The sequence below is a fragment of the Salinibacterium sp. SWN1162 genome (assembly GCF_015864675.1).
GTDB lineage: Bacteria > Actinomycetota > Actinomycetes > Actinomycetales > Microbacteriaceae > Rhodoglobus.
The window spans coordinates 113869-229211 of sequence record NZ_JADYWT010000001.1; the positions used below are offsets into that span (position 1 = coordinate 113869).

At 62.9% G+C, this 115343-nt stretch carries 104 protein-coding genes and 1 riboswitch (2 of these 105 only partly in view); of the genes, 58 read left to right on the forward strand and 46 right to left on the reverse strand.

Translation table 11 applies throughout. From position 1 onward, the window contains the following. The 10 genes from I6E58_RS00565 to I6E58_RS00610 form a co-directional block, all read left to right on the forward strand. On the forward strand, positions 1-754 hold the 3' portion of the coding sequence (locus I6E58_RS00565; RefSeq protein ID WP_371683533.1) for an ABC transporter permease. 197 nt of this gene lie to the left of the window's left edge; 754 of the gene's 951 nt are visible here — the last part of the coding sequence; its start codon lies beyond the left edge, outside the window; the stop codon is at positions 752-754. Beyond that, a complete protein-coding gene (locus I6E58_RS00570) occupies positions 751-1593 on the forward strand; it encodes an ABC transporter permease (RefSeq protein WP_197129248.1) in 843 nt (280 codons plus the stop codon). The genes I6E58_RS00565 and I6E58_RS00570 overlap by 4 nt, the downstream gene beginning before the upstream one ends. Before the next feature lie 66 nt (positions 1594-1659). Beyond that, complete coding sequence (locus I6E58_RS00575; RefSeq protein WP_197129250.1) at positions 1660-3330, forward strand: amidohydrolase; 1671 nt, start codon at positions 1660-1662, stop codon at positions 3328-3330. Positions 3331-3363: 33 nt separating this feature from the next. Continuing rightward, positions 3364-4791: an FAD-binding oxidoreductase gene (locus tag I6E58_RS00580; protein WP_197129253.1), complete on the forward strand. Its 1428-nt coding sequence runs from the start codon at positions 3364-3366 to the stop codon at positions 4789-4791. Positions 4792-4881: 90 nt separating this feature from the next. After that, on the forward strand, positions 4882-5556 hold the full coding sequence (locus I6E58_RS00585; RefSeq protein ID WP_197129256.1) for a TetR/AcrR family transcriptional regulator: 675 nt from the start codon (positions 4882-4884) through the stop codon (positions 5554-5556). Further along, entirely contained in the window at positions 5556-6263 is a 708-nt protein-coding gene (locus tag I6E58_RS00590) for a hypothetical protein (protein ID WP_197129259.1), read from the forward strand. Before I6E58_RS00585 ends, I6E58_RS00590 begins: the two co-directional genes overlap by 1 nt. Next, positions 6260-8119, forward strand: coding sequence for a YhgE/Pip domain-containing protein (locus tag I6E58_RS00595; protein ID WP_197129262.1), 1860 nt, complete (start codon positions 6260-6262; stop codon positions 8117-8119). The genes I6E58_RS00590 and I6E58_RS00595 overlap by 4 nt, the downstream gene beginning before the upstream one ends. 4 nt (positions 8120-8123) lie before the next feature. Continuing rightward, a complete protein-coding gene (locus I6E58_RS00600; protein ID WP_197129264.1) occupies positions 8124-8480 on the forward strand; it encodes a cupin domain-containing protein in 357 nt (118 codons plus the stop codon). 54 nt (positions 8481-8534) lie between these two features. Then, entirely contained in the window at positions 8535-8903 is a 369-nt protein-coding gene (locus I6E58_RS00605; protein WP_197129266.1) for a hypothetical protein, read from the forward strand. 1 nt (position 8904) lies between these two features. Next, positions 8905-9447, forward strand: coding sequence for a hypothetical protein (locus I6E58_RS00610; protein WP_197129268.1), 543 nt, complete (start codon positions 8905-8907; stop codon positions 9445-9447). Positions 9448-9510: 63 nt separating this feature from the next. Here the strand turns inward: I6E58_RS00610 and I6E58_RS00615 are convergent, their stop codons facing one another. From I6E58_RS00615 to I6E58_RS00635, 5 genes are all read right to left on the reverse strand, one after another. Continuing rightward, entirely contained in the window at positions 9511-10830 is a 1320-nt protein-coding gene (locus I6E58_RS00615) for a signal peptidase I (protein WP_197129270.1), read from the reverse strand. 9 nt (positions 10831-10839) lie between these two features. Continuing rightward, positions 10840-11463 carry a SipW-dependent-type signal peptide-containing protein gene (locus I6E58_RS00620; protein ID WP_255531442.1) on the reverse strand — a complete coding sequence of 208 codons (624 nt, stop codon included), beginning with the start codon at positions 11461-11463 and terminating at the stop codon, positions 10840-10842. Between the two features lie 4 nt (positions 11464-11467). Beyond that, entirely contained in the window at positions 11468-12094 is a 627-nt protein-coding gene (locus I6E58_RS00625; RefSeq protein WP_307841913.1) for a SipW-dependent-type signal peptide-containing protein, read from the reverse strand. 237 nt (positions 12095-12331) lie between these two features. Next, entirely contained in the window at positions 12332-13525 is a 1194-nt protein-coding gene (locus I6E58_RS00630; protein WP_197129274.1) for an MFS transporter, read from the reverse strand. 80 nt (positions 13526-13605) lie between these two features. Then, positions 13606-14067 (reverse strand): hypothetical protein, encoded by a 462-nt coding sequence (locus I6E58_RS00635; protein ID WP_129072764.1) that lies wholly within the window; start codon positions 14065-14067, stop codon positions 13606-13608. A 677-nt stretch (positions 14068-14744) separates the two neighbouring features. Here I6E58_RS00635 and I6E58_RS00640 point away from each other — a divergent pair. After that, positions 14745-17759 (forward strand): cell wall-binding repeat-containing protein, encoded by a 3015-nt coding sequence (locus I6E58_RS00640; RefSeq protein ID WP_197129276.1) that lies wholly within the window; start codon positions 14745-14747, stop codon positions 17757-17759. Between the two features lie 91 nt (positions 17760-17850). On the opposite strand, the gene I6E58_RS00645 is transcribed toward I6E58_RS00640, so the two are convergent. The 3 genes from I6E58_RS00645 to I6E58_RS00655 are packed head-to-tail and all read right to left on the reverse strand — an operon-like array spanning position 17851 to position 20470. Then, positions 17851-18852 carry a 3-hydroxyacyl-CoA dehydrogenase gene (locus tag I6E58_RS00645; RefSeq protein ID WP_197129278.1) on the reverse strand — a complete coding sequence of 334 codons (1002 nt, stop codon included), beginning with the start codon at positions 18850-18852 and terminating at the stop codon, positions 17851-17853. Positions 18853-18907: 55 nt separating this feature from the next. Beyond that, positions 18908-19687, reverse strand: coding sequence for an SDR family NAD(P)-dependent oxidoreductase (locus I6E58_RS00650; protein ID WP_197129280.1), 780 nt, complete (start codon positions 19685-19687; stop codon positions 18908-18910). Continuing rightward, positions 19688-20470: an SDR family NAD(P)-dependent oxidoreductase gene (locus I6E58_RS00655; RefSeq protein ID WP_197129283.1), complete on the reverse strand. Its 783-nt coding sequence runs from the start codon at positions 20468-20470 to the stop codon at positions 19688-19690. A gap of 311 nt (positions 20471-20781) precedes the next feature. On the opposite strand from I6E58_RS00655, the gene I6E58_RS00660 reads away from it, so the two are divergent. The 8 genes from I6E58_RS00660 (at position 20782) to I6E58_RS00695 (ending at position 29356) form a co-directional block, all read left to right on the forward strand. After that, positions 20782-21747 carry a VOC family protein gene (locus I6E58_RS00660; protein WP_197129286.1) on the forward strand — a complete coding sequence of 322 codons (966 nt, stop codon included), beginning with the start codon at positions 20782-20784 and terminating at the stop codon, positions 21745-21747. 8 nt (positions 21748-21755) lie between these two features. Further along, positions 21756-22544: an amino acid ABC transporter ATP-binding protein gene (locus I6E58_RS00665; protein ID WP_231595102.1), complete on the forward strand. Its 789-nt coding sequence runs from the start codon at positions 21756-21758 to the stop codon at positions 22542-22544. Beyond that, on the forward strand, positions 22544-23317 hold the full coding sequence (locus tag I6E58_RS00670; protein WP_197129289.1) for an amino acid ABC transporter permease: 774 nt from the start codon (positions 22544-22546) through the stop codon (positions 23315-23317). Before I6E58_RS00665 ends, I6E58_RS00670 begins: the two co-directional genes overlap by 1 nt. A gap of 60 nt (positions 23318-23377) precedes the next feature. Continuing rightward, complete coding sequence (locus I6E58_RS00675; RefSeq protein WP_197129292.1) at positions 23378-24208, forward strand: ABC transporter substrate-binding protein; 831 nt, start codon at positions 23378-23380, stop codon at positions 24206-24208. A gap of 3 nt (positions 24209-24211) precedes the next feature. Continuing rightward, positions 24212-26896, forward strand: a complete 2685-nt coding sequence (locus I6E58_RS00680; protein WP_197129295.1) for an FAD-dependent oxidoreductase — start codon at positions 24212-24214, stop codon at positions 26894-26896. Positions 26897-26983: 87 nt separating this feature from the next. Next, positions 26984-27928, forward strand: coding sequence for a dihydrodipicolinate synthase family protein (locus I6E58_RS00685; RefSeq protein WP_197129299.1), 945 nt, complete (start codon positions 26984-26986; stop codon positions 27926-27928). Next, positions 27925-28236 (forward strand): (2Fe-2S)-binding protein, encoded by a 312-nt coding sequence (locus tag I6E58_RS00690; protein WP_197129304.1) that lies wholly within the window; start codon positions 27925-27927, stop codon positions 28234-28236. The genes I6E58_RS00685 and I6E58_RS00690 overlap by 4 nt, the downstream gene beginning before the upstream one ends. Positions 28237-28273: 37 nt before the next feature. Further along, positions 28274-29356: an NADH:flavin oxidoreductase/NADH oxidase gene (locus I6E58_RS00695; protein ID WP_129072752.1), complete on the forward strand. Its 1083-nt coding sequence runs from the start codon at positions 28274-28276 to the stop codon at positions 29354-29356. A gap of 43 nt (positions 29357-29399) precedes the next feature. On the opposite strand, the gene I6E58_RS00700 is transcribed toward I6E58_RS00695, so the two are convergent. From I6E58_RS00700 to I6E58_RS00725, 6 genes are read right to left on the reverse strand one after another with little or no spacing between them, the layout of a single operon-like run. Continuing rightward, positions 29400-30380, reverse strand: coding sequence for an NAD-dependent epimerase/dehydratase family protein (locus tag I6E58_RS00700; protein ID WP_197129306.1), 981 nt, complete (start codon positions 30378-30380; stop codon positions 29400-29402). A 12-nt stretch (positions 30381-30392) separates the two neighbouring features. Further along, positions 30393-32126 carry an FAD-dependent oxidoreductase gene (locus I6E58_RS00705; protein WP_197129309.1) on the reverse strand — a complete coding sequence of 578 codons (1734 nt, stop codon included), beginning with the start codon at positions 32124-32126 and terminating at the stop codon, positions 30393-30395. After that, positions 32126-33658, reverse strand: coding sequence for an aminomethyl-transferring glycine dehydrogenase subunit GcvPB (gene gcvPB / locus I6E58_RS00710; RefSeq protein ID WP_197129312.1), 1533 nt, complete (start codon positions 33656-33658; stop codon positions 32126-32128). The genes I6E58_RS00705 and gcvPB overlap by 1 nt, the downstream gene beginning before the upstream one ends. Then, the gene (gene gcvPA, locus I6E58_RS00715) at positions 33655-35061 is read right to left on the reverse strand and encodes an aminomethyl-transferring glycine dehydrogenase subunit GcvPA (protein ID WP_197129314.1); all 1407 of its coding nucleotides are present in this window, start codon (positions 35059-35061) and stop codon (positions 33655-33657) included. The genes gcvPB and gcvPA overlap by 4 nt, the downstream gene beginning before the upstream one ends. Before the next feature lie 22 nt (positions 35062-35083). After that, positions 35084-36211: an ATP-NAD kinase family protein gene (locus I6E58_RS00720; RefSeq protein ID WP_197129316.1), complete on the reverse strand. Its 1128-nt coding sequence runs from the start codon at positions 36209-36211 to the stop codon at positions 35084-35086. Continuing rightward, positions 36204-37595 carry an aminotransferase gene (locus I6E58_RS00725; protein ID WP_129072746.1) on the reverse strand — a complete coding sequence of 464 codons (1392 nt, stop codon included), beginning with the start codon at positions 37593-37595 and terminating at the stop codon, positions 36204-36206. Before I6E58_RS00725 ends, I6E58_RS00720 begins: the two co-directional genes overlap by 8 nt. 134 nt (positions 37596-37729) lie before the next feature. Between I6E58_RS00725 and I6E58_RS00730 the strand changes: the two genes are divergently transcribed. Together I6E58_RS00730 and I6E58_RS00735 are read left to right on the forward strand one after the other, a co-directional pair. Continuing rightward, a complete protein-coding gene (locus I6E58_RS00730; RefSeq protein ID WP_129072745.1) occupies positions 37730-38488 on the forward strand; it encodes an SDR family NAD(P)-dependent oxidoreductase in 759 nt (252 codons plus the stop codon). Beyond that, a complete protein-coding gene (locus tag I6E58_RS00735) occupies positions 38485-39552 on the forward strand; it encodes an NADH:flavin oxidoreductase/NADH oxidase (protein ID WP_197129318.1) in 1068 nt (355 codons plus the stop codon). The genes I6E58_RS00730 and I6E58_RS00735 overlap by 4 nt, the downstream gene beginning before the upstream one ends. 100 nt (positions 39553-39652) lie before the next feature. Here I6E58_RS00735 and I6E58_RS00740 read toward each other — a convergent pair whose 3' ends face one another. After that, entirely contained in the window at positions 39653-40594 is a 942-nt protein-coding gene (locus I6E58_RS00740) for a transporter substrate-binding domain-containing protein (protein ID WP_197129320.1), read from the reverse strand. A 214-nt stretch (positions 40595-40808) separates the two neighbouring features. On the opposite strand from I6E58_RS00740, the gene I6E58_RS00745 reads away from it, so the two are divergent. Both I6E58_RS00745 and I6E58_RS00750 read left to right on the forward strand, forming a co-directional pair. After that, positions 40809-41819, forward strand: a complete 1011-nt coding sequence (locus tag I6E58_RS00745) for an amino acid ABC transporter permease (protein ID WP_129072742.1) — start codon at positions 40809-40811, stop codon at positions 41817-41819. Next, on the forward strand, positions 41819-42610 hold the full coding sequence (locus I6E58_RS00750; protein WP_129072741.1) for an amino acid ABC transporter ATP-binding protein: 792 nt from the start codon (positions 41819-41821) through the stop codon (positions 42608-42610). Before I6E58_RS00745 ends, I6E58_RS00750 begins: the two co-directional genes overlap by 1 nt. A gap of 48 nt (positions 42611-42658) precedes the next feature. Here I6E58_RS00750 and I6E58_RS00755 read toward each other — a convergent pair whose 3' ends face one another. Then, a complete protein-coding gene (locus tag I6E58_RS00755) occupies positions 42659-43642 on the reverse strand; it encodes a 3-hydroxyacyl-CoA dehydrogenase (RefSeq protein WP_168187228.1) in 984 nt (327 codons plus the stop codon). A gap of 7 nt (positions 43643-43649) precedes the next feature. After that, positions 43650-44582: a dihydrodipicolinate synthase family protein gene (locus I6E58_RS00760; protein ID WP_168187227.1), complete on the reverse strand. Its 933-nt coding sequence runs from the start codon at positions 44580-44582 to the stop codon at positions 43650-43652. A 189-nt stretch (positions 44583-44771) separates the two neighbouring features. Between I6E58_RS00760 and I6E58_RS00765 the strand changes: the two genes are divergently transcribed. Next, positions 44772-45554, forward strand: coding sequence for an IclR family transcriptional regulator C-terminal domain-containing protein (locus tag I6E58_RS00765; RefSeq protein WP_129072738.1), 783 nt, complete (start codon positions 44772-44774; stop codon positions 45552-45554). A 69-nt stretch (positions 45555-45623) separates the two neighbouring features. On the opposite strand, the gene I6E58_RS00770 is transcribed toward I6E58_RS00765, so the two are convergent. Further along, entirely contained in the window at positions 45624-47117 is a 1494-nt protein-coding gene (locus I6E58_RS00770) for an NAD-dependent succinate-semialdehyde dehydrogenase (RefSeq protein WP_197129322.1), read from the reverse strand. Positions 47118-47246: 129 nt separating this feature from the next. Here I6E58_RS00770 and I6E58_RS00775 point away from each other — a divergent pair, with 129 nt between their 5' ends. From I6E58_RS00775 to I6E58_RS00830, 12 genes are all read left to right on the forward strand, one after another. Beyond that, a complete protein-coding gene (locus I6E58_RS00775; RefSeq protein WP_129072736.1) occupies positions 47247-47642 on the forward strand; it encodes a nuclear transport factor 2 family protein in 396 nt (131 codons plus the stop codon). A 97-nt stretch (positions 47643-47739) separates the two neighbouring features. Continuing rightward, a complete protein-coding gene (locus tag I6E58_RS00780) occupies positions 47740-48885 on the forward strand; it encodes an FAD-binding oxidoreductase (protein ID WP_197129324.1) in 1146 nt (381 codons plus the stop codon). 334 nt (positions 48886-49219) lie between these two features. Continuing rightward, positions 49220-49627, forward strand: coding sequence for a nuclear transport factor 2 family protein (locus I6E58_RS00785; protein WP_197129326.1), 408 nt, complete (start codon positions 49220-49222; stop codon positions 49625-49627). Between the two features lie 58 nt (positions 49628-49685). After that, complete coding sequence (locus I6E58_RS00790; protein ID WP_197129329.1) at positions 49686-51272, forward strand: ABC transporter substrate-binding protein; 1587 nt, start codon at positions 49686-49688, stop codon at positions 51270-51272. A 93-nt stretch (positions 51273-51365) separates the two neighbouring features. After that, on the forward strand, positions 51366-52382 hold the full coding sequence (locus I6E58_RS00795) for an ABC transporter permease (RefSeq protein WP_197129332.1): 1017 nt from the start codon (positions 51366-51368) through the stop codon (positions 52380-52382). Then, positions 52379-53296 (forward strand): ABC transporter permease, encoded by a 918-nt coding sequence (locus I6E58_RS00800; protein WP_129072731.1) that lies wholly within the window; start codon positions 52379-52381, stop codon positions 53294-53296. The genes I6E58_RS00795 and I6E58_RS00800 overlap by 4 nt, the downstream gene beginning before the upstream one ends. Before the next feature lie 10 nt (positions 53297-53306). Continuing rightward, entirely contained in the window at positions 53307-54329 is a 1023-nt protein-coding gene (locus I6E58_RS00805; protein ID WP_197129335.1) for an ABC transporter ATP-binding protein, read from the forward strand. Further along, positions 54316-55308, forward strand: coding sequence for an ABC transporter ATP-binding protein (locus tag I6E58_RS00810; protein WP_129072729.1), 993 nt, complete (start codon positions 54316-54318; stop codon positions 55306-55308). The genes I6E58_RS00805 and I6E58_RS00810 overlap by 14 nt, the downstream gene beginning before the upstream one ends. A 102-nt stretch (positions 55309-55410) precedes the next feature. Beyond that, entirely contained in the window at positions 55411-55782 is a 372-nt protein-coding gene (locus I6E58_RS00815; protein WP_197129338.1) for a PPOX class F420-dependent oxidoreductase, read from the forward strand. A gap of 80 nt (positions 55783-55862) precedes the next feature. Continuing rightward, complete coding sequence (locus tag I6E58_RS00820) at positions 55863-57494, forward strand: DUF885 family protein (protein WP_197129341.1); 1632 nt, start codon at positions 55863-55865, stop codon at positions 57492-57494. A 248-nt stretch (positions 57495-57742) separates the two neighbouring features. Then, a complete protein-coding gene (locus I6E58_RS00825; RefSeq protein ID WP_197129344.1) occupies positions 57743-58957 on the forward strand; it encodes a Xaa-Pro peptidase family protein in 1215 nt (404 codons plus the stop codon). Between the two features lie 72 nt (positions 58958-59029). Beyond that, entirely contained in the window at positions 59030-60265 is a 1236-nt protein-coding gene (locus I6E58_RS00830; protein ID WP_197129346.1) for a CynX/NimT family MFS transporter, read from the forward strand. 42 nt (positions 60266-60307) lie between these two features. Here I6E58_RS00830 and I6E58_RS00835 read toward each other — a convergent pair whose 3' ends face one another. From I6E58_RS00835 to I6E58_RS00855, 5 genes are all read right to left on the reverse strand, one after another. Next, positions 60308-61114 carry an IclR family transcriptional regulator C-terminal domain-containing protein gene (locus I6E58_RS00835; RefSeq protein WP_197129349.1) on the reverse strand — a complete coding sequence of 269 codons (807 nt, stop codon included), beginning with the start codon at positions 61112-61114 and terminating at the stop codon, positions 60308-60310. A gap of 68 nt (positions 61115-61182) precedes the next feature. Continuing rightward, positions 61183-62349 (reverse strand): thiolase family protein, encoded by a 1167-nt coding sequence (locus I6E58_RS00840; RefSeq protein WP_197129351.1) that lies wholly within the window; start codon positions 62347-62349, stop codon positions 61183-61185. Between the two features lie 2 nt (positions 62350-62351). Then, positions 62352-63041: a 3-oxoacid CoA-transferase subunit B gene (locus I6E58_RS00845; protein WP_197129354.1), complete on the reverse strand. Its 690-nt coding sequence runs from the start codon at positions 63039-63041 to the stop codon at positions 62352-62354. Then, positions 63038-63796, reverse strand: a complete 759-nt coding sequence (locus I6E58_RS00850; protein WP_197129357.1) for a 3-oxoacid CoA-transferase subunit A — start codon at positions 63794-63796, stop codon at positions 63038-63040. Before I6E58_RS00850 ends, I6E58_RS00845 begins: the two co-directional genes overlap by 4 nt. 118 nt (positions 63797-63914) lie before the next feature. Then, a complete protein-coding gene (locus tag I6E58_RS00855) occupies positions 63915-65018 on the reverse strand; it encodes a hypothetical protein (RefSeq protein WP_197129360.1) in 1104 nt (367 codons plus the stop codon). A 123-nt stretch (positions 65019-65141) separates the two neighbouring features. Here I6E58_RS00855 and I6E58_RS00860 point away from each other — a divergent pair, with 123 nt between their 5' ends. From I6E58_RS00860 to I6E58_RS00870, 3 genes are read left to right on the forward strand one after another with little or no spacing between them, the layout of a single operon-like run. Further along, positions 65142-65453 (forward strand): hypothetical protein, encoded by a 312-nt coding sequence (locus I6E58_RS00860; RefSeq protein ID WP_197129363.1) that lies wholly within the window; start codon positions 65142-65144, stop codon positions 65451-65453. Positions 65454-65494: 41 nt separating this feature from the next. Beyond that, positions 65495-66469, forward strand: a complete 975-nt coding sequence (locus tag I6E58_RS00865) for a 1-phosphofructokinase family hexose kinase (protein ID WP_197129366.1) — start codon at positions 65495-65497, stop codon at positions 66467-66469. A gap of 23 nt (positions 66470-66492) precedes the next feature. Further along, positions 66493-67380: a fructose bisphosphate aldolase gene (locus I6E58_RS00870; RefSeq protein ID WP_197129369.1), complete on the forward strand. Its 888-nt coding sequence runs from the start codon at positions 66493-66495 to the stop codon at positions 67378-67380. On the opposite strand, the gene ppsA is transcribed toward I6E58_RS00870, so the two are convergent. From ppsA to I6E58_RS00885, 3 genes are all read right to left on the reverse strand, one after another. Next, positions 67377-69761, reverse strand: coding sequence for a phosphoenolpyruvate synthase (gene ppsA / locus I6E58_RS00875; RefSeq protein ID WP_197129371.1), 2385 nt, complete (start codon positions 69759-69761; stop codon positions 67377-67379). The genes I6E58_RS00870 and ppsA overlap by 4 nt on opposite strands. 103 nt (positions 69762-69864) lie before the next feature. After that, positions 69865-71829: an ABC transporter ATP-binding protein gene (locus I6E58_RS00880; RefSeq protein WP_197129374.1), complete on the reverse strand. Its 1965-nt coding sequence runs from the start codon at positions 71827-71829 to the stop codon at positions 69865-69867. Next, positions 71826-73559 carry an ABC transporter ATP-binding protein gene (locus tag I6E58_RS00885; protein WP_197129377.1) on the reverse strand — a complete coding sequence of 578 codons (1734 nt, stop codon included), beginning with the start codon at positions 73557-73559 and terminating at the stop codon, positions 71826-71828. The genes I6E58_RS00880 and I6E58_RS00885 overlap by 4 nt, the downstream gene beginning before the upstream one ends. Positions 73560-73796: 237 nt before the next feature. On the opposite strand from I6E58_RS00885, the gene I6E58_RS00890 reads away from it, so the two are divergent. Then, entirely contained in the window at positions 73797-74192 is a 396-nt protein-coding gene (locus I6E58_RS00890; RefSeq protein WP_129072718.1) for a GntR family transcriptional regulator, read from the forward strand. Between the two features lie 70 nt (positions 74193-74262). Here the strand turns inward: I6E58_RS00890 and I6E58_RS00895 are convergent, their stop codons facing one another. Further along, positions 74263-74883 (reverse strand): response regulator transcription factor, encoded by a 621-nt coding sequence (locus I6E58_RS00895; protein WP_197129379.1) that lies wholly within the window; start codon positions 74881-74883, stop codon positions 74263-74265. Then, positions 74880-76202 (reverse strand): sensor histidine kinase, encoded by a 1323-nt coding sequence (locus I6E58_RS00900; protein ID WP_197129382.1) that lies wholly within the window; start codon positions 76200-76202, stop codon positions 74880-74882. Before I6E58_RS00900 ends, I6E58_RS00895 begins: the two co-directional genes overlap by 4 nt. 163 nt (positions 76203-76365) lie before the next feature. On the opposite strand from I6E58_RS00900, the gene I6E58_RS00905 reads away from it, so the two are divergent. The 3 genes from I6E58_RS00905 to I6E58_RS00915 are packed head-to-tail and all read left to right on the forward strand — an operon-like array spanning position 76366 to position 79217. Further along, positions 76366-77439, forward strand: coding sequence for an FtsX-like permease family protein (locus tag I6E58_RS00905; RefSeq protein ID WP_197129386.1), 1074 nt, complete (start codon positions 76366-76368; stop codon positions 77437-77439). Next, a complete protein-coding gene (locus I6E58_RS00910; protein ID WP_197129389.1) occupies positions 77436-78143 on the forward strand; it encodes an ABC transporter ATP-binding protein in 708 nt (235 codons plus the stop codon). Before I6E58_RS00905 ends, I6E58_RS00910 begins: the two co-directional genes overlap by 4 nt. A 48-nt stretch (positions 78144-78191) precedes the next feature. Next, the gene (locus I6E58_RS00915; RefSeq protein ID WP_231595104.1) at positions 78192-79217 is read left to right on the forward strand and encodes a zinc-binding alcohol dehydrogenase family protein; all 1026 of its coding nucleotides are present in this window, start codon (positions 78192-78194) and stop codon (positions 79215-79217) included. 103 nt (positions 79218-79320) lie between these two features. On the opposite strand, the gene I6E58_RS00920 is transcribed toward I6E58_RS00915, so the two are convergent. Both I6E58_RS00920 and I6E58_RS00925 read right to left on the reverse strand, forming a co-directional pair. Beyond that, positions 79321-80133 carry an aldo/keto reductase gene (locus tag I6E58_RS00920; RefSeq protein ID WP_197129395.1) on the reverse strand — a complete coding sequence of 271 codons (813 nt, stop codon included), beginning with the start codon at positions 80131-80133 and terminating at the stop codon, positions 79321-79323. Between the two features lie 90 nt (positions 80134-80223). Then, entirely contained in the window at positions 80224-83691 is a 3468-nt protein-coding gene (locus I6E58_RS00925; RefSeq protein ID WP_197129398.1) for a bifunctional proline dehydrogenase/L-glutamate gamma-semialdehyde dehydrogenase, read from the reverse strand. A gap of 127 nt (positions 83692-83818) precedes the next feature. Between I6E58_RS00925 and I6E58_RS00930 the strand changes: the two genes are divergently transcribed. Further along, positions 83819-84712, forward strand: coding sequence for a LysR family transcriptional regulator (locus tag I6E58_RS00930; RefSeq protein WP_197129401.1), 894 nt, complete (start codon positions 83819-83821; stop codon positions 84710-84712). A gap of 92 nt (positions 84713-84804) precedes the next feature. Here I6E58_RS00930 and I6E58_RS00935 read toward each other — a convergent pair whose 3' ends face one another. From I6E58_RS00935 to I6E58_RS00970, 8 genes are all read right to left on the reverse strand, one after another. Then, positions 84805-85797, reverse strand: a complete 993-nt coding sequence (locus I6E58_RS00935) for a LacI family DNA-binding transcriptional regulator (protein ID WP_129073584.1) — start codon at positions 85795-85797, stop codon at positions 84805-84807. 67 nt (positions 85798-85864) lie between these two features. Next, positions 85865-87286 (reverse strand): GH1 family beta-glucosidase, encoded by a 1422-nt coding sequence (locus tag I6E58_RS00940; protein ID WP_197129404.1) that lies wholly within the window; start codon positions 87284-87286, stop codon positions 85865-85867. After that, positions 87286-88212 carry a carbohydrate ABC transporter permease gene (locus I6E58_RS00945; protein WP_197129406.1) on the reverse strand — a complete coding sequence of 309 codons (927 nt, stop codon included), beginning with the start codon at positions 88210-88212 and terminating at the stop codon, positions 87286-87288. Before I6E58_RS00945 ends, I6E58_RS00940 begins: the two co-directional genes overlap by 1 nt. Beyond that, positions 88209-89390 carry a carbohydrate ABC transporter permease gene (locus I6E58_RS00950; protein ID WP_197129409.1) on the reverse strand — a complete coding sequence of 394 codons (1182 nt, stop codon included), beginning with the start codon at positions 89388-89390 and terminating at the stop codon, positions 88209-88211. The genes I6E58_RS00945 and I6E58_RS00950 overlap by 4 nt, the downstream gene beginning before the upstream one ends. A 72-nt stretch (positions 89391-89462) precedes the next feature. Next, complete coding sequence (locus I6E58_RS00955) at positions 89463-90779, reverse strand: extracellular solute-binding protein (protein WP_307841914.1); 1317 nt, start codon at positions 90777-90779, stop codon at positions 89463-89465. Positions 90780-91035: 256 nt separating this feature from the next. After that, the gene (locus I6E58_RS00960; protein WP_129072705.1) at positions 91036-91584 is read right to left on the reverse strand and encodes a thioesterase family protein; all 549 of its coding nucleotides are present in this window, start codon (positions 91582-91584) and stop codon (positions 91036-91038) included. 67 nt (positions 91585-91651) lie between these two features. Next, complete coding sequence (locus I6E58_RS00965; protein WP_197129412.1) at positions 91652-92560, reverse strand: endonuclease/exonuclease/phosphatase family protein; 909 nt, start codon at positions 92558-92560, stop codon at positions 91652-91654. A 55-nt stretch (positions 92561-92615) separates the two neighbouring features. Beyond that, positions 92616-93368 (reverse strand): hypothetical protein, encoded by a 753-nt coding sequence (locus tag I6E58_RS00970; protein ID WP_197129414.1) that lies wholly within the window; start codon positions 93366-93368, stop codon positions 92616-92618. Between the two features lie 13 nt (positions 93369-93381). Continuing rightward, a riboswitch (SAM riboswitch) is annotated at positions 93382-93496 on the reverse strand. A 208-nt stretch (positions 93497-93704) separates the two neighbouring features. Here I6E58_RS00970 and I6E58_RS00975 point away from each other — a divergent pair. Both I6E58_RS00975 and I6E58_RS00980 read left to right on the forward strand, forming a co-directional pair. Next, a complete protein-coding gene (locus tag I6E58_RS00975) occupies positions 93705-97208 on the forward strand; it encodes a bifunctional RecB family nuclease/DEAD/DEAH box helicase (RefSeq protein WP_197129417.1) in 3504 nt (1167 codons plus the stop codon). A gap of 446 nt (positions 97209-97654) precedes the next feature. After that, positions 97655-98443, forward strand: coding sequence for a hypothetical protein (locus I6E58_RS00980; RefSeq protein ID WP_197129419.1), 789 nt, complete (start codon positions 97655-97657; stop codon positions 98441-98443). Here the strand turns inward: I6E58_RS00980 and I6E58_RS00985 are convergent. Beyond that, entirely contained in the window at positions 98393-98740 is a 348-nt protein-coding gene (locus I6E58_RS00985; RefSeq protein WP_197129421.1) for a hypothetical protein, read from the reverse strand. The genes I6E58_RS00980 and I6E58_RS00985 overlap by 51 nt on opposite strands. A gap of 33 nt (positions 98741-98773) precedes the next feature. Next, entirely contained in the window at positions 98774-99457 is a 684-nt protein-coding gene (locus I6E58_RS00990; RefSeq protein WP_197129423.1) for an NUDIX hydrolase, read from the reverse strand. Between the two features lie 88 nt (positions 99458-99545). Here I6E58_RS00990 and I6E58_RS00995 point away from each other — a divergent pair, with 88 nt between their 5' ends. From I6E58_RS00995 to I6E58_RS01015, 5 genes are all read left to right on the forward strand, one after another. Continuing rightward, positions 99546-100508 (forward strand): ARPP-1 family domain-containing protein, encoded by a 963-nt coding sequence (locus I6E58_RS00995; protein ID WP_197129425.1) that lies wholly within the window; start codon positions 99546-99548, stop codon positions 100506-100508. Next, positions 100505-101428, forward strand: coding sequence for a hypothetical protein (locus I6E58_RS01000; RefSeq protein ID WP_197129427.1), 924 nt, complete (start codon positions 100505-100507; stop codon positions 101426-101428). Before I6E58_RS00995 ends, I6E58_RS01000 begins: the two co-directional genes overlap by 4 nt. Before the next feature lie 71 nt (positions 101429-101499). Beyond that, complete coding sequence (locus tag I6E58_RS01005; protein ID WP_197129428.1) at positions 101500-102915, forward strand: ADP-ribosylglycohydrolase family protein; 1416 nt, start codon at positions 101500-101502, stop codon at positions 102913-102915. Further along, positions 102912-103757, forward strand: a complete 846-nt coding sequence (locus I6E58_RS01010; protein ID WP_197129430.1) for a PHP domain-containing protein — start codon at positions 102912-102914, stop codon at positions 103755-103757. The genes I6E58_RS01005 and I6E58_RS01010 overlap by 4 nt, the downstream gene beginning before the upstream one ends. A gap of 105 nt (positions 103758-103862) precedes the next feature. Then, positions 103863-105800 (forward strand): hypothetical protein, encoded by a 1938-nt coding sequence (locus I6E58_RS01015; RefSeq protein WP_197129433.1) that lies wholly within the window; start codon positions 103863-103865, stop codon positions 105798-105800. Positions 105801-105825: 25 nt separating this feature from the next. Here the strand turns inward: I6E58_RS01015 and I6E58_RS01020 are convergent, their stop codons facing one another. The 3 genes from I6E58_RS01020 to I6E58_RS01030 all read right to left on the reverse strand — a co-directional run bounded on the left by I6E58_RS01020 (position 105826) and on the right by I6E58_RS01030 (position 109172). Continuing rightward, positions 105826-106803 (reverse strand): hypothetical protein, encoded by a 978-nt coding sequence (locus I6E58_RS01020; RefSeq protein WP_197129436.1) that lies wholly within the window; start codon positions 106801-106803, stop codon positions 105826-105828. Between the two features lie 14 nt (positions 106804-106817). Continuing rightward, on the reverse strand, positions 106818-108059 hold the full coding sequence (locus I6E58_RS01025) for a heparan-alpha-glucosaminide N-acetyltransferase domain-containing protein (protein ID WP_197129439.1): 1242 nt from the start codon (positions 108057-108059) through the stop codon (positions 106818-106820). 177 nt (positions 108060-108236) lie between these two features. Next, positions 108237-109172, reverse strand: coding sequence for a DNA-3-methyladenine glycosylase (locus tag I6E58_RS01030; protein WP_197129443.1), 936 nt, complete (start codon positions 109170-109172; stop codon positions 108237-108239). A gap of 45 nt (positions 109173-109217) precedes the next feature. Between I6E58_RS01030 and I6E58_RS01035 the strand changes: the two genes are divergently transcribed. The 7 genes from I6E58_RS01035 (at position 109218) to I6E58_RS01065 (ending at position 114016) form a co-directional block, all read left to right on the forward strand. Further along, positions 109218-109586, forward strand: a complete 369-nt coding sequence (locus I6E58_RS01035) for a hypothetical protein (RefSeq protein ID WP_197129446.1) — start codon at positions 109218-109220, stop codon at positions 109584-109586. A gap of 9 nt (positions 109587-109595) precedes the next feature. Beyond that, complete coding sequence (locus tag I6E58_RS01040; RefSeq protein ID WP_197129449.1) at positions 109596-109979, forward strand: hypothetical protein; 384 nt, start codon at positions 109596-109598, stop codon at positions 109977-109979. A gap of 6 nt (positions 109980-109985) precedes the next feature. Then, on the forward strand, positions 109986-110447 hold the full coding sequence (locus I6E58_RS01045) for a hypothetical protein (protein ID WP_197129451.1): 462 nt from the start codon (positions 109986-109988) through the stop codon (positions 110445-110447). An 18-nt stretch (positions 110448-110465) separates the two neighbouring features. Beyond that, a complete protein-coding gene (locus tag I6E58_RS01050; RefSeq protein WP_197129454.1) occupies positions 110466-111353 on the forward strand; it encodes a rhodanese-related sulfurtransferase in 888 nt (295 codons plus the stop codon). Positions 111354-111420: 67 nt separating this feature from the next. Then, the gene (locus I6E58_RS01055; RefSeq protein WP_129072685.1) at positions 111421-112446 is read left to right on the forward strand and encodes a 6-phosphofructokinase; all 1026 of its coding nucleotides are present in this window, start codon (positions 111421-111423) and stop codon (positions 112444-112446) included. Positions 112447-112565: 119 nt separating this feature from the next. Further along, complete coding sequence (locus tag I6E58_RS01060; RefSeq protein ID WP_197129457.1) at positions 112566-113555, forward strand: MDR family oxidoreductase; 990 nt, start codon at positions 112566-112568, stop codon at positions 113553-113555. A gap of 53 nt (positions 113556-113608) precedes the next feature. Continuing rightward, positions 113609-114016, forward strand: coding sequence for a DUF1304 domain-containing protein (locus I6E58_RS01065; RefSeq protein WP_129072683.1), 408 nt, complete (start codon positions 113609-113611; stop codon positions 114014-114016). Between the two features lie 9 nt (positions 114017-114025). On the opposite strand, the gene I6E58_RS01070 is transcribed toward I6E58_RS01065, so the two are convergent. The 3 genes in view from I6E58_RS01070 to I6E58_RS01080 are tightly spaced (at most 42 nt apart) and all read right to left on the reverse strand, a layout consistent with a single transcriptional unit that may run on beyond the window. After that, positions 114026-114778, reverse strand: a complete 753-nt coding sequence (locus tag I6E58_RS01070) for a uroporphyrinogen-III synthase (RefSeq protein WP_129072682.1) — start codon at positions 114776-114778, stop codon at positions 114026-114028. A gap of 42 nt (positions 114779-114820) precedes the next feature. Then, complete coding sequence (locus I6E58_RS01075) at positions 114821-115066, reverse strand: DUF3618 domain-containing protein (protein ID WP_231595105.1); 246 nt, start codon at positions 115064-115066, stop codon at positions 114821-114823. Continuing rightward, on the reverse strand, positions 115066-115343 hold the 3' portion of the coding sequence (locus I6E58_RS01080) for a phage holin family protein (protein WP_197129461.1). Its footprint extends 151 nt past the window's final position; the window shows 278 of its 429 coding nt (coding positions 152-429); its start codon lies off the right edge, out of view; the stop codon is at positions 115066-115068. Before I6E58_RS01080 ends, I6E58_RS01075 begins: the two co-directional genes overlap by 1 nt.

Below are 115343 nucleotides of genomic sequence, written 5' to 3' on the forward strand. Positions count from 1 at the left end.
CGATGTGCTGTCTTTTGACCGGTACGCCGAGGCGCTGTCTCCGACGTTCTTTACGACATTCCAAAACACGTTGTGGGTGGGGGTAGTCGGCACGCTTATCTGCCTGGCCATCTCCATCCCCTTCGCGTATTGGCTCGCGTTCAAAGCGCCCGTCGCTCGTCGTGGCATCTTGCTCGCGATGGTCATGATCCCGTTCTGGACCAACTTCTTGGTTCGCACGATCGGCTGGCAGATCATCCTCGCCCCCAGTGGAATTCTTTCGGATGCTCTGCAATCGATCGGCCTCCTCAACGAGCCCCTCGAAATCCTGTACACCCGCACCGCGGTGCTCATCGGTGTGGTTTACAACTACCTGCCGCTCATGATTTTGCCGATGTTTGTGGCCTTCGACCGCGTATCGCTTCCCATGCGCGAAGCAAGCAAGGACCTCGGTGCTGGCCGCTTCTCGACCTTCTTCAACGTCACGCTACCGCTGGCCAAGCCCGGCATCGTGGTCGGAATCCTGCTCGTGTACATCCCGCTCATGGGTGACTACATCACCGCAACGGTTCTGGGTGGAGCCAAGGGAAACATGGCCGGCCAAATGGTTGCCAACCAGTTCCAGACCGCCCAAAACTGGGCTCTCGGTTCAGCAATGGCCGTCGTGCTCGTACTCACCATCCTCACCACGGTCGGCATCGCCGCGCTCGTAACGTGGCTGGCCGGCTGGCCGCTGCGCGCTAGCCAGAAACTCGTGTTGGGAGACAAGAAATGAAGCGCGTAGCTCTCACCGATATTTCACTCAAGATCTGGGCAGTCATTGTCTTCGTCTTCCTGTTCATGCCGATCGCCGTCATCATCGCCTACTCGTTCAACGAGGGTCGCCTGCTCGTCTCGTGGAATGAGTTCGGTTTCGGCTCGTTCGCCGCGATCGTGACCAAGCCGGCAATTACGGATGCCGTACTGGTGTCGATCCAGACCGGTTTCGTTGCCGCGTTGCTGGCGACCGCTCTCGGCACGATGGCGGGCGTTGCCCTTGCTCGTCGTGCCGGCAAGTGGGCTGCACCGTTCCTGATTTTGTTGGTGCTCGTCACGGTCACGCCCGAAATCGTGGATGCCGTTTCGCTGCTGCCCTGGATGGTGTTCCTCGGGCAAGACCTTGGCCTCAGCATCTTCGACAATGGACTCGTTCGACTCGTCGTCGGCCACTCGCTGTTCGCTACCGCCGTGGTGGCGTACATCGTGCGCTCGCGCCTTGTCGGAATCGACGAGAGCTTAGAGGAGGCCGCGGCTGACCTTTACGCTCCCCCGTTCAAGCGCTTCACGCAGATCACTCTTCCGCTGGTAATGCCCGCCGTTCTCGCGGGTGGACTGCTCTCGTTCACGCTCAGCCTCGACAACACGATCGTTTCGGCGTTCGTGCAGGTCTCCGGTTCAACGCCGTGGCCCGTCTACGTACTGAGTGCCGTGCGCACCGGACTCCGCCCCGAAATCGCTGCTGTCTCGACGATCATGCTGCTGCTCACGCTCGTGGCATTGGGGCTCGTGGCCTATGTCTTGCGTCGCGCCGGTGACTCGGCGACCGACATCGCCAAGACCGTCGGTGGCGGCTAAGCCCTTCGCACCTCACCTGCCTCGTTTCGCACGAACCACCGAACGAACCAGAAAGTGCACGAAATTATGACGTTTGCTGACCTCGTTTTCACCGGTGGCGCTGTCTTCACCGCGACCGGCAGCGAGCCGATGCTGGGCAGCGTTGCTGTCACCGACGGCCGCATTGTTGCCGTTGGCTGCGACGCCGACGACTATGCGGCGGTGCGCGATCTCATCGGTCCCGACACCGAGGTCATCGACCTCGATGGCAAGCTGTTGATCCCCGGATTTCAGGATGCCCACGTGCACGCCGTGTGGGGCGGGCTCGACCTCATCCGCTGCGATCTCTCACAGGACTCGACGCGCGATGAGTATGTAGCGCGGCTGAAGAACTATGCTGCGGCGAACCCCGAGCTCGAGTGGATTTTGGGCGGTGGCTGGAACATGTCGGCCTTCCCCGGGGGCACGCCCACGGCATCTGATCTCGACCTGGCGGTTGCCGACCGCCCGGCGTTCATCCCGAACCGCGACGGTCACGGCGCCTGGGTGAACTCGCGCGCGCTCGAGCTTGCCGGCATCACCGCCGAGACGCCCGACCCCGCCGATGGCCGCATCGAACGCGACACTGACGGCAACCCGACGGGCACGCTGCACGAGGGCGCGATGTCGCTCGTGAATGCGCTGCTGCCCGAAACCTCGCCCGAGGACTACACGCGCGCGCTCATGATCGGCCAGAAGTATCTGCACTCGCTCGGTGTGACCTCGTGGCAAGACGCCATCCTCGGCGGTTACGGGGATGCCGGCGATGCCACTCCCGCCTACATGGCCGCGGCTGAGTCGGGCGACCTCACCGCTCGCGTGGTCGGAGCCCTCTGGTGGGATCGCACGCGCGGCCCCGAGCAGATTCCCGAACTCGTGATGCGCCGCGAGAAGAACGCCGCTGGCCGCTTCGCGGCGACGAGCGTGAAGATCATGCAAGACGGCGTCGCTGAAAACTTCACGGCCGCCATGCTGGAGCCCTACCTCGACGGCTGTGGTCACCACACCGACAACTCGGGCATCTCCTTCGTGGATGCCGCCCAACTGATCTCGAACGTGACCGAGCTCGATGCGTTGGGCTTCCAAGTGCACTTCCATGCCATCGGCGACCGCGCCGTGCGCGAGTGCCTCGACGCGGTGGAGGCCGCGCGAGCGATCAACGGGCCCAACGACAACCGTCACCATATTGCGCACCTGCAGGTCGTGCATCCGGATGACATCCACCGCTTCGCTGAGGTGGGCGTCACCGCCAACCTGCAGTCGTACTGGGCGGCGCTCGAGCCGCAAATGGTCGACCTCACGTTGCCGTTCTTGGGCGACCCGCGCAGCTCGTGGCAGTACCCGTGGGCCGATCTGCACCGCGCGGGAACGCACCTGGCCTCCGGCAGCGACTGGTCGGTGTCGAGCCCGGACCCGATGGCGGCCATCCACGTTGCTGTCAATCGCCTCGCGGCCCCCGGCCACGAAGAGGGCGAGTACGACGCGTTCTTGCCCGAACAGAGCATCGATCTGTTGACCGCCATGACCGCCTATACCGCCGGCAGCGCGTTTACCAACCACCTCGATGAGACGGGCACAATTGAGGTAGGCAAACTTGCCGACCTGGTTGTTCTCGATCGCAATCCCTTCGCGGGAGCCAAAGCCGACATCGGCCGCACCCGCACTGAACAAACGTTCGTCGAAGGCGAGCGCGTGTACCGCGCGCCCGCGCAACCATAAAGCTCGCCGCCAGGCGAGAGAGGAAAGTGCCCCATGGGCAAAGTAGTGTTCGAAAGAAATGCACCAGCCGCATCCGTCATCAGCCACTCCCTTGAGGGTTCGATGCAGAAGCCGTTCTGGATCGATGACGTCGCCGGCGCCCGCACCTTTAGCGCGCTGAAGTCAGACGTCACCGCTGACCTCGCCATTGTGGGAGGAGGGTATCTCGGCCTCTGGACGGCGGTGCTCGCGAAGCAGCGCAACCCCGACGCTCGCGTAGTACTACTCGAAGCCCGCGAACTCGGCTGGGCCGCCTCTGGCCGCAACGGTGGTTTCTGTGAAGCCAGCCTCACCCACGGTGAAGAGAACGGTCTGAGCCGCTGGCCGACCGAATACGACCAACTTGAACGTCTCGGCCTGCAGAACCTCGATGAGATCGAAGAGACGGTCAAGTCCTTGAAGCTCGACGTCGATTTCGAGCGCACCGGTTCGCTCGACCTCGCGATCGAAGAGCACGAGATCGCGTGGCTCAAAGAGACCACGACCGACGCCGACACCATCTTTCTCGACGAGGCCGCTATCCGCGCCGAAGTGAACTCGCCCACGTACCTTGCCGCCATCTGGAACAAGCGCATTAACGCGATCATCCACCCCGCCAAGCTCGTTCATGAGCTGGCGCGCATCGCGACCGAACTCGGGGTCGAGATCTTTGAGCACTCGCCTGTGCGGGAGGTCGCAACATCCGGCGGCCCCACGGATGCCGCCATCGTGCACAGCAAGCATGGTCGCGTTCACGCCGCCAAGGTTGCACTCGCGACTAACGCCTTTCCGTCGTTGCTCAAGCGCACGCGCCTGCACACGGTTCCCGTTTATGACTATGTGCTCATGACGGAGCCCTTGAGCCCGGAGCAGCTCGCCTCGATCGGGTGGTCGAACCGTCAGGGTCTTGCCGACATGGCGAACCAGTTCCACTACTACCGCTTGAGCGCCGATAACCGCATTCTGTTCGGCGGATATGACGCCATTTACCACTATGGCCGCAAGGTTCGCGATGAGTATGAGAACCGTCCCGAGAGCTTTGAGAAGCTCGCGAGTCACTTCTTTACGACGTTCCCGCAGCTTGAAGGTCTCAAGTTCAGCCACCGCTGGGCCGGCGCCATTGACGCGTCGACGCAGTTCAGTGCGTTCTTCGGGCTGGCTCGCAAGGGTCGCGTCGCGTACTCGGCCGGCTTCACCGGCTTGGGTGTTGGCGCAACTCGCTTCGCCGCTCAGGTGATGCTCGACAAACTCGACGGTCTCACGACTGAGCGCACCGAGCTCGAGATGGTGAAGAAAATGCCGTTGCCGTTCCCGCCCGAGCCGATCGCATCGATGGGCGTTCAGGCCACTCGCTGGTCGCTCAATCAGGCCGACCACAATCAGGGTCGCCGCAACGTGATTCTGAAGACGCTGGATGCTCTGGGGCTCGGTTTCGATTCGTAGTCTCTGACGGTGAAGCGGGGGTGTCGCTCGGCACCTGAACGTCACCTGTAATAACTTGCACAGCAGTGTGCAAGTTATTACAGTGAGAACATGACCACCCCCGCTCCCCGTCGCCCGCGGCAGGATGCCGTCGACAACCGTGCCGGCATCCTGAGCGCCGCCACCGCCGCTATTGCGCACGACCCGCACGCGTCGATCGACACGATCGCCCGCAGTGCCGGCCTCTCGCGCCGCGCCCTCTACGGCCATTTCGCCGACCGCAATACTCTCGTCGGCGAGATCATCGACACCGGCGCCGAACGCTTCAACCGCATCGCCCTGAGCGTTTCTGACACCGCTGCGCCCCTCGCTCTCGCGCGGCTCACCTCGTTGCTCTGGCAAGAGGCCGCCCACGTGCAGGTCGCGGCATCCATTGCCCTCGACGACGCACACCTGGCCTCCACCGGCAAGGCTCTCGCGCCGCTGCGTGCGGCCGTCGCCGCCATTCTGCAGCGCGGCCAAAACGACAACACTCTGCGCACCGATGTGGATGTCGCGACCCTCGCTCGCCTCGTCGAAGAGGCCGCCCGCGCCGCCATCACTCGCGTTGACGCGTCCCTGCCCGAAGCGCGCTCGCTCGCCGTACGCACGACGCTCAGCATGGCCGGGCTGTCGTGGCGCGAAACCGTCGCCCTACTTGAAGAGCATCCCGAGATTCTGGGCGCTGCCGCGGCTGGCGGCGCTGCTGGTGCAGGCGGCACAGCTGCGGCAGGCGGCGACCGCTGATGCGCGTCGAACTGAGCGGAGTAACGAAAGGTCGCGACGCCGAAGACTTGCCCGCGACATCCACCACCTTTGAAACCGGCACGGTCACGCTGGCGGTGGCCGAGACCGAGCAGCGCCCCACCGTGCTGGGGCTCATCGCCTCCGGCCGCATGCGCCCCGATTCGGGCAGCGTGACGATCGAGGGAAAGCCCGATGCTCGCGCCCTCCGTCGTCGCGTCGCCCTCGTCGACGCTCCGGGAGTTTCTGATCCGGATGCCGGAGTGCCGCTCGTGGGCGTCGTGGCGGAAGAGTTGATGTTTGCTGGCCGTCGCGCCGATCCGCTCGCCGCGCGCCGCTGGCTGGATGAGCTGGGCCTCCGCCCGCTCGCCTCTACCGCGATCGCTGACATTGAGCCCACGACGCGATTGCGCGTGCTGTGCGAACTCGCGGTGCTGCGACCTCACGTCGAAGCGCTCGTCATCGTGGCACCTGACCGCCATGGTGGCCAGCCCCTCGACTGGTGGCAACTCTTCGGCGAATTTGCGGAGCGCGGCCTCGCGGTCTTGGCGGTCGCCGGTCGCGCCTCTGAATGGGCCATCACCCACGCCGACGTCATCGAGCGTGCTGAAGCCGCCGAAGCCACGTTGCGTGGCAGCCTCGGAGCATTTGACGAACGTACCGCTGCCTGGGCCCAAAGTGGCGGCGGCGTAGGAGTAGACAACGCATGAAGGTTCCCTCGATGATCGCTGCTGAACTGCGGCGGCTGACGTCCTCCCGCATGGGCGTGCTGGCACTGCTTGCCCTCATGCTCGTGCCGGTGTTGTACGGCGGCGTGTACCTCTGGGCTAATCAAGATCCCTACGGCAGTTTCACCGAAGTGCCGGTCGGCTTGGTCGTCGCTGATGACGGTGTTGCCGCCGACGGAGATGACGCCGCCGTCAATTACGGTGAAGAGGTAGCCAAAGACCTTCTCGCGGGTAACGACTTCGACTGGCACGTGCTCTCCCCCGCCGACGCGCAAACAGCTCTCGCTGAGGGCAACGTCGACTTCACCGTCACTATCCCCAGCGATTTTTCGGATGCTCTGCGCTCGATCGCGGGCACCGATCCGCACCAGGCAGAAATCGATCTCGAAACCAATGACGCCAACAACTACTTGGCGTCCACGATCGGCAAGCAAGCCGTCGAGCAGATTCGGCGCTCGGTAGCGGAACTCGTGGGAGAAGAAGCGGCCGGCACTCTGCTGACGGCTATCTCCGACATCCGCGGTGAACTATCGGATGCCGCTGACGGCGCTAGCCAGCTTCTCGACGGCTCTCGCGATGCCACCTCGGGGGCTGGCGAGCTAGCGGATGGCGCGAGCACGTTGACCTCGGGATTGACCGAGCTGAGCTCCGCCACCGAGAGCCTCGCCAGCGGCGCCGACAAGCTTTCAGCGGGAGCCGCGCAGGTTGCCGACGGCAACACCGTTCTCGCCGGCTACGCCGATCGTGCGGGCACCGCCGCCCAGACCATCGCGGATGCTCTGCCCACCGCTCGCGCCGATCTCATCACCGCACTCACTGAGCAGGGCCTCGACACGACAGAGATCGAGGACGTGCTTACGGCCCTCGATCCGCTGAGCGATCGCATCGCCGAGGGCAACGGCACCGTTCAGTCCGCCGTCTCGCAGGTTGATGAACTTGCCGCGGGTGCGAACACGCTCGCGAGCAGCGCCGCCACTCTTGCCTCCGGGGCAGAGAAGATTGCGACGGCGACAGACGCTGCAACATCCGGAGCATCCCAGCTCAGCGACGGTGTCAGTACTCTCGAAGGCGGCCTTTCCACCCTCGCCGATGGCACCGCCGAGCTGCGGGATGGCTTGGCGAGCGGCGTCACGGCGCTGCCCGATTCGAGCTCCGAGTTGCGCGCTCTTCAGGCTGAAGCCATTGCCGACCCGGTTGCTGTCGAATCGAGCGCCGTTACGAAGGCGAGCAACTACGGTGCCGGCCTGGCGCCGTTCTTCGCTGCTCTCGCGGGCTGGATCGGCATTTACGCTCTCTTCCTCATCGTGAAGCCTGTCTCCAAGCGTGCCGTCACCGCGCTGCGCTCGCCCATTCGAATTACCCTCGCTGGCTGGCTTACTCCCGCCGTGCTGGGAGCAATTCAGATGGTTGCCCTCTTCGGCATTCTCGCCATTGCTCTGGGCTTCACGTTCACTCATCCGCTCGGTACGCTCGGCGTGATGGTGGCCGCGAGCTTCACCTATGCCGCGATCATCCTCGCGCTCAACATTTGGTTCGGCTCCGTCGGGCAGTTCCTCGGGCTCGTGCTGATGGTGCTGCAACTCGTCACCGCTGGCGGCACCTTCCCCTGGCAAACCTTGCCCGCGCCTCTGGCCGCCCTGCACCACGTGCTGCCGATGGGGTACGTCGTGGATGCCATGCGTCAGCTCATGTACGGCGGTGACCTTGCCCGGGTCGGCACCGACGCTCTCGTGCTCGGCGCCTGGCTCGCTGGTGCACTGATTCTCGCCGCGATCGGAGTGACACGCATGACCCACCGCCGCACCCTGCGCGATCTGCAGCCCAGTCTCATAGGCTGAGCCCATGACCGAACTCGCAGCACTTCTCGCCCCCGCCACGCCCCTCGCGGCGAGCGCCGTTCCCGTCACCCACGAAGCTCTTGGGGCCAACGAAGTGGTGGAGGGCACTCCCACCGCGGGTTACGCCGTGCTCGACACCCTCGGCGACAGCGAGATCGGCGTCTGGGAGATGAGCGTGGGCACCGCAACAGACACCGAGGTCGATGAGGTCTTTGTCGTGATCAGCGGGCGCGCCAGCATCCACTTCGCTGCGGATGATCGCACGATCGCTGTGGGACCCGGCGATGTTGTGCGACTCACCGACGGCATGCAGACCACCTGGACCATCACCGAAACGCTGCGCAAGATCTACGTCAGCTAGCGTTCCGACCTAACGGGGGCTGTTGCCGCCGCCCGGGTCGCGTACCGTAGAAGCATGATTACGAAACGGGAAGCTGCGCTTCGCCTCGACATCCCTCTGGAGATGGCCACGAGGCACGGCATTCCGTCGCGGATGTCGGATGCCGAGTTCGAAGAACTTGAGACCAACCCGCCGGCGTGGCTGGTTCAGTCGCGCGCCAACCGCACCGGCAAGCGCCCCGTGTGGATGCAGCTGACCTGCACCGTCTGCGGCTTCACGGAGGCATCGCGCCCCAAGAAGTGGTGGCCGGCGTTCACGTACCTGACGTGCGATTGGCATGACGCCGATGAGCTTCCCGCTCCCGCTGAGGGCGTGTACCGCTCAGAGGTCGACGGCATTGGCAGCCGATTCGTGGGCATCGTCGACGAGGCAGTGAAGTCCTGAGATGAATCTCGTGCGGCGGTCGGGCTCGAGGGCACCGTTGCGTCGCGCTGTTCTCATTGCTCTGGCCGTTGCCGGTATCGCCTCCCTTGTTCTTGTCACTCAGACGCGCGCTGGCGTAACGCAAGCCGCGTGGGTCGATAGCGAGTATGCGACCGCGACCGTAAGCGCGGCCGTGATTGCGCCGCCTGAGATCACCTCGTGCAGCCTGGCCCCCGGCTTCTTGGGGCTGTCCCCCACCGTCACGCTGAAATGGAAGTTCCCCGCGGGCGGCGGCTATTCGACGCCGAGCAATGTGGCCTACGCGGTAGCCGAGGGCGGGCTCCTCGGAACGGTCACTTCGGTGCTCTTGGGCTCGGCGCTGACAACCACCGGCCCGTCCGCCGGGGTCTACACAACCAAGTTCGAGTCGGGCATTCTCGGTGGCCTCCTGGGCGGATCGTACGGAATCTTTGTGCAGACCGTCGACGGCTCGTGGACGTCGCAGCGCGCGGGCGCTACAGCGTCAATGGGCTTGGGTGGCAGCGGCGCCCAGTGCACGATCTAGTACGCCCGCAGTGCACGTTCCAGCTTGGGTGCACGCCCGCATTGGCTCACGGGCACTCTCTAGCTAGTCGTCTAGCGAACGCGACACTCGCCGGGGTCGCGGCCGGCTGATTCGTGCCAGAGCGGCCAACACGACTCCGCCGAGTACAGCGAACACCGCAGTAAAAAGCGCGGGGCGGAGGTCGCTTCCGGTGCGGGCGATCGCACTCACGTCACTGCCCACCGAGACCACGTCGCCACTGCCATCTGCCGTCAGAGTTAGTGTCGCCGTGGCATCCGGGATCCGAATGGGATTAGCGGGAAGACTCACATCGATGAGCAGCCACAGTTCTTCGTCGGCCGCAATCGTCAGCAGCTCGCGCTCACCATTGACGAACGCGGACACTGGCCCGAGAGCAAGCGTTGTTGTCTCCCCCGCCGCGCACGTGTCATTCACCCAGCGCACGTCACACGCCCGCACCGCCACGTGCAGCCCCTGCGGGTCCAGAGACAGCTCCCCCGCTGCTGAGAGCGAAAGACGAACGATGCCCGGCTCACCGGCATACGCGTCAACGCCGACTTGCCACGGCACTGCGACGGTCGGCACAAGATGCGACATGCGGGAGCCATCACCCACCGAAGTGAGGGTCATCACCGTTCCCTCAATGATCTGTTCGGTCGTCGCCGCGTGAGCTGCCGGCGGCGCCCCGGCGATGCTGCTGCCGGCAGCGAGCAGCACTACGGCGAGAACCGACCCGGCCTTCGCGCCGTGGCGCGTAGCAGGGCCCGCGGCAGGCCCGTCAGCATTCCCAGTCGCATTTCCAGCGGCATGGCGAGCGGTCTGGTCGACAGAGTGCCGCGCTCGGTATCGCGGTGATCGCGGTGACCGAGGCGCGCGCGGCTCTTCGCGTGGCCAGAACGCCCACGTGACCAGTAGCGTCGCTCCGAGCGTTATCCCACCCAACATCTGCGGGGTGGACGCAGCGCTCACCAGATAGGCGAGTTCGGGAAAGGAGAACAGCACAATTCGAACCGTGTCGACGAGGTAGGGGGCAGCGTCATCCGCTTCATTGGCGTCTCCGCGCATCGTGATGCTGCGGCTCTCTCCGTCAGCAGCGGCGACGGATGTCACTCGATGAGTGATGGGCAGGGCGCCAAGCCTGTCGACCGTGACGACATCGCCCACCGCAACCTCGGCAGCGGGGATCTCTTTCACGACAGCGAGGGAACCGGCGGGAATCGTCGGGCTCATCGATCCGGTCTTGAACATGATGAGAGTGATGTTGAACACCACCGCAAGCAGAACGAGCACAATGCACAGCGCGCCTCCGGCAGCAGCGACCGTGAGCAGGGCGTTGCCGAGGCGGCTGCCGAAACTCGGTCGGTGCTGTGCGGTTGCAGTCATCGTTGATTCCTAGTTCGACGTTCCCGCAAATAGCCACGTGGCTGTCCCCACTGCACCCTGAAGGCTGTTGTCGGCAGAACTTTTTAGGCGGATGTGGAAGCAGTAGCGAAGCTCCCCGCCGGGGTGCGCGAGCGTGGAAGCTGCCGGCGCGACCGGAACATCGGTAATGGGGAGATAGGTAGTCGAGTTCCCGGCGATGTAGCTCGGGGTTCCCGCGAAGGCAGCGGCACTACACGCACTAGACGCAGTCGGCGTGCGCACAGCACGAAACTCCAGTGCGGGAATGAGCGCGCCCGACGTTGTCGAGCTTGCCAACGCCACGGTTCCGCCGATTGTCGACGCGCTCGAAAGCCGGATGTTGACCCACGCATACTTCGACTCTGACGGTTTCAGCGATCCAGCAGCCACCGTGAGCGCGGCGCCGGGCGCGGCATCGTTGTCTGCCCACACTCCGGCGACGGTGCTCGACTCGGTGCCGAAACTGCTCGCCTCAAACGAGCTCGATGCGAACTCAGAATCATTCCAACTTGCCAGCGTCATCGTGGCACCCACTCCGAGCACCAAGCCGCCCGCAAGCCCCGCCCGCAGCCGAGGAGAGAATCTCTTCGACCGCGGCCTGGCCGTCGGCTGCATGACGCTATTGCGAGACGGCGGCGAACTCTATGGTTGCTGTTCCCGTTTGCCCCTGAGTGAGCGCACCAGCGGTCACCTTGAAGCACAGAAAGGCCGGCGCTCCGGCAGTCGTTGGCGGCGTTCCCTTCGAGAGGGTGAAGGTGGTGGAAGCGGGTACGCTGCCGAGGGCGGTTCCCGCGGCGACCAATTCGGTTCCCGTCGTTCCGCTGGCGCAGCCGAACGCAGTGGGCTGAATGAGCTCGTAGCTGAGGTTGCTAATTACGCCGGATGTCGCAGCGTTAGAAACCGTGACAACCGCATCGTTGGTGGTGGAGGAATCCAACTCCACGGCGAAGGGTGCGTAGACAATGTCGCCGGGCGACAGTTGCGTGGGACTCACAGTGAACGCGAGCGTTGCCGGCGTTCCGACAGCGGCGTGCTCAGCGAACGTCGTGCCGTCGGTGCTGCCCACGAGGTTGAAGGTACCCGCCGAGAAGGTACCTTGCGCGAACTCGGAATCGTTCCAGGCTGCAAGCGTGATTGCTGCCCCGACTCCCAGCACAAGGCCACCGGCCAAGATGGCCTTGATCTGACGACTCCGACGGCCCCGAATGGCTTTGGAGTCGCTGATGTTCTCGATTTCTTGCTCCACAATATTCCCCGATCCGATTAGCTCCGCCGCGGTGTGCACTGTCGCGAGGTGGTTAATCCCCGACGTCGTTCTCGCTCTGAACGGCCCCCAAAAATTGCCGTTCCACAAGTGAGATGCGTGAACTTTGCACTCAGTCAAGCACAACGAACCAGCGCGGGGGAAGAGTTGCCCTCACTTTTTACATCCGCGATACAAGCGGGCACGCCCCGCCTTTTAGCAGGCTTCGGAGCAGGCGAGCTACTTCTTGGGCAGCGGCTTTGCCGCACCTGCCAGCACGAGCGCCACCAGAATCGGCACCCCGATAGCGAGCAGCGCGACCCTGATTCCGACAGCGTCGCCGAGGAACCCCAGCAATGGCGGGCCCGCCAGAAATGCCACATAACCGATAGTGGCAACGACAGAGACTCTGGCCGCAGCGTGCTTGGGGTCGTCAGCGGCAGCCGACATCCCCATGGGGAAAGCGAGTGCAGCGCCGACTCCCCAGAGGGCTACCCCGATCAGAGCGAGCCACAGGGTCGGAGCGAAGACGAAGACGGTGAGTCCGACGGCAGCCGCGACCATGCTGCCCCGCAATACAGGAACGCGACCGAAGGCATCGATCGCCCGGCCACCGAATAAGCGCATGGCGGTCATTGCCAGCACGAAGGTGGCGAACATGAAGGCCCCGTTGGCTTCGGTCACCTCGAGTCCGTCGACAGCGGCCTTGGCAATCCAGTCGTTTCCGGCGCCCTCCGTGAGGGTCGCGCCGAGCACTACAACACCGATCAGTAGGGTGCGGCGGTCGCTCCAGGCGCTGCGCACCTTCGTCGACGTAACGTCGCTCTCTGGCTGCGCTGGCTCCGGGATGCGCGGCACAAAGTAGCGCGGAAGCCATTGCGTCGCTACCGCTACGACGAGGGCGATGACAAAGAGGTGAGCCGGCAGCCCGACGCCGAGGTTGGCGAGGCCCGCACCGATGATGGCGCCGAGGAATGCTCCCCCACTGAAGGCCGCGTGCAGCTGCGGCATGATGGTGCGCCCCAGTCGATGTTCGACGTCGGCGCCTTCAATGTTGATGGCGACATCCCAGAGCCCAATGCCGATACCAAAGACGAAGAGGGAGATCGCGGTGCCGACGGTGGTCGCAGCAGATAGCGATAGCGCGATGCCCACTCCGGCGAGGGCAGCGAGCAGCCCCCCGGCACGCACTGTGTTGGCGGCACCGATTCGCTCGGTGATGTAGCCGGCGGTCGGGAGCGCGACGAGAGAACCCACCGCAAGGCACAGCAACAGGCCGCCCATCTGACCGGGAGTGAGGCCCAGCGTTTCGGTGACCGCCGGGATGCGGGCCGCCCAACTGGCAAACACCAACCCATTAATTCCAAAGACGACGAAGGTCGCAATCGTGGCAGCGCGAAGGCGAGCCGGAGTAGCGGCGGCGGTGGCGGTCATGCGCTAATTCTCGCAGCAACCTACCCCCGCTGATTACGGCGACGGCAGCAGCGGGATGTCGGGATTTACAGCGCCGAAGTTCACGGGTAGAGGAACGTGCCGCCGCCGTCCGCACCCGTGCTTGGAAGCAGCGAGAACCAGGCATAACTGAGGATGAGGGCTGCGACCGTCAGGATGACGATGCCGACGGCGGCACGGTCGAGATAGCGCATCGCCTCCGCAACCGTGCTTGCCCGGCGCCGCGCTGTACCGATCGCAAAAATCGTGGTGACAGCGATCGCGACGTAGATGACGCCGCTGGGCGCCTGAGCCAGAGACACGCACTGCGGCACGCTGACGATGACGTTGCGGTCCGCGTCGATAAAGCCGCCTTCGCTGGTTAACAGGCCAGCACAAATGCCCTTGCCCGTCAGAAGAAAAGCGCCGTAGCCGACCGTTGCGAGCGCCGCCGTCACAATCAGTCGCTGGGTACGTGCCACGATCACTTTCGCCTGCGACAGGTCGGCCGACTCCACCAGCTTGGTCATCGAGTCCTGTGACATGAGAAAATCCTCGCGATCGAACGTAAGCCCCTTCCCCACTCATAGGCTAGGCCCAGAGTCGAGAAAATGTCGAGCGATTCATGAGTCGAGCGGCAATTAATTTCTGCAATGTCGAACGTGCACCATTCCCCTCTTCGCCTGTTCTTCTCTGCGGTGTATTCGATTGCGGCGATCAGTTGGATCTTCTGAAAACCGCGACCCCGGGGCCCGGTTGACCGTTGTGTCTACCCCTTCACCCCTCGGTGAGGACCATCGGGGTAGACCAGTTAGTCCACCGATGCCGAGCCTCATCGCCCTTTCTGTTGCTTCACGGCCTCAAGAAATGGCGTAAATGGTGGGCGCCGCTGGATCGAGCGCTGAGAAGGTCCGTTTGCCCCGCCGAACGACGTAGACCACTTTCGGCACCAAAAAGGCTCCTGAGAAAAAACCACTTCGCAAATACCCCCGGATTTCCGGAGTTGCGCTCGGTACCACTTTTGGCACCCCTGTTGCCCGTGATAGCCGCGCCGCTAGGGTTTCGTCTTATCGTGCGTGGCCGATCACCGCGCCCCGATGTGCCTTACCCGATCTACCCTGCGTCACCCGCGTGACCCTTCACACCCGATGTGCCACGCGGCAAGGTTCACCCGAGCCGCTTCTTCATCTCGCCTCCAAACCCGAATTCGGAGAGTGTTGCTTTGTCGACCCTTAAAGACCCTTCTGCCCAGAAAAAGCCGCCGCTTGCGGCGAAACGCTCACGTCGCATCGCGGCCATCGGCTCAACCGCGCTTCTGGTTGTCGGTGTTTCGGTTACCGCAGCGCTGCCCGCCAACGCGGCAGCCTCAGCACCCACCACTGAAGCGTGCACGGCCATCACCGCAGGCCCGACCGCCACTAACCAGAATGCTGAGGGCTGGACCTTCGCCGACACTCGTGCGACCGGTCACAACGAGTTCACCGCCACCGGCCTCCGCGTGTGGACCGACGGTACGACCTCCACTGACAAGGCCGCGGCCTACAAAGCGACCGACATCGCACTCCAGGATGTCGGTGAACCCCTCGTCAACTTTGTGTCCAACTCCGGTGGCGTTCCCAGTCTCCAGCTTGTGACCGACTTCGACGCTGACGGCACCGCCGACGGGATTCTCGTTGGCGAACCCTTGCACTACGGAGCTGACTTTTGGGTTCCTGACCACTCCAGCACAGCGCAGTTCGTGAAAGACGGTTCCCCCGACAGCACCGGTTCTGCCGGCAGCCAGTACCACGGCACCCTCGATGAGTGGCTTGAGGAATTCCCTACCGCTCGCGTTCTCCAGATCGGTTACAGCTTGGGCTCCGGCGTACTGGGCGATGCCGTGATCGAGTCGATCGAAGTTGGCTGTGTGAGTTACGGATTCGGTCGCGATGACGCGTATTCGACCTCCAGCACCGTCAACGTCGATGACTCCCAGATTGCTTCCTTCGAGGACAGCGACACAGCATCCGCGACCTACAACTACACGAGCTGGCACGAGGGCTACAACAACCCCCAGCGCGCTTATTCGACCGCGGCCGATGGCCTCCACTTGGGCACCGGCGTTCACTCGCAAATCATGCGGGGAACACCCGGCCCGGTCAGCGCTGCTGCGCTCGAAGAACTGATCACGAGCGCGAGCGTCACTACTGTCGACGGCAAAGTGACTTTCCAGATCCCAATTCTGTACGGCGCCGCGAGCACCTTCACGACGCTGCGTTCCACCGCGCTGCTTGCCGGCACCGAACATCACTTCGATGTGACCGACACGTGGGTGTCGTCTCGTCCGCTCAAGCTCAACGGCGGCGCGACGTACACCCCCGCCAATGCTCCGACGATCGCCGACCTCGTCGCCTTCCTCGAGGCACAAGGCAGCATCACCCTTTTGGGCTTTGGCGTTCAGGCAGATAACGCGGCCATCGTTCAAGACATCGCCTTCGACGACACCACGTACCACTTCGGCCCCAGCTCACTTGAGGCTGCAACGAAGCAGGTCGTCGTGACGCCACAAGAGATTCAGCTTAGCGAAACCGCCGCGAACTACACCCAGTGGCACGAGGGGTACGCCAACCCGAGCACCTCGTTCTCGGTAGCCAACGGTGCTCTCTCGTTCGGAGATCCCGCTCACTCTCAGATTCTCAAGGGACTCACCACACCGATCGACGGAAGCGACCTTTACACGCAACTCGCCCGCCACGCGGCTGTCACGGTCGACAGCGGAACGGTGACGTACCAGGTAGCGTTCACGCACGGTGGCCCGATTGGATGGGGTACGTTGCGTTCCGCCAGCCTGCCCGCGGGCGAGAACACCTTCTCCCTCACTGACCCGTGGAAGTCGAGCAAGGCCATCGGTAACACGATCGTTGCCAACACTGAGTACCCGCTCGACGTCATCCTCAATGCCCTGAACGCTGCGGGCGACGCTAAGGCCACTGCCTTCGGAATTCAGGCTGACCATGCCGCGCAGGTATCTAGCCTCACGTGGGGCAACACGGAATACGGCTTCCACGCCGTCATCACCGCCGCGACTCCCGCGATCAACGGAACACCCCAGGTCGGCGAGACACTGACCGCCCAGCCCAAGGCAACCACGTGGACCCCGGATACCGGAGTCGGGTTCAGCTACCAGTGGAAAGCAAACGGAGTCGCCATCGCCGGCGCCACCAGCGCAACCTACACGGTTGCTGCAGCCCAGCTCGGCAAGAAGATCACGGTAACGGTGACGGGCGCCCTCTCGGGCTACACCGGTGCGGCCGCGACCTCACCGTCGACAGCCTCGGTGACCAACGACCACATTGTTGTCTCGCGCCTCTCCGGCTCGGACCGCTATGCGACCGCCGCCACGATTGCGCAGGAGTGGGACAGCGCCTCCGTTGTCTACATCGCCACCGGAACCGGATTTGCTGATGCCCTCAGCGCAAGCTCAGCTGCCGCCTTCAAGGATGCACCGCTTCTGCTCACCGATCCCAACTCGTTGTCCGCCGCAGCCAAGGCAGAGCTTCTTCGTTTGAAGCCGAGCAAGGTCATCATCGTGGGTGGCACCGGCGCAGTATCGAACAGCGTGAAGTCGAGCATTCAAGCGCTCTCTTTCAAGCCGTCGGTGAGCCGCATTGGTGGCGGAGACCGCTACGAGACATCCCGGATGATCGCGAAAGCGACCTTCCCCGCCTCGTCTGTCACCACCGCCTACCTCGCCGACGGAAGCAACTTTCCGGACGCGTTGACGGCAAGCCCGGCGGCTGCCAACTTTGGTGGCCCCGTTGTGCTGATCCCCGGCAAGGCCAGCACAGTGGATGCCGCAACCGTGACGCTGCTCAAGTCGCTGGGCGTGACCTCGATCAAGGTCGCTGGCGGCACGGGTGCAGTCACAACTGCAATCTCGACGCACCTGAAGACGAAGTTCACCACCGTGAAGCGCCTCAGTGGCGGTGACCGCTACGCCACGGCAGTAGCGATCAACGCGGATCAGTTCAGTTCCGCAACAACGGTGTACCTCGCTACGGGAGCAGGATTCGCTGACGCTCTCGCTGGTGCCGCTCTCGCCGGTTCGGAAGGCGCACCGCTCTTCATTAGCGACGCGAAGTGCGTTCCGCAGTCGGTACTGACCGCCATCAGCAGCCTGAACAACCCGAAGGTTGTTCTGCTCGGTGGCACCGGAGTGCTGAGCTCCTCGGTCGCCAGCCTGAAGGTCTGCAGCTAACAGAGCACAACACAGAAGAGCGTGGTCGGCGATTGTGCCGGCCACGCTCTTCGTGCGTTGTCCGCGCCTAGCGGATGAAAGATCAGCGCGTTTAAGCAGGCCCGCGCGGTTTGAGCGGGTTGTCGAATCCGCGAAGGAGCGACGCAACCTGAATCATCGCGTGGTCGCGTTCCCGAACGTTCTCTTCCCACCGCGGATACGGAAGGTGGTTCTCAATCGCGTTCGCGACAGTGTCGATCGTCTCGCTGGTCCACGGGTTGTCTTTACCGCGCTCGAGCCCAAAGCGCGCGTACACCGATCCCAGCACTTCGGAGTGCTTGCGGAGTCCACCGCGCGTGTTCAGCTCGCTGGTCGTGAACGGACCGATAACGGACCAGCGACGACCGAGCCCCTCTCGCACGAGAGTATCGACGTCGACCGCCGACACCACGCCATCCCGGACGAGGCAGTAGGCCTCTCGCAACAGCGCCCCCTGCAAACGGTTGAGGGCAAAACCCTCGATCTCGGTGTTCAAGAGCACCGGCGAGATATCCACCCTCGTGAGCAGGGCAGCGGCAATCTCTACCGCTCTCGATGAGGTGAAGTCGGCTGGCACGATCTCCGCCACGCGCAAGAAGTACGGAGGGTTGGCGGGATGGACGACGAGACAGCGAGCGCGGCCCTCGAGGTGGCTGGCGAACTTAGAGGACGGAATCGCGGAGGTGGAGCTTGCCAGCACCACGTGTGGCGGGGTCAACTCGTCGAGTCGACCGAACAAAACTCGTTTCACTTCGACGTCTTCTACGATGCACTCCTGCACATATCCGACGCCGTCAACGGCATCCGCCAGCTCGTCCCACACGCTCATGCGGGCAAGGATGCCCGCGGTGGACTCGGTGAACAGGCCGGCTTCGTGCATCTCCAACAGCAAAGATTCGGCCGCGTCCAGGGCTGACGCCCGGCGCACATCGTCGAGTTCGAAAATGCGTACGTTGATTCCGGCACACGCGAACACAATCGACCAGGCAATGCCGATACTGCCGGCACCGATGATGGCAACCGAATGAATATCGGCATCCGCCGTGACTTCGGCGGGATTCGAATGGTGTGTCATGGGTTGGCCCTAACTAGAAAGTGTGAGTGCTCGAGGCAAGAAGAAGTGAGAGGGGCTAACGGATGTACGACGCCCCATTGAGGTCGATCGTTGACCCGGTAAGACTCGGACACCGATCGGTAGCCAAGAAGGCGGCAAGCTCAGCGACCTCGCACGGATCAACGTGCTGCCCCATCGCGAGTCCCTCGGCTGTGGCCTGAATCTCGGCGGGCTGAAGACCGGAAGTGCCCATGCCCCCGCCGACGACGCCGGGGGCGACGATGTAGACGCGCACCCCGTCGCGGGCATAGGAACGCGCGAGAGTTTGAGCGAAATTGCGGAGGGCTGCCTTCGACGCTGCGTACGCGTTCGCGTCGGGGATTCGAGACCCCTGCTCCGCTGCCCAGCTTGAGATTGCGATGATGCTGCCATAGCCACGCTCCGCGAAGGAGAGTGCCGCTTCGCGCATGAGCGTTGCCGCCCCCAGCACGTTGATCTGGAGAAGGCTTTCCCAGCTGCGGTCCCACGCGTCGTTGTCATGACCGCTGAGAGGGGCGGATGCCATCGCCGCCGCGTTCACCACCAGAGTGTCGAGTGCGTTCCACTCTTCGGCACGCTTCCACAGGTCGCGCGCCGATTGCGGTGAGTCGATCTCTGCCGGCAAAAGAGTGGACTGCCCGGGGCTCGCTGCGGCGAGCGCGGCCTGCCCCTCTGCTTCGCGACTGCGGAACGTGCCCGCAACCCGGGCGCCGCGGGCTAGGAACGTGGAGCCGATCTGTGATCCGATCGCTCCCGAGACGCCCGTGACAAGCGCGGTGCGATTCGAGAGATCGAGTGTGTTCGTGTGATCAACCATTTAGAGCAGCCCTCCGTCAACGGGAAGAATCTGGCCAGTGATTGCCGCAGACTGCGGCCCCGAAAGAAAGGCCACAGCGTTCGCGATGTCGTCGGGGGTGGCGAGCGCCCCCAGCACGGTGAGTTGCTCCGCGGCGCGGATCGCGTCGGCGGGTTGCAAGCCAGTACTACTACTGCGTGACTTCATCCGACCGAGCAGTGCGTCGGTGGCGACGGGGCCTGGGGCGACAGCATTGACTCGGATGCCGCGAGGTCCAAGCGATTGAGCCGCCGAACGCACAACGCCCAGTACCGCATGCTTGCTCGCGGCATACGCCATGACGTTGGGGTCTCCGCGCCACGAGTTGAGCGAACCAATTGCGACGATCGTGGATCCGGGAGGCATCTCGTGCGCCGCGTACTTCATGACCGAAACGAAACCCGTGACGTTCACGGCCATGGTGCGATCGAGGAGTTCGAGGTCGATATCTGTCGGGCTGTGCCAGGCCGGAACGATTCCGGCTGCTGCTACGAGCCCATTAAAAGGGCCGTGGGCGGCGACGTCGCTTTCGATCGCGTGCCGCACCGCTGATTCATCGGTGACATCGACGGCAACGGAGGGCCAGGGGGCTGGAGACGCGGAGTTCGCACCGAGGTCAAGGATGAGTCCTGAGGCACCGGCTGCCGCTAAGCGTTTCACGATGGCGAGCCCGAGACCTTGCGCTCCACCGGATACGAGAAAGCGGCGCGATGCGAATTCGGTTGATGCGAAATTCGATCGGGGCGCGTGTGCTGTTTCGTCCATTTCCCCTCCAGTGCTTCTTCGGCTGACGAGTGTGGTGCGGCGTTCTGTTGCGCATCCTCGCAAGTTCGTGGCGACGGCGGTCCGACCCCAGAATTTGGTGGTTTCCCTAGAAATCGGGGGGTCGCTGTACAAAACAGTACGATATGCGAACCTTTGAACGCAATACGAACTTTTATGTTCGTATTGCGTTCAAACGTTCGGTGTGCAAACATTTCTGCACGGGCGACACAGCAGTCATCCCGTGCCGTGATCAGCACAGCAAGCCCTCTCGGCACCTCAGTCGCCACCATTTCGAGCACCGGAGGATTCGAATGTCCAGTCATTCCACGTACGGTTTCGGCTCCTTGGTCGGCCTCGATCACATCGGAGTCGGCGTCTCAGACATGCAGGCGTCGCTCGATTTCTATGCTCAGCTCGGCTTCTCCGACGTGGTCTTCGACTACAGCGGCCCCCTCGGCGGTCTTGAACAGGCCACCGGGCACGCTGCCACCGAGGCCCGCGTCGTCTATCTCCGCAGCATCAACCCCACTGTTCTCGGACGGTCGGGCGTGAAGCTTGTGCAACTGACGAACCGACCGGCAGCTCCGATTCCCGAAGGCTTCGCCTACGGCGAGCCCGGCATCTGTGAAGTGTGCCTTCACGTGAAGGGTCAAGCCGAGTTTTACGAGTCGCTCGTGAGCGCCGGCCACACCAGCCTTATGGCACCCGACGATCAGGTACTTGAGCCGTACCAGACGCACTGCGGCCTCTCTTATGTGTCCGACCCCGATGGCGCGAAGATCGAACTCATCGAATGGTCGAGTCTCGAAGCCGGATGGCCGCATCCCACTGGCCCTCAAGGGGTCAACCATGTTGCCTTCGGCGTTCACGACATCGACCGCACCGAAGCTTTTTACCGCGCCCTCGGATTCACCGGCAAATTGTTTGACGCCAGTGGAGTCAATGAGCCGATGAACCCCTGGTTTGAATCGGTCGGTCGCGTACCTCCCGTGCAGCGGATGATGTTGCTCACCAGCCCTCACGGTGGCGCGCTCGAGCCTGTGCAACAAGACCCTCCCGGAGCGGACATGCGCGGCGAGTGGGGGCACCTCGGCACCTTCGAATTTGCAATCGGTGCTCGCAACCTTGACCTCGCACTGGCGTACCTCAAGTCGATTGATGTTCCGCTCGTCGGAGAACCTGTCGAGATCGCTATGCCCGACGGTCAGGTGTGGCGTTACGCCTACTTCCAAGACCCCGCAGGCCTGTACGTCTCCATTACCGAAGTCCGAGCGTGAGTGAGAATATGTTTGACACCCCGCACCAACAGCAGAATCCCGACCGCACGCCCATCGTGCAACTGCGTGGAATTCACAAGTCCTTTGGCGAGACCGAGGTTCTGCACGGCATTAACCTTGATATCCACCGCGGCGAGCACGTCGTACTCTTTGGCCCGTCAGGATCGGGAAAGTCGACGGTGCTTCGCAGCATCAACCTCCTCGAAGAACCCACGAAGGGTTCACTCAAGATCGATGGCGTCGAATACGGCCCCGGACTAGAGGGCGACGCCAAGGTCAAGCGCGGCACCAAGCTGCAGCTTCGCCGCAAGGTGGGCATGGTCTTTCAACAGTTCAACCTATTTCCCCACTTGTGCGCTCTTGATAACGTCGCACTCCCGCAACGCAAAGCACAGGGCAAAAGCAAGAGCGACGCTCGCGAACACGCAGCCGAGGCCTTGCGCAAGGTAGGGCTGCTGGAACGCGCAGGCCACTACCCCTCCGAACTTTCTGGCGGCCAGCAGCAGCGGGTCGCGATTGCCCGTGCGCTGGCGCTCGACCCCGACGTCATCCTGTTCGATGAGCCGACATCCGCCCTCGACCCTGAACTGGTGGGTGAGGTGCTCAAGAGCATGCGCGAAGTGGCAGAAACCGGAATGACGATCGTGGTTGTCACCCACGAATTCGGCTTCGCCCGCGAGATCGGCGACCTCAACGTCTTCATGGAAGACGGACGAATTATCGAGTCGGGCCCACGGGGGTTCTACGACGACTGCACCACCGATCGTGCCAAAGAGTTTTTGAAAGCGGTGAAGTAATGAGCTTGGCAGACTTCGACTGGGGGCTGATCTGGGAAAACCGGGAAGCACTCATCAACGGGATGTGGACGGCCCTTTCCGTCTCGACAGTGGCACTACTCATCTCCACGGTCGTCGGACTGCTGTTGGCAGTCCTACGAAACGGCCCCAAATCGGTGAGCTGGATCGCCGTCGTGTACATCAACGTCTTTCGAGGTGTACCCGCACTAGTCAGTGTTATTTGGGTGTACTTCGGGCTCTCTCTGGTACTCGGCATTAGCTTTAGCGTCTTCCAAGCTGGCGTCATTGCGCTCTCGATGCTCTACAGCGCGTTCTTGGCGGAAATCTTTCGCTCAGCACTGGCTGCCGTGCCGCACGGCCACACCGAAGCCGGCTGGGCACTCGGAATGCGCACCAGCCAGATCTTCTTCTCGGTAACGCTCCCCCAGGCCATCAAAATTGCGTTGCCCAACATCGGCAGCATGTACATCGGCATGGTCAAGGACACCTCGACCTTCACCGTGATCGGGCTGCTCGAGGTAGTGCGCGTAACCCAGAACCTGGTCGCGACAACCTTCCAACCCTTCGTTCTCTACACCGCCGCAGCCATCATCTACGTGATCGCGGCATTCGCAATCGACCTCATCTTCCGCCTCATCGAAGGGGTGTACGTGCGCCCGCCCAAGGCCTTGATCGGTCGTGCTATTCGGGCACGCCAGCGCCGCACGATAGAAAAAATTGTCGCGAGCACGAAAGCCAACTCACTCGCGACCGCACAACTGTTTGTGAAGTAACTCCCCGACCGACCCGGTACCTAGTTCGCACCCAACGATTGACACTAGAAGGAGAATGCAATGAAGAAATCACTCCGTATGCCGCTCGTCGCGGCAATGGCAGCGGCAGCGATGGTGCTGTCCGCCTGCGCCAGTGGCAGCACTACTGAAGAGACCATGACCGAAGAAGACAGCGCGCTCATGACCCCCGGCGTACTCGTCGTCGGCATGAACCTGCAGTACAAGCCTCAAATGTACCTCGAGGGCGATGAGCCGACCGGGTACGACGTCGAGCTGCTCAATGCGCTCGCCGACGACATGGGCGTCGAGCTGGAGATCAAGAACCTTGACTTCGCCGGCCTCATTCCTGGGCTACAAGCACAGCAGTTCGACATGGTCTCCGTTGGCCTGAGCGCAACGGACGAGCGCAAGGAAGTTATCGACTTCTCGCGTGGCTACGTTCCTTACAGCAGCATCCTCGCTGTTCCGGAGGGCGAAAGCACGAGCCTCACGATCGACGAGCTCAACCAGGAGGGCGTGATCATCACGGCTCTTCAGGGGTCGAGTAACGAACAGCTGATCCGCGACAACTTCCCGAACGCCACGGTGCAGGGATTCCCCGACCAGAACGCAGCGCTTCTTGAGGTTGCTACCGGTCGTGCAGCGGCAGTCGTCGTCGAGGACTACATCCTCGCTCAGTTCGACACCGCCAACCCCGGCCAGCTTGCTCAGGCCGAGGTCGATGGTCCGCTGAGCCTCTACTACGGCGCCTGGGGAGTACAGAAGGGCAACAGTGCTCTCGTAGAGCAGCTCGACGAGTTCCTCTGCTCCGTACAGAACGACGGAACAATGGCAGACCTTTACACGTCGATCATGGCTCCGACCATGCCCGAAATGCCAGGTGGCTGCTAAACCATGACAACAGATGAGCGTATTTTCGATGTTCTGGTAGTCGGGGGCGGCCCCGCTGGAATGGCTGCGGCATCCACCGCAGCGGCTGCAGGCCTCACAACAGCGCTCATCGACGAACGCCCAACTCTCGGGGGCCAGGTCTACAAACAGCCTGGCCCCGGGATGCGGGTAACCGACCCCCGCGCCATGGGCGCGCAGTACCGTGCCGGGCGTCTACTCATTGACGAGGCTGAGCAGAGCGACGCAGAAATCATTCTTCGCGCCAGCGTCGTCAATCTTGAACCTTCCGCCAACGGCTGGACCGCCATGGTGCAGCGCGAAGGCAACCCCGTCGAGCGGCTGAGCGCCCCGCGCGTCATCGTCGCTGCGGGCGCCAATGACCGGCCAGTGGTTTTTCCTGGCTGGACTCTACCCGGGGTCATCACCGCCGGTGGCTTACAAACCCTCGCCAAAACTCAAGGCGTCGTGCCCGGAAAGCGCATCGTCTTTGCCGGCTCGGGGCCCGTTGCCTTAGCCTTTCCCGCCCAGCTTGCGGGCTACGGCGCGAACATTGTCACCGCGCTTGAATCGGGCCCCACTCCCGGCATCGGCGATCTCGCCCGCGTGGGACTCGCCGCACCGGGAAACATCGGACTGCTTCTGGATGCGGCCAAGTATCGGGCATCACTGCTCACCCACAAGATCCCCCTGAAATACGGTCGCATCATCGTGCGTGTCGAGGGTGACGGGCGGGTTGAACGAGTCGTGCACGCCGCCGTCGACGCTGAATGGCGCGTACGGCCCAACACGGAAGAGACCATCGAGGCAGACGTTCTCTGCGTCGGCTACGGCTTCTCGCCGTCAACCGAACTGCTCCGCCTTGTCGGCTGCGACTTCGACAGCAACGAAGACCTGGGTGGCCCCGTCGTACGCCGCGATGAGTGGTGCCGCACGACAATCTCTGGAATCTATGCGGCCGGAGACGGTGCCGGCGTTGAAGGCTCCGCCGTCGCCGCCGATGAAGGGCGACTCGCCGGCCTCGCGGTCGCGAATGACGCCGGTGCTCTCAGCGCTCCCGACAGTGATTCACGAGCATCCACTCTGCTAAAAAGAGTGGCACGGCGTCGCGCCCTCACCTCAGCCGCTGACCGGATGTACCACGTCGGCGAAGGAATCTTTGAGCTTGCCGAGCCAGACACCACCGTCTGTCGCTGCGAGGGCACCAAGCTCTCCACCATCGCCGCCGCGATTACGCAGGCTCCCGATGTGAGTGCCGTCAAGGGCCTCACGCGAGCCGGCATGGGCCCCTGCCAAGGACGCATGTGCGGCCGCCACATTGCGGCAATGATTGCCACCAGTCGCGGAGTACCACTCACTGACGTCGAACCCGCAACACCGCGGATGCCGCTGCGACCAACCGCAATCGGGGCGATCGCGAACCCCGCGGTCACCGATCCCGGCCTCTTCGACACCTCGGTCGGGCAACAAACGGAACCCGAACGCACCGACCTCAACGCCGCCACGCTCTCTGATGGAGCGTCGAACGTGATCGGCGAGACCGACGTGTTGGTGATCGGTGGCGGAATCGCTGGGGCCGCCGTAGCCTACTACCTCGCCAAAGAGGGCGTCGATGTCACGCTGCTCGAGCGCGGCGAACTTAACCGTGAAGCATCCGGTACCAATGCGGGAAGCTTCCACTTTCAACTTGCCATCCACCAGCTCTCTGGTCAGGGAACGTCCGCTGACCGAGATCGACTCCTCGGCGATGCCCGCGACAGCGTTCGTGCCTACGAGCTGTGGAAGGGTCTCAGCGCCGAGCTCGGGGCTGATGTCGGGCTTCACCAGACCGGCGGTTGGATGGTTGCCGAGACGCCGGAACAGCTTCAGATTCTGCGCGACAAGCACCTGCTCGAGGCAGAAGCGGGGATTGAAACCGAAGTTCTGACGGGCGCCGAACTGGCGAATCGTGCTCCGTACTTTTCTGACCGCGTCATCGGCGCGACGTACTGCGGGCTTGAAGGCCACGCGAATCCACTCTCGACAGCTCCTCTCTATGCGTTGCGCGCAGTAGAAGCTGGCGGCACCGTCAAGACCCATACCGAAGTGCTCGGCATCGAAGTGAATGAGGCATCAGAGTCACGACGCTTCACCGTGCGCACCAACCAAGGCACGTACTACGCTCGCCGCGTGGTCAATTGCGCTGCAGCGTGGGCGGGCGAACTCGCCGAAATGGTAGGTCTCAACTTCCCGATTCGTCGCGAAGGCCTGCACGTGAACGTCACCGAATCACGCCCGCCACTGCTGCCATCGATGGTTCAGCACATCGGCCGGCGGCTCACTCTGAAGCAAACGTCGCAGGGCGGCTTCATCGTGGGTGGTGGCTGGCCGACGGGCGAATCTGCCTACCCCACTCGGTATCCCACCCAGTGGCAGAGCGCCTCGGGCAACCTCAACGTGGCCCGCGACATCGTTCCAGCGCTCGACGACGTGCGGGTCATCCGCACCTGGTCGGGAGTAATTGCCTTCACCGACGACAAGTCGCCCATCGTGGGGGAATCCGAAAAAGTGCCCGGGTACTACGCGTGCGTTGCTACCACCGGCTTTACCTTCTCACCGATCTTCGCCTACCAACTATCGGAACAGATCGCCGCAGAGCACAAAGGCACGTCGCCCTTTCACCAGCGCTTCTCCCTCGATCGGATGTCGTAGGTTGCGCGGCATGACGTCAGCCCCAGTTTCGTTAAACCAGATTTCGTTAGACCAGATTTTTTAGACCAGATATAGAGGAGTGTTGAGATGAACCGTGATGATGTCGATTGGGCAGGGTACTTTCCCGCCGTTGTGACTCCGTTTACCGAGTCGGGAGCGCTGGACCCCACCACGATGCACGCGCTGATCAATCAGTACGCCGAACGCGGGATGCACGGTGTCGCTGTCAACGGAACCTGCGGAGAATGGTTCTCTCAGAGTGTCGATGAGCGCAAGACGGTAGCCGAAACTGCTGTCGCTGCGGCAGCCGGAAGAATGCGCGTACTCATTGGGTGCACCTCGAACACCGTCGAGAACGTTGCGGAGTTAGCGCGTCACGCGCTCGATGCCGGCGCGGATGGCGTTCTCGTTTCGCCTCCCCCGTACATCAAGCTCTTTCCGAACGAAGTGGTGGCCTGGTACGAAGAGATCAGCGCCGCCGTTCAGGGCCCCATCGTGGTCTACAACTGGCCGCACGGAACCGGCATCGATATCGATTCTGACCTTGCTGATCGTCTCGCCGACATCGACTCGGTCGTGGCGATCAAAGACAGCACTCCCAACGTCGACCAGTTCTTTGAAACCTCGCGACGTGTTCGCGATCGCGTTCGCGTCTTCGGCCCGTACATGTCCGCTCGTGGAGTCGAAGTGTTGCGTACCGAAGGCGGCGATGGAACCGTCGGTGGCGGCTCTCTCTTCGGCTCTCCCGATCCGCAGTTCTGGGAGAACTACTGGGCAGGTGACTTCGACGCGATGGAACGCTATGCCGCGGTGCAAGACCAGCTCTTTCCGAAACTCTGGCTTCCCGGCGGCTGGGCAGGCATTTACGGCGGCTACCAGTCGCAGCTCAAGGCCCTCATGCACATGCTCGACCAGCCGGCCGGCCACGTTCGACGCCCGCGCCTGCCCGTCAGCGACCCTGCCGCATTGGATGCCATGCGCGCCGTGCTTGTCGATGAAGGATTGCTGAACTCCACTGCGAGGCACGCGTGACCTCGGGCCGCATCCCGGGCCACGGCATGGAACGTGGAGCGCCGGTGCGTATCGTTGTTGACGGTGCGCCCCAGGATGCGTTTGAAGGCGAAAGCGTCGCCGCCGCAATCATGGCGTGCGGCCAGAACGATCTTCGCGAACACGAATCAGGTGAGCCGCGGGGATACTTCTGCGGCATGGGCATTTGTTTCGATTGCGTCATGACGGTCGACGGCGTTCCCAACACCCGCACGTGCGTGACGTGGGTGCGGGATGGCCTGACCGTAGAACGACAGCGCGGCTCAGGGCTTGCTTCTGACCCGCAGTAACCACCGTGTGTAGTGATCTCCCTCGAAAGGACCCTGTATGTCTCAGCCCCAATCTCAACTATTCGAACCGATCACGATTAATGGTCTGACTGTTCCGCATCGCCTCTGGGTAGCCCCCATGTGCATGTACTCGTCGATTGATGGTCAGCCCGCTGACTTCCACATCGCCCACTATGGCTCGTTTGCACTCGGCCGCGCGGGTCTCATCATGACCGAGGCCACCGCTGTCTCGCCCGAAGGCCGGATCTCGCCTGACGATGCCGGGCTCTGGAACGACGAGCACACCATCGGCTGGCGCCGCGTCGTGGACTTCGTGCACAGCATGGACTCTCTCATCGGGATGCAGCTCTCGCACGCGGGCCGCAAGGCTTCAACAGCCCCGCCCACGCGCGGTCGCGGTTACGTTCCTCCGGCTGAGGGTGGCTGGCAGACGGTCGGGCCTACCAATCTTCCATACGAGCCCTTCGCGGCTCCTCTCGCGCTCGATCACGCCGGCATCACCAAGGTTATTGACGACTATCGGGATGCTGCACGCCGAGCAGTCGAAGCGGGCTTCGACCTCGTTGAGGTGCACGCCGCCCACGGCTATCTCTTGGGGCAGTTCTTGTCGCCGACCTCGAACACTCGCACCGACGAATATGGCACCGATGAGGCCGGACGCACCCGCATCCTTCGCGAAGTCGTTGCCGCCGTGCGCGAAGTCATCCCCACCGACATGCCCCTTGTCGTGCGCCTCTCGGCCACCGAGTGGGTTGACGGCGGCGTGACAGTCGATGACACGATCGCGGTTATTCGTAGCCTTGAGGGCGTTGACCTCATCAGCGTCTCCTCCGGCGGCAACAACCCCGGTCAGCACATCGTTCCGGGACCGGGCTACCAGCAGCCGTTGGCACGCAAAATCCGTGCCGAGGTTGACCTGCCCGTTGGCGTTGCCGGCCTCATCACGTCGCCCCAACAGGCAGAGGCCGCCATCGTCACCGGCGACACCGACATCGTGTTCGTCGCTCGCCAGTTCTTGCGCGAGCCCAACTTTGCACTGCGCGCAGCCTCAGAGCTCGGTGGCGAGCTTGAGTGGGCGTGGCAGTACAACCGCGCAAAGTACTGGAACAGCATTCCCTAAGCGCGCGAGTCGCCCACAGTTCTGGGAGGCCGTCGAGCAGTGGTTAACTCAGCCACCGCTCGGCGGCCTTTGCTGTGAGCCCACCCGTCGCACACAGCCAGCCAACGGATGATGCCACGGCTTCCTCTGCCGTGAAGCGCGGGCGATAGCCCAACTCGGTCTGCGCGCGTTCAATACTCATGACATGGCTTCGAGTGATGTGCTCGAACGACGTGGATGCTTGCTTGGGTGTCACTCGTTCGCGAAAGCTCTCGAACGGGAGAAAGTCATAGGTGATTTCGTGACCGAAGCGCTGAGAGATCGCCGCCGCCAACCCGCGAAGGTTACTGGCACGCGCGGCAACGGCGTTGAAGACGTCGAAGGCCGGAGCGGTTTCTCGCTCCAGAGCCAACTGAAACACTTGCGCGACATCACTCGCGTGAACGTGGTGAAGCGTTTCGAGCCCGAAGTTCGGCAGCGCTAGCGGTTCGCCGGCGGCGAGCGTCTCCCACACCTCAAGGCCGCCGTGCCCCTGGGGGGTGATGACGGCCCAGCCTGGCCCACAAATCTGGCCCGGGCGAATGACGGTGCTCGGGAGCCCGTCCGGCCGCAGCGATTCCAGACGTAAGAGTTCTTCAATCGCGGCCTTGAGGATGCCGTAATCGCCCCAGGGCTCACTCACGACGTCTTCATCCGCGGGCACCGCCGACAAGCGACCCTTCACCCAAATTGTGCTGCACATGATGAGGCGCTGAACGCGCCCTCGAAGCCCTTCGACGAGGTGCGCGGCTGACTCCGGAGTGAAGCAGATCATGTCGATGACGACATCGGCGTTCAGCGCCGCAATGTCGTCAGCGAAGGTGCCGGCCGTTTCGCCAGCCTCGCGGTCGACCATGACATGCTCAACCGAATCCCACGCCTCGTGCTGGCGGTAGCGCGGAGTTGCTGTGCGACTCACCGCGACAACATCGTGGCCGGACCCTACAAGCTCGGGGATCAGATAGCCGCCGACGTGTCCCGTCGCTCCAATGACAACAACTCTCACGCGTGCCTCTTTCTACTGTTCGGGTGACGCGATGACAGAAATAGGGGTCGGCTTGAACGGAACCTGCGGGGCAAACCCCGACCGTTCATCCACCGGATTACCGCTTCGCTCTGCGGAAAGAGCCACCACAACCGGACCGCAATAACGCCCCTGACACTTGCCCATGCCCACTCGCGATACTCGCTTGCTGGCACCGGCGCTCGACGTTAGTTCGTCGACGCCGTGCGCGACCGTCTCAAGGCTGAGACTCTCACAGCGGCATACCGTCGTTTCGGGGGTCGCCAGCTCGATCGTGAGTACTGGCGCAGCGAAGACGCGGTTGAGCGAGTTCTGGAACCTCAGGTTGCGCGCCAAATTTCGGCGAGCAGCGCTGAGTTCACTGGCGTGAGCACTCGATGACGCTCCACCGAGCTCGGCGACAATCGAGGAACCGGCAATGACGCCCCGCGCTTGCGCAACCTTTGCACCGTGCACTTGAGCAGAGTCACCAATCACAAACGCCTCCGGCACCGAAGTGCGACCATCAGCGTCGCGCTCCACCACGAGCGTCTTGAGGGAATCGTCCCACGAGTGGCGACAGCCGAGCATCCGCGCGATCTCATTCGATGGCAAGAAGCCGTACCCCATGCACACTGCGTCGACGTCGAAGCTGCGCTCGGTGTCAGCGATGGGGGTTCCGTCGGCGCGCAACTGCGCAACGACCGCCCCGGTCACTCCGTTTTCATCGCCGGTCATACGTACGACCGCGCTCCCCGTAATCATCGGAACGCGAGCTCGCGCGAGGGCAAGGCCGTACTTTGCCCCATCGGCAATGAGTCCGGGAGACGAGAATGCCATCGTCGCCACCGAAAGAGCGTTGGTCACCTGTGCCGGGCGAGCCAGTTCAACAAGCGCGACAACGCGCGCTCCTGCCGCTGCCAGCTCCGCCGCGACCTGCATGTTCAGCGGTCCGTTTCCGGCCACCAACACGCGCTGACCCGGCGAGACCTGATACGACCGAGAAAGCGTTTGGGCGGCTCCCGTCGTCATGACTCCGGGCAGCGTCCAGCCTGGCATCGGAACACCACGCTCGTACGCGCCGGTCGCGAGAACGACGCGCTTGGCCCGAATCACCCACCGTTCCACCGGACTCGCGGCAACGATGTGATCGGGAGCAAACGCTCCCCAGACCTTGGCACGGTCGAGGATGCGCACGCCCGAAGCCCGGGCGCGCTCAATCAGAGCCCGCCCGCGCTGATATTGGCCATCGAGGCGCTGCTCATCAAGGTCGAAGTCTGGCGCAGGCTGCTTGTAATACTGGCCGCCCAGTTTGCCGCGCTCGTCGAGCAAGATGACATCGAGCCCGCCCTCGGCCGCCACCGCTGCGGCAGCAAGCCCCGAAGGGCCAGCACCGATCACGACAACGTCGGGCGTTAGCGTCGACTCCGGAAGGCTCGCACCCTCATCCAAGCTGGGCAAATCGAGCCGCGGCTCAGCAGAGTCGACAACCATTCCATCCGTTGCCGGAGTCATGCACGCGAGACTCTCGCCCTTGCCCTCAATCATGACCGTGCACTCAGCGCACACACCCATTCCGCAGAAGACTCCGCGCTTGTCGCCTTCTCGGGCTACCCGCAATGCGGGATCGCCCGCCGCAATCAGCGCCGAGGCTACCGTGTCACCAGCTTGGCCCTCGACCGTTTCCCCGTTGTAGTTGACGGTGATCGCGCGGGGAGCGTCGCCGAACCCCTTGCTATGAATTCGCACTAGTGGTTACCGTTTTTTCGCTGATAAGCGCGCCACGTTGTTGCCCAACGCTCGGGGTCATCAAGCCCCGCTCCGTTCGGACGCGCCACGACCTGATTATGGGGTGAGGTCTTCACGAGCTCGGCATCACTGCGAGCTTCGTCCACGACGTGAGCGAGCACATCGATCCAGTAGTCGATATCTTCAATCGACCACGCTTCGCCGGCTTCCGGAGTGAAGGGCTCGGGAACGATCCACGGTTCGTGGCTCAACCAGTAAGCATCGATGCCGAAGTCAGTCATCCGGTTCTGAATGTCTACCGCCGTCACGCCCGTCTCGGCGGTGATGTCGCCCAGACTAAAGCGCGTCATCTCGAGCCGACGCTTGGTCATTTCGGGGAAGGCTTTCGTGATTCCAGGAATCTCGAGGATGCGCTTCTCCATGTAGTTGTTGGTGAGCACCGACAGGTCGGCAGCTTCGCGCAAGCCATTGCCTCCCATCGCCTTGAGCCAGGTGTACGCCGCGATAACCTGCGGCACGTTTCCGAGGTATTCCCGGATGCGGCCCAGGCTCGACGGCGACTCGACGAGAGTGTACGTGTCGTCGACCTTCTCGATGCGCGGCCCCGGCAAGAATGGCGCTAGAGCCTCGGAGCATCCGTAGGCGCCGACAGCCGGGCCGCCGCCGCCCTTGGTAACGCCGAAGGTCTTGTGCAGCATGAACATGCACGCATCGAAACCCAGCTCGGCAGCGCGCAAACGAGTCATCACGCCGTTGAAGTTGGCGTGATCGTAGAAGCAGAGCCCACCCGCTTCATGAACGATGTCGACCCACTCCTTAATATGGGGGTTGTAGATGCCCATATCGTCGGGGTTGTTCACCATGAGGGCTGCTGTGCGATCACTGACCGCGGCCCGCAGCGCCTCAACCGACGGATATCCATCCTCTTCAACCGGAAGGGTGATGATGTCGAAGCCCGCGGCCGAAGCGGTGGCGGGGCTCGACGGGTGCGACTGAGCAGTGGTGATGATTTCAGTGCGCTGCCCGAGCTCGCCGCGCGAGGCGTGGTACGCGCGAGTGACGGCCGCGTGGGTGAATGCCGCTGCGGCTCCACCGCCGGGTTGGAAGGTGAAGGCCGGCATTCCCGAGAGCGACGTGAGCGCTTGAGAGAACTCATCCACGATCTGAAGGACACCCTGCATCGTCGACGGATCTTGGGCCGGATGCACATCCGCAACATACGGGCGAGCGATGATGCGCTCGCTGATGCGGGGGTTGTACTTCATGGTGCAGGTACCGAACAGGCTGATGCCCACCATTCCCATCGTCTGCTGCGAGAGGTGAAGGTAGTGACGAAGAACATCGGGTTCCGACATCTCGGGAAGGCCCGGCGCTTCGGTGCGGTGCAACCCGGCCGGAACGAGCCCGGCGGCATCCGCGCTCGCCCACGAGGTGGGCGGCACTGTTCCACGACGGCCGGGGGAACCCATTTCCATGATGACGGGTTCGCTCCAGCGTGCGGCGTGGAAGGGACGAATTTCGCTGCGGGTCATCGCGTGACCGCCTTTCCTAGAGAGCTGATCAATCGCTCGATGTCGTCCTCCGTGTGCACTTCTGTCACACAGTAGAGCGCGCTCTGGCCGAGCTCAGGGAAATCACCGCTGAGGTCTTTACCGCCGAAGATACCCTCGGCGAGCAGCTTCTCATTGATGTCGGCGACGGTCAGCCCGGTGCCGGTGAAGTCCACGACGAACTCTTTGAAGAAGCCGGAATCAAAGCGCACGGTGACGCCGTCGATACCGGAGATTCGCTTCGCGGTTTCGTGGGCGTTCGAGATGATGGTGCTTCCCACTTCAGCGAATCCCGCAGGACCCATGAGCGCCATGTAGACGGTGTTGCGAATTGCCCACAGGTAGACCGAGTTACCCGTCCAGTCGTTACCTTCTTCGCGTGCACCGTAGGAGCTCTGGCCAAAGAGCGTCAGGCCGAAGGCACGCTCACCAGGAACCAGCGTTTCTGTGATGCTGACCTGCAGTGTGGGAAACTCGCGGGCGTACCGTTCTTCGTCACGGGTCGCGATGAAACCGCCGACTCCGCCACCCGCATTAAGAGGAACGCCGAGAGGCTGCGTGGAGCCGATCACGATGTCCGCACCATAGCTGGCGGGCGAGGCGACAATTCCGAGGCTGAGCGGATCGGTTCCCACGATCATCTCCGCGCCAACAGCGTGCGCCCGCGCGGTGATTTCGGCCGCTTGAGCTTCGAAAACTCCAAGGTGGTTGGGGGTGTCGATGTAGACGGCAGCAATGGTGTCATCAAGCTGCGCGGCGAGCTGGTCGAGGTCGGTGTGGCCGGTCTCGGCATCGTAATCGAGGTCGATAATCTCGAGGGCGCGCGATGACCCCTGAGTGCCGCAGTAGCTTTCGATAACGGCGCGACGCTCGGGATCGATGGCCTTCGTGACAATGACCCGGTTGCGTCCCGTGAGGCGAGCCGCCATGCGCAGTGCGTTACCGCCCGCCGATCCCCAGCTGTAGACCGGGAGGCCCACGAACTCGAGGTCGAGGAGTTCGCCAAGCTGAGAAGAGAATTCGAACCACGCCTGGTTGCGTCCGTGGTCAGACGACGGGGTTCCCCACACCGAGGTAAGAAATTCGCTTCGTCCCGCAATTTCATCGCAGACCGCCGGAACATGATGCTGCCAGCTCCCGGCGCCCAAGAAACTGAGGTTGTCGCGAGTGTTCTTGTTCGCCCGCAGAATGCCATCGACGTGGCGCTCGAGCGTTGCCTCCGACAGAATCCCGTCGGGCAGGGTCTCACCCTGCGTGCCGTAGTGCTCGGCAGGAATCTGCTCGAACAACTCCTCAATCGACGAGGCGCCAACCGCGGCGAGCATTCTCTCGTGAATGGCCTCGGTTGAGTTTCCCATATAGGGATGAGGGGTGAGCGGAGTCATTTTCGCTTCCTTCCAGCGGGAACTAGTGGGTGATTCTGAGGACAGTGCTGCGTGTCGGCGACGTGCGGATGCGGCGATACCCCTGCAGTGCAAGGTATGGCTCAGCCCGACCGAGGTCGACATGAAGTTGAGGGGGTTGCAAGGCATCAATCTTGTTTTGCGCGGCGACGATCACGATGTTCTCGTCGTCGATCAGAGAGAGGACTCTCGGACTGATCTGCTGATTGCCGCGGCCGAGCAAGAACCCTTGCCCGCCGACAACGCCAAGAATGAGAACGCTGCCGGGGTGGGTGGAGACATGCTCGAACAACGTCTCCTCCGAAGCGTCGACCGTGACGAGTGCCCCATTGGCGACGATGTCACAACCGTTGCGAGTGCCCTCGAGCCCTAATGCACCAAGGATGCTGCCCACGGTCGTGCCCGGGCCCAGAATGTAACTGGTGCCCGCCGTCATGCTGGCCGCAATGTCGGCACCGAGCGCCGGGATGTCGGCCTCCGAGCTGTCGGGACGGGCCACCTTCGGGCCTTGAACTCCGGCCGTCGCGTGCGGAACCCGCGCCACCGCAATGTCGCTGATGTCGTGCTCCCCCGGGGCGACATCCAGAACTTCAGTCTCGAACGAAACGCGACGCTCGCCGGCGGCGAGATATTCGGCGGCGATCTCACCGGCGCGCTCCGGAGTGCGCGCGAAGACTCCCGAGTGCATCTTCACTCCGCTGGGAGTGCCGAGCACCGTAATTACCGTTCCGAGCTCGGCCACGATATCGGCCGCTGTTCCGTCGCCACCCGCGAAAAGCACGAGGTCGACGTCGGCATCTCGCATCGCGATCGCAGCAGCACGAGTGTCGGCCGCCGAAGTGGTGTTGCTCGCGACTCCCACGGTGCGTGCCACGGTCAGCCCGCTGGCGCAAACACTGTTCTCGCCCATTGCACCGGCCGCGGCCACGATGTCGATCGCGGCCGGATGCTCGCGTCGCAGCACGGCGAGCGCCCGCTGCATCCGTTCCTCAGCTCCCGGCAACGCACCGAGGGCGCGCGCCTGTTCAGAAGCATCGCCATCGGTTCCGTGAAGTGCGACCGCTCCACCCATACCGGCGATCGGGTTGACGATAACGCCAACCCGAACCGCCGTGGAAAGGGTTTTAGCCAATCAGTCCTTCTTCTTTCACTACGTCGTCGAGTGCCCGTCGGGTTCCCGCCACCATGGCGTCGATTTCTTCTTCCGTGGTGGTGAACGGCGGGGAGAACGAGATCGTGTCGGCGGCAGGAAGGGCACGAGTGATAACGCCGTGCGCCAGGCTGCGCTTGGTGACCTTGGCAGCGAATGCCATGCCGGGGTCGAAGGCCTTCATGGGCGCGGTGCTCTGCACGAACTCCACTGCACCGACGAGACCTTGTCCGCGGATTTCTCCGACGTTTGGATGCCCGGCAAACTCTTCTTGGAGTCGACGGTGCATGTGCGCGCCCACCGTGGCGGCACGCTCGGTGAGGTTCTCGTTCTCGATGATGTCGAGGTTGGTGAGGGCGGCTGCGGCGGCAAGCGGGTGGGCGGAGTAGGTGTAGCCGTGGCCGAATCCTCCGTAGAGGTCCTGCCCAGCCATCACGACGTCCCAGACTTTCGGAGTCACGAGGCAGGCCGAGAGGGGAACGTAGGCCGACGTGATGCCCTTGGCCACGGTGATGAGGTCGGGCTTCATTCCGAAGGCAGTCGTTCCGAAGTCGACGCCGAGACGCCCAAAGCCACACACAACTTCATCCGCGATGAGAAGCACGTCGTACTTGTTCAACACAGCCTGAATCGCCTCGAAGTAACCGGCGGGCGGGATGATGACTCCGCCGGCAGCCTGCATCGGCTCCGCGATGAAGGCGGCAACGGTGTCGGGACCTTCGGCGAGGATGAGCTCTTCGAGTTCCCGAGCGAGAACGGCAACGAAGTCGGCGTCGGTCATGCCGGGCTCCGCTTCCCACAGACGGTGCGGTGGGCGTACGTGGCGAATCATCGGCAGCGGCAAGTCGAACCCATCGTGCAGGTTCGTGAGTCCGGTCAAACCGGCGCTCAGTACGGTGACCCCGTGATAACCACGGGTGCGGGAGATGATCTTCTTCTTGTTGGGCAGTCCGCGCACGTTGTTGTAGTACCAGACGAGCTTGGCTTGAGTGTCATTGGCATCGGAGCCGCTGTTGCCAAAGAACACGCGCGATACCGGCACCGGCGCCATGTCGGTGAGGCGTTTTGCGAGGCGGGCAGGAAGGTCGGTGCCCATTCCGGAGAACGCGTGATAGTACGGGAGAGTATTGGCCTGCTTGGCGAGCGCTTCCGCCATTTCGGGGCGAGAGTAGCCGATATTGACGCACCACAATCCCGCCATGGCGTCGAGGTACGTTCCGCCAGTGGAGTCCGTCAGGGTGGATCCTGATCCGCTCACGATCGTCAAGGCTGGTCCTGTTGCGTCGAACGACTTCAGCGCCGTGAACGGGTGAAACAGGTTGTGACGATCCATCTCCTGGAGGGAAGCCGTGGACTGGTGCGACATGGGTTGACTCCCTATGGTTTGCTATGCTCAAAAGCAATAAAGTGCGTTCTAAGAACTTAAGTTCGTAATATGAACCTACCAAATCAACGACGGAATCGCGATAGTTGACGATTAAAGCTTCCGCGGAGGAAACCATGGATTATCTCGCAGGCAAGAATATTCTCGTGACGGGCGCCTCGCGCGGCATCGGGGCCAGCATCGCTCGGGAACTGAGTGAGCGCGGCGCGCACGTGATCGCCCAATACAACACCTCTGCTGCCGGCGCAGAAGAGGCCACCGCATCCGCCACCGAGAGACTTCTCGTCTCGGCAGACTTCTCCGACCCAGCGGCGGCGGCTCAGCTCTGGAAGACCGCCGTCGACTGGCACGGCCGCGTGGACGCCGTGGTGTGCAACGCCGCCGTGATGCCCGAGGTGGAGTTCGACGCCCCGGAAGCAGAATGGAACGCCGCCTGGGATCTCGCTCTTCAGGTCAACACTCGCGCTCCATCCGACCTGACCCGCCTTGCCACTCAACACCATCTCGAGAACGGCGGCGGCGTCATCGTCGGCATCTCCAGCTGGGCTGCTCAGCGCGGAGCCTCCAGCTCGCGCCTCGTCGGATACTCGGCGTCGAAAGCGGCCTACGCCGCCATGCTCAAGACTGTCGCTCGCGCCTACGCCGCAGAGAACGTGCTCGCGTACCTCATTGCTCCCGGCGTCGTTCAGACCGAGATGAGCCAGACCGCGGCACTGAGTTCTGGCGGAGTCGACCGCATCACCGAGAGCCTCGCGATGAAGGAATGGGTTCCCCCGACGGACATCGCGACACTGGTGGGCATGCTGTGCGAGGGGCGCCTGCGTCACCTCACCGGCGCCACCCTCGACGTCAACGGCGCGAGCTACGTTCGATGAGCGCCTCAGAGCTCTTCAGCCCCCTCACCATTGGAGACGTCACTTTCTCCAACCGCGCGTGGGTATCGCCCATGTGCCAATACTCTGCAGGGGCGGATGGTGTGCCGCTCAACTGGCACCTCATTCACCTCGGACAGTTTGCGATGGGAGGAACCGGCCTCATCTTGACCGAGGCAACCTCCGTCAGCCCCGAAGGCCGCTTGTCTCCCCACGACACTGGCCTCTGGAATGACGAGCAGGCGGCCGGCTGGAAACCCATCGTCGACTTTGTTCACGAACAGGGCACTCACATCGGAGTGCAGCTCGTGCATTCCGGCCGCAAGGCATCGACCTCCACCCCGTGGTCGGGCACCGGATACATCGATCCCGCTGAGGGCGGATGGTCGACACTCGCCCCGTCACCGATTGCGTTCTCGACACTTCCCGAACCCCACGAGCTCACGATCCCCGAGATCGAGCGCATCACCGGCGACTTCGTTTCGGCAGCCCAACGAGCACTCGATTGCGGATTCGACGTTGTTGAACTCCACGCAGCCCACGGCTACCTGCTCAATCAGTTCCTGTCACCGCTGTCGAATCAGCGCGCCGATGGCTACGGCGGCGACTTCGACGGGCGCACCCGGATGCTCCGCGAAGTCGTGACGGCGGTGCGCGAAGTCTGGGCGCCCGGTCGTCCCCTCTTCGTGCGCGTGTCAGCGACCGACTGGGCTGAGGGCGGCTGGGATATCGACGACACGGTACGGCTTTCTGTCGTGCTGAAAGATCTTGGCGTCGACCTCATCGATTGTTCAACGGGTGGCATCGTGCGCACCTCAATCCCGATCGGTGCCGGGTACCAGGTGCCGTTCGCTGCTCAAGTGAAGGCAGGCGCTGGAATCACCACCTCAGCCGTCGGCCTCATCACCGACGCCACTCAGGCCGAGACGATCATCCGCTCCGGCCAGGCCGACGCCGTCATGCTCGGTCGGGCCGTGCTGCGCGACCCGCACTGGGTCAACGTCGCGGCCGAACAGCTCGGGGCCGAGCCGCGCTGGCCGAATCAGTACGCCGCCGCCCGGGGCTAGTCGGCCACCTTCGTCACGCTTAACAGCGAAGGTCCCCGCACTGCGACAGTTGTCGCGGTGCGGGGACCTTCGTGTGTGTGGCGTATCGAGCGAGAGTTCCTTACAGCGCGGGGTTCGCTACTGCTTCGTCAACCAAGCCGAAGTCGATGTCCCAGAAGCCGAGAATCTTCTCGTAGGAGCCGTCTTCGATCAGCTTGTTGACCGCGGCGGTGATCACCTCGGTCATTCCGGAGTCTTTACCCACAGCAACACCTTCGAGGTTCGGCTGGTAGTCGAGCGCCTGAATCTCGAATCCGTCAGCGCTGCCACCATCACGCAACAGCCAAGAGAGCTGGCCCTTTGCGGTCATGAAGGCATCGATGCGGTCGGAGGATACGGCGAGCAACGCCGCACCCTGCTGCGGGAACGAGTCAACGGAAGGTGCCTCTGCGCCAGCGCTCTCGCACGTGGCGATGATTTCATCGAGCTGGATTAGGAACGCGGAACCCGCGAGCGCTCCAATACGCAGCCCACAGAGCTCGTCGGGGGCGCCGATGCTGAGACCAGAGCCTTCTTTCGTGATGACGCCGGTGGTGCTCTCGTGCACGGCAACAATGTCGACGACAGCGAGACGTTCTTCGGTCACGATGATCGACGCCCAGGAGGTGTCGTAACGCCCGTTCTCGATACCGGGGATGAAGGTGTCGAAGGCTCCCGAAACCTCGGCGTCGTACTCAAGGCCGAGCACGGCAGCCGTGGCGCGAGCAAGGTCGGGGCCCCAGCCGGCGAGTTCGTCGTTCTCGTCAAGGAAGGTGTCTGCCGGAGCGTTGTCGTATTGGATGGCCGTCAACTTGCCGGATTCTGCGACAGCTTCGGGCAGCATTGCCGCGAGGTCCGCATCCTTGGTGATCATGACGCCAGCGACTTCGGTGCCCTCTGAGCTGTTTCCGGCATCCGTATCGGAATCGGAATCACTCGAGCAGGCGACCAAGGAAACGGCAAGCGCGGCGGATGCGGCGACGGCCACAATGCGGCGGTGCGCGTGGGGGGTGAGCTTCTTCATAACTGTGGGGCTCCTTCGCTGTAACAAGAATTGTTCGCTTAGCGTGCAAGTGTTCACCAAGCGTGCGGGGGTGTCAATGACCCAGAGCACACTTCTGGCTACGATTGTGTAAACATTTCGAACACTTGGTCACTAAGCGCACAAACCCCTATGATGAATAAATTGCCGGTCATCACGTCACGTGCGACCGAGAATCGACAAGACGGGACGCCCCATGGGAACGAAAGAGACCGTAGAGAGGGAACCCGAGCGGGGCCCCCTCACCACTCAGCTGCAACTCGGCATCCTCCCCTCGGGCAAGAAAGTTAAGGCTGCTCGAAGCGGGCGGTCCACCCTCTCCACCATTGGTGGCTGGGCGCTGCGCATCTTCGTCGTTCTCGTCATTCTCGAAATCATTTCGAAGTTTCTCACCGCCGACGCCATGCGGTGGGATGTCGTCTGGTCCTACCTCTTTAGCGAGAAAGTCATCAGCGGCGTAGGCCTCACGCTCTTCCTCACGGTTGTCGCGATGGTGCTCGGCTGCGTCATCGGCCTCCTACTCGCGCTCATGAAGATCTCCAATAGCCTCCTGTTGAACGTGACAGCCGACGGCTACATTTGGCTCTTTCGCGGAACACCTCTGCTCGTGCAATTGCTGTTCTGGTACAACCTCGCAAGCTTCCTCCCGACGCTGAGCTTCGGCATCCCCTTCGGTCCCCAGTTTCTCGAAGTCGAAACCAACTCTGTCGTCACGGCAATGGTTGCCGCGATGCTCGGTCTCGGGCTCAATGAGGGCGCCTACATGTCGGAGATCTTCCGCGCCGGCATCCAATCGGTCGATCATGGCCAGACCGAGGCAGCAGCAGCGTTAGGCATGTCGCGCCGCCGCGCCATGAACCGCATCGTGCTCCCCCAGGCCATGCGCGTCATCGTTCCCCCGACGGGCAACCAGGTCATCTCGATGCTCAAAGGAACCAGCCTCGTGAGCATCGTCGCCATTAGCGAACTCCTCTATACCGTGCAGGTCATTTACGCCCGAACCTTCGAAACCATTCCCTTGCTCGTCGTGGCCTGCATCTGGTACCTCTTCCTCACCACCGTTCTGTCGATCGGTCAGCACTACATCGAGAAGCACTACGCCAAGGGTGCGAACCGCAACGTGCCCGACTCGTACCTCACCAAATTCAAGAACTTGTTTGGTCCATCCGCCCGTCAAGAATTTGCTACCCAGGAGCCCGTGCGCTGATGAACACCGATACAGAACCCATCATCGAGATTCAGCGCCTGTCGAAGCACTACGGCAAGCTTCAGGTCTTGCGTGAAGTAGACCTTGATGTTTTTCCCGGTGAAGTCGTCTGCATCATTGGCCCTTCCGGCTCGGGCAAGAGCACGCTACTGCGCTGCGTGAACCACCTCGAGAAGCCGGACGGTGGGGTCGTGCGCCTCGAGGGCGACCCGGTCGGCGTGCGCGAGTCTCGCGGCCATCTCGTCGAACTCTCGCCCGCCGAACTCGCAAGCCAACGCGTTGACATCGGCATGGTGTTTCAGAGCTTCAATCTCTTTGGACACATGACGGTGCTCGAGAACATCATCGAGGCACCCATGCAAGTGCTTGGCACGAGCCGCGCCGACGCCACGAAGCACGCCCTACAGCTGCTGGAGTGGGTGCGACTCGAAGGCAAGGAGAACACCTACCCTCGTCAGCTTTCCGGCGGTCAGCAACAGCGTGCAGCTATAGCTCGCGCACTGGCCATGCGGCCGAAAGTGATGCTCTTCGACGAGCCGACCTCTGCTCTCGACCCCGAGACGGTTGGCGAAGTGCTCTCGATCATGCGCCGGCTCGCGACCGAAGGCCTCACGATGATGGTTGTTACTCATGAGATCGACTTTGCCAACGACGTCGCGGACCGCGTTGTTTTCATGGATGGCGGCTCGATCATCGAGATGGGAAAGCCGGCAGATGTTCTCGGTCACCCCAAGGAGGAACGCACGCAGCAGTTCCTCTCGCGCATCCTCAAGACCAACACCACGTCGTAGCAGCAGCAGCGAGGTGCCCTCTTCGTAGCTAGTCGTGCGGTGAGGGCGCTAGCTTTCGAGAATGACGCTCGGCACATCGCCCTGGTGGCGCAGGCCCTCGAGCTTGATCATGGCGAGCTCGCGACGGAGTACGTTCGCTTCCCAGTTGTCACCGGGAAGGAGCTCATTCATCTCATCCATGACATAGGCAATGGTCTGGGGAATCCAAGGGTCACCGGTGCCGCGAGCGCTTCCGATGCGGGCATAGACGGCGCCGATGACTTCGGCATGCTGAGCCGTACCGCCGCGGGTGTTGAGCTCGGAAGTCGCAAAGGGGCCCGTAATCGACCAGCGCCTGCCGAGACCTTCGCGCACGAGAGTGTCGACATCGCGCGGGGTAACGACACCCTCGCCGACGAGAAAGTATGCCTCGCGCAGCAGCGCCCCTTGAAGTCGATTAAAGACGAAGCCCTCGATCTCGTTCTTTACGACGATCGGGGAGATTCGCACTGAGCTGAGGAGCGCAGCGGTTATTGCCACTGTGGCATCACTCGTGTATTCCGAGGGCACGACTTCGGCCACGCGGAGCAGATAGGGCGGATTTGCCGGATGCACGACCAGACAGCGATCGCGCCCGGCAAGCTCTGCGGTGAACTGCGACGACGGAATCGTCGACGTCGAGCTTGCCAGCGTGACGCCGCGCCCGGTCGCTTCATCGAGCCAGGCAAAGAGATCCCTCTTCACCTCGACGGACTCAGTGACACTCTCCTGAACGTGCACGGCGCCCACAATGACATCCTCGCGGGATGTCGCTACGACGATGCGTTCCAGAACGGTCGCGGGAGATTCGCTGATGAGTCCCGCCTCAGCAAGATTGTTGAGGCGGAACTCCACAGCGGGGATGACGCGGTCAAGCATCGCGGGCTCATAGTCGTACACGCGAACACGGCAGCCACTCGTTGCGAACACTACGGCCCAACCGATACCGATTGTGCCGACGCCGATAAGCGCTATGGTCGGCGCTTCGCCGTCGTGCTCGAGGCTCGTATTCACGCGTCGATCACAGGCCCAGGTGAGTGGACTGCTGCGCGATCCGTTCCATGATCGGGAGAATGCGGCTGACACGCTCTTCACCCTCGTCGCCCAGTTGCGCGAACGTCGTGAGCGGCGGGCGAACCGTACCCACGGGGTAGCCGGCGCGAGCAGCCAACTCCTTCGAGTAGCACTGGTGACCGTAGGTGGGGTGCCCCTCGGCAATGATCTCGTCGAGTTCATCAATAAGTCGCTGGATCGTGCGCGCCTCTTCGTAGCGTCCCTCAGCGGCGAGCTGTACAAAGCCAGCGGATGCGCGAGGAATGTAGTTTCCGTACGGGTTGACGTAGCCGACCGCACCCAGAAGGTAGGAGTCGACAACGCGCTCTCCCGCGAAGACATTGATAAGGCCGTCGCTGGCTTCGAGCACGTCGCGTACCCGGCCGAGCTCTTGGCTCGATTCCTTGATGTAGCGCACGTTCTCAAAAGCGCGGGCGAGTCGAGCAACCAGCTTGGCGCTCATGTCGACATTCGAGGTGACCGGGTTGTTGTACAACATGATCGGAATCTGCACGGCTTCACTGATCGCCTTGTAGTGACGGAAGATCTCGTCATCCGTCGGCGTGTAGTAGAAGGGAGGAAGAATCATGAGGCCATCGGCGCCCAACTCTTCAGCCTGAGCACTGCGACGAACCGCTTCCTTCGTGCTGGCGGCCATTGAGCCAACGACGACAGGAATGCGACCATCGATATGCTTGACGGTCTCCTCGACGACCTGCTGACGCTCGTCATCGGTGATGGCAACAAACTCGCCGGTCGTGCCGAGCATGATGATGCCGGGGACCTTCTCTTCGAGCTGCCAATCAAGGAATCGCTTGAGCGCGGGGACGTCGATTGACGAGCCGTCGGCGGTGAATGGGGTTACGGCGACGGTATAACTACCTCGGAGTTCGGCGACCACAGTTTCCTCTCTGCGCACGAGTGTGCGTGTAATGAACATTTACAGCATACGGGAGTTCCGCGCCACGGAGCCAAAATCGACGCAAAGTGCTTCACTATGCGGTCGAGTTGTCCGTATAGCGCACACAAATGGGCCGTATCCGCTATATGCTAGTTTTCTTGTCGATTAAGATTCAGGTAGGGACAAAAAGTGAGCGATCCAGAAAGCCCAGCGAACGGAGCGGCTGATTTCGTCCAGTCCCTCGATCGCGGCCTCCGCGTCATTCGGGCATTCAGCGATCGGCATGATCGCCTCTCTATGGCCGACGTCGCTCGCGCCACCAATCAGAGCCGGGCTGCCACCCGTCGCTTCCTCCTTACCCTCGAGTCATTGGGCTACCTCGGAGTCGACGACAAGCGCTACTACCTCCGCCCGCGTGTTCTCGAACTCGGCTACGCCTACCTCTCGTCATCAACGACGGTTGAGGTAACTCAGCACTACATGGAAGAACTCAGCAAAGAACTCAATGAGTCCTGCTCTGCGTGCACGTACGATCGCGGTGAGATTGTCTACGTCGCGCGTGCCGCCGCGGACCGAATCATGACCGTGAACATCGGAGTCGGTCGCCGACTCCCCGCTTTTGCCACATCGACCGGTCGGCTATTGCTGTCGGCGCTCTCCCCTGCAGAGCTCGACGACTTTTTCGCGACCTACCCTCGCCCCGCGCTCACCAACAAGACCATCACCGATGAAGGTGAACTTCGAGCCCTCATCGCGACGGCGGGAGAACAGGGCTGGACCATCAACGACGAGGAGTTCGAACATGGAGTTCGCGCTGTCGCCGCCCCGGTCTATGACGCTGCTGGAAAGATATGGGCGGCCGTCAATATCTCCGTGCCGGCGTCCCGCGCCTCGATGAAAGAGCTCGAGTCAAAGTTCTTGCCACGCTTGCTCGAAGTGACCGAGCAGATCTCACGCGACATCAAGCGCTAATAACCAACAACAAGTAAAGGGCCGAGATTTCATCTCGGCCCTTTACTTGTTAATCGCGAAGAGTGCTGACTATTCGAAGCTCGACTCATCAACCGTCAGCGCGATGTACTTCGTCTCCAGGAAGTCCTCGAGGCCCTCGTGGCCACCCTCTCGTCCGAGACCCGACGACTTCACGCCGCCGAACGGAGCTGCGGGCTCGGCCATGATTCCGCGGTTGACCCCGACCATTCCGAAGTCGAGTCGTTCCGACAGTGCGACTGCCCGCGAAATGTCACGGGTGAAGAGGTATGCCGCCAGGCCGTAGTGGGTGTCGTTGGCAAATTCGAGCGCCTCGGCAACAGAGTCAACGGTGTACAGAGCCGCGACGGGCGCGAAGATTTCGTCGTTGCAGAAGTCGTGCTTCTTGTCGGGGAAGCTCATCACGGTCGGCTCGAAGAAGAAACCGTCACGATCAATCGCCTTGCCGCCAAGCAGCAGCGTCGCGCCAGCGGCACTTTGGAAGTCTTTAACGAGACGCCCGGTGCGGTCACGCTGGCGAGCGTTGATCAGCGGCCCGACCACGACGCTCGCGTCGAAGCCGTCACCCACTTCAAGCTTGCCTGCTGCTGCCACGAACTTCTCGGTGAATTCCTCGGCGATGTCGCGGTGCAAAATGATTCGGTTGGCGGCGACGCAGGCTTGGCCAGCGTTGCGGAACTTGCAATTGACGGCTTCACGCACAGCAAGATCGACGTCCGCGTCATCCAGCACAACAAACGGGCCATCGCCTCCCAGCTCCATCGAGGTGTTGACGATGTTGCGAGCGGCCTGTTCGAGCAGCGTGCTTCCCACCCCGGTCGATCCGGTGAAGCTCACCTTGCGCAGTCGTGGGTCGGCAAGCAGCGGCGCCGAGATCGATGCCGAATTGCTCGTGTGGATGAGGTTCACCACGCCAGCGGGAAAACCTGCTTCCTCTAGCGTCGCCACAAACAGAGCCGCGGTCAGCGGAGTCTCGCTTGCCGACTTGAACACCACGGTGCATCCTGCGGCGAGCGCCGCCCCACCCTTGCGCGCGTTCATGAGCATGGGAAAGTTCCACGGGGTGATGAGCAGAGCGGGCCCCACGGGCTGCTTCGTGGTCATCACGCGGAATCCGCCGTTCGACGACGACGAGTATGTGCCGTGGATGTGAGCGATCTGCTCGGCGTACCACTGGAAGAAACCGATCGAGAGTGCGAATTCGCCCACGGACTCTGCTCGCGGCTTTCCGCTCTCGAGCGTCATGATGTCGGCAAACGCATCCGCCCGGGATTCGAGAAGACGGTGTGCCGCGTGGAAGAGGTTTGCGCGAGCACGAGGCGCCATCGCGCGCCAGTCGTCTTGCGCGGCGACGGCGGCGTCGAGCGCGCGTACGGCATCCGAGGCGTCTCCGTCGCTCACGCTGGCGATAACGCTGCCGGTCGACGGGTTAACTACCGAGAACTCGCGGCCGGTTTCTTCCCAGGCACCCCCGATGAAGATTCCCAGCGGAACCTTGTGGTCGCTGAGCAGTGAGTGTGTTCGGGGGGCTAGTGGTTCAACCATGGCGGCGCCTTCCTGGAGCGTGGGTGGTGTTCACATCAATTCTGTCATCTATCCGCTTTGCGCACGAGAGGGCGAATAGCGGTTATTCTCATTCATGATTGCACATCATCTAAAGGAGAGGCACAACGAATGTCGAACGAAACCGATGCCGCAGAGATTTGGGCGAACCAGCAAGACATGTACGTCGGATTTGAAACCAGCAACCGCGCTCGCACCGATCAGTACATCCACGCCGATTGCACGATCTGGGATTCAGGTAACTGGTCCATGGTGATCGGCCTCGACGGACTCAATGCTATTCGCGCGGCGCGTCCCGCCGACGACGACCAGCCCAAGGTCCTCTCCCTTACCGCGCACGACCCCGTCACCGACGTGTGGGGAGATATCGCGGTCCTTCGCCACTACGCCACCGTCGTGTTCGAGGGCGACACCCCCGACGAGCTTCTGCGCAACACCGGAGTGTGGCAGCGTGAACCCGAGGGATGGCGCCTCATCCACAATCAAGAACAGCGTTCGTGGGAATAACCTTCCCCTCCGCCTTCATGGTGCTGCGCTCCCGTGAGCGCAGCACCCAGGCTGCATAGTAGACACAGAACTCACGGGTTGATCGGGGATAGACACAGTGAAACAGAATGCAGAAGTTGCCGTCATCGGTGGCGGAATTACCGGCGCTGCGACCGCCTACGAACTAGCCAAGCGCGGCGTCGATGTCGTGCTGGTCGACGGCAAAGACCTCAACACTGAGGCCTCCGGTCGTAACGCTGGCAGCCTTCACGGGATGATCCAGCATCCGTCGTTCATGGAACGTGGCGAAGACTGGGCACACAGCTTTCTCCCCGCCTTACGGTTTCTCACCGATTCCCTCGAGCTTTGGGATGCGCTCTCCGCCGAGCTCGGAGTCGACCTTGAAGTCACTCGAAACGGCGGCATCCTGATCGGCGCTACTCAGGGCCAACTCGATGACATTGCGCGCAAGGTCGCGATCGAGCAGGAGGCCGGCTACAACTCCCGCATGCTCAGCCAAGCTGAACTGCAAGAACTTGCCCCCTGGGTCTCCCTCGATATGCCCGGAGGCTCGTACATGCCCACCGAGGGCAAAGCCAACCCCCTTCTTGCCGCGCCCGCCTTCGCTCGCGCCGCCGAAAACCACGGCGCTCGCTTTGCGCTGGGTGCGCCCGTGACAAGCATCACGCGCACCAGCGACGGCTACGAGCTCGAAGCCGGGGCAACAACGATCCATGCTCGGTCGATCGTGCTGGCAGCCGGTGACGGCATGAATTCCATCGGCCGGATGCTCGGCCTCGACATTCCCGTCACGAGCGAGCCCGTGCAGGTGAGCGCCACCGAACCGGTCAAGCCCCTTGTGAAGCACCTCGTGTACTACGCCGGTGACAAGCTGACCCTGAAGCAAGCACACACCGGCGCGCTCCTGATTGGCGGAGGCTGGCCGGCGCGACGCAACGCTGAAGGCGAGTGGGTAGTGAATCCCGATTCGCTCCGGGACAATCTGCGCGTCGCCATGAAAGTGGCACCGGCGATCGCGAATGCTCACGTTGTTCGCACGTGGGCTGGCATCGGAAACGCGACGCCTGACCTGCTCCCGATCATCGGAGAGTACGACGCGGCCCCCGGGGTCTTCGTCGGCATCTACCCGCACATGGGGTTTACGGCTGGACCGCTCATGGGGCGCATTCTCGCCGACCTCGCCACGGGCGTTCCCGTAGAACGAGACCTCTCACCCTTCGCCCCGGAACGCTTCGCGGACTAACCCACTACTCGAGTGTCTCAGCGGGGCGCGGATCGCACGGAGCCACGCTAGGCCTGACTCGCGTTTCGGGCGCATGTACCGCAGATTTCCGCGATGTTTCCGCGATCGAAATCGAGATTTGTTCGCAACACGAACACTTGTTCTATCTTGTAACTTACGTGTAGGCTCTCGATTCAAGAGGTCGACGCTCGAGTCTTACCCTAGATCTGAACCGACATTCCCACAACGAAAGTCGTGTTCGCTCTCGCGTCGCAGACTCACCGCCTCCTCTTGTTCTTCACCTCACGGCACTAACCGCACCGCTGGCAGATAACCATCTGGCGAAGGGGATCACATGACGATCGAAACCGACAAAGCCGAAATCTGGCACGGGCAGAACGAAATGTATAGCGGGTTCGAAACGCAGGATCGCCCGCGTATCGATCGCCACATCCACCCCGACTGCACCATCTGGGACTCGGAGCACGAAGCGCTGGTGTTCGGCCTCGAAGGCCTGAACGCCGTGCGGGCCACTCGACCGACCGGAGACGATCAACCACAAGTTGAATCGCTCGAGGCTTTCGATCAGGTCATCGATGTGTGGGGCGATGTCGCTGTACTTCGCCACATGCTCGTGGTTCGTTTCGAAGGAGACACGCCAGACGAGCGCATCCGCAACACGGGTGTCTGGCGTCGCACCTCAGACGGCTGGCGGGTCGCGCACAACCACGAAGATGTACTTGTGACTTCGGCGGCGCACTAACGAAACACAGACTGCACCACACCCTGCAACACCAACGGAACTGAAAGGAATGACCCTGATGAGAATCTCACGTGGCGGCGCTTTTGTTGCCGCTGTCATCGCGGGCGCTCTCGTGCTTACCGGTTGTACTCCGGCAGACACAGCGGCCCCCGACACAGTAAAAGACACCTTGGTATTGGGAAAGTCATTTGACCTTGCCACTGCTGACCCCGCTCGCAGCTTCGAAACAACCGGCGGAATCTTCGGCCGAGCGGTGTACGACACCCTGTTGACCTTCGCGAAGGGCGATGCAACCACGCCCATCCCGATGGTCGCCGAAAGCTACGAAGTCAACGAAGGCGCTACCGAATACACCTTCGCGCTTCGCGATGACGTCGTCTTCTCCGATGGAACGCCGCTCACCTCGGCCGACGTTGTCTTCTCCTTTGACCGCGTCAAGAACATCCAAGGCAACGGTTCCTTCTTGATGGAGGGTCTGTCTGTGACAGCCCCCGACGAGAGCACCGTCGTGATCACCTCCGAGAAGCCGAACACCGCTATCCCGGCGATCATCACCGCCCAGACGCTCGGTATCGTGAACTCCGAGGTCGTCAAGGCCAACGGTGGAACCGATGCTGAAGACGCCAGCACGACCGACACCGCTGAGGAATTCCTCAACACAACGTCGGCCGGTAGCGGTCCGTACATCATCGAAACCTTCAACACGGAGACAGAGACTGTCATCGTGGCGAACCCCAACTACTGGGGAGAGCCGGCAGCGTACGAGAAGATCGTGCTCAAGAACGCCACGGCTGAGAACCAGTTGATGGATGTTCAGAGCGGAACGATCGACATCGCGCTCGACCTCGGCTCTGACCAGCTTCCCGCAATCGAGTCGAACCCTGACCTCGTAATCGAAAGTGGCATCTCGCCCACGATCTTCTTCCTGTTCTCTAACGCGAACCCGGAGATCTCGGAGATCACCTCGACCCAGGCCTTCCGTGATGCTGTTAAGTACGGCCTCGACTACGACGGTCTGCTCGAAATCGCTGGCGACGGCTCCGAACAGGTTGCCGGCGTAGTGCCGAGCGTCTTCTTCGGTGCACTCAAGCCGGCCGACGTCACCGTTCGTGACCTCGACAAGGCCAAGGCAGCAGTAGCTGAACTCGGCGACATCGACCCGATCGAGCTCGAGTACCCCAGCGACTTCTCGGTAGCGGGAATCAGCTTCGGAGCTGTTGCAGAGCGCATTCAGGCCAACCTGAAGGAAGTCGGACTCGAGATCACTCTCGCTCCGTCGCCCATCTCGACGGCGCTTGACTCCTACCGTGGCGGAACCGAAGAAATGGGTCTCTGGCTCTGGAACCCGGACTACCCGGACCCGGCCGACTACCTCGTCTTCGCTCCGGACAACATCGTCGGTCTCCGCGCCGGCTGGACCGGCGGCTCGCACACCGAGCTCGTCGAGCTCTCTGAGCAGGCTGCGGTAACCACCGACGAGGCAGAGCGCGAAGCTATCTTCCGCGAATACCAGCTGGCTATGAACGAGGTGGGCGTCTTCGCTCCACTGTTCCAGCCCGCAGCGTCTGTAGTTGCAGGCAAGGACATTGAGGGAGCAGTATTCTCCGCAGTGTTCGGAATTGACCTGACCTACATCGGCAAGTAATCAGGATCCTGCTGGTTGGCGGTTCTTCTCGAACCGCCAACCAGCACTCCACTAACCGCACGACGCATTCTGCGACGCGAGAGGGAGGCCCTCATGTTGTTTCGCTTCATCCTTAGCCGACTGGGTTCGGCCGCAATTCTCTCCGTCGGAATCATCTTCGTTTCCTTCATCCTCACCGCACTTCTTCCCGGCGATGCCGCCACCTCGCGACTCGGCGAGCGCGCGGCTGCTGACCCCGAAATCGTCGCCGCAATGCGCACGCGCTACGGGCTCGACCAGCCGCTATACATGCAGTTCTTCATCTATCTGGGCAACCTCTTTCGCGGAGACCTGGGTACATCGATTCGAACTCAGAACCCAGTTCTGTCTGACCTGGCTCAGTTCGGCCCCGCATCCGCTGAACTCGCCATCGCCGCCACCCTCATCGCCATCGTGATGGGAGTGGGCTTCGGAATCATTGCCTCGCTGCGCGCCAATGGCATCGTTGACCAGGTGCTTCGCGTCGTCAGCCTTGGCGGCGTCTCGATCCCCATTTTCTGGCTCGCCCTCATCGCGGTATACCTGTTCTCGACCGTCAATCGCATCTTCCCGTCCTCGGGTCGGCTGAACCCCGGCGAGACTCCGCCCCCTCAGATCACGGGCATGTACACCTTCGATGCTCTCGCGGCCGGCAACTGGCCGTTGTTCGTGAGTGCGTTCTCCCACCTGATTCTTCCCGCGCTCGTGCTCTCGGCCCCCATGATCGGCCTTCTTCTGCGCTTCACCCGATCCTCAATGCTCGAGGTGCTCGGAAACGAATACGTGCGCGCCGCCGAAGCCAAGGGCTTGCCTCGACACACCGTCGTGCTCCGTCACGTATTGCGCGGCGCGCTAGTGCCCGTGATCACCGTGCTGGGAACCGCGTTCGCGTCGCTTCTCGCCGGAACCGTACTCGTCGAGCAGATCTTTGGCTGGCCGGGCATCGGCGCTTACGCCTTCCGGAGCGCGAGCAACCTCGACCTTCCCGCGATCGTCGGCGTCACCCTGTTCGTCGCACTCGTGTACATCACCGTCAACCTGATCGTCGACTTCTTATATGGCGTCATCGACCCGAGGATTCGCAGAGCATGACAACTTCAACTACAGACCCCACCCTCGCCCCCGACGGCATTCCGATAAAGCGCAGTCGCTGGCTGCCCGCGCGCAAGCGGCTTCCGGCCGCGTGGCGCAGGCCCCTCGCGGTCGTCGGCATCTTCGTCATCGTTTCGTGGACTGTCATCGCGATATTCGCTCCCTGGGTTGCACCCCACGATCCGCTCGCTCAAGACTTCGACCGGTACCTTCCGCCATCGGGTGATCATCCGTTTGGCACCGATGTCGTCGGTCGAGACATCCTCTCGCGCGTCATCTATGGAGCTCGCGTCAGCTTGCCGCTCGCCGTTCTCTTGGTCACCCTCTCGGTGATCGTCGGCGCAACAGTCGGTGCTATCGCTGGCTACGTCGGTGGTGTGGTGGATGCAGCGCTCATGCGTGTTGTTGACCTCTTCTTCGCCTTCCCCGCGATCATCCTCGCGATGGCTGTCGCCGCCTCGCTCGGCCCATCGCTGACGAACGCGGTACTCGCGATCGTCATCGTCTCGTGGCCGGCCTACGCCCGGGTGACTCGCTCACTCGTGCTGAGTCTTCGTGAAACGAACTACTTGGCCGCGAGCCGACTCCTGGGTGACTCGAGCGCTAAAGCCCTCGTCAAAGAAGTAATGCCCAACGTCGCCGGGCCTGTACTCGTGCTCGCATCACTTGAACTGGGTAACGCTGTGCTCCTCCTCTCCGGGCTCTCGTTCCTGGGCCTCGGCGCTGTACCCCCGGAGCCCGAGTGGGGCTCGATGGTCTCCTCTGGCGCTGCGGTGTTCTACAACTACTGGGTAGCCCTGTTCCCCGGGCTGGCGATCTTTACCGTCGTACTCGGCTTCAACTTCCTCGGCGACGCCATGAGAGATGCCCTCGACCCACGCTCGGCGCGTTCTGTCGCCACGAGTGAACTGTGAGGAATGACAAATGAGCCTTCTCGAAGTAGATAACCTTTCCATCCTGATCCGCGGTGGTCGCAACCTTGTTGAAGGTGTCAGCATCACCGTGAACGCCGGCGAGATCGTCGGCATCGCCGGCGAGAGCGGCAGCGGTAAAACCGTGACCGCGATGACCTCCCTTGGCTTCCTCCCGGCGGGCGCGACCAGCACCGGAGAGGTGCGCGTCAACGGTGTCGATGTGCTGTCCATGACACCGAAGCAGCTGCAATCCGTTCGCGGCACCGAAGTGGCCATGGTGTTTCAAGACCCCATGACGTCGTTGCATCCGATGCTCAATATCGGAACGCAGCTCACTGAGCACCTGAGGGTTCATAAGGGTCTCGGTCGCAAGGCCGCCTGGGCACGTGCCGCTGAACTGCTCGAGATGGTGCGCATTCCCGACCCCACGTCGGCACTGACCGCGTTCCCCCACCGGTTCTCGGGCGGAATGCGCCAACGCATCGCCATTGCCATGGCTCTGGCGTGCGACCCCAAGCTATTGATCGCCGATGAGATCACCACCGCGCTCGACGTTACCGTGCAGGCCGGCATCCTCGATCTTCTTGACCGACTGCGCAAGGAGACGGGAATGGCCGTGGTGTTCATCACCCACGACCTCGCCGTTATGAACGTCATCGCCGATCGCCTGTACGTGATGTACGGAGGCCGTCTGGCCGAGAGCGGCTCCATCGGCGAAGTTCTCAATTCCACTCGCCACCCGTACACTCGCGCTCTTATCGAGGCGCTACCCGAGGGCGCTGCGCTCGGCAAGGCGCTCGTTCCCATTCCCGGTGAGCCATCGACGCCTGATCGTCGCCCGAGCGGCTGCGCGTTCAACCCGCGCTGCACGTTCGCCGTCGAGTCGTGCCGCACCGATGTACCCGAACTCCGCGAGCTAGAACCGGGACACTTCGCTGCGTGCGCCGTCGACCCTTTCGGCTCGCTACCCGAGGGCGCTATCCCCCTCGATATCTCACTCGCTCCTCGGAAGGATCAGCATGTCGCTTCTTGAAGTACGAGACGTCATTGTCGATTACAAAACCCCGGGCCGTCGCCCCGTTCGCGCCGTCGCCGGAGCTTCGCTTGAAGTGGGACCGGGCGAAATCGTCGGACTCGTCGGAGAGTCCGGATGCGGAAAGTCCACACTGGGCCGCGGCATCGTTGGCCTGCAGAAGCTGACCTCCGGCTCTGTCACTCTCAACGGCATCCCGGTGAGTCCGGTGGGTCGCCGCGCACGCCCCAAGGCAGACCGCGGGCTGCAGATGGTTTTCCAAGACCCCTATTCTTCGCTGAACCCTCGCCGCCGCATCTGGCGCCAGATCGCCGACGGCCTCACTGACACCTCCAGCGATTCATCGGCCCGCGCCGCTGCGGTAGTGCTGCTCGAAGCGGTAGGACTCTCCGCTGCTGTAGCCGACCGCTACCCTCACGAGTTCTCGGGTGGCCAACGCCAACGAATTGCCATCGCTCGGGCTCTCGCGCCCCAGCCATCGGTGATTGTGGCGGATGAGGCCGTATCGGCGCTCGATGCCTCGACTCAAGCTCAGATTGCGAACCTCCTCGTGGGGCTCGCCAAAGAGCGCGGAATGGGCCTGCTCTTCATCTCGCACGACCTTTCGGTGGTGCGCCACATCGCCGACAAAGTCGCCGTGATGTACCTCGGTCGGATCGTAGAAACGGCACCAACCGACGAGCTGTGGGAATCTCGACTGCACCCGTATACCGATGCCCTCGTGCGAGCCATCCCGAGCCTCGAAGAGGATGCCGCTGCGCCTGTTGCCCCGGACGGCGAAGTTCCCGACCCCGCCGCCCCGCCGACCGGATGCCGGTTCCACCCGCGCTGCCCGGTCGCCATGGACCGCTGCTCGACCGAAGATCCGTCGCTCGTCATGATTGACGATTCACGCGCCGCCGCCTGCTGGCATCAGCCCGCCGGTGGCCCCGCCGTGCGACTGGAACTTCTCGCAACACGGGTTGCTGAGCCGCACTAGACCTGTTGGGGTTGTGTCCCTCCTGGCAGGGCCCCAACAGCATTACTACGGTCCGCCGTCGCCCAGGACGCGAGGGTCACGCTTCACAAAGGAAAGGCAACAATGCTTAGCGAGAAAACGCGCGAACTGGCTCAGGGCGGGCACTTTGCCTCCTTTACGACTCTCAAGGCCGATGGCCAGCCGTGCGCTCAGGTGATGTGGGTCGATTGCGATGACGAGTACATCTTTATCAACACCGAAGTTCACCGGGCAAAGTACAAAAATGTGCAACGCGACCCTCGAGTCGCCGTGCTCATTATCAACAAGGACAACCCCTATGAGTACGCCGAGGTACGCGGCACCGTTGTCGAAGAGATCCACGGGGCTGAAGCTCGCGCTCACATCGACACTCTCGCGTGGCGCTACTTCAACCGCGCCTACATCCCTGAGCAAATTCAGTCACAGCGGGTCATCCTCAAAATCAAACCGTTGTAACCGCAACGCACTTCTTCACCTACACACCAATATCTACGCTCACGACGCTTCCCGCGGGTGAGCTCGTCAAAGGAGATCACATGGGACACGACGCCGTACAACAACTGGGCGCCGAAATATGGCAGTGGCGTTACGCGATAGCGTTCCACACGGGCGATGACATTCCCCGCGTCGACCGCGGCGCCGACTGGGTGCCGCAGTTCAGCGTTGCCGCTATCGACGACATCCGCAGCCGCTACGCCGAGTTCCACGCCCGCTGGGCGGCTATCGACGTCAGCTCAGAGCCCGTTCCCGTACAGGTCGACTACCGCTTGGTCGGCTCCTCCCTAGCTCGCGTCACCTGGGACATTGACACGCTGCGCAACTGGGAGAAAGACGCCGTCTTCCTCACGAGTCAGATCCTCGGCCCATTCTTCGACCGCTTGCTTCAAGTGCCTCCTTTCTCTGCCGAACGCCAGCAGGCCTTGGTGACCGTCGCCGAGGCAATTCCTTCGCAGGTCGCCACGGCTCAAGAGAACCTCGCCCGCGCCGGCGTCAGCACCCTTGCAAAAGTTGCTGCCGAAATGCTGTCGGATGCCGGAGCTCAGTTCGCCGACACCGTCGAGAAGCTCGAGGGCTATGTCGATGCTGCCGTGCTCGAGCAGCTACGCAGCGCTACGCCCGCCGCCGCCGAAGCTCTCACCGCGTTCCGCGACTGGCTGGAAGCGAATGCTGACTCCATGGCACCAGATCAGGCCGTAGGTCGCGAGAAGTTCGTTTGGTTCCTGCGCAACGTGGCACTCGTCGCCGCCGAACCAGAAGACATGGTTCGCGCCGCCCGTCAGGACTACCAGCGCGCAGTGGTCTCCGAAACGATCGTCACCAACCGCTACCGCAATCTTGCCGCTGACACGCTCTCGGAGAACGTCGAAGCACAGGTTGCTCGCGAGGCAGAGCAGGAGCAGCAGGTTCGCGACTTCTATGAGTCCGAGAACCTTCTGAGCCAACCCAACAACCTGCGCCACTACCTCGTCGGCGCCCTGCCCGCGTATGTCGAGCCCTTGCGCTGGCTGGGAGTGACCGATGATCTCACGAGCGAGCAGCGAGTCGACATGGACGGTATTTCTTACTCGCCAGAGCCGACTCCTGGGCTGCCCTACTTCTACGCGGCGAACGCACGCGATCCGCGGCTGGGCATCGTTCACGAGGGTGCGCACTACCAGCAGCTCGCGCTGGCCTCCCGTCACGAGAATCCGCTCCGTCGCCGGTACTACGACTCCGCGGCGAACGAGGGAATCGCGTTCTACAACGAGGAAATGATGATGCTGGCGGGGCTCTTCACCGATTCGCCGCACTCCGAAGAGGTCATCCACAACTTCAACCGTCTGCGCAGCCTGCGGGTCATCGCTGATGTGAGCCTGGCAACGGGTGAGTTCAGCGTTCATGACTCGACGCAGTTCTTCGTTGATCTGGTTCCCATGGATCGCGAGACCGCTCTCGACGAATCGTCGATGTACATCGCGACGCCAGGCTTGGCCATGTCGTACCACGTGGGCAAGATGCTGCTCATTCGCCTGATGACGGATGCCATCAACCAGCAGAAGGATGCTTTCTCGACGCGCGACTTCCACGACTACGTGTGGCTCAACGGAAACGTGCCGTTCTCGCTTCAGCGCTGGGAGTTGCTCGGCGACCGTTCGGACGTTGACATTCTCGACGCTTCCATTTCCTAGCAGACCTGGCCTGCGGGTGGGGCGGCGATCATGCGGCATGTGTGCTCACGACGCCGCCCCTCCTCGGGTGTATCGAGGCAACCGCCCGACTCAAAGAATCTATTCCTGCACTATCTCGCAAGCTCAATTGTTCGACTAGCGAACTAGTGTTCAAATTTCGAAACTTCCGCTACAGTGAAAAAGGACAAGCGGCCGCTCAGTTCAGTTCGGACCGCTGTGTTAAGCGAACAGAAACGAGCATCACGTTCATGATGGAAAAGATCGAATTCGACTACACCCAGCGCCTGTCGAAGCTCTGGACCAAACTCGATGAATCCAACATCGATGTCGTCTTTCTCCCCGCTTCGCAATCAGATCTTGAATACTTCACCGGTCTCGGTCGCCGCCTTCCGTCGTTCGGAAACATCGGCTATACCAACCACTGGATCTCGGGAGCGTTCATCTCCCCCGGCAACGACCCGCTCTTCGTTCTCACCCGTCACTTTCAAGAGTTCGACCTCCCCGACGGCATTGCCGGCGAGGTCATGACCGCGAACGAAAAAGACGACGGAGGCGAGATCTTCCGCAAGGCATTCGACAGCTACACGAGCAAAGCCAACACGGTCGCCATGGGCGCTCGCCCCGGCCAAGAAAGCTGCGGGCACGAAGCGGATGCCGTTAGCCGAATCGCTCTGAGCGGTCGCAGCTGGGCAGAAACCACCATCGAGCTCCGCAACCACAAACCAGACGCCGACTTCGTGGTCGCCGACGCCATCATCAATCAGATTCGCCGCATCAAGGACGATCAGGAAATCGCCCTGATGCGCCAGTCAGCCAAGATCGTCGATGACGTTTTCGCCGACGTCGAAAAGATGGTCGTTTCGGGAATCACCGAGCTCGAACTCTCGTCTGAGATCGATCTCCGGATGCGTCAGCACGGCTCCCTCGGTGCCTCGTTCGACACCGGCGTGTGGGCCATGGGCCCTGAACTGGGCCGTGATGCCAGCGTGCGAGTCTCCAACGATTCCCTCAAGTCGGGTGCCGGCGTGAGCTTCGACTTCGGTGCGATTACGCAGGGCTACTGCTCTGACTTCGGCCGCACCATCCACATCGGAACTCCCAACGAAGAGTACGAGCGCGTGTACGACCTCGTTATCGCCGCGCAGGAAGCTGGGCGCCAAGCGGCTGTTCCCGGAGCGACCGGTGGCGATGTGCACCGCGCAACTCGCGCCGTGATCGAAGAGGGCGGCTACGGCGACTGGTTCCGTCACCGCACCGGCCACTGCATCGGCCTCGACGTGCACGAACTGCCGTACATCTCCGAAGAGGACAACACACCTCTCGAACCCGGAATGCTCTTCACGATCGAGCCGTCGGTGTTCTGGCCCGGTCGCGTTGGCGTGCGCGTCGAAGACGTCTTCCTCATGACCGAAACCGGCACGACGAGCATCAACACTCACGCCAACGACCTCGTCGCCAACTAGGCATCCGCTCGCTGCGGAACTGCGCCAGCCGGCGCCCAGACGTTCAGGTGCACCAGGACCGAAAGTAACGCCATGCCGCACTCCCAGCCGCTCCCCCTGTGGGCGGGGCGCACCATCGCCCTTGTCGGCATCCTTCTGGTCGCGCTGAACCTGCGCACGGCCGTCTCCGCTATCTCTCCCATTACGCGTGAGATCGCCGTCGACATTCCCCTCGACAACGTGGCGCTCGGTCTGCTCGGGATGATCCCGCCGATGGCCTTCGCCGTCTCCGCTATTTTCAGCGCACCGGTCGCGCGCAGACTCGGGCTGGAACGGTTCCTGATCCTCGCCATTGGCTTCATGATTGTCGGCCACTTGCTGCGCGCCGCTGCTGGCGGCTACGCCATCCTTCTGGTCGGCAGTGCGCTCGCGCTCGTGGGAATGGGAATTGGCAACGTGCTGCTGCCACCCCTCGTGAAGCGTTATTTTCCCGACCGCATCGGGATGGTGACGGCGCTCTACGCGACGCTGGCCTCGGCGAGCGCTGCCATACCCGCTCTCGTCGCCGTTCCCGTCGCTCACGCAACCGACTGGCGTTTGTCGCTGGGAATGTGGTCGATTCTGGCGTTTGCCAGTCTCGTGCCGTGGATAACGCTTCTGGTGCAGCGCTCGCGCGAGAAACGGGACACCTCGGCGAATGACACCGCCGAACTTCCTCAGGCACTGCCGCTGCGGGGGCGCCCGATCTGGCAATCGTCCGTGGCGTGGACCGTGGCCATCGTTTTCGCTATCTCGTCGTTCAACGTCTATGGCGTGCTGACGTGGCTGCCCGATATTCTCGCTCAAACAACAGACACCACAGCAGCGGAGTCAGGAGCGCTGCTCGCTCTCTATGCCGCCATGGGGTTGCCCGCGGCGCTCTTCATCCCGGTGCTGGCGGCGAGGCTCAAGAACGTCAGCCCCCTCGTGCAACTGGGCGTCGTATTCTTCATTGTCGGCGACCTCGGCCTGCTGCTGGCCCCCGGCTTCGCGACCACCCTCTGGGTAGTCTGCATCGGCTTGGGCGCGCTGCTGTTCCCGGTGTGCCTCGTGCTCATCAACCTCCGCTCCCGCACAATGCGCGGCTCGGTCGCCCTCAGCGGTTTTGTTCAAGGCGTCGGCTACACCATCGCCTCACTCGGACCGCTGCTCGTGGGTGTGCTGCGCGAAACAACGGGCGGGTGGGTTGCCGTGTTCATCATGTTGATCGCGTCAGCGGTCATCGCATCGGTCGGGGGAATCCTGCTGCGCAAGCCCGTCTACGTCGAAGATCAGCTCGCGCGACGCTGAGCACACTCGGTGCAGTCAGTACGCTCGGTGCAGTCAGTGCGCTCAGACAGAGATCCGGCGTAGATCTCTCTGGATGTCATCCGCCGTCGCGAGCGCGAGCGGCAGGTGGTGCGCACGCAGGTACTCCACCGAGTCGCGGGTAGCACTTGTGGAAATGTTGAGCGCAGCCGTTACCGTGCCGTCGCCATCACGAATGGGAACGGCCGCCGAGAGCAGCCCTGCCTCAAGCTCGCCATCCACGATCGACCACCCTTGCGCGGCGACTCGCTCGATCTCGGCTTCGAGCAGTCGAGCATCCGTGATGGTGGTCGGGGTGAGTGCCGGCATGATGGCGCTGGCCAGCAGCTGTTCGCGCTCCGTCGCCGGAATGCCTGCGAGAAGAACGCGCCCCATGCTCGTGGCGAAGGCGGGAAAGCGCGTGCCGATCGTAATGCGCACGTTCATGATGTGGCGGGTAGGAACGCGGGCGACGTAGACGATCTCTTCGTCGAGAAGCACGGCCACAGAGGCGGATTCTCCCGTGGCGCGCGAGAGCGCTTCGAGGTGGGGTTGAACCACGTCGTGAAGCGAGAGCGAAGAGAGATAGCCGAAGCCGATTTCGAGAACCTTGGGGGTGAGCGCAAACTGACGCCCTGATGAGCGCACATAGCCGAGGGATTCGAGCGTGCGAAGAAAACGCCGGGCTGCAGCGGCGGGGATGCCCGCGTTACGCGCGACTTCACTCAGCGTCTGCTGCGCATTCTCGGCGTCGAACACTCGGAGCACTGCGATTCCGCGTGCGAGAGACTGAACGAAGTCTTCCGCCGGTGCTTCTGCGTCTGAGGTTGGGCTCACTTCAGTGTCTTTCATCGCGCCTCCTCCAGAACTCTACCGAGGAACCTAGTGCCGCCAGCACCCTCAGTGTTCGCGGCGCGGTCTTAGCGCTCGAGAACGACGGCCAGCCCTTGACCGACGCCGATACAGATGGCAACAACAGCGACTCCACCGCCGCGGCGCTTAAGCTCGTGGGCCGCATGGCCAATGATGCGACCACCGGATGCCCCGAGCGGGTGCCCCATAGCGATGGCCCCGCCGTGGATGTTCACGCGTTCCGGGTCCAGCTCGGGCCACAGCGCGATGCAGGCCAACGACTGGGAGGCGAACGCTTCGTTCAGCTCGACGATGTCGACATCCGCCCAGGTCCGTCCGGCGCGAGCGAGTGCTCGGTTGGCGGCTTCCACGGGGGCGATTCCGAACACGTCGGGATCACTGCCGGCGACGCCACGGCCTGTTATGCGGGCCAGCGGTTCGATATCTAGTACGCCTTCTGCTCCCAGAAGCACGGCGGATGCGCCATCGTTGAGCGAGGATGAGTTGCCGGCCGTCACGGTGCCGTCCTTGGCAAACGCCGGCCGAAGAGCGCTCAGTGTTTCCACCGTGGTGTCGTCCCGGATTCCCTCGTCGCGTTCCAACTCGTGGCCAGGCACTTGAACGATTTCTCCGTCGTAGTGCCCCGCGGCCCACGCTTCAGCGGCCAGGCGGTGGCTGCGCGCGGCAAACTCGTCTTGCTGGGCACGGCTGAGGTCGTGCATGAGCGCTAGCTTTTCGGCGCTCTGCCCGTTCGAGATCGTCCAGTCCTCGCGCAGCGCTGGGTTGACCATGCGCCACCCGATCGAGGAGTTCCAGATCGTCTGGTTAGCCAGCGGGAACGGCCGCGATGACTTCTCGACAATGAACGGCGCCCGAGTCATGGACTCGACTCCGCCCGCCAGGATGATGCTGGCGTCGCCCGCTTCGATCGCGCGGCTGCCTTGAATCACGGATTCCACTGCAGAGCCACACAGTCGGTTGACGGTCACTCCCGAAACGGAAGTGGGGAATCCGGCCAAGAGAGCCCCGAACCGCGCGACGTTTCGGTTGTCTTCGCCCGCCTGGTTGGCGTCACCAAAGATGACGTCATCCACGCGCGCCGGATCGAGGTCAGTGCGCTGAATCGCCGCCTTCATGACCACGGCCGCGAGGTCATCCGGTCGCACGTCTGCGAACGCTTTCCCGTGACGTGCGAAGGGGGTGCGAACAGCGTCGTAAATATAGGTACTCGTCATGATCAGTGTCCTTCTGCGTCGTTCGCGGCGGCACTCGTAGTGGCACTTGCGGTGGCGTCAACGAGGGTGAGCCCGGTGAGGCTGGTGAGAAGTTCCAGAGTGTTGTCGCCATAGAGTTCGCGCACTGCAAAACCGTCCGGCGTGACGTCGAATACCGCGTGATCGGTGTACACCCGGGATACACAGCCGACGCCGGTGAGCGGATAGCTGCACGCCGCAACGAGCTTCGACTCACCCTGCTTGGTGAGGAGGTCAGTCATCACGTAAACCTCTTTGGCACCGATCGCGAGATCCATCGCTCCACCGACAGCGGGGATGGCGCCCGGTGCTCCCGTTGACCAGTTCGCGAGGTCACCGTTCTCCGCGACCTGAAAGGCACCGAGAACACAGACGTCAAGGTGACCGCCGCGCATCATGGCGAAGGAGTCAGCCTGATGAAAATATGCCGCCCCGGGTAACGCAGTGACAGCCTGCTTTCCCGCATTAATCAGGTCGGGGTCAACACGGTCAGCCTCGGGGGCAGGCCCCATCCCGAGCATGCCGTTCTCGGTGTGAAGAATGATTTCGAGGTCGGCAGGCAAGTAGTTGGCGACGAGGGTCGGGGCGCCGATGCCCAGATTCACGAAAGAGCCGTCGGGGATGGCCGCGGCGATCTGCTGCGCGAGCTCGATGCGACTGAGCGTGGTGGTCATTTCGTGCCTCCTGTGGCTGCGAGCTCCGCGTCGAGTGGCTGCCCTTCGAGGTCGACACCACCAATAAATTCGTTATTGGCGAGCCAGCCCCGCTCCCCCACCACGACTACCCGGTTCACGTAGATGCTCGGCGTGACCACGCTCTCGGGATCGAGTTCTCCGAGCGGCACGACCTCGTCGACCTGAACGATGCTGGTCGTGGCGGCGGAGGCCATGATCGGGCCGAAGTTGCGAGCCGTCTGGCGGTAAACCAGGTTTCCCCAGCGGTCGGCTTTGAGTGCACTGATCACAGCGAAGTCAGCATGGATCGGGTAGTCGAGCGCATAGGTGCGCCCGTTGATTTCCCGCGTCTCTTTGCCCGCGGCCAGCTCGGTTCCGACGCCGGTTGGCGTGAAGAATGCGCCGATGCCAGCCCCTGCTGCACGGATTCGTTCGGCCAGGTTTCCCTGCGGCACCAACTCGAGCTCGATCTTTCCCTCGCGATAAAGCGCGTCAAAGACCCACGAATCGGCTTGGCGGGGAAAGGAACACACGATCTTGCGCACGCGGCCAGCGGACAGTAACGCGGCGAGCCCGCCGTCGCCATTTCCGGCGTTATTGCTGACGACGGTGAGGTCGCTCGCGCCCTGAGCGACGAGCGCGTCGATGAGTTCGTGAGGCTGACCGGCGTGACCGAAGCCGCCAATCATGATGGTGGCGCCGTCTTTGATCCCGGCAACGGCATCCGCCAGAGACGGGACAACTTTGTCGATCATGCTCTCTCCCTGCATCAGGGATTACTACGCAGTTCGCAGTCCCCTAGTTTTCGCTAGACGAAGTAAGTTTCTTTATACGAACACTCTACGCCTATCGGGCAGCTGCGCGCAGGAGTAGCTACTCGAGGAGCGGGCGCCACCGCCGTGTCTCCTCATCCCGCACCCAACTCGACTCCGCACGTTCGCCATCCTCGACGTCGGTCAGCCAATAGGTCGCATCGGGGTTCCAGCCAGCGATGACGCTCGCGGTGTCACTGTTCACCGGGATGGCCGTTCCCGCCGCCGACAGGTAGGCCGCGACCGAAAGGTGCACCGCGTCGAAGTCGCGGGCAACCAGCGACCAGTCGGGAGTCATCCACTTGCCGACGCGTCCCGTCGTCAGGTACCAGACATGACGGCGACTCTCGCTCACGTCGAACGGATAGGAGCGGCACAACTGGGCCCACGACTCGGCGTCGACGATCTCGAATATCCGCGCGGCGTGCGCCCACCCCACTCGCCGTACATCCGCCGGCTCTTCATCCATGCGGTCTTCGATGAGCCACACGCCGACAGGACCGGACTCTCCCCGTGCGCTCGTTGACATCGCCAGCGCGCCGGGCGGCCGCGACCACCAAGTGCCCGATGTTTCCGCGGTGGGATCATCCGAGAAGAGTTGCCGATAAGACTGCTCCTCTTCGATCGCTGCGGTGCTCCACTGCTCGAAGACCAACGCTGGCTCCGTCGGGGCTGATCGCTGAAGGTAAGCATCGCGAAACTGCACCGCCCACTGCTCGGCAGCGAGGGGCTCACTCCACCACGCGGTCGCAGGCCAAGCAACCACCTGCTCAGCAATGCGCTCGAGTGCGGGCCTGAGCCGGGCATCCGCCAGCAGCTCGTCCGTACCGTCGGGCTCGTGCCAGCACCGGGCGCTGTCAACCGAGTCCGCGAGCGCCTCAAGGAGATCCGCGGAGCTGAGCGCGGGCAGCGAACTCAGCGGGATCGCTTCGAGCGCCTCAACGATCTCCTCGACGGTCGGGTCGGGAAGCGGATCGGGGAGGCCCCAACCGAAGATCGCTCCCCCTTGGCCGCGGGCTTTTTCACGCTGATGGGCGGCCCAATGGAGCAACCAGTCGAACACCGCAATTTCAGGGAACTCCTCTCGCGGCGCTTGGCGCACGATCGCGAGGCAAAGACGGCGACCGCGCGGGCCGGCAAGCACAGCGTGAGCATCCATCGTCATGGGATCAGGCTAGGTGGCACGCGCTGCGATGTGAAGAGTGACGGTTGTTCAGCCGCGAGCGCGCACGACAACGGGCTGCCCGCACCCCTTACATTCGCACTCCCTCGGGTCTAGCCTGAAAATATGAGCGAACACGAGCACACCAAAGACGAAGGCGAAGAGTCTGGTCTGGACGGCTACGTCAAATTCATCGACTGGCTGAACGAAAAACTCTTCCCGATTCTAGGAACACCGGCGCTGGGCCCTTACGACGCTGTCGTCGCCAAGGTGGCGGATGCCGTCTGCCCTGTCTGCGGGCGGCCAATGTCTGAGCACTTCATTGACCATTCGACACCGGAAACAATCCTTAACTGTCCCATCGAGCACACACCGGTGCCCGTCGACGACGCGCCCCTCAACGAACTCGGAATGCATAAGCCCTCGGCCGAGAGTTAACGCCCGCCGAAGCGACAGCACAACGCCATAAAATGGGGACCATGGCATCCGCTACTTTCCCGCTCGCTTCGAGCGCCCGACCGATCGTGACCCTGACCCTGAACCCCGCGCTCGACATCAGCACATCGACCGCGCAGGTCATCAAGGATCACAAGATGCGCTGCGGCCCCAGCCGGATTGATCCCGGCGGGGGCGGCGTGAATGTGGCACGCACCATCCAGAGCCTCGGTGGGGATGCCCTAGCCATTTATGCGGCCGGCGGCCTCACCGGTGCGACCTACCGCCAGTTGCTCGAGGCCGAAAACGTGCCCAGCCTCGTCGTGCCGATTGCTGGCACTACGCGCGAGAGCTTCACCGTGGACGAGGGTTCCTCAGGCGCACAGTTTCGTTTCGTGTTGCAGGGCCCCGAGTTCGCTGAAGCCGAGTGGCGCCGCTGTCTGGCGGCCTTAGAGGAAGCCATCGTTCCCGGCGGCTACGTTGTCGCGAGCGGAAGCCTGCCGCCCGGAGTCCCCACCGATTTCTACGCTCAGGTCGCACGTCTGGCCCACCAACGCGGCGCGCGTTCGATCATCGACACCTCGGGCGAAGCACTGACCGCGGCCCTCGCCGAGGGCGTCTATCTCGTGAAGCCGAGCCTGCGCGAACTGAGCGAACTCGTCGGCAGAGAGCTGACAACCGAACAGAGTGAAGTGGATGCCGCCGCCGAACTCGTCGCGCGCGGCTCGGCTCAACTCGTGGCTCTCACTCTGGGCGACCAGGGTGCCGTGCTCGCGTCGGCAGCGGGCGTCATCCGTTTGCCGGTACCTCACGTGCAGGTTCAGAGTGCCGTCGGTGCCGGCGATGCTTTTCTGGGGGCTTTCGTGTGGCGACTGTCGCAGGGGCAAGATCCTGAACGTGCATTCCGTTCTGCTGTCGCTGCGGGGAGCGCAACGGCAGCGACTCCGGCGACCGAGATGTGTGCCCTTAAGGAAGTAGAAGCTCTCGAACTAGTGCTTCCGGAGGCCACGCGGTACTAGGCGGAACGAAGAGGAGCATAACCATGAATGAATTGCAGTTCACCAAGATCAAGGACGCTGACGGCTTCATTGCGGCTCTCGATCAGAGCGGTGGCAGCACGCCGAAAGCCCTGAAGCTCTATGGCATTCAGGATGATTCCTACTCCAGCGACGAGGAGATGTTCGATCTCGTTCATGCGATGCGCACGCGCATCATCACCAACGCCAGTTTCAGCGGTGAACGCATCCTGGGCGCCATCCTCTTCGAGCAGACGATGGACCGTCAGATCGAGGGCCTCCTCAGCGCTGACTACCTCTGGAACGTGAAGAACATCGTCTCGTTTCTCAAAGTCGATAAGGGGCTCCACGACGAGGTCAATGGTGCCCAACTGATGAATCCGCTGCCCGGGCTCGACGCGGTGCTGGCCCGCGCTCTCGACAACGGCATCTTCGGAACCAAGATGCGGTCACTGATCCTGCTCGACAACGCGGCGGGCATTCACGCAATCGTTAACCAACAATTCGAGATCAGCCGTCAGATTCTGGCGACCGGTCTCGTGCCGATCATTGAGCCCGAGATCGACATTCATTCGCCAAGCAAGAGTGAGGCCGAGCGGATGCTCAAGGCCTCGCTCCTCGAACAGCTTGACTCCCTCAACGCAGACCAGCACGTCATGCTCAAGCTGACTCTTCCCGAGATCGACGACTTCTATGCCGAGTTGGTTGCGCATCCAAACGTGTTGCGAGTCCTGGCCCTCTCTGGCGGCTACAGTCGCGCCGAAGCAAATGCTCGACTCGCGCGTCAACCCGGCGTAGTGGCGAGCTTTTCGCGCGCGCTCACCGAGGGGCTCACGGCGCAGCAAAGTGATGAAGAATTCACCGCAACGCTCGAAGAATCGATCAGCAGCATTTTTCGAGCTTCCACTACCTAATTCGTTGCGGCCTCGGCAGCAGCAATACGCGGAACGGTCTTCATAAAGCTGTCGGGATTGAGAGAAATGGAGTCGATTCCTTCGTTGACGAGGAAAGCCGCAAAGTCGGCATGATTGCTGGGGCCCTGCCCGCAAATGCCGATCTTGATGCCGGCGGCGTGTGCTTTCTGGATGGCTTGGCTGATCATCGACGTGACGGCGTCATCCCGTTCGTCAAAAAGCGCCGCCAACTCTTCTGAGTCGCGATCGACGCCGAGCACTAATTGTGTCAAGTCGTTGGAGCCGATCGAGAAACCGTCGAACCGCGTCGCGAACTTTTCGGCCAGGATCACGTTCGCGGGGATCTCGCACATCATGTACACCTGAAGCCCGTTTTCACCCCGCACCAGCCCGTTTTCTGCCATCACAGCGAGAACACGATCGGCCTCGGCCACAGTGCGACAGAACGGCACCATGATGATGATGTTGGTGAAACCGATCTGCTCCCGCACCCTCTTGAGCGCTCGGCATTCGAGATCGAAGCCTTCGCGGTAGCGCGGGCTGTAATAGCGGGAGGCTCCCCGGAATCCCAGCATCGGGTTCTCTTCGGAGTGTTCGAAAACGCTGCCGCCAATGAGGTGCGCGTACTCGTTGGTTTTGAAGTCGCTGAGCCTCACGATCACAGGCAGCGGATGGTACGGGGTGGCAAGTTTGGCAATCCCCAGCGCCAAGGTCTCCACAAAGAACTCCGTGGGATCGTCAAAGCCACGCGTCAGCTCCGCAATTTGCTGGCGCTCGCTCTCATCAGTCACGAGTTCGGGATGCACGAGCGCCATCGGATGAATCGTGATCAGGTTGTTGATGATGAATTCCATCCGGGCGAGGCCAACTCCGGCCGCGGGCAGCCGCCACCATTGGAAGGCCGCCGCCGGGCTCGCGATATTCACCATCACCGCCGTGCGTGTTTCTGACAGCGTTGCGGGATCAAGCTCCTCGGTCTCAAAGGCGAGGGTGCCATCGTAGATATGGCCCTGATCTCCCTCCGCACACGACAGGGTGATGTCTTGGCCCTCGTTGAGCACCTCGGTAGCATTGCCGGTTCCGACGACTGCCGGGATGCCAAGTTCGCGGCTCACAATCGCCGCATGACTGGTTGACCCGCCATGATCGGTGACGATTCCGGAGGCCCGGGTCATAATCGGCACCCAGTCAGGATCGGTCATTTCGGTGACCAGGATCGCCCCATCACGAAAGTTCTCAATGTCGGCAGGGTCTCGGATGACACAGGCTGAACCCGTGGCGATCGCATCACCAATCGCGGCGCCAGAGACCAGAAGTGGACCATCCTGAGTGAGGTGGTGGGTTGTGAAACGCGTGCCCGTTTTGCGGGCTTGAACGGTCTCGGGGCGTGCTTGGACGACGAACAACTCGCCCGTCACACCATCTTTAGCCCACTCCATGTCCATGGGGCGGTCATAGTGTGTCTCCACAATCACAGCCCAGCGCGCCAATTGCAGGATCTCGGAATCGGCCAATACGAGAGACTGTTGTTCCCGCTCAGAGGTATCAACCATCCGAGTGCGCGCGCTGCCGCCTTCGCTGTAGACCATCTTGCGTGCCTTGGCACCGAGCGACTTTTCGACGATCGGCGAACACCCCGGCGTCTCCAACAGAGGTTTGTACACGAGGTACTTATCGGGATTCACGGTTCCCTGCACGACGGTTTCGCCGAGCCCCCAGGCCGCGCTGATCACGACAACGCGCGGAAATCCGCTTTCGGTATCGATAGAGAACATCACGCCAGACCCACCGACATCCGACCGAACCATGCGCTGCACGCCGATCGAAAGCGCCGCATCCAGATGATCAAACTCTTTGACCTCGCGGTAGCTGATCGCACGGTCGGTGAACAACGAGGCATAGCAGCGGCGGCAGGCATCCAGAAGCTCTCGCTCACCCCGCACGTTCAGGAAGGTCTCTTGCTGACCGGCGAAACTGGCATCGGGGAGGTCTTCGGCTGTAGCGCTACTGCGCACGGCGACCGCCGGGTTGCTCTCTCCCGATCTCTCGGCCAGGCGGCGGTACGACACCCGGATTTCCTCCGCGATGTCTTCGGGAAACTCGCTGCTCAGAAAGAGTTCACGCAGCGCCTCTCCCGTTTCACGCAAACTGGCGTCGCCAGAGTGCATCTGATCAACTCGCGCCCGAGCAGCGGTCGCGATGCCGTTGGCATCGACGAAAGATCGATAGGCATCGGCAGTGGTCGCGAACCCTGGCGGAACCCGCACACCCTCGCTCTCGAGAGTGCGAACCATTTCACCAAGCGAAGCGTTCTTTCCCCCGACGATCGGAACATCTCCGATGCCAATGTCTTTGAACCACATCACATGTTGTGTGCCCATATCGTGCCTCCCACGTTGTTAACGGAGTTGCCACTGCCTATGGTGTGAACTCTACGACTATTGCCGCCACGTATCTAGAGTCCGAAATCCGACCCGACCCTTGCTAAAGCTCGTCGCTGACGGGTGCCGCGAACTGAGCGTTGTAGAGATCGAAGTAGGCGCCCTCTGCTTTCAGAAGTTCACGGTGGGTGCCCTGCTCGACGATCTGTCCGGCATCCATCACCAGAATGAGGTCGGCGTCTCGAATCGTGGAAAGCCGGTGCGCGATGACGAAGCTGGTGCGATTGCTGCGCAGCGCCGCCATCGCTTGCTGCACCAGAACTTCGGTGCGGGTGTCAACGGAGCTGGTTGCTTCATCGAGGATCAACACGCTCGGCTTCGCGAGGAACGCTCGCGCGATGGTGAGCAACTGCTTCTCGCCCGCACTAACGTTATCCGCGTCATCCTCTAAGACGGTGTCGTAGCCATCGGGCAGGGAGTGCACAAAACGGTCAACATAGGTGGCCGTCGCAGCGGCGACGATCTCCTCTTCTGTGGCATCCGGTCGGCCATAGGCAATGTTCTCTCGGATGGTGCCGCCGAACAACCAGGTGTCTTGAAGCACCATTCCGGTGCGGCTGCGGAGGTCATCGCGGGTCATCTCAGCAATGTCGACACCATCGAGCGTGATGCGGCCGGAGTCCAACTCATAGAAGCGCATGATGAGGTTCACGAGTGTCGTCTTGCCTGCACCCGTCTGGCCAACGATCGCGACAGTCTGCCCGGGCGCCGCGGTGAGCGACACATTTTCGATGAGTGGTTTGTCGGCGACATAGCGGAACGAGACGTTCTCAAACACCAGCTCTCCCACGGTGCCATTGGGGCTCGCCGCATCAGCGGGGTCGGGAGACTGCTCCTGGGCATCCAACAATTCGAAGACCCGTTCGGCGGAGGCGACACCAGACTGAACGAGATTCGCCATGCTCCCCAGCTGCGTGAGCGGTTGGGTGAACTGCCGCGAGTACTGCAGGAACGCCTGCACATCTCCGAGACGCATTGTTCCGCCGGCGACCATAGCCCCGCCGACGACAGCAATCGCGACATAGATCAGGTTGCCGACAAACATCATGGACGGTTGGATGATGCCAGACACGAACTGGGCTCCGAAGCTCGCCGTGAAAAGCTCGTCATTCTTGGCATCGAAAACGGTTGCTACCTCCCGTTGACGCCCGAAAACTTTCACGAGCGCGTGGCCCGTGAAGTTCTCTTCCACCTCGGTGGTGAGTTCTCCCGTGTGCTTCCACTGCGCCACGAACATCTTTTGCGAACGCTTCGCGACGGTCACGGTGATCGCGACGGTCAGTGGGATGGTGACAAGCGCGATGAGAGTAAGCAGTGGCGAGACGACGAACATCATGACGATGACGCCCACGACAGTAAGCAAGGAGGTAATGAGTTGGCTGAAGGTCTGTTGCAGGGTCTGCGAAACGTTGTCGATGTCGTTGGTGACTCGACTCAGCAGCTCGCCTCGCTTCATGCTGTCGTAATAGCTGAGCGGGAGGCGATTGATCTTGCCTTCGACGTCACCGCGCAAGCGGTACATGGTGGCCTGCACGACCGAGTTGAGCACGTAGGCGGAAGCCCAACCGAACAGCGAAGACACAAGGTAGAGCGCAAGCACGAGAAGCAGGATCATTCCGAGAGCGCTGAGGTCTATTCCGACTCCGGGGGTGAGGTTCATGCCGCTCAATAGGTCGGCTTGGCCGGTCTGGCCGTTGGCCCTCAAACCGGCGATGATTTGTGTTTTCGTGCTGCCGGCTGGCAGGTTCTGGGAGATTGCACCTTCGAACAGCAGGTTGGTGGCCTGCCCCAGCAGTTTCGGGCCGAGAACGCTGAGTCCGACGCTCACGATCGTGAAGAAAAGTACCCAGACGAGCCCGATACGGTGCGGCTTGAGCATGCCGAATAGCCGGCGTGCTGAGGGCCCGAAATTCATGGCTTTCTCGGCGGGCATGTTTGCGCCCCCGAATGGTCCACGACCACGCTGGGGTCGTTCGGTGACTTTCTCGTCCTGCTCCGACTCGCTCATGCTGCCGCCTCCACCGTCAGCTGCGAATTCACGATTTCGCTATAGGTCTCGGAGGTGTCAAGCAACTCCTCATGAGTGCCGTGACCGACAATCTCGCCGCTTTCGAGTACGAGGATCTGTTCCGCATCCCGAATCGTGGCGACTCGTTGCGCGACAATGATCATCGTGGCGTCGCGCCGATGCGTGCGAAGTGCGAGCCGCAGCCGTGCATCCGTGGCGCCGTCGAGCGCCGAGAATGAGTCGTCGAAGATATAGATTTCGGGCTTTTTCACCAGCGCCCGCGCGATCGCCAGCCTTTGCCTCTGACCCCCAGAAACGTTCGTGCCCCCCTGAGAAATGGAGGCATCGAGCCTGCCATCCATCGCTTCGACGAAGTCGCGTGCCTGCGCGATCGTGAGTGCTTCCCACAGTTCCTCATCGGTGGCATCGGGTTTGCCGTAGCGAAGATTGCTCGCTACCGTGCCCGAGAACAGGTAGGGCTTCTGGGGAACGAGACCGATCCGGCCCCACAGCAGGTCGGGGTCGATGTGACGAACGTCGACGCCGTCGACGTCGACCACACCGTCTGTTGCATCGAATAGCCGCGGCAGCAGGTTGATGAGCGTTGTTTTTCCGGCCCCGGTGCTGCCAATGATCGCCGTGGTTTGGCCCTGGTTAATGGTGAAGTCGAGGTCGCGCAACACCGGCTGCTCGGCGCCCGGATAGGAGAAGGAGACGTGTTCTAGCTTCACCGTTCCTTGCTCAGGCAGCGACATCACCGGATTCGCCGGTGGTGTTACCGAGCTCTCCGTGTCGAGTACTTCGCTGATCCGGTCCCCACTCACTGCGGCCCGCGGAAGGATCATGGCCATAAAGGTCGCCATCGTCACTGCCATCAAGATCTGGAGAAGGTAGCTGAGGTAGGCGATGAGTGCGCCGATCTGCATTTCGCCGGACTCGACACGCAGCCCACCAAACCAGACGACGGCGACACTAGACACGTTGACTACGAGCATGACCGTAGGAAAAATGAGGGCGGTCAGACGACCAGTCGCAAGCGTCGTGTCGGTGAGAGTGCGGTTAGCGTGTGCAAAGCGCTGTGCTTCGTCTTTCTCCCGCACGAAAGCGCGAACCACCCGGATGCCGGTGAGTTGCTCCCGCAGCACACGGTTTACGGCGTCGATGCGTTTCTGCATCGTGCGGAACAACGGAACCATCCGAGCGACGATGAGTCCGATCGCCAGCAAAAGGACCGGAACGCTGACCGCCATCAGCCAAGAAAGGCCGACATCCTGCCTGATGGCCATGATGACACCGCCAACGGCCAGAATCGGTGCGGCCACGAACAGGGTGCACGTCAGCAGGACGAACATCTGCACCTGCTGCACATCGTTCGTGGAACGGGTAATGAGGGTTGGTGCGCCGAACTTCGAGACTTCGCGTTCCGAAAATTCGCTGACCCGGTGGAAAAGTGCACCGCGGAGGTCACGCCCAAGTGACATCGCGGCCTTAGCTCCGAAGTAGACGGCGACAATCGCGCACGCAACCTGCACGAGGGTGATCGCAAGCATGATGCTGCCGATCCAGAGGATATGCCCCACATCACCTTTCGCAACCCCGTTGTCGATGATGTCCGCGACGAGGCTCGGCAGGTAGAGGTTAGCGATCGACTGGGCGGCCTGAAAAATCGCGACGCCGATAAGGAGTTTGGCGTGCGGGCGGAGGTAGTGACGCAGGAGTCTCAACAGCATGGGTTCTACTTCTCCAGTGCAATGATAGTGGGTGTCAGCGAGTCGAATTGCGGTGTGAGTAACACCCGAATGAACCGCTATCGGCCCGCACGCTCCACTGGCATTTCTCGAAATTACCGCTGTCTCTGCTGTGAACTCTACGACCATTTACGCATCGTCGATAGCGACGACAGAAACACTCAAGTGGCGCCGTGCATAGCCTCGGATGAGGCCAAACCCCGTGTGAGAGAATCAACCATGGCTGATTCCTGGCGTCGCACACCGACCGAAAGTCCCGTTACTTTCGAGATCGATACCTCGGCGTCGATCCCGCCCTTCGAGCAGATCAAAGCTCAAGCTATCGCCCAAATTGCGAGTGGCGATTTGCTCGCTGGCACGAAGCTCGCGACCGTTCGTCAGCTTGCCAGCGACCTCGGCATCGCGCCCAACACTGTGGCCCGCGCCTACCGCGAACTTGAGGCCGATGGCTTTCTGCTCTCGCGCGGTCGCAACGGCACCGTCGTTAAAGCTCAGCCCGGCGACGCCGCCGCCCTGCTGCAACTCGACGCCAAGGCGTACGCCACTCGCGCGGCAGAACTCGGCATCAGCGGTGACGAAGCCCTGCGCTTCATCACTATCGCGCTCAAGAAGTAGCAGCGCCGCAACATCCGCAGCACAGCGAACTAGCTACTGCCACTAGAGGGTGCGCTCGAGCGACTGCGAACTACCGCAACACCCCAAGCTCGCGCGCCTTCGACACTGCTGCGGTGCGCGATGACACGTTCAGTTTCGAGAAGATGTGCACGAGGTGCGACTTCACGGTGGTCTGCGAAACAAACATTTCGCCCGCGATCGCCGCGTTCGACATCCCGGCAGCAACCCGCTCCAGCACCTCGATTTCGCGCTTGCTCAGGCTCACTTGCGGAGCCCGCATCCGATCGAGCAGTCGCCCGGCAATCACTGGCGCCAACGCACTCTCGCCCGCGGCCGCAGCACGCACCGCAGCGATCAACTCATGGGGCGGGGCATCCTTGAGCAAGTAGCCACTCGCTCCGGCTTCGACCGCGCCGAGAATGTCACCATCGGTGTCGTAGTTGGTCAGCACCAACACGTAGGGTGCCGCATCCAGAGCGCGGATGCGGCGCGTGACATCGGCACCGGTCTCCTGCTCGCCAAATTGCAGATCCATCAGCACCACACTCGGGTTCACCGACTGCACGAGCGCGAACGCCTCATCGGGTGTCGCCGCCTCGCCGACCACCGTGAGGTCGTCTTCGTGCTCCAGCAGAGCCCGCAATCCAGCGCGCACCACCGGATGATCGTCAGCAATCGCTACCCGAATCATGCGCGCTCCTCCTGCTCGGCCGTATTGGAAGCAGCAGCGTCGGCATCAGCAGCAGCGTCGGCCCCACCATCAGCGGCAGCGGCAGCGGCAGCGGCAGAAGCACCGACGCCGTTCGCCACCACACTGGGCACCACGGTCAAGTCGACCGTGACCGTAGTACCTTCTCCAGGCTTCGACGTTACCGTCAGCGTGCCGTCGAACTGCTCGACCCGCTCGCGTGTGGCCGTGAGTCCGAACGAATCCGAGACCCCTCGCGCCGAAGCATCCTGAACCTCCGCCGGGTCGAACCCACGACCGTTGTCGGCGATCGTCAGCCGCACGTGCGAATGATCGCGTTCGATCGAGATGGTCGCCTGCGTTGCTTCGGAGTGCTGCACGACATTCGCCATGGCTCCCTGTGCAATTCGCAATAGCGCGGTTTGCACGGGCATCGGCAGGTCGAGAGCATCCGCTACTCGCACCCGCACCTCGCGGTCGGGGCTTTGCCACTGGGTGTCGGCGAGTCGGCGCAGCGCAGCACCGATCCCCTGTTCCACGAGGGCAGCCGGGGCAAGTTCGCGAATGAAGTTACGGGTGTCGGCAAGGTTGGCGGCGGCAGTCTCGCGGGCCAGACGCACATGCTCGAGGCCAGCGGCATCCGGATCAGCGCGCTCCGCAGCGTGCAGCAGCATCTGGATGCTCGACAGCCCTTGCGCGACGGTGTCGTGAATCTCGCGCGCGAGTCGCGATCGCTCCGCCAGCACCCCGGATTCGCGTTCGGTCTGCGCGAGCTGGTCACGCGTCTCGAGCAGTTGCTTCACCAACAGTTCGCGATCCGCCGCCTCGGCCGCGAGCGACTTGTAGCCGAGTCCAATCACGATGGCGACGCCTGCGCCGACCAGAGGTCCGACGACTCCGCCGACCGTCCACTCGCTGTGGAGACCGAGAGCGGCAATAGCCAGCAGCGTCGAGCCCAGCACTGCGAGCGTGCGCCAGCCGCGCGGCAACAGGTGCAGATAAAGAAAGAACAGGGGGAACACGAGGTAGGCGGCATCCGGGCTCAACCACACCAACACCAGCCACTCGGCCGACAACACGGCAGCCCACACATACGCGGTTGCTGACTGCGCACTCGCGCCGGAGCTCATCGCGTGCCGGGCCAAATACCCGCCAAAACCATAGGTGGCGAGCAGCACTACCGCGAGCGCGACCACCGCCACCGTGTAGGGGTTGCCATCCACGAGAGCCCGCACAACAACGAGCACCGTTAACGCGACAAAGAGAATGTGCAAACTGGTGCGCAACCCCACAAAGACAGGGGTCAACGCAGTGTGGCTCATTCTTCGACCCTACTGCCGCGCACGACCCCTTCTATCCACCGAAATGATGATTGTGGGCTCCGTCCTTAGCGTCTGCAAGTGCGTTATCTCGGCCGATGTATCGCGACCGCAAACGGAGGAGTCTGGTTACTGTCGCCAGTCGTCGACGCCGAAAGGACTCCCCATGTTTGTTGCGTGGCGCGATCTGCGCTTTGCTCGCGGACGCTTTGTGCTCATTGGCACCGTCGTAGCGCTCATCACTTTGCTCGTCGGATTTCTGAGCGGCCTCACCGGTGGGCTCGCTGCCCAGAACATTTCTGGTGTTCTGTCGCTGCCCGCCGATCAGCTCGTCTTTGCCACCCCGAGCAGCAAGGGGGCGGATGAGGCGAGCTTCTCCGACTCGAACGTCACCGAGAAGCAGGCAACGACCTGGGCGGATGCCGCCGGCGTCGACTCCGCTAACCCCATCGGCGTCTCCCAGACCAAGGCGGAGTCCCCCGAGTCGAGCACCTCCATCGCCATCTTCGGAGTCGTTGCCGGCTTCGACGAGACGGCCCCGAGCGGCGACGGCAAGGTCGGCCTCTCGGAGGATGCCGCCACCGCCCTCGACGTTTCCACCGGCGACACCATCACGGTGGCCGGCACCGATTACACGGTCGAGAAGGTCAGCGGCAACTGGTGGTACAACCACACGCCCGTCGTTCAGATGACGCTCGAAGACTGGCAGGGTTACTCCGCCACGACCGGAAACCCGGATGCCTACGCGACCGCCATTGCGGTCAATGGCGACGCCGACTGGTCCGCCATCAATGCTGACGCTGACACCCTCAGCAACTCTGTTCTGCTGTCGCTGACCGCCGTCAGCTCGTTCCGTTCAGAGATCGGTTCGCTGCTACTGATGGTCGCGATGCTGTTCGGCATCTCGGCCCTCGTGATCGGCGCGTTCTTCACCGTGTGGACGATGCAGCGCAAGGCCGACATCGCGATGCTGAAAGCGCTCGGAGCATCCACGTCATCGCTGATCCGCGACGCCCTCGGCCAGGCGCTCATCGTGCTGCTGATCGGTGTCGGAATCGGCATCGGCATCACGGCTCTCCTCGGGGTGCTGATGGGCAGCGCGCTGCCGTTCATCCTGAGTCCCTTCACTACCCTGCTGCCGGGCGTCATCATGATCGCGCTCGGCCTCGCCGGTGCCGCTTTCGCCCTGCGTTCCGTTACTACCGCCGATCCACTCACCGCCCTGGGGAGCACCCGATGATCCACCTCAACAACGTCACTCTCACCTTCCCCGACGGCGAAGGCCGCGTCACGGCCGTCGACCACGTCACGCTCAGTGCGCATCCTGGCACTGTCACGGGCATCACCGGGCCGAGTGGCTCCGGCAAGTCGAGCCTGCTGGCGGTCGCCGCTACGCTCATCCACCCCGACTCCGGTCAGGTCATGATCGATGATGTGGATGCCGCCCAACTGTCGGCCGCCGAAGCAACGGAACTCCGCCGCGACAGCATCGGCATCGTCTTCCAGCAGTCGAACCTGCTGCCTTCGCTGACCGCGCTGGAACAACTTGCCGTCATGAACGAGCTCGGCGCACCGCACAGCCGAGGCAAGCGTGCCGAGGTTACCGCCCACGCTCGCGAACTGCTGGCTGCCGTCGGCCTGGCCGATCAGGCCCACAAGCGTCCGCATCAGCTTTCGGGCGGTCAGCGCCAGCGCGTCAACATTGCGCGGGCGCTCATGAACGACCCGAAGGTGCTGCTCGTGGATGAACCGACCAGTGCCCTCGACCAGGAGCGCGGCGCGAGCATCATCGAACTCATCCTGCGCCTCACCGACGAACGCAACACGTCAACGCTGCTCGTGACCCACGATCTCGTTCATCTCCCCCGCATGCACGCGGTCGTAAACATGGTGGATGGCGCGCTCGAGTCGGTGCGCGGCGAGGTGCCGCTTACCGTCGGGTAACCTCACTCCCTTGCGGGTAACTAGGGGTCATGCAGGAGCATAATGACCATGACCGACACCATGAACGCCGTAGCGTACTCGCATGCTTTGCCCATTGACGACCCCACGAGCCTGGAAGACGTGACTCTTCCCGTTCCCGCCGTGGGGCCACACGACCTCCTCGTGAAGGTCGTCGCTGTTTCTGTGAACCCCGCCGACGTGAAGGTTCGCTCCGACATGGATCCGGATGGGGTCCCGACCGTCCTCGGCTTCGACGCCGCCGGAACCGTCGCCGCCGTGGGCAGCGATGTCACCCTGTATGCCGTCGGCGACGAGGTGTACTACGCCGGAGCGATGGGCCGTTCAGGCTCCAACGCTGAACTTCAGGCCGTTGACGAGCGCATCGTCGGCACCAAGCCGAAGTCGGCCACCTTCGCCGAAGCCGCCGCACTCCCCCTCACTACCCTCACCGCGTGGGAGGGCCTGTTCGACAAGCTCAAGCTCACCGCCGAGAGCATGGGAACCCTGCTCGTCGTCGGCGGTGCCGGCGGCGTGGGCTCGATGATCATCCAGCTTCTCAAGGCACGCACCCCCGGCATCCGCATCGTCGCCTCCGCCGGCCGCGAAGCCAGCCAAGAGTGGGTTCGCTCGCTCGGAGCGGATGAGGTCGTCCGTCACGGCGAACACCTCACCGAAGACGTGAAGCGCGTCGCCCCCGAGGGAATCGACTACATCTACAGCACCAACACCGTGGGCCAGATGGATGCGTACATCGAGATCTTGAACCCCTTCGGTGAGATTGTCGCCACCGACAACCCCGGTCTGGTCGACCTCGGCCTGTTCGCCGGCAAGAGCCTCTCGTGGCACTCCGAGCTCATGTTCACGCGGTCGGTCTTCACCACGGCTGACATGGTGGTGCAGCACGAGCTTCTCACCACGGTCGGCGAAATGATGGACGCCGGCACGATCCGCAGCACCATGACCTCGGCTTTCAGCCCGCTAAACGCCGAGCAGCTGCGCCTCGCTCACGCGAGCGTCGAGACCGGCCGCACGCTCGGCAAGGTCGTCGTTACAAACGAGCCCCTCGCGAGCTAGCGCGAGCCACCCGCGGTCGAGGTGATACTGCGGCGCGGTGCCCTCTGGGGTACTGCGCCGCTGCTCTGCACACCGCCGCGCGATCGCGGTTGCGCCGCGGCGCCTAGTGACCGATCTCGTCGGAGTCAGCGCCTGACCCCGGCACATCGAGCGCCGCAATAGCTTCGAGGTCGCGCGAGTCGAGTTCGAAGTCGAAGACCGCAATGTTGGCGGCCAGCCTGTCGGGGTTGGCCGACTTCGGGATCGCGACAAGTCCGTTCTGCAGGTGCCAGCGCAGCGCGACTTGAGCTGCCGAACGCTCGTGCTTCTCCGCGATCTCGAGCAGCACCGGCTGGTCGAGAATGCCCTTGATGGGGCTCCACGATTCCGTGACGATTCCGCGGGAGTCGTGATAGGCCCGGTCCGTGAGGCGAGCGTTGGTCGGCGACAGGTCGACCTGGTTGACGGCGGGAACGGTCGCACCAGCATCCAGCAGCACCTCAAGGTGTGCGGGCTTAAAGTTGGAGACACCAATAGAGCGCGCGAAGCCATCGGCCTGCAGCTTCTCGAAGGTGCGCCAGGTGGAAAGAAACTCGCCGCGGTCGGGCCGTGGCCAGTGGATGAGCAGCAGGTCGACATACTCAAGGTCGAGCCGTTCGAGGCTGCCACGCAGGCCCTCGATGGCACGGTCGTCGCCCTGAAATTCGCCATCGAGTTTGGTCGTGACGAAGAGTTCGTCGCGATCGACACCGCTGCGGCGGATGCCCTCGCCCACGCCCGCTTCGTTGCCGTAGCGCACGGCCGTATCGATGTGGCGATACCCGAGCTCGATGGCGGTGGGAACGACTACGGCTACTTCGGCATCGCTGAGCGGCCACGTTCCGAGACCGAGCTGGGGAATGCTGTGGCCATCATTGAGCGGTATCGAAGGGATCATGTTCTTAGGCTAAACGACGGATATGACAGTGCGCGAGGACTCGCTGAAGCGAATCCCCGCGCAGGGTCGTGATGGTGCGAGCGAGTGTCGTTAGACCTCGAGGGCTGCCATGGCCGGGTCGGGGTTTCCGAAGCGGTGGGCCGTGATCGAGAGCGACTGCTCGTGCACGAAGATCAGCAGTTCGACACGGCCAGACGTCGTGACCGGTCCGCCCCAGATGGCGATGTCAGGGTTTCCCTTCACGGCATCGGAGAGCGCCAGGGCCGATCCGCCGATGAGGCGAACACGGGTCGTCGTGATCTCACCGCGGGCGGCGCGCTCAAGCCAGCGTGCATCCGACTCGACTACGACGTCGGCAACCGAAACAGCGTTTCCTGTTTCGAACGACTCGGTCAACAGCGACGGCAGCGGAACGGCCGAGCTGATGTGAATCGTCGAGCCAACGCGAGCAGCCCCGGCGATCAGACGCACCAGGTGGCCGAGGGGCTGACCTTCCGATAGACGGATCGTGACCGGCACCGAACGGTAGCGGAATACGTTGCGCTCGACTCCCAGACCAGACACATCGCGGCTGACTCCGAACTCTGTCTCCCAGGCACGCTGGTCACTTTCGGCGGCGCGGCGAACGCGGTCGAACTCGTCGAACTCCATGCCCGCTTGCGCCTTCTTGATGACGGATGACACGTGGTCGCTCAGACCGCGCACCTGGATGTTGCCCGAGGCAGGCTGCTCAACGGCTTCCCACTCTCCGAGCGTCATCAGGTAGTTGGGCCCACCGGCCTTCGCGCTGCGGCCCACGGCCGATCGCTTCCAACCGCCGAAGGGCTGGCGACGAACGATTGCACCCGTGATTCCACGGTTCACGTACGCGTTTCCGGCCTGAACCTCATCGAGCCACAGGGCGACCTCGTCGGAATCGAGCGAGTGGATGCCCGCCGTGAGACCGTAATCCACTGCGTTCTGCATCTCGATGGCTTCGGCCAGAGTCTTGGCGCGCATGACGCCGAGCACTGGACCGAAGTACTCCGTCAGATGGAATTCGCTGCCGGCAACGACTCCCGTGCGAACGCCGGGCGTCCACTGCTTGCCTTCGTCATCCAACTGGCGAGGCTTCACGAGCCAGCTCTCACCGGGAGCGAGAGTGGTGAGAGCACCGAGCAGTTTTCCCTGAGCGGGCTCAACAATCGGGCCCATCGTGGTGAGCGGGTTGTGCGGCAGGCCGACGCGCAGCGTGCGTACCGAGTCAACGAGCTGGCGCTCGAAGCGCTCGCTCGTGGCGACCGATCCGACCAGAATCACGAGAGAGGCAGCCGAGCACTTCTGGCCGGCGTGGCCGAACGCACTCTTGGTGATATCCGCCACAGCAAGGTCAAGGTCGGCACTCGGCGTGACGATGATGGCGTTCTTGCCACTCGTCTCGGCGAGGATCGGAAGGTCGCTGCGCCATTCGCGGAACATCGCGGCGGTCTCCCACGCACCGGTCAAGATGACGCGGTCGACAGCGGGGTCGGCGATGAGCGTTTTTCCGAGATCCCGGTTCTTGAGGTCGACGAGCTGGAGCACCTCGCGCGGCACTCCGGCTTCCCACAGGGCCTCGATCATGACGGCGGCGCTGCGCTGCGAGAGCTTGGCGGGCTTGATGATCACGCCGCTGCCTGCGGCAAGCGCGGAGAGCACACTACCGGCGGGGATGGCGACAGGAAAGTTCCACGGCGGGGTGACGACGGTCAGCGCCGAGGGCACGAACTTCGCATCCTCGATCGTCTCGAGGTCGAGAGCGCGCTCGGCATAGTAGTGCGCGAAGTCGATTGCTTCGCTGACCTCAACGTCGCCCTCGGCGATCGTCTTGCCGGCCTCGTGCGCCATGATCTCGATCAGGCGAGCACGCGAGTTCTCCATCGAGTCACCAGCACGGTGCAAGATAGCGGCACGCTCAGCAGCGGGCATGGCGCCCCAGTTGCGACCGGCGGCAGAGGTGCTCGCGATGATCTTCCACATCTGCTCGTGCGTGGTGACGGCACCGGCCGTGATGGAGTCAATGCCGAGCTGCGAGTCGAGGCTCCGCGCCAGAATGGCGCGTCCCCAGGTGCGGTTGTCGCCGATCGCGGGGTCGGTGTCGGCCACGTTGTTGAACGGACGGTCGCCGATCAGCGCGGCAGGCTGCGAACGATCCTGCACCCGGTTTGTGGTCTGAGCGGGCACATCGAGGTTCGCGAGCGAGGCCAAGAAACGGTCTTGCTCACGGATGAAGATGGCTTCGTTGCTGGAAAGTTCGAACAGTCCCGACATGAAGTTCTCGGTGCTCGCGTTCTCTTCGAGGCGACGAACGAGGTAGCTGATGGCGGAGTCGAACTCGCTGGGCTGCACGACGGGCGTGTACAGCAGCAGGCTGCCGACATCCTTCTTGATCGCTTCGGCTTGGCCGGTAGCCATACCGAGCAGCATTTCGAACTCAACGCGCTCGGTGACACCGCGCTCTTGAGCGAGGTGCCAGGCGAAGGCGATGTCGAAGAGGTTGTGCCCGGCAACACCAATGCGTACGGCATCCATGCGCTCGGGGGTGAAAGCCCAGTCGAGCACACGCTTGTAGTGGGTGTCGCTGTCTTGCTTGGTGTTCCACGTGGCGAGCGGCCAGTGGTGAGTGATCGAGTCGACGTGTTCCATCGCAAGGTTGGCGCCCTTAACAACGCGCACCTTGATACCGGCGCCGCCGCGAGCGCGACGTTCCATCGACCAGCGAGTCAGTTCCTGCAGCGCGCTGAGCGCATCCGGAAGGTACGCCTGCAGCACGATGCCGGCTTCGAGTTCGAGAAGCTCGGGCTGGTCGAGAAGCTTCTCGAAGACCGCGATGGTGAGGTCGAGGTCTTTGAACTCTTCCATGTCGAGGTTGATGAACTTCTTCTCGGGAGAGTTCAACGCGAGCAAGTAGAGCGGGGTGAGGCGGTCAACAACACGGTCGACGGTCTCGTCGAAAGCCCACATCGAGAGTTGGGAAACAACCGACGACACCTTGATGGAGACGTAGTTCACGTCATCCCGACGCAGGAGTGCTTTGGTGCCAGCCAGGCGGGCGTCGGCCTCATCATCACCAAGGACAGCCTCACCGAGCAGGTTGAGGTTGAGGTTCGAGCCGTGGGCACGCAAGTGCGTGAGTGCCTTGTCGAGCTTGGCCGGAGTCGCATCGATGATGAGGTGGCCGACCATCTGACGAAGAACGCGGCGAGCGATGGGCACGATGATCCAGGGCAGGAGCGGCGCAAAGCCACCGCCGACCATGATCGCGAAGCGGAGGTACCACGGCAGGAACGCCGGGATGATGTGGGTGAGGCGCTCGAGGTTGCGACCGGCAACGCGCACGTCTTCGGGGCGCACAACGGTGTCGATGAACCCGAGTGTGAACTCGAGACCATTCGGGTCCTTCAGCACGCCGGCGAGGCGCGTGGCACTCGCATCGGCAGGAAACTCTTCGCTTTCGGCCAGCCACCGGCGAACGGTAGTGATCGTTTGATCCGCGATGTGCTGGTGCGATGCACTGAGGTTGTCGGCAGTCGTTGACATGCTCACGAGAATAGGCCTCCGAACGGGGTAATGGCTGGAACTCTCAGTGTGCGCCCGCGGGTGCCTTTAGCAAAAGCGACGGAAATCGCACGGTTTCAGTTAGAATAAGTTAACGATTGGCGGAGAAATGCTCGATGTTAGAAGACTGCGACTTTTGCGAGAACTCAAGCTGCGCGGCACCATCGCTGCCGTGGCCAACGCGCTCAGTTACACGCCCTCCGCGGTCTCTCAACAATTGGCTCTTCTGGAGGAAGAAGCGCGCGTTCCTCTGCTCGTGAAGGCCGGTCGCCGCGTACAGCTCACCCCCGAAGCCGAGCTGCTCGTCGAGCACACCGTCGCGCTACTCGAACGCCTCGAACTGATGGAGGCCGAGCTCCACTCGTCCCTCACCGAAGTGCGAGGAACTGTGCGCCTCGCCGTCTTCCAATCGGCGGCCCTTGGCATCATCCCCCAAGCGCTCAGCATCATTGCCGCTGAGCACCCGCAACTACGAATCAAGATGACCCAACGTGAGCCCGAAAGTGCTCTCTTCGAAACGTGGACCCGCGAGTTCGACCTCGTGATCGCCGAACAGTACCCCGGCCACGCCGCGCCCCGGCATCCCGACCTCGACATGATCCCGCTCTATGCCGACAAGCTCTCCCTTGCCGTGCCCGCCGGCAGCGGCATCACGAGCTTGGCGGATGCCGCCTCCAGCCCCTGGGTGATGGAACCCCGCGGCACCGCCTCTCGCCACTGGGCAGAACAGCAGTGCCGGCGAGCGGGGATCGAGCCCGACGTGCGCTTCGAAACCGCCGACCTGCAGGCGCACATCCGCCTCGTGGAATCGGGCCACGCCACCGCCATCTTGCCGGGACTCGTCTGGGGCACCCGCCTTGCGACCGTCGAGCTGCGGCCCATGCCGGGACTGCCGCGACGCACCGTCTTCACGTCAGTGCGCGAGTCGAGCGTGAGCCGACCCTCGATCGTGGCGTGCCGCGACGTGCTCGAGCAGGTCGTGCAGTCGTTCGCTGTCGACTAGCCGCCTACTAGCCGCCACTGCCGGCTGCTCGACGGGATCGAGTCGACCGCCCGCACGGGCTGGAGCTGTTGCGAGTCTCTGCGCTCTTCGGCCTACGCCGAGTCGCGGATGACGAGCTCGGTCTTCAGCGTCGTCACGGTTTCAATGGTGCGCTTTTCAATCAGCCCGACAATCTTTTCGGCCATGCGTCGGCCCATTTCGACGGAGGGCTGGCGCACCGTCGTGAGGGGCGGAGTCGCGGTGCTCCCATAGTTGTCGTCGTCGAAACCGACCACAGCGATGTCTCCCGGCACTGACAGCCCCGCTTCGCGGATGGCCGAGTAGGCACCAATCGCCATCTGGTCGTTGGCCGCAAAGATTCCGTCGATCGGCTCGCCCCGCGCGAGAAGGCGACGCATCGCGTCAGCGCCCGACGGTGGCGAGAAGTCGCCCCCTTCGACAAGATGGCTCGCGAGGCCGTGCTTCGTCAGCGTGGCGTGGAAGGCCGAGAGGCGATCGACGCCCGGCGGCATGTCTTGCGGTCCCGCGATCGTCGCGAGGTGCGTGCGACCCGACGCCACCAGGTGCTCAACGGCAGAACAGGCGCCGGCGAAGTTGTCGACATCCACGTAATAGTTGTCGCCGTCGACTTCGCCGAGCGGGCGCCCACCGAAGACCACCGGGAGGTTGTGACTGAGTTCAGAGTAGGAGTGGTCGCCGGTGTGGTGCGAGACCACGAGCGCGCCATCCACGTTGCCGCCCAGAAGATAGCGACGAGTTTTGTGCGACGTCACTCCCGACTCGATGATCATGTTGAGCGTGTAGTCGGTGTCTTCGAGGTACTGCGCAACGCCCTGGACAACGGCGGCGAAGAAGGGGTCATCGAAGACCTTGGCTGCCGATTCCGGAACCACCATGGCGATGGCTTGCGTGCGACGGCTCACGAGCGAGCGGGCAGCGCGATTGGGCACATAGTTGAGCTGCTCAATTGCGGCCTGAACGACGGTCGCGACATCCGGGCTCACCTTGGGAGAACCGTTGACCACGCGCGATACAGTGGCGCGCGAAACGCCCGCCTCCGCCGCCACCATCTCGAGTGTCGGCATCGAACCGCTGCGCAGGTTATCGCTCACGAATCCACTCTCTGCCTGATCGTTTCTCTAAGAGTAGCGATTAGACCGCGGTTTTCGTGGCCGCGATCAGGGCAGCGTACTCCTTGGCGCTCTGTTTCGGGATGCGTTCTTGCGTCTCGTAATCGACGTAAACGATGCCGAAGCGCTTGTTGTAGCCCCACGCCCATTCGTAATTGTCGAGAAGCGACCATACGAAGTAGCCGCGCACATCGGCACCGTCAGCAATGGCATCCGCTACGGCCTGAATGTGCTGGGCAATGTAGCTGGCACGCTCGGTGTCGTCGATGGAATCGCCCACGCGCGTGTCGTCGTACGAGGCACCGTTTTCGGTGACGTAGAGCGGCGGCAGCGTGGGGTATTCCTTGCCGAGGCGCACAAGCAGGCGGCGCAGCCCGCTCGGGTTGACTTCCCAGTCCATGGCAGTGCGCGGAAGGTCGCGAGGGGGCATCGACACAAACTCGCTGCCGACGAACATGGAGCGCCCGGGCTTAGTGGTGGGGCGAAGTCCGGGTGCTGCATCGGCGGGAGCGGGATGCCCACTCACGTTGTCATCGTGGTAGTGGTTCACTCCCAGGAAATCGATAGGGGCGGCGATGATCGCCAGGTCGCCATCCTGCACATACTGTTCGAAGTCGTACTCGCGCATGTCGTCGATGACGTCGGCCGGGTAGGCACCGAGCACGAGGGGCTCAAGGAACATGCGGTTCCAGATGCCATCGATACGGCGTGCAGCGTCGAGGTCGACGGGGTCATTCGGGTCGTTCGGCACGGCGTTGGTGAGGTTGAGCGTGATGCCGAGATCGATCTCGCGGCCCTTGGCGGCGGCAAGCTTGCGCAGTCGCTCAGCGGCGAGGCCGTGCGCGAGGTGCTGGTGGTGCAGCGCTGCGAGGCCCTGGTTCGGGTCGGTGAGACCGGGAGCGTGCTCGCCCGCGATGTAGCCAATCAGCGAGGAGCACAGCGGCTCGTTGAAGGTCGTCCAGTGGCTGACCCGATCGCCAAGGGCGTTGTACACGGCCTCGGCATAGTCGGCGAAACGGTACGCGGTTTCGCGGTTCGCCCATCCACCCTTCTCTTGAAGAGCCTGCGGCAGATCCCAGTGATACAGCGTGAGCCACGGCAGGATGCCGGCCTCCAGCAGCGAGTCAACGAGACGGCTGTAGAAGTCGAGACCTTCAGCATTCGGCTCGCGGTCTCCCGGAACAACCCGTGCCCAGCTCGTGGAGAACCGGTACGAGTCGAGGCCCAGCTCTTTCATGAGCTGCACGTCATCGTTCATGCGGTGGTAGTGGTCGACCGCAACTTCCGGGGTGTCGCCATTCGCGACGGCGAGAGGCTGGCGAGCGTAGTGATCCCAGATGGAATCCTCTTTGCCGCCCTCGTGGGCTGCTCCTTCGATTTGGGCGGCCGCAGTGGCGGAACCCCAGAGAAAACCGTCGGGCCAAGTGGTGGTGAGATTCTTCATTAGCCTTTTACTGCTCCAGACATGATGCCCGAGACGAGTTGCCGCCCCGCGAGTACAAAGACGATCAGTAGTGGCAGCGTAGCCAATACTGCGCCGGAAAGAACGACCGAATAGTCGACGTATTTGGCGCTCTGCAGTTGACTGAGGGCCACCTGCAGAGTGGGGTTCTGTGGCGCAACGAGCAGCGGCCAGAGGTAGTCAGTCCACGCGGTCATGAACGTGAAGAGACCGAGAATAGCCATGGCCGGGCGCGCTGCCGGCATGCCGACGTTCCAGAAGGTGCGGAACATGTTGGCCCCGTCGACCCGGGCCGCTTCGATGAGTTCGTCGGGAATGACATCCACCAAATATTGCCGCATGAAGAACACACCGAATGCGGTCACCAGAGTCGGCACGACAACCGCGCCGAGCGTGCCGGTCCAGCCGAGCTCTTTCATGAGCATGAATTGCGGGATGATTCCGAGTTGAGTCGGCACAGCGAGGGTAGCGATCACAAAGATCATGAGCCCTTCGCGGCCCTTGAAGCGCAGCTTGGCGAAGGCGTAGCCTGCGAGCGTCGAGAAGAACACGACCGAGGTGGTGATGATCGTCGAGACGATAATGCTGTTCAGCAGCGACTGCCAGAACGGAACGGTCGAGAGCACTTCACCCACGTTGATCCAGAACCGACCGCCGGGCAGCAGCGGCGGCCAAGTCTCGGTGATCGCCGTGTTGTCGCTCGAGCCGACAACGTACGACCACCAGAGCGGATACGAACCGCCGAGGAACAGGGCGATCAGGATGCCGTAGACAAAGAAACTGGGGCGCTTATCGAGGCCGTGACTGCGCGAGCGACGCTTGGCCGCTTTGTCAGCCGCTTTCACTGTTGCCGCGTTGAGCGGGCGCGGGGCGTTCTCGGGGGTGCGCGTGGGGCTGGTGGTGCTCATGAGCGCTTCTCCTCATCGACGACGGGTGCGGCCGGTGCGCCGGTGGTGGCGTTGGCGGCGGGGTTTGCTGCGGCTGCGGGTGCGGCTGCAGCGGCAGTGGCAGTGGCAGTGGCAGTGGCAGTGGTCGCAGTATCGGCCGCGGTGGAAGCCCGGTAGCGTGCGAGTTTCTTGGCCCGGCGCTTCGAAATGACCTTCACCTCGGTCGACGCGATCTTGCGCGAAATCCAGAAGTTCAGCATCCCGATGCCGACGATGATGATGAACAGCAACCACGCAATGGCGGAGGCCTTGCCAAAGTCACCACGGTTGAACGCCATATCCCACAGGTACAGCACGGTGGTTTGGTATTCGCGATGCGCACCACCCAGGTTGGCGCTCGTGGGGTTGAAGAGCTTCGGTTCGGTGAAGATCTGCAGGCCACCGATCGTGGCGGTGATGATCACGAAGATCATGGTGGGGCGGATGCTCGGCAGCGTCATCGAGAAGAAGCGGCGCACAGCGCCGGCTCCATCCAGGGCTGCCGATTCGTAAATGTCGCGGGGAACGGCCTGCATCGCGGCGAGCAGGATGAGGGCGTTGTAGCCGGTCCAGCGCCAGTTGACCATGGTGGCAATCGCAAAGTGGCTGGGGAAGACTTCGCTCTTCCACAGCACCGGGTCAATGTTGAACGAGGTCAGGATGTTGTTGATGAGGCCGTACTTCTCACCGAAGGCACTCGAGAAGATGATCGCGACCGCTACCGGAGTAACGATGTACGGGATGAGGATGCTCATGCGCCAGAAGGTTTTGGCGCGGATGTTCTGGTCGAGCAGGGCCGCAATGAAAACGGCGGCCACGAGCTGCGGGATCGCGCTGAGCAAGAAGATGCTCATGGTGTTGAAGAGCGAGTTCCAGAAGTAGGGGTCGTTCAACTCGGCAACGTAGTTGTCGAGGCCGATCCAGTCGCCGGCGCCGCTCAGGATGTCCCAGTCGTTGAGCGAAACAACGAACGTGTAGATGAGCGGGAAGAGCCCGATGAGTGCGAAGAGCACGAAGAAGGGGGCGATATAAAGGTAGGGGGATGCTTTCACATCGAGACGACTAAGACGCTGCCGTCTGGTGAGCTGGGCTTTGGAAGCCGCGGAGCGTTTCTTCGCCTGACCGGCATCGGGTCGGGGCGGGCTCGTCATGGTCGTCATGTGGGGAGTCGCTTTCAAGAAATGAGGCCCCCGGCAGAGGGGACGCCGGGGGCCTCAGATGCTTCTAGGTGATTAGTTGAGGTCGAGGTTCTTCAGAACCTCAAGCGCGTTGTTCCACGCGGTGTTGCCGTCAACACCCGAGTCGAGCTCCTTGGTAGCCGGGCCGAAGACCTGCTCCTGAACGACTGCATCGTTCGGGCCCTTGAACTGAGCCGTGACGCCCTCTGCACGAGATCCGAGGATCGTGCCGATGGGAGCATCGTTGAAGAAGGTGCTGAGTTCGCTGCCGCCGGTGACGCCGTCATCCGTCTGCGCTGCTACAACACTGGGGAACGTTCCTGCAGCCTGGAAGGCCGCGACTTCGGACTCAGCCGAGGTGAGGTAAGCGGCGAGCTTTGCTGCCTCTTCAGGGTGCTCTGACTGCGTGGGTACGGTCAGGAAGGCGCCGCCCCAGTTAGCTGCTCCACCGGGGAAGACGTCGGCGAAGTCCCAGCCGCTGTCGGCGTCTCCGCCTGCTGCTTCAACCTGTCCCTTGACGACACCGAGCATCCAGCCGGGGCACATGAAGGTAGCGAAAGAGCCATCAGTGAAGGCCTTTCCCCCGCCCCAGTCCCAGGCGCTCTGCTGTGCCGAGAGACCGGATGCTGCGCCGTCGGCGAGCTTGTCCCACTGGCTCTTGAGGTCGGCGTTGCCTTCGATGTCGAGCTCTCCACCAGCGGTGTAGTAACCCTCGTCGAGCTGGTTGACCATGGCGTTCCAGACGAAGCCGGAGTGGTCATAGAAGGCCTTGCCGGTGGCGTCGTTGTAGTCCTTGCCGACCTGGAAGAATTCATCCCAGGTTGCGTCGTCGCCACCGAAGAGCTCGGCAACTCCTTCGCGGTCGCCGGGCATGCCGGCGGCTTCGAGGAGGTCTCCGTTGTAGCAGAGGCCCTCGGGGCCGATGTCTGTTCCGTAGCCGATGATGCGGCCGTCAGCGTCGGTGCCCTGAGCGAGCTTCCAGTCAACCCAGCGGTCCTTGATGTCGTCGGCGCCGTATTCGCTGAGGTCAACGAAGGTGTCGGAGACCTGCATGACCTGGCCGAGCCAGCCTTCTTCAACAGCCTGAACGTCGGCGAGACCGGCGCCTGCTGCCTGCTTGGTCTTCCAGTCGGTGAGGGCGTTTCCACCGGTGTCGATGTTGGTGGGCTTGATGGTGATGTTGGGGTTCTCGGCTTCGTACGCTGCGTACAGTCCGTCGAGACCCATCGTGCCGAAGGTGGTCACGGTGAGGGTGATGGGGCCATCGCTGTCGCCGCCATCTCCTGCTGCTGAACAACCCGTGGCGAGAAGGGCGATGGATGCTGCGCCGGCGACGGCTGCAACCATCTTGGTGCGTCGTTGAGTTTTCACGGTCACTTCCTTGTGAATGAGGGATATTGGTGCCGAAAGAGTTCCCCCATCAGGAATGAGAGCGCTCTCACGATTGCGGACTGAGTCTAAGAGAGCGCTCTCACGAATGTCAAGAGAGCGCTCTCACAAATCGTGAAATGTGACTTTTCACAGCAAGCGCTTGCTGTTTTTACGCCGGCCGTAAACCGCAGCAGCCCCCGCACTCTGGCCGAGTTCGTGGCCGAGTGCGGGGGCTGCTGAGAAAAACTGGAGGCGCTTACTCCCAGGTACTGGGCGCGTCTGCGCGACTGACAGGCAGCGCAACATGATCAGCCCACTCTTGAACCCACTCAGGCATGACGGGTGCGGCGGCATCCCAGCCGATGGTTTCGAGCAGTTCGGCGACGCTGACCGTGCCGCCACCGCGCTTGAGGAAGCGAGCGCGGGTCATGGCCTGCGCGTAAATCTGCCCGTCGACAACGAAGCGCTGCTCAACGAAGACGGCCTTCTCGTCATAACCAACAACGCGGCTCTCAAGCTGAAATTCTTTCCACAGATCGAGCGACTTGCGAAAGCTAATCGTTTCGTTGGCCATGACCGGGTAGTAGCCCTTGCGCTCGAGCTTCTGCCAGCCGCCGGCACGGATCAGCAGGTCCATACGACCGATATCCATGATCGAGAAGTAGCGGCCGTTGTTCATGTGGCGCAGCAGGTCAACATCCGTGGGCAACACTCGCAGTGTCATGCTCCCAACATCGGTGATGCCGAGCGGCGAACGACGCGTGCTGAGAATACGGTGCAGGATGGTGCGGAAGATCAGATTCACTCGGCCAGATTAGGTGAATCGTGGTCGAGTTGGTAAATCGTTTGTAGAGATGCTCTAGCGACTCGCTCTAGCGCGGCTCGGCGAACCGCACCACGGCTTGCACGGGCGTGTGATCCGACGGCCAGCCGCCTTCGTATCGCGTGACGTTGATGCCGGTTCTCTTGGCGACAACTCCCGGCGTGGCCAGAATCCAGTCAATCCGTTTCCGATTGCGCTTCGGCGGACCGTAATTGGGGAACGTGCCCCACTCCTGAGTGAGGTGCGCTTCGGCCGAGTTCCAGGTGTCGATCAGCAGCCCGTTACCGGTGAGTTCGGCATACGGGTGGGTGTCAGCATCCGTGTTGAAATCGCCGGTCATGATCGTGGGATGCGGCGTCGCCTGCACAATGTTTCGCAGCGCGTCGGCCGAGCGAAGGCGCGAGGTGCGCGAGCGATGGTCGAGGTGAGTGTTCACCGCCTGAAAGTGGATGCCGGTGGCCCGGTCACGAAAAATTGCCTCGACGACAACGCGCGGGGTGCGATTGCCCCACGACACCGATCCCGCCACTGTTGGAGTCTCGGAGAGCGCGGACTGCCGCCACTCCACCATCTCCAGCCGATGGGAGTCATAAAAGATGGGGCAGCCTTCGCCGCCCGAGTTCTTTTCGCGACCATGCCCGAGCGCGCGATAGCGCTCCCCCAGCGCCCGCTGCAGAAACTGCTTCTGCGTGAAGAGTGCTTCTTGCACGCCGATGAGCGCCGGTTGTTCTGCCGTCAGTAGTCGTCTCATCAGCGGCTGGCGGTGTCGCCACAGGTCGGGGTTGCGAGGCAAAAGCTTCGGCAGGCGACGTCGGATGTTGTAGCTCATCACATGCAATCCGGGAGCATCGACGGGGCCGATCAGCGAACTGCCGCGGGAGGGGAAAGCCAGTCGCGGCTCACGCTCCGGGGCGAGCGCAGAAAAGTGCTTTGACCGTGGGGTGGTGATTCCCGTCATTGCTACACCCTATGGGGTGAAGTTATGAGAATTTTCACCGTCGAGCCGATGGTGGCTACGCGGATCGGGTGATCTCACCACTGAGCCATTCGACCTGCCAGGTTCGAGCATCCGTGAAGTGGATCGCTTTGACCGTTGGGTGGCAGCGCGGCGGTGCACCAGCGCGGCCCAGAAATATGTCGGCAGCCTTGAAAACCTTGAGGAGTTCGCTCCAGCTCCAGCCGGGGAAGTTCTCGTCGACGTACTTCTGCGTGTGGCCCCTCCCCAGCGGAATGGCGTGCCCGTAGTGAAGCAGATGATCGATCTGGGCGCCGGTGCGGTGCTCACGATAGTTGTCCCATTGTGATTCGCGATTCACGAATCCACTGCTCGGAGTAGCCATCCGAAAGTGTGCCGCCCCGTTGAAGCTGACCGGCTCTTGGTTCTGCGGGATGCCGTCGAGGGTTTTGAGGAAATCGACCACGGTGTGCGAGACGAGGCTGTTTCGCGCGGGCTGGTCGCCTTCGTCAACGGGATCCCAGCTCCACGTCGAGCGGTCCTTCGGCTCGTAGGGGCCGAAGGGGCCGCTCGCGGTGATGGTGTCGGACTCGGAGCGGTACACGGTGACCCAGGCGATCTCTCGGTAGTCGACTGTGAAACCGAGTTCAATGAGGTGGCCGGGCTGCAGTGCGTCGAGGCGAGCGAGCAGTCCGGCGGCGATGGTGGCCCATGTCGCTGAGGTGGGGATCTTGTAGACGCCTAGCGCGGCGAGATCGTCCGGGGTGTTGGGGTAGTGCGGGTCGTTCGAGGTGTCAAAGTTGTCGGGCATGGGATGCTCCTATCCGTCGAGCTTGCGGCTCGAGAACACGAGCCGCCCGTTCTTCCCCTGGGGCACCCGCTCGATGGATCGGGTTGCCGTGCGGCCAGCCAGGTACTGTGTGGCCGCAACTCTTGAACGTAGTTCTCACGCTAGAGCCAACCCCCGACATTGGGGTCAGGGTTTCTCCGGCGCTGGGGATGATCCGCGATAGCGTGAGGCATCCGCCGCTCGTTGATTGCCGACCGAACGCCAACCGCTGACTGCTGACCGCTGACTGCTGACTGCTGACTGCTAACCGTCGACCGCTGATCGGATGTCTCCGGCCGGCCATATTCTGATTGAGACATGTACCTTCTCACCGATACCGCTCTCGTCACGAGCGCCAGCGATCTGACTCAAGCCTCGAACTGCGAGTTCGGCTTTCTGCGCGTGCTCGACAAGCGGTTGGGGTTCTCGACTGATCCGCTGCCCGACGACGACGCGATGCTCATGCGGGCGGCCGAGCTCGGCAACGCTCACGAGGCCCGGCTGCGGGATCGCTATCGCGACGAGTTTGGTGATGCGATGGTCGAGTTCGATAAGCCTCCGGGGCGGGATGCCGCGGTACTGCGCGACTACGCGGCACGCACGCGCGATGCTCTACTGGCCGGCGCCCCCGTCGTTTTTCAGGGCGTCTTCTTTGACGAAACCGACCCGGAGTCACCGTTCATTGGCTACGCCGACTTTCTCGTCAAGCAGCCCGACGGCCGCTATCGGGTGGTCGATTCGAAGCTCTCGCGCCACGTGCGCGTCACCGCGCTGCTTCAACTGGCGGCGTACCACGAGCAACTTCTGAAACTCGGTGTTCCCGCCGACGGCACCGTCGAGTTGATCCTCGGCAACGACACCTCCGAACTCGCTGCTGTGGCCGATATCGCCCCCGTGTTTCGGCGCCGTCGCGCCCGTATGCACGCGATCATCGCCGAACATCGCGCCGAGGGTAAGCCGGTCGACTGGCATGACGAACGCTATGCGCGGGATGGCCGCTGCAAGTTCTGCAAGGAACCATCGCAAGCTGCCGATGACCTGTTTACCGTCGCGGGATTGCGGGCTGGGCAGCGCACGAAGTTCTTGGCGGCGGGCATCCGCACCCTCACAGACCTCGCTGAAACCGAGGAGCGTCCCGACGACCTCGCGATCCCGAAGGCGAGTTTGGCGAAGCTTCATCTTCAGGCCAAGCTGCAGCACACGGTCGACCCGGCAGACAGCCACGCGAAACCGCCCGTCGTCGTTGTCGATCCCCTGCCGATCGCGAGCCTGCCCGCGCCCAACCCCGGCGACCTCTTCTTCGACTTCGAGGGCGACCCGATGTATTCGGAGCCCGGTATCGGCGGAACGCCGCGCTGGGGCCTCGATTACCTCTTCGGCTGGGTGGATGCCGCGGGCGATTTCGATTGCCTCTGGGCGCACTCCCTTGATGAGGAACGAACCGCGCTGCGGTCATTCCTGAAGTTCGTCACGGAACGGCGGCAGCAGCATCCGGGTCTCCACATTTATCACTACGCCGCCTATGAGAAGACGCATCTGCTGAGCATTGCCGCGCGGCATGGCGAGGGCGAGGATGTTGTCGACCAGCTGCTGCGCGAGGGTGTGCTCGTTGACCTGTACCCGATCGTGCGGGGCGCGCTGCGCATCGGAACGCCGTCGTATTCGATCAAGAAACTCGAGCCGCTCTATATGGGCGACGAGGAACGTGCCGGGGTGACGAACGCGGCCGATTCGATTGGCGAGTACGTCGAGTCGAGCGTCGCGGCAGCCAACGGCGACGCGGAACGTGCGGCCGAGATTCGGGATGCGATCGCCCGCTACAACGAGTACGACTGCGTGTCGACGCTCAAGCTGCGCGATTGGCTGCGGGCGCTGCCCGAGGTGCAGGGTGTGACCGTCGACGTCGACGAGACCGAGCTGGACGTCAAAGCCTTCGAGCCCAGCCCGCTCGACCTTCAGCTGCAGGCCTTGGGCGATGACGCTGAGGAACGTGGCGATGACACTGCCGCGAGCGCCTATCGAATGGCCGCTGCCGCTATCGATTATCACCGGCGCGAGGTCAAGAGTTTTTGGTGGGAGCACTACGACCGCCTCGAGCAGCCCTCCGAGCTGTGGGAAGACACTCGCGGAATCTTCGTGGTCGACAGCGCGATGCTCACTCAGGATTGGCATAAAGAGGGACGCCAACGCACCGAGCGTCGGCACCTGCACCTGCGTGGCCAGTGGGCGCCGGGCAGCAGTGCACCGCGGCCGGGTGGCGACGTGTTTCTCGTCTACGGCAACCCGCTTCCGTACGTTCCGCCGGGCCATCGGGCCGGGCAACGTATCGCCCGCGCCGTGCGTTTTTCTGACCCCGCCGAGGATGCCGACGGCATCTTCGTGATCGAAACCCGCCCCGACGAGATCCCCGCGTGGGATGAGATGCCCACCCACATCACGCCCGGCCCGCCCCCGCGCGCCGACAGCATCGTCGCCGCAATCGAGGCCTGGGGCGAGACGGTCGTTGCGGCCGCTCCCGAGTGGCCCGACGACGCGATGTCCGATCTTCTCCTGCACAAAGCGCCCGCGACGGTGAGTGCCCTCGAACCGATGAAGAGTGCGGATGATGGTGTGCGCGCCGTCATCGCCTCGCTGGTCTCGCGGCCGAGCGGCTATCTCGCCGTGCAGGGCCCTCCCGGCACGGGCAAGACGTATCTGGCGGCCCATGTCATCCACGAACTTGTCGAGAGACACCACTGGAAGGTGGGCATCACCGCGCAGTCGCACAAGGTGGTCGAGAACGTTCTCGATGCGGTGGTGCTCGACGCGAGCCTCGACCGCGAGCTAGTGGCGAAGGCGGTGCCGGGCGAATTCGGGCCGGGCTACTACACCGAGGGCCCCTTCAGCGAGCTGCCGTACAACGGTCACGCGGGTTTCGCCCTCGAGCACGAGAATTCGGGCTACGTCATCGGCGGCACGGCGTGGGATCTGACGAACCGCAAGCGCGTGCAGGCCGACCAGCTCGACCTTCTCGTGATCGATGAGGCGGGCCAGTTCTCGCTCGCGAACACGATTGGGGTGGCGGCGAGCGCGAAACGCATCTTGCTGCTCGGCGACCCGCAGCAGCTTCCGCAGGTGAGCCAGGGCATCCATCCGGCCCCGGTTGATGGTTCGGCGTTGGGTCATGTGATCGGCGAGCTGGCGGTGCTTCCGGATGACTTCGGCTATTTCCTCGAGGAGAGTCGCCGCATGGATGAGGCCGTCACGCGCCCCGTCTCGCAACTCTCGTATGACGGACTGCTGCGCTCGCACGCGTCAACAGAGGGGCGGATGCTCGCCGGCGTCGCCCCTGGCCTGCACTCGGTGCCGACCGCTCATGTCGACAACTCAACGTTCGCGAGCGAGGAAGCGGATCGCGTGGTGGAGCTGGTGCGCGAGCACCTCGGAGCCCTCTGGACCTCGCAGGCCGGCGGCACCCCGAAGCCCCTCGACGAGGACGGCATCATCGTGGTGACGCCCTACAACGCGCAGGTAGAACTCATCCGCGGCCGCCTCGATGCTGCGGGCTATTCGCGCGTCGTCGTCGGCACCGTCGACAAGTTTCAGGGCCGCGAAGCAGTGATCTCGATCGTGAGCCTCGCCGCCTCGAGCGCCGACGATGTGCCCCGCGGTCTCGACTTTCTGCTCTCCCGCAACCGCCTCAACGTCTCCATCTCGCGCGCCCAGTGGGCCGCGTACCTCGTCTACTCGCCAGCGCTGCTCGACTCGCTGCCGCAGACCGCGGATGGCGTGGCGACGTTGAGTCGGTTTATCTCGTTGGTTGAGGGTGCTTTCGACTCATAAAAATTGCGACGCATATACGCCTAGCAATAGCGGCGGGGGTGGCGGCGCAAATGCGACTGTCTCGACCAGAAGAAGGCGATGCCTATCGCTGCCATATAGCTCCACACAGCGATCACTCGCGCCAGTCAGGGATTTCCCAATCGACGATTGGCTAGATAGAGCACGAACATATCGATCTGGTCTGGTCATAAACGTAGAAATTGCTTTCTGCTACCAGATGGGAAGTGGATCCGGACCATCGATCAAAGCGCCGCCTCGCAAGGCGTTTGAGCAACCCTTGCGAGTTTTCGTTCGGGACCCTCTTGACGGGAGACCGAAAGCGCTGAAGGAGGTGAGAGCCCTGCATTCAATATCGGACAGAATTGATCCCGTTTACGGATCGGCTGTCAGCACGCTGCGCGAACAATCATGAGAGCAATTCGGTAAGCGTTGCTAGGGTGCAGACCATGGCCATCACGGAAGCACAGCGCGCGGCTCTGGAACAGATGCTCGACACAGCGACCGACCTCGACCGCTGGCGGCTCAGGGCTCACCGCGTGGAAGAACCGGAGCGCGGAAGCGAGCTCGCGGTCGATGATGAGATATTTCAGCACATGGCGATCAGTCAGCTTGCACGGCTGTCTCTCACCGCCGCGGGTGAACACCTTCGCCTCGCGCTCGATGCCATTAATGCAAAACAGCTTTATCCCTCATCTCATTTCACCGTGCTGCGAGGAGCCCTAGTCGGCGCATCCCAAGCCGTCTGGATCTTGGGACCCCAGAATCGAGATGTGCGGCGCGAGCGGGGTCTGACCGTCCTTTCAGAGATGTACGCGCAGATGGACAAGTACTATGCGTTTCTCGACAGCACCGGACTCGAACCTGATGACCGCGCGGACCTGGACGACCAGCGACTGTGGTTGGGCGAACGCCGTGATGATGTTGTCTCGATCAGGCACACCGGGGCGACCCTCAAGCTTACTGAGGTCATCGGCGCCGCAGCTGATTACGCTTTCGCGGACCTTCCGTCTCGCGACGCGGCACGCCGACTGTGGCGCGAGATGAGCGCTGACGCCCATGTTCTCGGCTGGTCGCTCTTCCAACGCACAACCTTCGGGGCACCTGACCGACGCTCGGGCGTTGGCGAAGGGAAAGCGCCAGGAAGCCCGGAGCATATCGCGGAGCCGTTCATAGCTTCATACAAACTACTGAGGTGTGGGTGGTCGTTGTTTGACCGCCGCTGCGAGGCACCGTAGCCAGCCGTGAGAGGGTGAGCCAGCTCGTCGCGCTTGATCGGTGACCCAGGCGCGGCTCCACGGACGAGCGTCGATGCGAAGACCTAACGCGATCGCCGTGGTGCCACCGGCGATGTCGAAGCACCACTGGAGGTCGTCGTCTTCGGGATCGATGCAGGCAGTGTCGCGGAGGTCGTCAATATTTCCACGGGTGCCGAGGTCGATGTGGAGGGCGAACATTCCGCCCATATCTGCCTCGAGCGTCATGGCGAATGGCAGGTATGCCTCGACTGCTCGCACTGCGTTGTCCGCCGCCACGATCAGACGTTCGCTGCTTTCCGGCCACTGAAATTACCCCAGCACGAATAACCGCGCCGGCTTCCCCACCGTGCCGGCGGCGAGCTCGCCCGTTGCCGCGAGCTGCGGTTCCATGGCACGCCGGAAGCTGTCGCGCATGAGGGGTTCGCCGGTGACGGTTTCGTGCAGGTGCTGCAGTTGGCGGAGGGTGAAGGGGTGCTCCAGTAGGCCGGCCGGGTCGGGGGCTGACGCGTAGCGTGCACGGAGAGTGGCCACCGCCTGGTCGAGGATGTCGTTGTGGCCATACGGGAGGGCGCCAGCATCCGCCACCGGCACCACTTTTGCGAGGGACTCGTCGATCGTGAGGCTCGGCCACGGCACCACATCGAGGTGAGCGACCGAGAGCACCCAGCCGCGATTGTCGCGGGCGGGGTCATCGAAGACGTGGAGTTGGCGGGGCGACAAGCCCGAGACTCCGGCCTTGGTGCGCAGGGAGCGCAGCACGGCATCCGCCAGCAACTCGCCCTCGTGCAGGAAGGTGCCCGGCAGGCGCCAAGTCGTACCGGTACCTGTGCCGGTGCCAGTGCCAGTGCCGACGCCAGCGCCCGTGCCAGCGCGCACCAGCAGCACGCTGAGCTCGCCGCCCGGCGGAACCGTGAGCACCGCCGTGTCGACGGCGACGGAGGGGCGCGGGTAGTCGGTCAGGGCCCGATCGTTTGAGTCGCGGTAGATCTCCATACGTACGATTATCGCAGATTCGCGCTAAATGTCAGTGGGGTGTCATACTCTGAATTTGCGCAACAGTGCGCTAACTATCGGAGGCATCATGAACAGAGAGATTCACCGCCACCAGAACAGACCACTCCCCCAGCTCCACGTCGGCCACGGCAGCCACCACGGCGCCCTCAGCATCTTCCCCCTCTGGGTCGACTCACCCCGCGTCACCGGCCTCGATTGGAAAGCCAGCAGCATCCGCACCGCTGAACGAGAAGGCTCCCCCGTCGTCGGCGAACTCGTGCTGCAGAACAGCACCGCCCGCCCCGTCGTCGCCCTCGAAGGCGACCTCCTCAAAGGCGGCTGGCAGGATCGGATGCTCGCCCGCAGCCTTCTGCTCGAACCCTTCGAGGCACGCGTCGCCGAAGTGTTCTGCGTCGAAGCCGGGCGTTGGGGCGCACGAACCGGGGAGGGCCAAGCCGCCCACGAGGCCAGCGGCCGCCGCAGTGCGCTCAGCGTGCGGCGCGGCAACGCAGGGGGCGGCGGCGAGCGCGGCGGCAACCAGCAGTCAGAAGTGTGGCAGCGCATCAGCCGCTTCGAGAACACCCTCGGCGCTACCGCCAGTTCGTCGATGCTCGATCATCTCGACCGTTCCGCGCCACTCCACGCCCGCCAGCTCGAAGCCCGCCCACTCGACGGCCAGCGCGGCGTGATCATCGGCATCGGCGGTCGCGTGATGGGAGCAGAATTCTTCGGCAACACTGCCGGGCTGCGCAGCCGGTGGCAGGGCATCCTCGCCGCCGCCGCCCTGGACGCCCAGCTCGCCCCACGCCGTCGCACCACTGCCCACGATGCCCGCGTCTTCACCCGTCACCTGCAAGGCGTGACCCTCGAAGACGGCGGAGACGCGGGGCTCGCCCGCGCAGTACGGTCACAACAGGGCCGACTACGGGCATCCGGAATCGTGAACACAAACGCGCACACCAACATGCACACCAGCACCAGTGCACCAACAGCCAGCATCATCCACCTCACCGCGTTTGACGACGCGCACCCCCTATTGGAGAACGCATGAGCGAACCAACCCCCGCCCGAGAACGCCCCATCCCCGAACCGCAACGTTTCTACACCCGCTTCACCGACACCGGCTTTCTGCACATCGGCACCTTCACCGGCATCACCCTCGACGGCGAGCGCCGCTACTTCATGTGGCAAACGGATGACTGGGACGAGATCTACCTCTCAGGGTTCGAGTACTACCGTGACGATGATGACACCCACTTTGCCGAGACCAGCCGAGACGACATCGAGCGACTAAACCCCGGCGCCGTCGACACAGAGCCGGGTGGCGGAAGCTTTCTCGACGCCTACTTTGGTCGGGACCCCGATGACGAGATGTATCAAAAGAAGCGCAGCCCGGAAGGCGAAGTGATGAGCGACACAACCGACGCAACCAACGCAGCCGGCCTCGAGGATGACCACGCGAGCGAGACCGACACCGACAGCGACACCGACACCGACACCGACGACATGCTCATGACCGAAGTGGATGCCATGGTGCAGCACGGCATCGCCGTCGGCATTGCGTCGATCGCCCACCGCGGGCAGACCGACAAGCTCGGCTACGACTACATCGATCACCCTGCCCGCGTGGCCGAGAGCTTCGATTGGCTGAACCAGCCGGTCGAGCACTGCGCCGCGTGGCTGCACGATGTGATCGAAGACACCGACATCACCGCCACTGACCTGCTGAAGGCCGGGATGCTGCCCGAGATCGTGGAGGCGGTCGTACTGCTGACCAGGCGAGCGGATGTCGCGGACGCCGACTATTACGAACGCATCCGCCACCATCCGATCGCTCTCGCGGTCAAGCTTGCCGACATCAATGACAATCTCGCCGGGTGGCGTTTTCGCAAGCTCGACTACGACCTTCAGGTGCACTTGTCGAACAAGTATTTCAACGCCCGGCAGCTGCTGCAGGCGACGCCCGAGTGAAGCACTGCCGCTGAATCCCAGCCGTACGACTCACCTCTTGACGATGCAGCATCCGACCCCACGGAGACCCCATGAAACTTTCTAGTGCACAAACTGATCGCGCCACCGGCGTGATGCTCGCGATGGCCTGCGGCGATGCTCTCGGCGCCGGCTACGAATTCGGGCCTCCCTTCGAGGGCGAGGTCGTCATGAAAGGTGGCGGTGGCTTCGGCTGGGCGCCCGGCGAATGGACCGACGACACCTCCATGGCCGTGCCGATCCTGCGCGCGGCCGCCTCCGGTCGCGACCTGCGCGACGAGGCTGTGCTCGACGAGATCGTCGCGGCCTGGGTCAACTGGGCGAAGACGGCTCCGGACGTCGGGGTGCAGACCAGCGGAGTGCTGCGCGGCATCGAACCTACCGCGAGCGCCGCCCGCGCCTCCGCCCGCCGCGTGCATGACGCTCGCGGACGCAGTGGCGGCAACGGCTCGCTCATGCGCACCGCCCCGGTCGCGCTCGCCTACCTCGGTGACGCGCAAGGGCTCGCCGAGGCGGCCCGCGCGATCAGCGACCTCACCCACTTCGATCAGGATGCCGGCGACGCCTGCGTGCTCTGGAGCCTCGCCATCCGTCACGCTATTCTCACCGGCGAGGCGGATGTTCGGGTCGGACTCCCGGCCCTCGCCCCCGACCGTGCCACCCGCTGGGCCGCATTCATCGCGGACGCCGAGACGAAGCAGCCCCGCGACTTCACCAAAAACGGTTGGGTTGTCGAAGCGCTGCAGGCCGCGTGGTCGGCGATCGTCAACGGCGAGAGCCTCGTCGATACCCTCGAGCGTGCCGTGCGGGGTGGCCGCGACGCCGACACCGTTGCCGCCATCGCGGGCGGTCTCGTGGGCGCCCGCTGGGGACTCTCCGCGATTCCCGCCGCCTGGCAGCGCATCGTGCACGGCTGGCCGAACCTCACGAGCCTCGACCTGGTGCGCCTCTCAACCGAGGTCGTGCGGGGCGAGCCGGTGCCCGAACGCATCGACTACACCGAGTTAGGCGACGTGTCGACGCTCGTGCGGCATCCGCACGACGCCGGCGTCTGGCTCGGCGCCGTCGGCGCGCTTGATGCTCTTCCGCCCGAAGTGGATGCCGTGGTGTCACTCTGCCGCATCGGCTCCAAGCAGGTGCCGGCCCGCATCCGCCACCGTGTCGAGGTGCGCCTAATCGACAAGTCGACGCCCTCCGAGAACCCGAACCTGCTCTTCGTACTCGCCGATGCAGCGGATGCCGTGGCCGCCCTGCGCGCCGAAGGCCACACGGTGCTGCTCCACTGCGTGCAGGCGCACAGCCGCACCCCCACCGTCGCTGCGCTCTATGCCGCGCGGCACCTCGGACTGCCGATCGACACCGCGCTGGCTGAGGTACGCGCGGCGCTGCCGAACGCTCGCCCGAACGGGGCATTTCGCGCAGCGCTTGCCGACACTAGCGTGGTTCCAACTCAGGGAGCATCCGAATGACGATCGACCTCCACACGCACTCCGCGGTCTCCGACGGCCTCGACTCCCCTGCCGAGCTGATGCGTCTGGGTGCCCAAGCTGGGCTGTCAGTCATCGGCCTCACCGATCACGACACAACGGCGGGCTGGGCGGAAGCAGCCGTCGCCGCACAGCAGCAGGGCATCGGCTTACTTCGTGGTGCCGAGCTTTCTACGACGGATGCCCGGGGCGGCACAGTGCACATGCTGGCGTACCTGTTCGATCCACACGCGCCCGAGTTGCTCGCCGAACTCGCGAAAGCTCCCCAGCAACGCGAGGATCGTGTCCGGGCGATCATCGAGCGCCTGCAGCAGGATTTCGACGTCTCCTTCGAGTCCATCACCGAGCGCGCCGGTGTCGGCACGATGCTGGGCAAACCGCACATCGCGGCGGAGCTGGTGGCGATCGGCGCCATCGCCACTCCGCGTGATGCCTTCACGAAGCTTCTCGCGGACGGCAGCAAATACCTTGTCCCCTTGATACGGATGAGCCCACTCACCGCTGTTGACCTCGTCCAGAAAGCCGGCGGCGTCACGGTCATCGCGCATCCGCGAGACGGCGGAAGGGGCAGCGGCCTTACCGCCGCCGAGATCGCTGAGCTGCGGGATGCCGGACTCTTCGGACTCGAAGTTGACCACCGCGAGCACACCGCCCTTGCCCGCACAGAACTTACTGCCCTAGCCACGGACTTAGGGCTGCGGATGACCGGCTCCAGCGACTACCACTCGACAGTCAAGCCCAATCGCCTCGGCGAGAACACCACTGCCCCCGAGGTGCTCAACGAGCTCCTCGCGAGCGCGACTTCGGGGATGGGGCTCTTGTAGTCATGGAGCGCTTGGCGCCCTCGATGTCGTTGGCTACCGATATTTTCTCAGCAAGCGGACCGGCCGGGCCGCAGAGGGAAGGTGGTTAAGGTGCCGCTAGAGCAGGTGAACTCCAGCACTGATGTCGAGGAGCTAGCTTCTGGCCTCCTCAGCCCACGTCGAGACCGCCCCTGGGCGGTCGTGTCGATTCCTGTCGCCGGTGTCTCTCCGCTGGTCGATGTTGACCAGTTGGCGAAGGAGGCCGGGGATGTCTGCCGCCTGTTCGTCATCCCTACCGGCACGCTCACTCGCGAACTCGATGAGCTCCTTCCCGACCGCTGCCAGGTCTACGGTGGCGCTGCCCGCGTGTATCCAACAGGCACCACATGGCAGCAAGCGCCCGAAGAGTCACCGCTGCGCATCGTTCACAATCCGTGGGATACGGCTGACGTCACCGACAAGTTGATAGCGGATGCTCTCGGCATGGCTCACACTGCGGGTCTCTTTACCAAGCCCGCGCCGAGTTCCGTTCCGGCCAGCGGCCAGGTGCGTTCCCTTCTCGCTGGTGGAAAACGTGCTTTCGTTCAGCTGGACTCCGGTGGGTTCGCCACCATTGTTCACGAGCTCACTTTCCCGCAGATTCCCCTTGACTGGGTCATCTGCGAGGGCCAAGGCGTCACGGGCTTGTATGACCCCGAAACCAAACGTCTCGCCCTCGATGTAGTGCGCGTCGAACCTAAAGAACTCCTCAAGCACTACCCCGATGGTGCCGTGACCCTGGCGTTCGTCGTCTCCGTTGAGCGGCAGAGAGGGGTACTCGCTGTTCACCCTTCGCTTCCCATCACCGTCACACGGGCACAGGTATCAACGAATCCGTTGGACCGTGTCGACTTGCTCTTGGCCGCCGGCGATGTCGTGCGGGTACGGGTTGTTCGGGATGCTCAGGGACGCACTGCGCTCCAGATGAGCGACGTGGATGACGATGAAGAGATTTGCACGCCCCTCGCGCTGATCCCCGGGGGTGAACCCTGGCTAGTCGAAGACCGGCACAAGCCTGAAATCGTCCCCAAGAAATCTCCGTCTCCGGAGCGTGACGAGGAATCGGCACACCGCGCGAACTCTGACGACGTGAGTCTCGAGCGCGACGATTCTGCCGTTCCGTTACGAGACACTGAAATTCTCCCCAGTGATTCGACAGGCAACGCCCCACCTTCGGCCTCGGCACGTCGGCCAGCACCCCGGCCAGCTCCGGGTATCCATCTAATCAAAACCGCGGTCGTTTGCGATCCGGAGTCTGAAGACGACTCAGTATTTAACGCCGAGTCCGCCAACGAGCCGGTTGAAGGACTCGCGGACACGCCCACCGAACCCGCATCGCGCCACAAATCATCCGCTCTGCTTACCACCCAACTAGCGCTTCAGCAGGAGCGCGAGCGCACCAAGCGGCTAGAAGAGCAGCTGCAGCAAATCGGTTCAGAGAGCGCCATTGAACAAGCATCGATCCTCCGGTTTGAACTTCGAGAGTTGCACGCGGAGAACATCCGGCAGCAAGAGCAACTGGTGAGGCTGAAAGCTGACCAACAAACGCAGCGTGCGCTGCTGCGTCGGGCGCGACAAACTCTTTCGGAACCTCGCCCCGAGCAACGGCGAGAACGTTTTGACACCGTTGACGAGTGGATTCGCCACGAGATCTACCTTGCTTGGATCGGAAGGATGGACGCTAGCGACCGGGCCACTTGGCCGCTCCCGGCAAGCTACTCAGTCGGCGAGCAGTTTGCGCCCTCGTTCGAACAACATGACAACTCTTCTCGCGAGAAGACCCTCAAAGCGGTCGTCGACGTACTCACCGGTCGAGCGCGTGAGCTTCCCGCCCGCGCGCTCCACCCGTTACGCAGCGGCGACGGTGCGACCGCCGGTGATGTAGTTCGCCCCGACGGAGCTCGCTGTATGCGCGTTCATATCGAAAAAAATGTTGCATCAGCGCGGCGTCTGCACTTTTGGCACTGTGACGACGGGGAAATCGAGTTAAGCCGAGTCGTTGTGCACGACGACATGGAACCATAATCTCACCAAGCGAACGCTGCGAACCTCACCAATACCGCACCCAGAACTGCTGATCCTGGTGGAACAGCTCGCTCTCGCCGTGGTGGGCGACCGGGTAGTAGGTGCCATGCAGCCAGCCGAAGTTTGCGGTGTGGGCTCCGGTGCGCTTCTCGTCGGTTGAGCCCTCGATGGCTTCGGTCGCGAAGGCGGCGTCTGTGGCGGCATCCGATACTCGGTCGAACAGTTGGCGGCGCGGGTCAGTGGCGCAGGTTGCGCTGGCTTGGAAGCCGGCACCGAAGTCGGTGGCCCAGAGGGCCTCGTCGATCGCGATGTGGTCGGGATGCGGGTACGCGAAGCATCCCTCGTAGCCGCCCTCGGGGGTGGAGTACGAGCCGACAATTCCGGCGATGTGAACATCGTCGCCAACCAGCTGCGGCACAAAAGTGTCGATCGTTGAGTCCAGCGCCCAGGCCACTTCGGCCTCGCTGAGGTCGCCATCGCCGAGATCGAAGACCAGCAGGGCTCCGCGGTCGTCGAGATCGCGATAGACATCCACGGTGGTCGACACGAGGCACTCGTCGGTTTCGTCAATGCGGCAGACGACACCGTCGGGGTCGGGCACCGGTGCCGAGGTTTCGACCGGCGCGAACCGGCCGGGCACGGTCGCATCCGAGTCAGCCATGTCAACGAAGTAGTTCACAAACGAATTCACTCGCGCCTCGGCACACGCCTCGCTGTACTGCGCGTCGGGCAGCGGCTCAGGCGCCGGCTCCAGCTCCGGCTGCCAGCCCGCTTCGAGCCCTTCGGGGGAACAGAAACCGGTCTGCTCGCCGCGGGTCAACAACACGACGACGCTATATACATCCGCTCGATCCTCGAAGAGAGACCAGTACTGAAACTCGTCATCCGGATGCGGGCCAACATAGATCACGGCGCTCGGCTCGATCGTGGTGCGAGCCTGCGCGATCGCGCCCAACCCCACGGTCACTGCCACTATCGAGGCGACGGCCACCAGCCACTTCACTACGCGCTGGCCCCTCATGGCTTCACATACCAACCACGGCGGTGCAGCACGATCGCGAGCAGCACCCACGCCGCGAGCCACAGTGTTGTCCACACCACTTGCGCGAGCATTGCCGAGGGGAACAGCTGAGCAAAGTGGTCAGCGATTGACACGCCTCCTGGCAATGGCCGGCGCAGCAGCGCCATCAGCAGGTGAGAGCCGAAATAGGCCAACAGGCTGTTGCGCCCGAGGGCGACCCACGGCATCCAGAACCTGCTCTGTCTCTCAGTGCGGAATCCGCTGGAGGGCAGGGCGATTTGGCCGAGCCAGAGCAGCACCGCGGCGAGCGCCGCAATACTGAGGGCGAAGGGTGCCGTCCAGAGTCGCTTCATCGGGGGCACCGGGCCACCGGCCAGCAGGTCGGAGCCGAGCCACAGCACGAGGGCAAAACCCACCAGCGCGGCAATCGCGAGAACGATCGGCACGGTGGTGATCGGAAGGCGCGTCGAGCTCGAGGCCTCGCTCCTGCGGAAATGCAGGATGAGGTGGCCGAGAGTCGCGCCGGCTGCCGTCGAGACGAGGGCGCCGAAGATCGCGATGATGCCCTCCGGGTCATGCCCGGCAACACCGTTCGTATAGATATGGGATGCCCCGAAGAGGAGTGAGTCGAGCGGGCCCGAGGGGTTGCACTCGGGCGTCAGCAGGGTGGCGACGCAGGCGCGCGCGAAGATCGAGAGCAGCGCCGTGTGGGCGACCGCCAGCAGGATGGTGAGCAGCGCCCAGCCGCGCCAGCTGCGCGTCACGAGATGAAGCAGTGCCATCACGATGATGACTACGGCGTAGAGCTGCAGCACTCCCGTGAATCGCAGTTCTGTCAACGACGTGGTGGCATCGACGACCGCGTTGTAAGCGAGGCCCAGCGCGAGCAGCACGAGTGCGCGCCGCACGACTCCCCACGGCTCGACTCGACGGTGGAAGGCAAACGCCATTCCGCAGCCGGCAAGCGTGACAAAGAGCGGAAAAATCAGGTCGATGGGCATGACGCTTGCCCACGACGCGTGGCCTAGCAGCGGAATAGAGATGATGGCGCTATTGACGCCCAAGCTCGCGACGAGCATCCAGCCCCGCGCCCAGTCGAGAGCGTCGATGCGGCCCTTCGCCGCTGGTGCCGACGCCGCTGGTGCCCCTGTCGCTGAAGCCGCCGCCGCTGGTGTCGCCGCCGCTGGTGTCGCCGCCGCCGTGGGAGCGGTGCTTGCCGACTCGCGCTCGTTGGCCATGCGCTCCCGAATCCCGGCTTGCGGCCGACGTGACTGACGCAGTCGGTGCCGCCTGCGGGCGTGGACTGCTGTGCAGCAGAATACCACCGGGGCAACGCCGAAGGCCGACGACGTGAGTGCCGCAAACCGCACGCTCGCACCCCGCGGTCCACGCGACCGGTGTGCGCCTGTGCGCCCCTAGTGCCCGCGGTGATCCTGAATAGTCATCCGCGGCCCGAAGGCTGGTTTGCGAAACCCGGATGCCGTGATGAGTCGCACAACCCGCTGACGGTGGCCGCGCCAGGGCTCGAGCAGTTCGAGCATCCGCTCATCATCGACCGGTTCGCCAATCAGAGCCCAGCCGACGACCGCGGCAAGGTGGTAATCGCCGACGCTCGGGCTGTCGGGGTCGGCGTGCGAGCGCTGCGCGGTTTCGGCAGCTGTCCACACGCCAACGCCCACGACTGATCGCAGCGCGGCCTCGATGCGCGGCCCGCCACGACCCCAGTCCACCGTGCGCTCAAGGGATGCCGCCACTTGCGTCGCGCGCATCACGGTCGCCGAGCGCTGGGGCCCGACTCCGGCGCGGTGCCACTCCCACGACGGAATCCGCGCCCACTCCTGCGGCGACGGCACCACGCGCATCCCGGCCGGGGCAGGCCCAGGAGCTGGTGAACCAAACTTGGTGACGAGGATGCGCCACCCCCGCTTCGCCTCGATGCCCGTGACCTTCTGCTCCAGAATCGCCATCACGAGCGCCTCGAACACAAGCTTCGTGCGAGTCAGCCGCAGTCCGGGGTTCTGCCGCTGAGCTTCAGCAGCGAACGGGAGCGCCGAAATATCGAAATCGCTCCAGTCGTCACCCTCCCCCAACAATTCGGGAACACTGTCGATCGCCCACTCGGCTCCGGCACCCCACGCGGTGCACTCCACGTGCGACTGGTGCTGCACGAGAAGCAAAGTCGCGGGTCCAGCAGGAGTGAGCATCGTGCGCCAGGTGCCCGCGTCATCCACTCGCATCGTCGGATCACCGGCACCTCGCTTCAGCGGTCGCAAGGTCGCGCGCACATCGACGGGCCGCCCGGGCGCGAAACGCAGGCGCAGAGGCTCGGCGGCGGCGAGCGCGTCAGTCATGCGCCCTAGATTACGCGGCACCCCTGACGTAGAGTTTCACTCACAATGTTCACCTTCACCACCATGATCCTCCTCGGCGCTTATGCCGGGATGCTCAACGTGGATGCCCGCAAACCGCGCTCCAGTCGGCCAGCCCTCGTCGGCAGCCTGCTTGTCACGACGGCCGCCGCGGTCTTCATCATCAGCTTCGACCGCACCAACTGGGCCGCCCCTTTCATCTTCTTGGCAATCTTCTGGCTCTCCGCCGCGCTCTACGCCGCCTGGGGTTGGACCAATCGCTTTCCCGAAGCCGGGATGTCGTTCTGGGCGTTCTTCGTGCGCGAGCTCTACGACAACTCCTTCACAGCCAAGCAGTACGCCACGATGCTCGCCGAACGCGAACTCTCCAAAGGCCAGACCACCGCCGCTGGCTAAACTGCGCTCATGCTTCTGTTTATCGGCGCGATCGTCGGCGGCCTCCTCATCGGGGCCGTCTACGCCAGGGTTCACGTGCCTGCGCCTCGGCCCTTCCTCCGTGTGGGCGCGATCCTTCTTGGCTTCGCCGGCGCCATGGCCGTGCTGCTCCTGCAACCCGATGTCGCCCCGCTTCAGCAAGCCCTGAACGCCCTCATCGCGTATGCCCTCAGCTTCGTGCTGGGCTCAACGCTGGTGCGCGGGATGCTCTGGCACCGGCTCCTCCCCGACTCCGGTCGCACTCCCGCCCAGACCATCAGCCGCGTCTTCCTACGCCCCGACCAGATCTTCGACGAGTGGATGCTCTTCCTCCAGTCCGAGCTCGTCGCCGCCGAGAACAGCCCCCGCCGGTAGCAACTGATGTTCTGGTTTGTGACGTTTCTCGTGATCGGCATCGCCACGGGTATCGCTCTGAGTAAGGCGCGAACGCCTGTCATCCGTTATGCCCGAACCTTTGTCGTCTTCGCGGTCGGTACAGGGCTCATTTTGCTCATCGTGGTCAACTCAACGGCCTCAGCGCAACTCACCTTCGTCTACGCCACGGCCGTCGTTCTCACCGAATTGTCCTGGACCGCGCGCATCTGGGGTTCACTTTTTCCGGAATCAGGGCTGCTCTTTCACCAAGTCTTTCTCGACGAACTCGTTGCCCCGAACCGAATCCGGATTGCCTACGCTCAGCTGCTCCTCGAACGAGAGCGCGAACACCTCGAGCCGGAGGAACCGAACGAGCCGGATGATCTGAAGGACCCGGACGATCCCGAGGCCGACCCGCCGCCAGCGACTCCGCCCACTCCCCCTTCTCCGCGCGGCTTCCCGTTCTAACAGCCGTAAACTTGCCTCGTGGCTGTTCCTAAGATTCTTCTCTTCTACGTGTTCACGCCGCTGGCCGATCCGGAGGCTGTGCGGTTGTGGCAGCGCGACCTCTGCGAGCTTCTCGGGCTCGGCGGTCGCATCATCCTCTCTAAAGACGGCATGAATGGCACCGTCGGCGGCGAACTGAAAGACATCAAGCGGTACGTGCGCAAGACGCGCGAGTATCCGGCGTTCAAGCACATCGACTTCAAGTGGAGCGAGGGCCAGGGCAACGACTTCCCGAAGCTCAGCGTGAAAGTGCGCGACGAGATCGTCAGCTTCGGAGCTCCCGGCGAGCTACAGGTCGACGAAAACGGCGTGGTGGGCGGCGGCACCAAGCTCAGTCCCGAAGAACTCCACGAGCTCGTTGCCCGCAAAGACGTCACGTTCTTCGACGGCCGCAACCCCATCGAGGCGGCGATCGGCAAATTCACCGATGCGATAGTTCCGGATGTCGACACCACTCGTGACTTCGTCGCCGAACTCGACAGCGGCAAGTACGACCACCTCAAGGACACTCCCGTGGTGACGTACTGCACGGGCGGCATCCGCTGTGAGGTTCTCTCTTCCCTCATGCGCAGCCGCGGCTTCGGTGAGGTCTACCAACTCGATGGCGGCATCGTGCGTTACGGCGAGAAATACGGCGACTCGGGCCTCTGGAATGGTTCGCTGTATGTGTTCGACAAGCGCATGGCCATCGACTTCACAGCCGACACGAAAGCAATTGGCGAGTGCTACCAGTGCGGCACCGCCACCAAGCGCATCGAGAACTGCCACAACAAGGCCTGCCGCGAACAGTTCGTGGTGTGCGATGAGCATGCAGCCACCACGGCGTGCGCCGAGCATCCGATCGCCAGCTTCACCGGTGTTAAATAACACCCGAAGTTAACAATTTCTGGCTTTCATGGCTTTCCGGCCGAAAAGTATGCGCGATGATGGTTGCATGAAGATCGGAATCCTGACCAGCGGTGGCGACTGCCCCGGGCTGAACGCGGTTATTCGCGGCATCGTGCTCAAGGGCACGCAGGTGTACAACAAAGAGTTCGTCGGCTTCCGCGACGGCTGGCGTGGAGTCGTTGAAGGCGACGCCATGCCCCTCGAGCGCAAAGACATCCAGGGCATCTCCAAGCAGGGTGGCACCATTCTGGGCACCTCGCGCACGAACCCCTTCGAGGGCACCAACGGCGCGGATACCGTTCGCGAAAACATGGAGCGCCTCGGCGTCGACTCCCTTATCGCCATCGGTGGCGAAGGCACCCTCGCCGCTGCCAAGCGGTTGACGGATGCCGGAATCAAAATCGTGGGCGTTCCTAAGACGGTAGACAACGACCTGTCGGCCACCGACTACACGTTCGGGTTCGACACCGCCACGCAGATCGCGACCGACGCCATGGACCGCCTGCGCACCACCGGTGACTCGCACGGCCGCTGCATGGTTGCCGAGGTCATGGGCCGCCACGTCGGCTGGATCGCCCTTCACTCGGGCATGGCTGCCGGCGCGCACGCGATCCTCATCCCCGAACAGAAGACATCGATGGCGCAGATCGTGGAGTGGGTAAATTCTGCTCGCGACCGCGGCCGCGCTCCCCTTGTTGTGGTGGCCGAAGGCTTCACCCTCGACACCATGGATGACGCCCACTCCGAGCGTGGACTCGACGCGTTCGGTCGCCCCCGCCTCGGCGGCATCGGCGACCAGCTCGCGCCCGAGATCGAAGCCCTCACCGGCCTCGAGACTCGCTCGACCACTCTGGGTCACATCCAGCGCGGTGGAACTCCCAGCGCCTACGACCGCGTTCTCGCCACCCGTTACGGCCTCGCTGCCGTCGACGCCGTCATCCACGGTCGCTGGGGCCGCATGGTCTCCCTGCAGGGCACCGAGATCACCAACGTGGCATTCGAAGATGCGCTCGGCAAGCTCAACACCGTGCCGCAGTCGCGCTACGACGAAGCTGCCATCCTCTTCGGCTAACCGCACTTTCGAAGCGCGAGCATCGCGGGCCGCGGCCTGCGTTGCTCGCGCTTTCTTGCGCTTCGTCGCGCTTTGTCGTGGCTGAGGCGAAACTCAGCCTGCGGTTCTAGGCTGGCGGTATGTGGCGTGGAATCGAAGTAACCAAGAACGAGTCCGACCCGAAAGCTCCGGCACACGTCGCGCTTTCTGAGCAACTGGATGACTCCATCCTGATGCCGGGAGACGTCACGATCGATGTCGAGTTCTCTAGCCTTAACTACAAAGACGGCATCGCGCTCACGGGCAAACCGGGCATCGTTCGCGCCCCCCACCTCATCGCCGGTATCGACTTAGTCGGCGTCGTTGCTGAGTCGACCGACGAACGCTATGAAGCTGGTCAGCGTGTCTTAGTGACCGGCTGCGGCCTCAGCGAAACCCACCATGGTGGTTTCGCCGAGCGCGCCCGCGTTCCCGGTGATTGGGTCGTTCCCGTGCCCGCCGGCATCAGCAATCATCAGGCAGCTGCGATCGGCACCGCCGGATTCACCGCGATGCTCTCGGTGCTCGCGATCGAGCGCGGCGGAGTCTCCGGCGAAGTTCTTGTGACCGGCGCGGCTGGCGGAGTCGGCTCTGTGGCAATCGCGCTCCTGAGCAAGCTCGGGTACAGCGTCACGGCATCCACTGGTCGCGAAAGCGAACACGACTACCTTCGCTCACTCGGCGCCACCACCATCATTGACCGCGCCGAGCTGAGCGCCGAGCCGAAGGCCCTCATGAAGCAGCGCTGGGCCGGCGCGATCGACGCCGTCGGGGGCACCACTCTCGCCTCGGCCATCGCCGCGACCGAATACGGCGGCACCGTGACCGCCTGTGGCAACGCGCAGTCCAGCGAGCTGCACACGAGCGTGATGCCATTCATTTTGCGCGGCGTGAGCCTCGTGGGCATCAACTCGGTCTTCACCCCGCGCGAGCTGCGCCTCGAAGCGTGGAGTCGCCTCGAGCGCGATCTCGACCTCGCGAGCCTTGAATCCACGACCTCGACTATCGGCCTCAGCAACACGATCGCTGCTGGCGCGGACATCATGGCCGGCCGCATCCGAGGTCGCACGGTTGTTGACGTGCACGGCTAAGCCGCACCACCAACATCCCGGGCTCGGCACCCGGCTGTGTCATGCTTTTGAACATGAACAGTGCCTTCGCCATCCTCGGATCAGCTTTTGTCTTTCTCGCCGCTCTCGTACATCTCATGATCTTCTTCATGGAGAGCGTGCTGTTCCATACCCCTCGCGTGCAGCAGGTCTTCGGCGTGCGTCCCCAAGACGTGGACGCCGTGAAACCGTGGGCTTACAACCAGGGCTTCTACAACGTGTTCCTCGCGCTCGGCGCCGGAACCGGCCTCGTCCTCATGGGCACCGTGAGCATGTGGCCGGCGGGAATCGCTCTCGCAATGTTCGCGGCGCTCAGCATGCTTCTTGCAGCGGTGGTTTTGATTACCTCGCAGCCGCGACAGATGGCTCGCCCCGCCATCATCCAGGGCGTACCGCCGCTACTCGGAATCATCTTCCTCGTGCTGGCCCTCAACGTCGGATAGCACCACGCGCTAGCGGTCTAGGTACTCCGCAAGGGTGTCGACCAGCGATTGGCTGGAGCGATCTTCGGCGATGACGTGAACCGTGAGCCCGGCATCCCGCGCATCAAAAGCCGTACGCGGCCCGATGCAGGCCACAATCGTGGTTTCGGGCAGCGGTGCCAGTTGTTCGGCGACCTGACGCGCGACAGACCCTGAGCTAACCAGAATCGCCGAGATGCGACCGGATGCGACGTCCTCGCGCACCTTGTCCGCGACTGGGATTCCGACCGTGCTGTAGGCCGAGACGCTGACGACCTCGTGCCCGAGAGCCCCGAGGCCTTCGAAAAGTGTGGTGTCAGCCAAATTGGACTGCGGCGCAAGCACGCGCAGCCCAGCGGTAGCATCCGGCCACTCCTTGACCAGACCGCGGCCAGAGTTGTCGAATTCAGGAACGAAATCGACGCGATGCCCGGCCAGAGTGAGCGCACTGGCGGTTGTCTCGCCGACAGCAGCAATCTTGGTGCTTTCAGGGATCTTCACGCCGCTGACAGTGAGCACATCCACCGTCGTAGCGCTCGTGACGGCGATCCAATCGAACTGCCCATCGTTGAGTTCATGGAACGCGTTAGCGAGCGCGGGAACGTTCTCCGAGGGCGCGAAATTGATCAGGGGTGCGATAACGGGAATTGCTGAGTGGTCTCTCAACAACGCTGCGACGCTGTCGCCCCAATTGCCTCCGCGTGGAACGAGCACGCGCAAACCATCGAGTGCTTTGCTTGCCATGTTCCTATACTCCCCCCGTTGGGGAGTAAGACGCTAATCGAGCTAGTCGTCGTCGCTAAGAATTGCCCACGCGATCACGGCAACAACCGAGACAGCCGCTGCTGCAGCGCCCACAATCCACGGAAGAGGATTGGTCTCGTAGGAGTCGCGAACGCGAGTCGTTACTTCGTCAACCCGCTTGCCGACGTTGAACTTGTCCTCGATAGCGTCGAGCGTGCTTTCGAGTTCGGCGCGAGCCTGTTCGATCTTGTCGCTGGCGTTTTCTTTCACGTTGATGCTGTCAGACATTATGACCTCCGCTTTCGGGTGCCTTTGATGGCACGAACGTCGCTCTTAATACTTTCGATTGTCTCGGTCGGAGCTGGCGGGGTGCCCTTTTTGACGAGCGTAATCCCCACGAACACGAGAATTGCCACGATGACGAGCAGGATGCCGGCAACAATCAAGGCTGCGGCCCACGCGGGCATTACTTCAGCGAATCCGAGAACCGCTGCGGCGATGAGAACCATGAGCGCAAAGAGCGCGAAGAACGCGGCCCCCGCGAACAGTCCGATGCCGATTCCGG

Bases quoted from the DNA above. Each gene is read 5' to 3' on its own strand.
- I6E58_RS00805 (WP_197129335.1), top strand. From the start codon at position 53,307: ATGAGCCTTCTCGAAGTAGATAACCTTTCCATCCTGATCCGCGGTGGT.
- I6E58_RS00580 (WP_197129253.1), top strand. From the start codon at position 3,364: ATGGGCAAAGTAGTGTTCGAAAGAAATGCACCAGCCGCATCCGTCATC.
- I6E58_RS01000 (WP_197129427.1), top strand. From the start codon at position 100,505: ATGAGCGAACCAACCCCCGCCCGAGAACGCCCCATCCCCGAACCGCAA.
- I6E58_RS00775 (WP_129072736.1), top strand. From the start codon at position 47,247: ATGTCGAACGAAACCGATGCCGCAGAGATTTGGGCGAACCAGCAAGAC.
- I6E58_RS01065 (WP_129072683.1), top strand. From the start codon at position 113,609: ATGAACAGTGCCTTCGCCATCCTCGGATCAGCTTTTGTCTTTCTCGCC.
- I6E58_RS00895 (WP_197129379.1), bottom strand. From the start codon at position 74,883: ATGATTCGGGTAGCGATTGCTGACGATCATCCGGTGGTGCGCGCTGGA.
- ppsA (WP_197129371.1), bottom strand. From the start codon at position 69,761: ATGGGCACACAACATGTGATGTGGTTCAAAGACATTGGCATCGGAGAT.
- I6E58_RS00925 (WP_197129398.1), bottom strand. From the start codon at position 83,691: ATGTCAACGACTGCCGACAACCTCAGTGCATCGCACCAGCACATCGCG.
- I6E58_RS00570 (WP_197129248.1), top strand. From the start codon at position 751: ATGAAGCGCGTAGCTCTCACCGATATTTCACTCAAGATCTGGGCAGTC.
- I6E58_RS00980 (WP_197129419.1), top strand. From the start codon at position 97,655: ATGGCCATCACGGAAGCACAGCGCGCGGCTCTGGAACAGATGCTCGAC.
- I6E58_RS00935 (WP_129073584.1), bottom strand. From the start codon at position 85,797: ATGCCGACACTCGAGATGGTGGCGGCGGAGGCGGGCGTTTCGCGCGCC.
- I6E58_RS01060 (WP_197129457.1), top strand. From the start codon at position 112,566: ATGTGGCGTGGAATCGAAGTAACCAAGAACGAGTCCGACCCGAAAGCT.
- I6E58_RS00620 (WP_255531442.1), bottom strand. From the start codon at position 11,463: ATGCAGCCGACGGCCAGGCCGCGGTCGAAGAGATTCTCTCCTCGGCTG.
- I6E58_RS00865 (WP_197129366.1), top strand. From the start codon at position 65,495: ATGGCATCCGCTACTTTCCCGCTCGCTTCGAGCGCCCGACCGATCGTG.
- I6E58_RS00695 (WP_129072752.1), top strand. From the start codon at position 28,274: ATGTCTCAGCCCCAATCTCAACTATTCGAACCGATCACGATTAATGGT.
- I6E58_RS00650 (WP_197129280.1), bottom strand. From the start codon at position 19,687: ATGGTTGATCACACGAACACACTCGATCTCTCGAATCGCACCGCGCTT.
- I6E58_RS00795 (WP_197129332.1), top strand. From the start codon at position 51,366: ATGTTGTTTCGCTTCATCCTTAGCCGACTGGGTTCGGCCGCAATTCTC.
- I6E58_RS00790 (WP_197129329.1), top strand. From the start codon at position 49,686: ATGAGAATCTCACGTGGCGGCGCTTTTGTTGCCGCTGTCATCGCGGGC.
- I6E58_RS01010 (WP_197129430.1), top strand. From the start codon at position 102,912: ATGACGATCGACCTCCACACGCACTCCGCGGTCTCCGACGGCCTCGAC.
- I6E58_RS00950 (WP_197129409.1), bottom strand. From the start codon at position 89,390: ATGACGACCATGACGAGCCCGCCCCGACCCGATGCCGGTCAGGCGAAG.
- I6E58_RS00660 (WP_197129286.1), top strand. From the start codon at position 20,782: ATGTCCAGTCATTCCACGTACGGTTTCGGCTCCTTGGTCGGCCTCGAT.
- I6E58_RS01005 (WP_197129428.1), top strand. From the start codon at position 101,500: ATGAAACTTTCTAGTGCACAAACTGATCGCGCCACCGGCGTGATGCTC.
- I6E58_RS00870 (WP_197129369.1), top strand. From the start codon at position 66,493: ATGAATGAATTGCAGTTCACCAAGATCAAGGACGCTGACGGCTTCATT.
- I6E58_RS01045 (WP_197129451.1), top strand. From the start codon at position 109,986: ATGTTCTGGTTTGTGACGTTTCTCGTGATCGGCATCGCCACGGGTATC.
- I6E58_RS01025 (WP_197129439.1), bottom strand. From the start codon at position 108,059: ATGGCCAACGAGCGCGAGTCGGCAAGCACCGCTCCCACGGCGGCGGCG.
- I6E58_RS00730 (WP_129072745.1), top strand. From the start codon at position 37,730: ATGGATTATCTCGCAGGCAAGAATATTCTCGTGACGGGCGCCTCGCGC.
- I6E58_RS00800 (WP_129072731.1), top strand. From the start codon at position 52,379: ATGACAACTTCAACTACAGACCCCACCCTCGCCCCCGACGGCATTCCG.
- I6E58_RS00840 (WP_197129351.1), bottom strand. From the start codon at position 62,349: ATGACGAGTACCTATATTTACGACGCTGTTCGCACCCCCTTCGCACGT.
- I6E58_RS00785 (WP_197129326.1), top strand. From the start codon at position 49,220: ATGACGATCGAAACCGACAAAGCCGAAATCTGGCACGGGCAGAACGAA.
- I6E58_RS01035 (WP_197129446.1), top strand. From the start codon at position 109,218: ATGTTCACCTTCACCACCATGATCCTCCTCGGCGCTTATGCCGGGATG.
- I6E58_RS00995 (WP_197129425.1), top strand. From the start codon at position 99,546: ATGAACAGAGAGATTCACCGCCACCAGAACAGACCACTCCCCCAGCTC.
- I6E58_RS00990 (WP_197129423.1), bottom strand. From the start codon at position 99,457: ATGGAGATCTACCGCGACTCAAACGATCGGGCCCTGACCGACTACCCG.
- I6E58_RS00635 (WP_129072764.1), bottom strand. From the start codon at position 14,067: ATGTCACAGGACTCGATGACCAAGCTGGTGGAGTCGGCCGACCTGTCG.
- I6E58_RS00820 (WP_197129341.1), top strand. From the start codon at position 55,863: ATGGGACACGACGCCGTACAACAACTGGGCGCCGAAATATGGCAGTGG.
- I6E58_RS00610 (WP_197129268.1), top strand. From the start codon at position 8,905: ATGAATCTCGTGCGGCGGTCGGGCTCGAGGGCACCGTTGCGTCGCGCT.
- I6E58_RS00815 (WP_197129338.1), top strand. From the start codon at position 55,411: ATGCTTAGCGAGAAAACGCGCGAACTGGCTCAGGGCGGGCACTTTGCC.
- I6E58_RS00615 (WP_197129270.1), bottom strand. From the start codon at position 10,830: ATGACTGCAACCGCACAGCACCGACCGAGTTTCGGCAGCCGCCTCGGC.
- I6E58_RS00845 (WP_197129354.1), bottom strand. From the start codon at position 63,041: ATGACCACCACGCTCAGTCGCATCGAGCTCGCGCAGCAGATCGCCGCG.
- I6E58_RS00900 (WP_197129382.1), bottom strand. From the start codon at position 76,202: ATGAGCCACACTGCGTTGACCCCTGTCTTTGTGGGGTTGCGCACCAGT.
- I6E58_RS00965 (WP_197129412.1), bottom strand. From the start codon at position 92,560: ATGACGGGAATCACCACCCCACGGTCAAAGCACTTTTCTGCGCTCGCC.
- I6E58_RS00745 (WP_129072742.1), top strand. From the start codon at position 40,809: ATGGGAACGAAAGAGACCGTAGAGAGGGAACCCGAGCGGGGCCCCCTC.
- I6E58_RS00740 (WP_197129320.1), bottom strand. From the start codon at position 40,594: ATGAAGAAGCTCACCCCCCACGCGCACCGCCGCATTGTGGCCGTCGCC.
- I6E58_RS00975 (WP_197129417.1), top strand. From the start codon at position 93,705: ATGTACCTTCTCACCGATACCGCTCTCGTCACGAGCGCCAGCGATCTG.
- I6E58_RS00850 (WP_197129357.1), bottom strand. From the start codon at position 63,796: ATGATCGACAAAGTTGTCCCGTCTCTGGCGGATGCCGTTGCCGGGATC.
- I6E58_RS00835 (WP_197129349.1), bottom strand. From the start codon at position 61,114: ATGAAAGACACTGAAGTGAGCCCAACCTCAGACGCAGAAGCACCGGCG.
- I6E58_RS00655 (WP_197129283.1), bottom strand. From the start codon at position 20,470: ATGGACGAAACAGCACACGCGCCCCGATCGAATTTCGCATCAACCGAA.
- I6E58_RS00685 (WP_197129299.1), top strand. From the start codon at position 26,984: ATGAACCGTGATGATGTCGATTGGGCAGGGTACTTTCCCGCCGTTGTG.
- I6E58_RS01070 (WP_129072682.1), bottom strand. From the start codon at position 114,778: ATGGCAAGCAAAGCACTCGATGGTTTGCGCGTGCTCGTTCCACGCGGA.
- I6E58_RS00930 (WP_197129401.1), top strand. From the start codon at position 83,819: ATGCTCGATGTTAGAAGACTGCGACTTTTGCGAGAACTCAAGCTGCGC.
- I6E58_RS00910 (WP_197129389.1), top strand. From the start codon at position 77,436: ATGATCCACCTCAACAACGTCACTCTCACCTTCCCCGACGGCGAAGGC.
- I6E58_RS00905 (WP_197129386.1), top strand. From the start codon at position 76,366: ATGTTTGTTGCGTGGCGCGATCTGCGCTTTGCTCGCGGACGCTTTGTG.
- I6E58_RS00675 (WP_197129292.1), top strand. From the start codon at position 23,378: ATGAAGAAATCACTCCGTATGCCGCTCGTCGCGGCAATGGCAGCGGCA.
- I6E58_RS00600 (WP_197129264.1), top strand. From the start codon at position 8,124: ATGACCGAACTCGCAGCACTTCTCGCCCCCGCCACGCCCCTCGCGGCG.
- I6E58_RS00575 (WP_197129250.1), top strand. From the start codon at position 1,660: ATGACGTTTGCTGACCTCGTTTTCACCGGTGGCGCTGTCTTCACCGCG.
- I6E58_RS01055 (WP_129072685.1), top strand. From the start codon at position 111,421: ATGAAGATCGGAATCCTGACCAGCGGTGGCGACTGCCCCGGGCTGAAC.
- I6E58_RS00855 (WP_197129360.1), bottom strand. From the start codon at position 65,018: ATGACGATGGATGCTCACGCTGTGCTTGCCGGCCCGCGCGGTCGCCGT.
- I6E58_RS00670 (WP_197129289.1), top strand. From the start codon at position 22,544: ATGAGCTTGGCAGACTTCGACTGGGGGCTGATCTGGGAAAACCGGGAA.
- I6E58_RS00750 (WP_129072741.1), top strand. From the start codon at position 41,819: ATGAACACCGATACAGAACCCATCATCGAGATTCAGCGCCTGTCGAAG.
- I6E58_RS00630 (WP_197129274.1), bottom strand. From the start codon at position 13,525: ATGACCGCCACCGCCGCCGCTACTCCGGCTCGCCTTCGCGCTGCCACG.
- I6E58_RS00595 (WP_197129262.1), top strand. From the start codon at position 6,260: ATGAAGGTTCCCTCGATGATCGCTGCTGAACTGCGGCGGCTGACGTCC.
- I6E58_RS00665 (WP_231595102.1), top strand. From the start codon at position 21,756: ATGTTTGACACCCCGCACCAACAGCAGAATCCCGACCGCACGCCCATC.
- I6E58_RS00915 (WP_231595104.1), top strand. From the start codon at position 78,192: ATGACCGACACCATGAACGCCGTAGCGTACTCGCATGCTTTGCCCATT.
- I6E58_RS00945 (WP_197129406.1), bottom strand. From the start codon at position 88,212: ATGAGCACCACCAGCCCCACGCGCACCCCCGAGAACGCCCCGCGCCCG.
- I6E58_RS00735 (WP_197129318.1), top strand. From the start codon at position 38,485: ATGAGCGCCTCAGAGCTCTTCAGCCCCCTCACCATTGGAGACGTCACT.
- I6E58_RS00940 (WP_197129404.1), bottom strand. From the start codon at position 87,286: ATGAAGAATCTCACCACCACTTGGCCCGACGGTTTTCTCTGGGGTTCC.
- I6E58_RS00605 (WP_197129266.1), top strand. From the start codon at position 8,535: ATGATTACGAAACGGGAAGCTGCGCTTCGCCTCGACATCCCTCTGGAG.
- I6E58_RS00890 (WP_129072718.1), top strand. From the start codon at position 73,797: ATGGCTGATTCCTGGCGTCGCACACCGACCGAAAGTCCCGTTACTTTC.
- I6E58_RS00830 (WP_197129346.1), top strand. From the start codon at position 59,030: ATGCCGCACTCCCAGCCGCTCCCCCTGTGGGCGGGGCGCACCATCGCC.
- I6E58_RS00725 (WP_129072746.1), bottom strand. From the start codon at position 37,595: ATGTCGCACCAGTCCACGGCTTCCCTCCAGGAGATGGATCGTCACAAC.
- I6E58_RS00970 (WP_197129414.1), bottom strand. From the start codon at position 93,368: ATGCCCGACAACTTTGACACCTCGAACGACCCGCACTACCCCAACACC.
- I6E58_RS01075 (WP_231595105.1), bottom strand. From the start codon at position 115,066: ATGTCTGACAGCATCAACGTGAAAGAAAACGCCAGCGACAAGATCGAA.
- I6E58_RS00680 (WP_197129295.1), top strand. From the start codon at position 24,212: ATGACAACAGATGAGCGTATTTTCGATGTTCTGGTAGTCGGGGGCGGC.
- I6E58_RS00770 (WP_197129322.1), bottom strand. From the start codon at position 47,117: ATGGTTGAACCACTAGCCCCCCGAACACACTCACTGCTCAGCGACCAC.
- I6E58_RS00645 (WP_197129278.1), bottom strand. From the start codon at position 18,852: ATGACACACCATTCGAATCCCGCCGAAGTCACGGCGGATGCCGATATT.
- I6E58_RS00860 (WP_197129363.1), top strand. From the start codon at position 65,142: ATGAGCGAACACGAGCACACCAAAGACGAAGGCGAAGAGTCTGGTCTG.
- I6E58_RS00810 (WP_129072729.1), top strand. From the start codon at position 54,316: ATGTCGCTTCTTGAAGTACGAGACGTCATTGTCGATTACAAAACCCCG.
- I6E58_RS00885 (WP_197129377.1), bottom strand. From the start codon at position 73,559: ATGCTGTTGAGACTCCTGCGTCACTACCTCCGCCCGCACGCCAAACTC.
- gcvPA (WP_197129314.1), bottom strand. From the start codon at position 35,061: ATGACTCCGCTCACCCCTCATCCCTATATGGGAAACTCAACCGAGGCC.
- I6E58_RS01040 (WP_197129449.1), top strand. From the start codon at position 109,596: ATGCTTCTGTTTATCGGCGCGATCGTCGGCGGCCTCCTCATCGGGGCC.
- I6E58_RS00585 (WP_197129256.1), top strand. From the start codon at position 4,882: ATGACCACCCCCGCTCCCCGTCGCCCGCGGCAGGATGCCGTCGACAAC.
- I6E58_RS01030 (WP_197129443.1), bottom strand. From the start codon at position 109,172: ATGACTGACGCGCTCGCCGCCGCCGAGCCTCTGCGCCTGCGTTTCGCG.
- I6E58_RS00880 (WP_197129374.1), bottom strand. From the start codon at position 71,829: ATGAGCGAGTCGGAGCAGGACGAGAAAGTCACCGAACGACCCCAGCGT.
- I6E58_RS00825 (WP_197129344.1), top strand. From the start codon at position 57,743: ATGATGGAAAAGATCGAATTCGACTACACCCAGCGCCTGTCGAAGCTC.
- gcvPB (WP_197129312.1), bottom strand. From the start codon at position 33,658: ATGACCCGCAGCGAAATTCGTCCCTTCCACGCCGCACGCTGGAGCGAA.
- I6E58_RS00920 (WP_197129395.1), bottom strand. From the start codon at position 80,133: ATGATCCCTTCGATACCGCTCAATGATGGCCACAGCATTCCCCAGCTC.
- I6E58_RS00590 (WP_197129259.1), top strand. From the start codon at position 5,556: ATGCGCGTCGAACTGAGCGGAGTAACGAAAGGTCGCGACGCCGAAGAC.